Source organism: Enterobacter sp. J49 (assembly GCF_002148625.1).
Taxonomy (GTDB): domain Bacteria; phylum Pseudomonadota; class Gammaproteobacteria; order Enterobacterales; family Enterobacteriaceae; genus Enterobacter; species Enterobacter ludwigii.
Window position 1 is genome coordinate 169023 of the sequence record NZ_MWPY01000028.1, and the last position, 115343, is coordinate 284365.

The 115343-nt window shown below is 55.3% G+C and carries 98 protein-coding genes and 1 riboswitch (2 of these 99 cut by a window edge); of the genes, 51 read left to right on the forward strand and 47 right to left on the reverse strand.

Annotation, left to right across the window (positions count from 1 at the left end; all coding sequences use genetic code 11):
- Window positions 1-267 carry the end of a glutathione-regulated potassium-efflux system protein KefC gene (gene kefC, locus BJP35_RS08130; protein WP_025205450.1) on the forward strand. Its footprint begins 1599 nt before the window's first position, so 267 of the gene's 1866 nt are visible here — the last part of the coding sequence; the start codon falls outside the window, past its left edge; the stop codon is at window positions 265-267.
- 114 nt (window positions 268-381) lie between these two features.
- The gene (gene folA / locus BJP35_RS08140) at window positions 382-861 is read left to right on the forward strand and encodes a type 3 dihydrofolate reductase (RefSeq protein WP_008502023.1); all 480 of its coding nucleotides are present in this window, start codon (window positions 382-384) and stop codon (window positions 859-861) included.
- A 39-nt stretch (window positions 862-900) separates the two neighbouring features.
- Here the strand turns inward: folA and apaH are convergent, their stop codons facing one another.
- The 6 genes from apaH to lptD are packed head-to-tail and all read right to left on the reverse strand — an operon-like array spanning window position 901 to window position 7630.
- On the reverse strand, window positions 901-1749 hold the full coding sequence (gene apaH / locus BJP35_RS08145; RefSeq protein ID WP_014168593.1) for a bis(5'-nucleosyl)-tetraphosphatase (symmetrical) ApaH: 849 nt from the start codon (window positions 1747-1749) through the stop codon (window positions 901-903).
- A gap of 4 nt (window positions 1750-1753) precedes the next feature.
- Window positions 1754-2131: a Co2+/Mg2+ efflux protein ApaG gene (gene apaG, locus BJP35_RS08150; protein WP_014168594.1), complete on the reverse strand. Its 378-nt coding sequence runs from the start codon at window positions 2129-2131 to the stop codon at window positions 1754-1756.
- Window positions 2132-2134: 3 nt separating this feature from the next.
- A complete protein-coding gene (gene rsmA, locus BJP35_RS08155; protein WP_014168595.1) occupies window positions 2135-2956 on the reverse strand; it encodes a 16S rRNA (adenine(1518)-N(6)/adenine(1519)-N(6))-dimethyltransferase RsmA in 822 nt (273 codons plus the stop codon).
- Window positions 2953-3939: a 4-hydroxythreonine-4-phosphate dehydrogenase PdxA gene (pdxA, locus tag BJP35_RS08160; protein WP_020882559.1), complete on the reverse strand. Its 987-nt coding sequence runs from the start codon at window positions 3937-3939 to the stop codon at window positions 2953-2955. Before pdxA ends, rsmA begins: the two co-directional genes overlap by 4 nt.
- Window positions 3939-5225 (reverse strand): peptidylprolyl isomerase SurA, encoded by a 1287-nt coding sequence (gene surA, locus BJP35_RS08165; RefSeq protein ID WP_014168597.1) that lies wholly within the window; start codon window positions 5223-5225, stop codon window positions 3939-3941. The genes pdxA and surA overlap by 1 nt, the downstream gene beginning before the upstream one ends.
- Window positions 5226-5278: 53 nt before the next feature.
- Window positions 5279-7630 carry an LPS assembly protein LptD gene (lptD, locus tag BJP35_RS08170; protein WP_059306549.1) on the reverse strand — a complete coding sequence of 784 codons (2352 nt, stop codon included), beginning with the start codon at window positions 7628-7630 and terminating at the stop codon, window positions 5279-5281.
- Window positions 7631-7869: 239 nt separating this feature from the next.
- On the opposite strand from lptD, the gene djlA reads away from it, so the two are divergent.
- On the forward strand, window positions 7870-8685 hold the full coding sequence (gene djlA / locus BJP35_RS08175) for a co-chaperone DjlA (RefSeq protein WP_086463027.1): 816 nt from the start codon (window positions 7870-7872) through the stop codon (window positions 8683-8685).
- A 29-nt stretch (window positions 8686-8714) separates the two neighbouring features.
- On the opposite strand, the gene rluA is transcribed toward djlA, so the two are convergent.
- The 6 genes from rluA to araB all read right to left on the reverse strand — a co-directional run bounded on the left by rluA (window position 8715) and on the right by araB (window position 18824).
- Complete coding sequence (gene rluA, locus BJP35_RS08180; protein ID WP_014168600.1) at window positions 8715-9374, reverse strand: bifunctional tRNA pseudouridine(32) synthase/23S rRNA pseudouridine(746) synthase RluA; 660 nt, start codon at window positions 9372-9374, stop codon at window positions 8715-8717.
- 12 nt (window positions 9375-9386) lie between these two features.
- Window positions 9387-12293, reverse strand: coding sequence for an RNA polymerase-associated protein RapA (rapA, locus tag BJP35_RS08185; RefSeq protein ID WP_040018606.1), 2907 nt, complete (start codon window positions 12291-12293; stop codon window positions 9387-9389).
- A 128-nt stretch (window positions 12294-12421) separates the two neighbouring features.
- Window positions 12422-14779, reverse strand: coding sequence for a DNA polymerase II (gene polB / locus BJP35_RS08190; RefSeq protein WP_032679614.1), 2358 nt, complete (start codon window positions 14777-14779; stop codon window positions 12422-12424).
- 74 nt (window positions 14780-14853) lie between these two features.
- Window positions 14854-15549 (reverse strand): L-ribulose-5-phosphate 4-epimerase, encoded by a 696-nt coding sequence (gene araD, locus BJP35_RS08195; RefSeq protein ID WP_047743399.1) that lies wholly within the window; start codon window positions 15547-15549, stop codon window positions 14854-14856.
- A 52-nt stretch (window positions 15550-15601) separates the two neighbouring features.
- Window positions 15602-17104, reverse strand: a complete 1503-nt coding sequence (gene araA, locus BJP35_RS08200) for an L-arabinose isomerase (protein WP_014168604.1) — start codon at window positions 17102-17104, stop codon at window positions 15602-15604.
- Between the two features lie 10 nt (window positions 17105-17114).
- Window positions 17115-18824: a ribulokinase gene (gene araB, locus BJP35_RS08205; RefSeq protein WP_032681674.1), complete on the reverse strand. Its 1710-nt coding sequence runs from the start codon at window positions 18822-18824 to the stop codon at window positions 17115-17117.
- A gap of 336 nt (window positions 18825-19160) precedes the next feature.
- Between araB and araC the strand changes: the two genes are divergently transcribed.
- Window positions 19161-20006 carry an arabinose operon transcriptional regulator AraC gene (gene araC, locus BJP35_RS08210; protein WP_025205437.1) on the forward strand — a complete coding sequence of 282 codons (846 nt, stop codon included), beginning with the start codon at window positions 19161-19163 and terminating at the stop codon, window positions 20004-20006.
- Between the two features lie 128 nt (window positions 20007-20134).
- On the forward strand, window positions 20135-20902 hold the full coding sequence (locus BJP35_RS08215) for a DedA family protein (protein ID WP_014168607.1): 768 nt from the start codon (window positions 20135-20137) through the stop codon (window positions 20900-20902).
- A gap of 27 nt (window positions 20903-20929) precedes the next feature.
- Here the strand turns inward: BJP35_RS08215 and thiQ are convergent, their stop codons facing one another.
- The 4 genes from thiQ to sgrR all read right to left on the reverse strand — a co-directional run bounded on the left by thiQ (window position 20930) and on the right by sgrR (window position 26008).
- Window positions 20930-21631: a thiamine ABC transporter ATP-binding protein ThiQ gene (gene thiQ, locus BJP35_RS08220; protein ID WP_020882567.1), complete on the reverse strand. Its 702-nt coding sequence runs from the start codon at window positions 21629-21631 to the stop codon at window positions 20930-20932.
- Window positions 21615-23225: a thiamine/thiamine pyrophosphate ABC transporter permease ThiP gene (gene thiP, locus BJP35_RS08225; protein WP_047743401.1), complete on the reverse strand. Its 1611-nt coding sequence runs from the start codon at window positions 23223-23225 to the stop codon at window positions 21615-21617. Before thiP ends, thiQ begins: the two co-directional genes overlap by 17 nt.
- A complete protein-coding gene (gene thiB, locus BJP35_RS08230; RefSeq protein ID WP_047743403.1) occupies window positions 23201-24184 on the reverse strand; it encodes a thiamine ABC transporter substrate binding subunit in 984 nt (327 codons plus the stop codon). The genes thiP and thiB overlap by 25 nt, the downstream gene beginning before the upstream one ends.
- A 31-nt stretch (window positions 24185-24215) precedes the next feature.
- Window positions 24216-24316, reverse strand: a riboswitch (TPP riboswitch).
- Window positions 24317-24352: 36 nt separating this feature from the next.
- Window positions 24353-26008 carry an HTH-type transcriptional regulator SgrR gene (gene sgrR / locus BJP35_RS08235; protein ID WP_047743405.1) on the reverse strand — a complete coding sequence of 552 codons (1656 nt, stop codon included), beginning with the start codon at window positions 26006-26008 and terminating at the stop codon, window positions 24353-24355.
- 88 nt (window positions 26009-26096) lie between these two features.
- Here sgrR and sgrT point away from each other — a divergent pair, with 88 nt between their 5' ends.
- Both sgrT and BJP35_RS08245 read left to right on the forward strand, forming a co-directional pair.
- The gene (sgrT, locus tag BJP35_RS08240; protein WP_014168612.1) at window positions 26097-26249 is read left to right on the forward strand and encodes a glucose uptake inhibitor SgrT; all 153 of its coding nucleotides are present in this window, start codon (window positions 26097-26099) and stop codon (window positions 26247-26249) included.
- A 119-nt stretch (window positions 26250-26368) separates the two neighbouring features.
- Window positions 26369-27547 carry a sugar efflux transporter gene (locus tag BJP35_RS08245; RefSeq protein ID WP_020882570.1) on the forward strand — a complete coding sequence of 393 codons (1179 nt, stop codon included), beginning with the start codon at window positions 26369-26371 and terminating at the stop codon, window positions 27545-27547.
- A gap of 202 nt (window positions 27548-27749) precedes the next feature.
- On the opposite strand, the gene leuD is transcribed toward BJP35_RS08245, so the two are convergent.
- The 5 genes from leuD to leuL form a co-directional block, all read right to left on the reverse strand.
- Window positions 27750-28355, reverse strand: coding sequence for a 3-isopropylmalate dehydratase small subunit (gene leuD, locus BJP35_RS08250; protein ID WP_014168614.1), 606 nt, complete (start codon window positions 28353-28355; stop codon window positions 27750-27752).
- A gap of 10 nt (window positions 28356-28365) precedes the next feature.
- Window positions 28366-29766 (reverse strand): 3-isopropylmalate dehydratase large subunit, encoded by a 1401-nt coding sequence (leuC, locus tag BJP35_RS08255; RefSeq protein WP_047743406.1) that lies wholly within the window; start codon window positions 29764-29766, stop codon window positions 28366-28368.
- A 2-nt stretch (window positions 29767-29768) separates the two neighbouring features.
- Entirely contained in the window at window positions 29769-30860 is a 1092-nt protein-coding gene (gene leuB, locus BJP35_RS08260) for a 3-isopropylmalate dehydrogenase (RefSeq protein ID WP_020882572.1), read from the reverse strand.
- Window positions 30860-32431, reverse strand: coding sequence for a 2-isopropylmalate synthase (gene leuA / locus BJP35_RS08265; protein WP_014168617.1), 1572 nt, complete (start codon window positions 32429-32431; stop codon window positions 30860-30862). The genes leuB and leuA overlap by 1 nt, the downstream gene beginning before the upstream one ends.
- 91 nt (window positions 32432-32522) lie before the next feature.
- A complete protein-coding gene (gene leuL / locus BJP35_RS24830) occupies window positions 32523-32609 on the reverse strand; it encodes a leu operon leader peptide (protein ID WP_071530973.1) in 87 nt (28 codons plus the stop codon).
- A gap of 635 nt (window positions 32610-33244) precedes the next feature.
- On the opposite strand from leuL, the gene leuO reads away from it, so the two are divergent.
- The 23 genes from leuO to mutT all read left to right on the forward strand — a co-directional run bounded on the left by leuO (window position 33245) and on the right by mutT (window position 60429).
- The gene (gene leuO, locus BJP35_RS08270) at window positions 33245-34189 is read left to right on the forward strand and encodes a transcriptional regulator LeuO (RefSeq protein WP_032669418.1); all 945 of its coding nucleotides are present in this window, start codon (window positions 33245-33247) and stop codon (window positions 34187-34189) included.
- A 380-nt stretch (window positions 34190-34569) separates the two neighbouring features.
- On the forward strand, window positions 34570-36294 hold the full coding sequence (ilvI, locus tag BJP35_RS08275; protein ID WP_014168620.1) for an acetolactate synthase 3 large subunit: 1725 nt from the start codon (window positions 34570-34572) through the stop codon (window positions 36292-36294).
- Between the two features lies 1 nt (window position 36295).
- The gene (ilvN, locus tag BJP35_RS08280) at window positions 36296-36787 is read left to right on the forward strand and encodes an acetolactate synthase small subunit (protein WP_003856371.1); all 492 of its coding nucleotides are present in this window, start codon (window positions 36296-36298) and stop codon (window positions 36785-36787) included.
- A gap of 179 nt (window positions 36788-36966) precedes the next feature.
- Window positions 36967-37974: a catabolite repressor/activator gene (cra, locus tag BJP35_RS08285; protein ID WP_014168621.1), complete on the forward strand. Its 1008-nt coding sequence runs from the start codon at window positions 36967-36969 to the stop codon at window positions 37972-37974.
- A 598-nt stretch (window positions 37975-38572) separates the two neighbouring features.
- Window positions 38573-39031 (forward strand): division/cell wall cluster transcriptional repressor MraZ, encoded by a 459-nt coding sequence (gene mraZ, locus BJP35_RS08290; protein WP_047743407.1) that lies wholly within the window; start codon window positions 38573-38575, stop codon window positions 39029-39031.
- Between the two features lie 2 nt (window positions 39032-39033).
- Window positions 39034-39975: a 16S rRNA (cytosine(1402)-N(4))-methyltransferase RsmH gene (gene rsmH, locus BJP35_RS08295; RefSeq protein ID WP_014168623.1), complete on the forward strand. Its 942-nt coding sequence runs from the start codon at window positions 39034-39036 to the stop codon at window positions 39973-39975.
- A complete protein-coding gene (gene ftsL / locus BJP35_RS08300; RefSeq protein ID WP_008501989.1) occupies window positions 39972-40337 on the forward strand; it encodes a cell division protein FtsL in 366 nt (121 codons plus the stop codon). Before rsmH ends, ftsL begins: the two co-directional genes overlap by 4 nt.
- 15 nt (window positions 40338-40352) lie before the next feature.
- Window positions 40353-42119, forward strand: coding sequence for a peptidoglycan glycosyltransferase FtsI (locus tag BJP35_RS08305; RefSeq protein ID WP_014168624.1), 1767 nt, complete (start codon window positions 40353-40355; stop codon window positions 42117-42119).
- Complete coding sequence (gene murE / locus BJP35_RS08310) at window positions 42106-43593, forward strand: UDP-N-acetylmuramoyl-L-alanyl-D-glutamate--2,6-diaminopimelate ligase (protein WP_032679622.1); 1488 nt, start codon at window positions 42106-42108, stop codon at window positions 43591-43593. Before BJP35_RS08305 ends, murE begins: the two co-directional genes overlap by 14 nt.
- Window positions 43590-44948, forward strand: coding sequence for a UDP-N-acetylmuramoyl-tripeptide--D-alanyl-D-alanine ligase (murF, locus tag BJP35_RS08315; RefSeq protein ID WP_014168626.1), 1359 nt, complete (start codon window positions 43590-43592; stop codon window positions 44946-44948). Before murE ends, murF begins: the two co-directional genes overlap by 4 nt.
- Window positions 44942-46024 (forward strand): phospho-N-acetylmuramoyl-pentapeptide-transferase, encoded by a 1083-nt coding sequence (mraY, locus tag BJP35_RS08320; protein WP_008501985.1) that lies wholly within the window; start codon window positions 44942-44944, stop codon window positions 46022-46024. The genes murF and mraY overlap by 7 nt, the downstream gene beginning before the upstream one ends.
- Before the next feature lie 2 nt (window positions 46025-46026).
- Window positions 46027-47343, forward strand: a complete 1317-nt coding sequence (murD, locus tag BJP35_RS08325) for a UDP-N-acetylmuramoyl-L-alanine--D-glutamate ligase (RefSeq protein ID WP_047955044.1) — start codon at window positions 46027-46029, stop codon at window positions 47341-47343.
- Window positions 47343-48587: a cell division protein FtsW gene (gene ftsW / locus BJP35_RS08330; RefSeq protein WP_014168628.1), complete on the forward strand. Its 1245-nt coding sequence runs from the start codon at window positions 47343-47345 to the stop codon at window positions 48585-48587. The genes murD and ftsW overlap by 1 nt, the downstream gene beginning before the upstream one ends.
- The gene (gene murG / locus BJP35_RS08335) at window positions 48584-49648 is read left to right on the forward strand and encodes an undecaprenyldiphospho-muramoylpentapeptide beta-N-acetylglucosaminyltransferase (RefSeq protein ID WP_047743408.1); all 1065 of its coding nucleotides are present in this window, start codon (window positions 48584-48586) and stop codon (window positions 49646-49648) included. The genes ftsW and murG overlap by 4 nt, the downstream gene beginning before the upstream one ends.
- A 58-nt stretch (window positions 49649-49706) precedes the next feature.
- Complete coding sequence (murC, locus tag BJP35_RS08340) at window positions 49707-51182, forward strand: UDP-N-acetylmuramate--L-alanine ligase (RefSeq protein ID WP_014168630.1); 1476 nt, start codon at window positions 49707-49709, stop codon at window positions 51180-51182.
- Window positions 51175-52095 (forward strand): D-alanine--D-alanine ligase, encoded by a 921-nt coding sequence (locus BJP35_RS08345; RefSeq protein ID WP_047743409.1) that lies wholly within the window; start codon window positions 51175-51177, stop codon window positions 52093-52095. The genes murC and BJP35_RS08345 overlap by 8 nt, the downstream gene beginning before the upstream one ends.
- Before the next feature lies 1 nt (window position 52096).
- Window positions 52097-52939, forward strand: coding sequence for a cell division protein FtsQ (ftsQ, locus tag BJP35_RS08350; protein WP_014168632.1), 843 nt, complete (start codon window positions 52097-52099; stop codon window positions 52937-52939).
- Window positions 52936-54192, forward strand: coding sequence for a cell division protein FtsA (gene ftsA, locus BJP35_RS08355; RefSeq protein ID WP_006173845.1), 1257 nt, complete (start codon window positions 52936-52938; stop codon window positions 54190-54192). The genes ftsQ and ftsA overlap by 4 nt, the downstream gene beginning before the upstream one ends.
- 63 nt (window positions 54193-54255) lie before the next feature.
- Window positions 54256-55407: a cell division protein FtsZ gene (gene ftsZ, locus BJP35_RS08360; RefSeq protein ID WP_008501978.1), complete on the forward strand. Its 1152-nt coding sequence runs from the start codon at window positions 54256-54258 to the stop codon at window positions 55405-55407.
- A 101-nt stretch (window positions 55408-55508) separates the two neighbouring features.
- Complete coding sequence (gene lpxC / locus BJP35_RS08365) at window positions 55509-56426, forward strand: UDP-3-O-acyl-N-acetylglucosamine deacetylase (RefSeq protein WP_014168633.1); 918 nt, start codon at window positions 55509-55511, stop codon at window positions 56424-56426.
- Between the two features lie 283 nt (window positions 56427-56709).
- On the forward strand, window positions 56710-57213 hold the full coding sequence (gene secM, locus BJP35_RS08370) for a secA translation cis-regulator SecM (protein ID WP_073970991.1): 504 nt from the start codon (window positions 56710-56712) through the stop codon (window positions 57211-57213).
- Window positions 57214-57273: 60 nt separating this feature from the next.
- Complete coding sequence (gene secA / locus BJP35_RS08375; RefSeq protein ID WP_014168636.1) at window positions 57274-59979, forward strand: preprotein translocase subunit SecA; 2706 nt, start codon at window positions 57274-57276, stop codon at window positions 59977-59979.
- A 57-nt stretch (window positions 59980-60036) separates the two neighbouring features.
- On the forward strand, window positions 60037-60429 hold the full coding sequence (gene mutT, locus BJP35_RS08380; RefSeq protein WP_014168637.1) for an 8-oxo-dGTP diphosphatase MutT: 393 nt from the start codon (window positions 60037-60039) through the stop codon (window positions 60427-60429).
- 1 nt (window position 60430) lies between these two features.
- On the opposite strand, the gene yacG is transcribed toward mutT, so the two are convergent.
- Genes yacG through coaE form a run of 3 tightly spaced genes read right to left on the reverse strand, consistent with a single transcriptional unit; the run spans window position 60431 to window position 61998 of the window.
- On the reverse strand, window positions 60431-60625 hold the full coding sequence (gene yacG / locus BJP35_RS08385; RefSeq protein WP_020882580.1) for a DNA gyrase inhibitor YacG: 195 nt from the start codon (window positions 60623-60625) through the stop codon (window positions 60431-60433).
- Window positions 60626-60634: 9 nt separating this feature from the next.
- A complete protein-coding gene (zapD, locus tag BJP35_RS08390) occupies window positions 60635-61378 on the reverse strand; it encodes a cell division protein ZapD (protein WP_014168639.1) in 744 nt (247 codons plus the stop codon).
- Window positions 61378-61998 carry a dephospho-CoA kinase gene (coaE, locus tag BJP35_RS08395; protein ID WP_014168640.1) on the reverse strand — a complete coding sequence of 207 codons (621 nt, stop codon included), beginning with the start codon at window positions 61996-61998 and terminating at the stop codon, window positions 61378-61380. The genes zapD and coaE overlap by 1 nt, the downstream gene beginning before the upstream one ends.
- A gap of 228 nt (window positions 61999-62226) precedes the next feature.
- Here coaE and BJP35_RS08400 point away from each other — a divergent pair, with 228 nt between their 5' ends.
- Entirely contained in the window at window positions 62227-63270 is a 1044-nt protein-coding gene (locus BJP35_RS08400) for a GMP reductase (RefSeq protein WP_014168641.1), read from the forward strand.
- A 33-nt stretch (window positions 63271-63303) separates the two neighbouring features.
- On the opposite strand, the gene hofC is transcribed toward BJP35_RS08400, so the two are convergent.
- The 4 genes from hofC to nadC all read right to left on the reverse strand — a co-directional run bounded on the left by hofC (window position 63304) and on the right by nadC (window position 67375).
- Window positions 63304-64488 carry a protein transport protein HofC gene (hofC, locus tag BJP35_RS08405; RefSeq protein WP_047743414.1) on the reverse strand — a complete coding sequence of 395 codons (1185 nt, stop codon included), beginning with the start codon at window positions 64486-64488 and terminating at the stop codon, window positions 63304-63306.
- Entirely contained in the window at window positions 64478-65860 is a 1383-nt protein-coding gene (gene gspE, locus BJP35_RS08410) for a type II secretion system protein GspE (protein ID WP_040018631.1), read from the reverse strand. The genes hofC and gspE overlap by 11 nt, the downstream gene beginning before the upstream one ends.
- Window positions 65861-65870: 10 nt before the next feature.
- Window positions 65871-66308 carry a prepilin peptidase-dependent pilin gene (gene ppdD, locus BJP35_RS08415; protein ID WP_047743422.1) on the reverse strand — a complete coding sequence of 146 codons (438 nt, stop codon included), beginning with the start codon at window positions 66306-66308 and terminating at the stop codon, window positions 65871-65873.
- Window positions 66309-66481: 173 nt separating this feature from the next.
- Window positions 66482-67375, reverse strand: coding sequence for a carboxylating nicotinate-nucleotide diphosphorylase (gene nadC, locus BJP35_RS08420; RefSeq protein WP_047743424.1), 894 nt, complete (start codon window positions 67373-67375; stop codon window positions 66482-66484).
- A gap of 87 nt (window positions 67376-67462) precedes the next feature.
- Between nadC and ampD the strand changes: the two genes are divergently transcribed.
- Window positions 67463-68014, forward strand: coding sequence for a 1,6-anhydro-N-acetylmuramyl-L-alanine amidase AmpD (gene ampD / locus BJP35_RS08425; RefSeq protein WP_047356983.1), 552 nt, complete (start codon window positions 67463-67465; stop codon window positions 68012-68014).
- Window positions 68015-68023: 9 nt separating this feature from the next.
- Complete coding sequence (ampE, locus tag BJP35_RS08430) at window positions 68024-68878, forward strand: beta-lactamase regulator AmpE (protein WP_025205391.1); 855 nt, start codon at window positions 68024-68026, stop codon at window positions 68876-68878.
- 18 nt (window positions 68879-68896) lie between these two features.
- Here ampE and BJP35_RS08435 read toward each other — a convergent pair whose 3' ends face one another.
- The 3 genes from BJP35_RS08435 to aroP all read right to left on the reverse strand — a co-directional run bounded on the left by BJP35_RS08435 (window position 68897) and on the right by aroP (window position 72790).
- Window positions 68897-69847, reverse strand: coding sequence for a family 43 glycosylhydrolase (locus BJP35_RS08435; RefSeq protein ID WP_086463028.1), 951 nt, complete (start codon window positions 69845-69847; stop codon window positions 68897-68899).
- Window positions 69848-69857: 10 nt separating this feature from the next.
- Window positions 69858-71255, reverse strand: a complete 1398-nt coding sequence (locus BJP35_RS08440; RefSeq protein WP_014168649.1) for a glycoside-pentoside-hexuronide (GPH):cation symporter — start codon at window positions 71253-71255, stop codon at window positions 69858-69860.
- 164 nt (window positions 71256-71419) lie between these two features.
- Window positions 71420-72790, reverse strand: coding sequence for an aromatic amino acid transporter AroP (gene aroP / locus BJP35_RS08445; protein WP_014168651.1), 1371 nt, complete (start codon window positions 72788-72790; stop codon window positions 71420-71422).
- A gap of 537 nt (window positions 72791-73327) precedes the next feature.
- Here aroP and pdhR point away from each other — a divergent pair.
- The 4 genes from pdhR (at window position 73328) to lpdA (ending at window position 80400) form a co-directional block, all read left to right on the forward strand.
- A complete protein-coding gene (gene pdhR / locus BJP35_RS08450; protein WP_013095596.1) occupies window positions 73328-74092 on the forward strand; it encodes a pyruvate dehydrogenase complex transcriptional repressor PdhR in 765 nt (254 codons plus the stop codon).
- 123 nt (window positions 74093-74215) lie between these two features.
- Window positions 74216-76879, forward strand: coding sequence for a pyruvate dehydrogenase (acetyl-transferring), homodimeric type (aceE, locus tag BJP35_RS08455; protein WP_086463029.1), 2664 nt, complete (start codon window positions 74216-74218; stop codon window positions 76877-76879).
- A 14-nt stretch (window positions 76880-76893) separates the two neighbouring features.
- Window positions 76894-78777, forward strand: coding sequence for a pyruvate dehydrogenase complex dihydrolipoyllysine-residue acetyltransferase (gene aceF / locus BJP35_RS08460; protein WP_086463030.1), 1884 nt, complete (start codon window positions 76894-76896; stop codon window positions 78775-78777).
- A gap of 198 nt (window positions 78778-78975) precedes the next feature.
- Window positions 78976-80400 (forward strand): dihydrolipoyl dehydrogenase, encoded by a 1425-nt coding sequence (lpdA, locus tag BJP35_RS08465; protein WP_020882589.1) that lies wholly within the window; start codon window positions 78976-78978, stop codon window positions 80398-80400.
- Window positions 80401-80453: 53 nt separating this feature from the next.
- Here the strand turns inward: lpdA and BJP35_RS08470 are convergent, their stop codons facing one another.
- Window positions 80454-81245 carry a DUF2950 family protein gene (locus BJP35_RS08470; RefSeq protein WP_086463031.1) on the reverse strand — a complete coding sequence of 264 codons (792 nt, stop codon included), beginning with the start codon at window positions 81243-81245 and terminating at the stop codon, window positions 80454-80456.
- Between the two features lie 10 nt (window positions 81246-81255).
- Entirely contained in the window at window positions 81256-82794 is a 1539-nt protein-coding gene (locus BJP35_RS08475) for a DUF3300 domain-containing protein (RefSeq protein ID WP_047743433.1), read from the reverse strand.
- A gap of 412 nt (window positions 82795-83206) precedes the next feature.
- Between BJP35_RS08475 and acnB the strand changes: the two genes are divergently transcribed.
- Both acnB and yacL read left to right on the forward strand, forming a co-directional pair.
- Window positions 83207-85804 (forward strand): bifunctional aconitate hydratase 2/2-methylisocitrate dehydratase, encoded by a 2598-nt coding sequence (gene acnB / locus BJP35_RS08485; protein ID WP_047743435.1) that lies wholly within the window; start codon window positions 83207-83209, stop codon window positions 85802-85804.
- 188 nt (window positions 85805-85992) lie between these two features.
- Window positions 85993-86355, forward strand: coding sequence for a protein YacL (gene yacL / locus BJP35_RS08490; protein ID WP_047743436.1), 363 nt, complete (start codon window positions 85993-85995; stop codon window positions 86353-86355).
- 31 nt (window positions 86356-86386) lie between these two features.
- On the opposite strand, the gene speD is transcribed toward yacL, so the two are convergent.
- From speD to BJP35_RS08505, 3 genes are all read right to left on the reverse strand, one after another.
- Entirely contained in the window at window positions 86387-87181 is a 795-nt protein-coding gene (gene speD, locus BJP35_RS08495) for an adenosylmethionine decarboxylase (protein ID WP_014168660.1), read from the reverse strand.
- Window positions 87182-88051, reverse strand: coding sequence for a polyamine aminopropyltransferase (speE, locus tag BJP35_RS08500; protein ID WP_014168661.1), 870 nt, complete (start codon window positions 88049-88051; stop codon window positions 87182-87184).
- A gap of 116 nt (window positions 88052-88167) precedes the next feature.
- Window positions 88168-88515, reverse strand: coding sequence for a YacC family pilotin-like protein (locus tag BJP35_RS08505; protein WP_014882582.1), 348 nt, complete (start codon window positions 88513-88515; stop codon window positions 88168-88170).
- Window positions 88516-88660: 145 nt separating this feature from the next.
- Between BJP35_RS08505 and cueO the strand changes: the two genes are divergently transcribed.
- Complete coding sequence (gene cueO, locus BJP35_RS08510) at window positions 88661-90220, forward strand: multicopper oxidase CueO (protein WP_047743438.1); 1560 nt, start codon at window positions 88661-88663, stop codon at window positions 90218-90220.
- A gap of 96 nt (window positions 90221-90316) precedes the next feature.
- Here the strand turns inward: cueO and BJP35_RS08515 are convergent, their stop codons facing one another.
- The gene (locus BJP35_RS08515) at window positions 90317-92707 is read right to left on the reverse strand and encodes a glucose/quinate/shikimate family membrane-bound PQQ-dependent dehydrogenase (RefSeq protein WP_047743440.1); all 2391 of its coding nucleotides are present in this window, start codon (window positions 92705-92707) and stop codon (window positions 90317-90319) included.
- A 207-nt stretch (window positions 92708-92914) separates the two neighbouring features.
- Here BJP35_RS08515 and hpt point away from each other — a divergent pair, with 207 nt between their 5' ends.
- Window positions 92915-93451, forward strand: coding sequence for a hypoxanthine phosphoribosyltransferase (hpt, locus tag BJP35_RS08520; RefSeq protein WP_025205381.1), 537 nt, complete (start codon window positions 92915-92917; stop codon window positions 93449-93451).
- Between the two features lie 101 nt (window positions 93452-93552).
- Here hpt and can read toward each other — a convergent pair whose 3' ends face one another.
- Window positions 93553-94215, reverse strand: a complete 663-nt coding sequence (gene can / locus BJP35_RS08525) for a carbonate dehydratase (RefSeq protein ID WP_020882596.1) — start codon at window positions 94213-94215, stop codon at window positions 93553-93555.
- A 107-nt stretch (window positions 94216-94322) separates the two neighbouring features.
- Between can and BJP35_RS08530 the strand changes: the two genes are divergently transcribed.
- The 4 genes from BJP35_RS08530 (at window position 94323) to BJP35_RS08545 (ending at window position 97873) form a co-directional block, all read left to right on the forward strand.
- Window positions 94323-95249, forward strand: coding sequence for an ABC transporter ATP-binding protein (locus BJP35_RS08530; protein WP_014168668.1), 927 nt, complete (start codon window positions 94323-94325; stop codon window positions 95247-95249).
- A complete protein-coding gene (locus BJP35_RS08535) occupies window positions 95246-96016 on the forward strand; it encodes an ABC transporter permease (protein ID WP_014168669.1) in 771 nt (256 codons plus the stop codon). Before BJP35_RS08530 ends, BJP35_RS08535 begins: the two co-directional genes overlap by 4 nt.
- A 105-nt stretch (window positions 96017-96121) precedes the next feature.
- Complete coding sequence (locus tag BJP35_RS08540; protein ID WP_020882597.1) at window positions 96122-96562, forward strand: PTS sugar transporter subunit IIA; 441 nt, start codon at window positions 96122-96124, stop codon at window positions 96560-96562.
- A gap of 63 nt (window positions 96563-96625) precedes the next feature.
- Window positions 96626-97873 (forward strand): polysaccharide deacetylase family protein, encoded by a 1248-nt coding sequence (locus tag BJP35_RS08545; protein WP_014168671.1) that lies wholly within the window; start codon window positions 96626-96628, stop codon window positions 97871-97873.
- A gap of 40 nt (window positions 97874-97913) precedes the next feature.
- On the opposite strand, the gene panD is transcribed toward BJP35_RS08545, so the two are convergent.
- From panD to thpR, 9 genes are all read right to left on the reverse strand, one after another.
- The gene (gene panD, locus BJP35_RS08550; protein ID WP_014168672.1) at window positions 97914-98294 is read right to left on the reverse strand and encodes an aspartate 1-decarboxylase; all 381 of its coding nucleotides are present in this window, start codon (window positions 98292-98294) and stop codon (window positions 97914-97916) included.
- Window positions 98295-98351: 57 nt separating this feature from the next.
- Entirely contained in the window at window positions 98352-99203 is an 852-nt protein-coding gene (gene panC, locus BJP35_RS08555; protein ID WP_025205376.1) for a pantoate--beta-alanine ligase, read from the reverse strand.
- Between the two features lie 11 nt (window positions 99204-99214).
- On the reverse strand, window positions 99215-100006 hold the full coding sequence (gene panB, locus BJP35_RS08560; protein WP_014168674.1) for a 3-methyl-2-oxobutanoate hydroxymethyltransferase: 792 nt from the start codon (window positions 100004-100006) through the stop codon (window positions 99215-99217).
- 122 nt (window positions 100007-100128) lie between these two features.
- Entirely contained in the window at window positions 100129-100608 is a 480-nt protein-coding gene (gene folK, locus BJP35_RS08565) for a 2-amino-4-hydroxy-6-hydroxymethyldihydropteridine diphosphokinase (RefSeq protein ID WP_020882600.1), read from the reverse strand.
- Entirely contained in the window at window positions 100605-102002 is a 1398-nt protein-coding gene (gene pcnB / locus BJP35_RS08570; RefSeq protein WP_071605427.1) for a polynucleotide adenylyltransferase PcnB, read from the reverse strand. Before pcnB ends, folK begins: the two co-directional genes overlap by 4 nt.
- Before the next feature lie 42 nt (window positions 102003-102044).
- Window positions 102045-102935, reverse strand: coding sequence for a tRNA glutamyl-Q(34) synthetase GluQRS (gluQRS, locus tag BJP35_RS08575; RefSeq protein ID WP_014168677.1), 891 nt, complete (start codon window positions 102933-102935; stop codon window positions 102045-102047).
- Between the two features lie 59 nt (window positions 102936-102994).
- Window positions 102995-103450, reverse strand: a complete 456-nt coding sequence (dksA, locus tag BJP35_RS08580) for an RNA polymerase-binding protein DksA (protein ID WP_001155232.1) — start codon at window positions 103448-103450, stop codon at window positions 102995-102997.
- 176 nt (window positions 103451-103626) lie between these two features.
- The gene (gene sfsA, locus BJP35_RS08585; RefSeq protein ID WP_014168679.1) at window positions 103627-104331 is read right to left on the reverse strand and encodes a DNA/RNA nuclease SfsA; all 705 of its coding nucleotides are present in this window, start codon (window positions 104329-104331) and stop codon (window positions 103627-103629) included.
- Window positions 104321-104875: an RNA 2',3'-cyclic phosphodiesterase gene (gene thpR / locus BJP35_RS08590; protein ID WP_014168680.1), complete on the reverse strand. Its 555-nt coding sequence runs from the start codon at window positions 104873-104875 to the stop codon at window positions 104321-104323. Before thpR ends, sfsA begins: the two co-directional genes overlap by 11 nt.
- Before the next feature lie 73 nt (window positions 104876-104948).
- Between thpR and hrpB the strand changes: the two genes are divergently transcribed.
- From hrpB to fhuB, 6 genes are all read left to right on the forward strand, one after another.
- Window positions 104949-107378, forward strand: a complete 2430-nt coding sequence (gene hrpB / locus BJP35_RS08595) for an ATP-dependent helicase HrpB (RefSeq protein WP_086463032.1) — start codon at window positions 104949-104951, stop codon at window positions 107376-107378.
- A 176-nt stretch (window positions 107379-107554) separates the two neighbouring features.
- Window positions 107555-110080 carry a bifunctional glycosyl transferase/transpeptidase gene (gene mrcB, locus BJP35_RS08600; RefSeq protein ID WP_025205202.1) on the forward strand — a complete coding sequence of 842 codons (2526 nt, stop codon included), beginning with the start codon at window positions 107555-107557 and terminating at the stop codon, window positions 110078-110080.
- 230 nt (window positions 110081-110310) lie between these two features.
- Window positions 110311-112530 carry a ferrichrome porin FhuA gene (gene fhuA / locus BJP35_RS08605; protein WP_086463033.1) on the forward strand — a complete coding sequence of 740 codons (2220 nt, stop codon included), beginning with the start codon at window positions 110311-110313 and terminating at the stop codon, window positions 112528-112530.
- Between the two features lie 50 nt (window positions 112531-112580).
- Window positions 112581-113378 (forward strand): Fe3+-hydroxamate ABC transporter ATP-binding protein FhuC, encoded by a 798-nt coding sequence (gene fhuC / locus BJP35_RS08610; protein ID WP_041162431.1) that lies wholly within the window; start codon window positions 112581-112583, stop codon window positions 113376-113378.
- Entirely contained in the window at window positions 113378-114268 is an 891-nt protein-coding gene (fhuD, locus tag BJP35_RS08615; protein WP_014168686.1) for a Fe(3+)-hydroxamate ABC transporter substrate-binding protein FhuD, read from the forward strand. Before fhuC ends, fhuD begins: the two co-directional genes overlap by 1 nt.
- Window positions 114265-115343, forward strand: the 5' portion of a protein-coding gene (gene fhuB, locus BJP35_RS08620) for a Fe(3+)-hydroxamate ABC transporter permease FhuB (RefSeq protein ID WP_032679635.1). The gene runs 904 nt beyond the window's last position; the window shows 1079 of its 1983 coding nt (coding positions 1-1079); its start codon is at window positions 114265-114267; the stop codon falls past the right edge of the window. Before fhuD ends, fhuB begins: the two co-directional genes overlap by 4 nt.

Below are 115343 nucleotides of genomic sequence, written 5' to 3' on the forward strand. Positions count from 1 at the left end.
GGGCTAGGGGCCTATGAAGCACGTGAGCGTGCGGACCTTTTCCGCCGCTTTAATACCGAGATGGTGGAAGAGATGGCGGCGATGGCGGGCAGCACGGCCACCGAGCGTGCAGCGGTGTTTAAACGCACCAGCGCGATGCTGACGGAAATCATTAACGAGGACCGCAATCACCTGTCGCTTATCCAGCGTCACGGCTGGCAGGGCACGGAAGAGGGCAAGCATACCGGCGATCCGGCGGACGAACCGGAGAGTAAACCTTCCGCGTGAAGTGGAGTTGCCAGCAATATTAAAAAATTTCTCTATCTTTACTCAGCCGCCAGTCGACGAAAGATTAAGCTTTCCGTATAGTGGCGGCAATTTTTTGCATCCGGGAAATTTTCAATGATCAGTCTGATTGCAGCGCTGGCGGTGGACCGTGTTATCGGTATGGAAAATGCCATGCCGTGGAACCTGCCTGCCGATCTCGCATGGTTTAAACGTACTACGTTAAACAAGCCGGTAGTGATGGGCCGCCTGACCTGGGAGTCGATTGGTCGTCCATTACCGGGCCGTAAAAATATCGTTATCAGTAGCCAGCCTGGCACTGACGATCGCGTCGAATGGGTGAAGTCCGTAGACGAGGCCATTGCCGCATGCGGTAATGCCGAGGAGATCATGGTGATTGGTGGTGGGCGTGTGTACGAACAGTTCCTGCCGAAAGCACAGAAGCTGTATCTGACCCACATTGATGCGGAAGTGGAAGGGGATACGCATTTCCCGGACTACGATCCTGATGAGTGGGAATCTGTCTTCAGTGAATTCCACGACGCGGATGCGCAGAACTCCCACAGCTACTGCTTCGAAATTCTGGAACGTCGCTAAGTGAATGTCCCTCTCCCGTCCGGGGGAGGGAAATCCTCATCAGGAGGCAACGGCCTCGTCTTCCCCTAAGTCCAGCTGTCGGTTGGATGGCTGAACAAAGTACGTTTTATCTTCCCAGCGCAAGCAGGTTAACTCTCCACCCCAGCAGCAGCCGGTATCGAGACCGTAGATCCCCTCCGGTGTGCCTTTTCCTTCAAGCGACGCCCAGTGGCCAAACACCACGTTATAGGCGTTGGTCACCGGACCGGGAATGGCAAACCACGGTTTAAGAGGCGCAGGTGCGCTTTCCGGTGTCTCTTTGCAATACATATCCAGCTGCCCGTTCGGGAAGCAAAAACGCATGCGGGTGAAAGCGTTCGTAATAAAGCGCAGGCGGGCCAGACCGCTAAGATCTTCGCTCCAGTGATTCGGCATATCGCCGTACATCGCGTCGAGGAAGAAAGGATACGAGTCGCTTGCCAGCACCGCTTCAACGTCACGCGCACAGGTTTTCGCCGTCTCAAGATCCCACTGAGGGGTGATCCCGGCATGCGCCATGACCAGTTTTTTCTCTTCATCGATCTGCAGCAGCGGCTGGCGGCGTAGCCAGTTGATGAGAACATCCGCGTCCGGGGCATCCAGCAAAGGCGAGAGACGATCTTTGGGTTTGTTGCGACTGATCCCGGCAAAGACGGCCAGCAAATGCAGATCGTGGTTGCCCAGTACCATGCGCACGCTGTCGCCCAGTGATTTGACGAAGCGTAGAACGTCCAGCGAGCCAGGGCCACGCGCCACTAAATCGCCCGTCAGCCAGAGCGTATCTTGTCCAGGCGTAAAGTCGACCTGTTTTAACAATGCGATCAGTTCATCGTAGCAACCGTGAACGTCGCCAATCAGATATGTAGACATTAGATTAATGAATGAGTGTTGTAACGGCGAGACGGAACACAGGAATAGCAACGCGGAACACATTGCCATCGACGTCGACCATTTCGTAATGGCCCTGCATGGTACCCAGCGGCGTTTCGATCACGGCACCGCTGGTATATTGATACTCTTCGCCAGGGTCGATGTGGGGCTGTTCACCAACCACACCTTCACCCTGAACTTCGATTTCGCGGCCGTTGCCGTTGGTGATAAGCCAGTAGCGCCCAAGCAGTTGCACAGGCATCCGCCCCAGATTGCGAATGGTCACGGTGTAAGCGAAGACAAAACGTTCTTCATCCGGTGAAGACTGGGATTCAACATAAACGCTTTGTACATGGACACATACGCGGGGCGAATCAATCATGGCTTAACTCTCCTTCGGCGGCGCATTTTCGCTGATGTAATTAGCCAGCTTGCAGTACTGTTCTACGGAAATATTTTCTGCACGCATTGCCGGGTCAATACCCAACTCAGTCAGCACTTCAACGGTAAACAGATTGCCCAGGCTGTTACGGATCGTTTTACGGCGCTGGTTAAAGGCTTCAGTAGTAATGCGGCTCAGCACGCGCAGGTCTTTCACCGGGTACGGCATTATTTTATGCGGTACAAGACGCACTACCGCAGAGTCCACTTTTGGTGGCGGCGTAAAGGCGGTTGGCGGTACTTCGAGCACCGGGATCACGTTGCAGAAATATTGCGCCATCACGCTCAAACGACCATACGCTTTACTGTTCGGCCCTGCAACCAGGCGGTTAACCACCTCTTTTTGCAACATGAAGTGCATGTCGGCAATGGCATCAGTATAGCTAAACAGGTGGAACATTAGCGGTGTGGAAATGTTGTACGGCAGGTTACCGAACACGCGCAGCGGTTGGCCCATTTTTTCCGACAGCTCACCAAAGTTCATGGTCATGGCATCCTGCTGATAAATCGTCAGCTTTGGCCCCAGGAACGGATGAGTTTGCAGGCGTGCGGCGAGATCGCGATCGAGTTCGATAACGGTCAGTTCGTCCAGGCGTTCGCCTACGGGTTCAGTCAGAGCGGCAAGACCCGGGCCGATTTCGACCATAGCCTGACCTTTCTGCGGATTAATGGCAGACACGATACTGTCGATCACGAACTGATCGTTGAGGAAGTTTTGCCCGAAGCGTTTTCGGGCTAAGTGGCCCTGATGGACTCGATTAGTCATTGAGTATTAACAATCATTTTGATGGCGAGATTAAGCGCCGTAATAAAACTGCCGACATCCGCTTTCCCCTGGCCTGCCAGATCCAGCGCAGTACCGTGGTCAACGGACGTTCGAATAAAAGGTAAACCGAGGGTGATATTCACCCCGCGGCCAAAGCCCTGGTATTTTAGCACGGGCAGGCCTTGATCGTGGTACATCGCGAGCACGGCGTCCGCATTATCCAGGTATTTTGGCTGGAAAAGGGTATCGGCAGGCAACGGCCCGCTTAAGTTCATCCCTTTTGCCCGCATTTCTTCAAGCACCGGAATAATGGTGTCGATCTCTTCGGTACCCATATGCCCGCCTTCACCGGCGTGCGGGTTCAGGCCGCAGACCAGCACATGCGGCTGTTTGATGCCGAATTTGGTTTGCAGGTCGTGATGCAGGATCCCGATGATCTCCCGTAAAAGAGACGGAGTAATGGCATCCGGAATGGCCCTGATGGGCAAATGGGTCGTCACGAGGGCAACGCGCATTGCTTCTGTCGCCAGCATCATGACCACTTTCGGGCTGTGCGAGCGCTCTTCAAAGAACTCCGTGTGCCCGGTAAACGGTATCCCCGCCTCGTTGATAACGCCTTTGTGCACGGGACCGGTGATCAGGGCGGCAAATTCGCCCTTCAGGCAACCGTCGCAGGCACGCGCCAGCGTCTCTACAACATAGTGGCCGTTTTCGGTACTGAGCTGACCCGGGATGACGGGAGTACGAAGTGGAACAGGAAGAAGCGTAAGCGTGCCGGCTTGCTGTGGTGCAGGCTGCTGGCCTTCAACGTAGGGGATGAGCGTTAAAGGCAGACCGAGCAGCGTTGCCCGGTCTTGTAACAGTGTTGCATCAGCGCAGACAACCAGTTCCACCGGCCAGCTGCGCTGGGCGAGCTGGACAACGAGGTCAGGCCCAATCCCGGCAGGTTCGCCGGGAGTGATCACAACACGATGCTGTTTCATTAGTTGCTCAGTACTTTCACATAAGCGCTGGCGCGTTGTTCCTGCATCCAGGTTGCTGCTTCTTCAGAGAACTTACGGTTAAACAGCATGCGGTAGGCTCTGTCTTTCTGCGCCGCGTCCGTTTTATCAACATTGCGGGTATCCAACAGTTCGATCAGATGCCAGCCGAAGGAGGAGTGCACCGGGGCGCTCATCTGGCCTTTGTTCAGCTTCATCAGTGCGTCACGGAACGCAGGATCGTAGATATCCGCGGCCGCCCAGCCCAGATCGCCGCCCTGATTAGCAGAGCCGGGATCCTGAGAGAACTCTTTCGCGGCATTCGCAAACGAGGTTTTTCCGCTCTTGATGTCTGCAGCAATCTGTTGCAGTTTCACGCGCGCCTGATCGTCAGTCATGATAGGTGACGGCTTGAGGAGAATATGGCGAGCGTGAACTTCGGTAACCGAAATGTTCTGACTCTGACCGCGCAGATCGTTCACTTTCAGGATGTGGAAGCCCACGCCTGAACGAATGGGACCCACGATGTCACCTTTCTTCGCCGTGCTCAGCGCCTGGGCAAAGATGGAAGGCAGCTCCTGGATACGTCCCCAGCCCATCTGGCCGCCTTTCAGCGCCTGTTGGTCAGCGGAGTAGGTGATGGCCAGTTTGCCAAAGTCACCGCCGTTACGTGCCTGCTCGACAATCGAACGCGCCTGGCTTTCAGCTTCCGCAGCCTGGTCGGAGGTTGGGTTCTCTGGCAGCGGGATCAGAATGTGGCTCAGGTTCAGTTCGGTGCTGGCGTCGTTCTGGTTACCCACCTGTTTTGCCAGCGCGTCCACTTCCTGAGGCAGGATCGTGACGCGACGACGGACTTCATTGTTACGTACTTCCGAAATCAGCATCTCTTTACGGATCTGATTACGGTACGTTGCATAGCTGATGCCATCATAGGCCAGACGGCTGCGCATCTGGTCCAGGCTCATGTTGTTCTGTTTCGCGATGTTAGCAATGGCCTGATCGAGCTGCTCGTCAGTGACCTTCACACCCATTTTCTGACCCATTTGCAGGACAATCTGATCCATGATCAGACGTTCCAGGATCTGGTGGCGCAGGGTAGCGTCATCCGGAAGTTGCTGACCTGCTTCACCCGAATTGAGCTTCACAGATTTCATCAAACCGTCAACGTCGCTTTCGAGCACGACGCCGTTGTTAACCACAGCGGCGACCTTATCAACAACCTGGGGGGCCGCGAAGCTGGTATTCGCAACCATAGCGACACCGAGCAGCAGCGTTTTCCAGTTCTTCATACTTTTTCCATTTCAATTAACCGCAAAGCGGATTACGTTGCAAATTAAGCACATTACAAGGAACTGCGGTACGGCAGAATGTTCGAGCGCAGCATCTGCTGCGTGCCCAGGCCGTAGTTGGAGCTCAGGCCGCGCAGTTCGACATTAAAGCCAATCACGTTATCGTATTTGCCCTGTTCATTCTTGGTATCCCAGCCGTTAAGCTTACGTTCGTAACCGACACGTAGCGCGTAGCAGCAGGAGTTATATTGCAGACCAACCATCTGGTCAGCAGGTTTACTGGTGTTGGTGTCAAAGTAGTAAGCACCGACGATTGACCAGCGATCGGCGATTGGCCAGCTCGCTGCGCCACCCACCTGCGAGATGCCGTCTTTGTACTGATCCGTATTCGCATAGTTTGGCAACGTGGCCTGAATATATTCCGGGCTGGCGTAACGATAGGTCAACTGCAGCATACGGTCTTCATCACGACGGTATTCAATCGCCGCACTGCTTGTCGCAACGTTGTTGAGACGCGTATCGTACTGCACACCCCCGCGTAAACCCCAGCGATCGGTCATACGCCAGTAGGTATCACCTGCCCACACCAGAGAACCCGTTTTGTTGTCTTTTTCCCAGTTAATGTCGTCATCACCGGTCCGGGACTCGGTGAAATAGTAGATTTGACCAACAGAAACGTTAAAACGTTCAACGGCGGCATCATCATAAACGCGCGTTGTGACGCCGGTCGTTAACTGGTTTGCTGACGCAATACGGTCGAGGCCACCGTAGGTACGGTCGCGGAACAGACCGCTGTAGTCAGACTGCAGGAATGAGGAGTCATAGTTCTGAATGTTGCTCTGATCGCGATACGGGACGTACAGATACTGCATACGTGGCTCAAGCGTCTGGGTATAACCCTCCGCCAGAAGACCCATATCGCGTTCGAAGATCAGTTTGCCGTCCATTTTGAATTGCGGCAGGACGCGGTTCACGGATTCTTCGAGATCGGTGCCGTAACGGTTGTTATACCAGTCGAGATTCTTCTGCTGGTAATGGGTGGCCATCAGTTTGGCCTCGGTATTCAGGCTCGACCAGTCATTTGACACCGGCAAATTGATGGTTGGCTCGAGGTGAACACGCGTGGATTCCGGCATATCCGAGTTCGTGTTAACGAAGTGCACGGCCTGGGCATACACGTGGGTGTCAAACGGACCAACATCGTTCTGGTACCAGTTAACGTCCAACTGCGGTTCTGCACCGTAAGTACTTGTGTTCTGGCTGCTAAAGACCTGGAACTGCTTGGTAGAGACCGTGGCGTCGAAGTTCTGAATAGCGTACCCCACGCTGAATTTCTGCGTGGCGTAGCCATCTGTACTGGACCCGTATTTGGAGTCAAAGTCGTTGAAATAGTATGGGTCACTAACCTTGGTGTAGTTAACGTTAAAACGCCAGACTTGGTCCATTACCCCGGCATGTTGCCAGTAGAACAACCAGCGGTGTTTATCGCCTTCTGTTGGATGCTCATCCTGGAAGACTTTATCCGACGGCAGATAATCCAGTTCCATCAGGCCAGTACCCGCCTGCGTCAGGTAGCGGAACTCGTTTTCCCACATAACGTTGCCGCGCTTATGGATATAGTGCGGCGTGATCGTGGCGTCCATGTTGGGCGCGATGTTCCAGTAATACGGCAGATAGAACTCAAAGTAGTTCGTGGTGCTGTATTTGGCATTCGGGATCAGGAAACCTGAGCGGCGTTTGTCACCCACAGGAAGCTGCAGGTAAGGGCTGTAGAAAACGGGTACCGGACCGAGCTTGAAGCGGGCGTTCCAGATCTCGGCAACCTGCTCTTCACGGTCATGGATGACTTCACTTCCGACCACGCTCCAGGTATTAGACCCGGGCAGACAGGACGTGAAAGAGCCGTTTTCGAGAATCGTATAGCGGTTTTCGCCGCGCTGCTTCATCAGGTCTGCATCACCGCGCCCCTGGCGACCTACCATCTGGTAATCACCTTCCCAGACGTTAGTGTCTTTGGTATTCAGGTTTGACCAGGCTTTCGGACCTTTCAGGATGACCTGATTGTCGTCATAGTGCACATTACCCAGCGCATCCACCGTTCGTACCGGCTCGGCCGCACCTTCCGGCTGCTTCTGGTGTAATTGCACTTCATCTGCCTGCAGACGGCTGTTGCCCTGGTTAATATCCACATTGCCAGTAAATGTCGCATTGTCAGGATATGTGCCTTTAGAGCTATCGGCAGTAATGGTTACCGGCAAGCTATTCGTATCGCCCTTTACCAGTGGACGATTATAACTTGGGACGCCAAGCATACACTGCGAGGCGAGATCGGCCGCCAGTCCCTGTTGGCTGTACAGGGCGGTGCCAATCATTGTGGCCAGGAGGGTGGGGATACGTTTTTTCATACGTTGTATTTTATTGTTCCGTCATCAGTGGCTACGGCTTACAAACGCTCAGAGACTATCTTACTCATCAGCGCAGTACCAGCGTTAATCCTGCCCGTTTGCGCGCCAGAGTGTTAGGCTCGCTATCGAATGACGAGTATGATAAAGCAAATTATAGGCGATGTCCTTCAATTGACCGTGGCTTGAACACTGTGATGATGACGTTGCGTCGGCCAGGAACATGACTAACCGGGGAGTATATGCAGTATTGGGGTAAAATAATCGGCGTTGCGTTCGCCATCATCACGGGTGCCGGGTTCTGGGGGATCGTACTGGGGCTTATTATCGGCCATATGTTTGATAAGGCTCGCAGCCGCAAAATGGCCTGGTTTGCCAATCAGCGTGAGCGTCAGTCCCTCTTTTTCTCCACCACGTTTGAGGTGATGGGGCACTTAACCAAATCAAAAGGGCGTGTGACGGAAGCCGATATTCAGATAGCCAGCGTCTTTATGGACCGCATGAATCTGCATGGTGACTCCCGTCTCGCGGCACAAAATGCGTTTCGCATCGGTAAAGCGGATAACTATCCGCTGCGCGATAAAATGCGTCAGTTCCGCAGCATCTGCTTCGGCCGTTTTGATTTAATTCGGATGTTTCTGGAGATCCAAATCCAGGCGGCGTTTGCCGATGGTTCACTTCATCCTAATGAACGCGATGTTTTATACGTTATTGCGGAAGAGCTGGGCATCTCCCGTATGCAGTTCGACCAGTTCCTGCGCATGATGCAGGGCGGTGCGCAGTTTGGCGGCGGCTATCACCAGCAGTCCTCTGGCGGTGCCTGGCAGCAGGCGCAGCGGGGGCCGACGCTGGAGGATGCCTGTAACGTGCTGGGGGTGAAGCCATCGGACGATGTAACCACCATCAAGCGTGCCTATCGTAAGCTGATGAGTGAGCACCACCCGGACAAACTGGTCGCGAAAGGTTTACCGCCGGAGATGATGGAGATGGCGAAGCAAAAAGCGCAGGAAATTCAGAAAGCGTACGAGTTGATTAAAGAGAAGAAAAGTTTCAAATAAAAAAGGCCCGACACTGTCGGGCCTTTTTTTCAGAAGTCGACTGGGGCTTTAAACGTCATTGCATTGCCAAAAACCGGATGGGTGATGGTGAGCGTCTGCGCATGCAGCTGCAGGCGTGGCGCCAGCGCCAGTGCATCGGGCGGCGCGTAAAATCTGTCCCCCAGAATCGGGTGCCCCAGCGCAAGCATATGGACACGCAGCTGGTGCGAGCGCCCGGTAATCGGCTTAAGCAGCACGCGCGCAGTGTTATCTGGCGCGTACTCCAGCACTTCATACTCGGTTTGTGCTGCTTTGCCGGTTTCGTAACAGACCTTTTGTTTTGGTCGGTTCGGCCAGTCGCAGATCAGCGGTAAATCCACCAGCCCTTCCGCCGGCTGAGGATGCCCCCAGACACGTGCGACATACTGCTTTTTCGGCTCGCGATCGCGGAACTGGCGTTTCAGCTCGCGTTCCGCCGCTTTATTCAGCGCCACTACAATCACACCGCTGGTGGCCATGTCCAGACGATGGACAGACTCCGCCTGAGGATAATCACGCTGAATACGCGTCATCACACTGTCTTTGTGCTCATCCAGACGCCCTGGCACGGACAACAAGCCGCTGGGCTTGTTGACCACCATAATGTGCTCATCCTGATAAAGCACCACCAGCCAGGGATCCTGAGGTGGATTGTAAGGCTCCATCACCATCTTGCGCTCCGTTTACTGATGCGTCACAACGATAAGACGCAGGGCATCCAGACGCCAGCCTGCCTGATTAAGGCTTTCCAGCACCTGCTGACGGTTGCTCTCGATCGCCGCCAGCTCGTCATCACGGATGTTTGGGTTTACCGCTTTCAACGCTTCCAGACGGGAGAGCTCCGCGGACAGTTTGTCGTCGGCTTCTTGACGTGCGGCATCAATCAGCGCCCGGGCCGCTTTTTCGATCTGCGTTTCACCCAGTTGCAGAATAGCGTGCACATCCTGCTGTACCGCGTTGACAAGCTTACTGCCGGTATGGCGGTTCACCGCGCTCAGCTGGCGGTTAAAGCTCTCGAATTCAACCTGAGCGGCGAGGTTCGTGCCGTTTTTGTCCAGCAGCAGACGCACAGGCGTTGACGGCAGGAAGCGGTTGAGCTGCAGCTGTTTCGGCGCCTGCGCTTCGACAACGTAAATCAGTTCCAGCAACAGGGTACCCACTGGCAGCGCTTTGTTTTTCAACAACGAGATGGTGCTGCTGCCGGTATCGCCTGAGAGGATCAAATCCAGACCGTTGCGGATCAGCGGGTGCTCCCAGGTGATGAACTGCGCATCTTCGCGCGACAGCGCCACATCACGTTCAAAGGTGATGGTGCATCCATCTTCCGGCAGGCCAGGGAAATCCGGGACCAGCATATGGTCGGACGGGGTCAGGACAATCAAATTCTCGCCACGATCGTCCTGGTTTATGCCAACGATGTCGAACAGGTTCATGGAGAAGCTGATCAGGCTGGTGTCATCATCCTGCTCTTCAATGCTTTCAGCGAGCGCCTGGGCTTTTTCACCGCCGTTGGAGTGGATCTCCAGCAGGCGGTCACGACCCTGTTCCAGCTGAGATTTCAGCGCTTCATGCTTATCACGGCAGGCTTTGATCAGTTCATCAAACCCGTCGGTATTCTCTGGCGCGGCCAGATAGCCGATCAGATCGGCGTGCACCTGATCGTAAATCGGGCGGCCGGTCGGACAGGTATGCTCAAACGCATCCAGACCTTCGTGGAACCAACGCACCAGTACGGACTGGGCGGTTTTTTCCAGGTAAGGTACGTGGATTTGAATATCATGCGCCTGGCCAATACGATCCAGACGACCGATACGCTGTTCCAGCAGATCCGGGTTGAACGGCAAATCGAACATCACCAGGTTGCTGGCAAACTGGAAGTTACGGCCTTCAGACCCGATTTCAGAGCACAGCAGAACCTGGGCACCGCTGTCCTCTTCTGCAAACCATGCCGCGGCACGGTCACGCTCGACGATGGACATCCCTTCGTGGAACACGGCGGCGCGAATACCTTCGCGTTCGCGCAGGACCTGCTCCAGCTGCAGCGCGGTGGCTGCTTTGGCGCAGATCACCAGCACTTTCTGAGAACGGTGCGCGGTCAAATAGCCCATCAGCCACTCAACACGCGGGTCGAAGTTCCACCAGGTGCCGGTATCGCCTTCAAATTCCTGGTAAATCTGTTCCGGGTAGAGCATGTCGCGTGCACGCTCTTCAGCAGTTTTGCGCGCGCCCATAATGCCGGAAACTTTAATGGCCGTCTGGTACTGCGTCGGCAGTGGCAATTTGATGGTATGCAATTCGCGTTTCGGGAAACCTTTCACCCCGTTACGGGTGTTACGGAACAGGACGCGGCTGGTGCCGTGGCGATCCATCAGCATATCGATCAGTTCTTTACGCGCGGAATCCGCGTTGTCACTGTCGCTGTTGGCCGCCTGCAGCAGAGGCTCAATATCCTGCTCGCCAATCAGATCGCTCAGGGTGTTGAGCTCGTCATTCGAGAGATGTTTACCCGCCAGCAGCAGGGCAACGGCATCGGCGACCGGACGGTAGTTATTCTGCTCTTCAACGAACTGCTCAAAGTCATGGAAGCGGTTTGGATCGAGCAGGCGCAAACGGGCGAAGTGGCTCTCCAGACCTAACTGCTCCGGCGTTGCGGTCAGCAGCAGGACGCCTGGTACGCGCTCGGCAAGCTGTTCGATGGCCATGTATTCCCGGCTTGGTGCATCTTCGCTCCAGACCAGATGGTGCGCTTCATCGACCACCATCAGGTCCCATTCGGCGTCGCACAGATGCTCAAGACGTTGCTTGCTGCGGCGTACGAAATCCAGAGAGCAGATCACCAGCTGTTCCGTTTCAAACGGGTTGTCCGCATCGTGCTGGGCTTCTGCATAGCGCTCGTCATCAAACAGAGCGAAACGCAGGTTAAAGCGGCGCAGCATCTCGACCAGCCATTGGTGCTGCAGGGTTTCGGGTACCACAATCAGCACGCGCTCGGCTGCGCCGGAAAGCAGCTGTTGATGCAGGATCATGCCCGCTTCAATGGTTTTCCCCAGGCCCACTTCATCTGCCAGCAGTACGCGAGGTGCGTGACGGCGGCCCACGTCATGGGCGATGTTCAGCTGGTGGGGGATAAGGCTGGTACGCTGACCGCGCAGGCCGCTCCACGGCATACGGTACTGTTCACTCTGGAACTTGCGCGCACGATAGCGCAGGGAGAAGCGATCCATACGGTCGATTTGCCCGGCAAACAGGCGATCCTGCGGCTTACTGAATACCAGTTTGCTGTCGAGCAGCACCTCACGCAGGATGACATTGGCCTCGTCGGTGTCCAGGCGAGTCCCGATGTAGGCGAGCAGTCCATTCTCTTCTTTTACGTCTTCGACCTTTAGCTGCCAGCCGTCGTGGCTGGTCACGGTGTCACCCGGGTTGAACATCACGCGGGTCACAGGGGAATCATTGCGGGCGTACAGGCGGTTTTCACCGGTAGCAGGGAAAAGGAGGGTAACCATTCGTGCATCCACGGCAACCACGGTTCCTAATCCAAGTTCGCTTTCTGTATCGCTGATCCAGCGTTGACCAAGTGTAAAAGGCATATTTGTTCGGCTCTAATCGTAAATTGCAGGCAATAGTTCAACCACCGTCAAAAAAGACAGTCATTGAAAAATGGGTCCGGGAATGGAAAGGGCGCTATGGTACTGGATGGCAGCCATTTCGTCACGTGTCAAAATAGGCCAAGTTGCCCTGTCACTAGTGTAGCAAAGTCGTCGTCGATGAAGGGCAAAATTCCGTCCGCGACCGGCTGAAGCTGACGCGTAAGATAGTGCTCGTAATCCAGAGGCGAGTGCTGGTAATCCACGGGTTCCGGGCCGCTGGTGGTCCAGAGGTATTTGATGGTTCCCCGGTTCTGATACTGCGGGGCACGCCCCCGGCGCACGTTCTCCTCATCCGCCAGACGCGCCGCGCGGACGTGCGGCGGAACGTTGCGCTGGTATTCCGCCAGCGGGCGGCGCAGGCGCTTGCGGTACACCAGCTGGGCGTCGAGTTCACCGGCCATCAGGCTGGCAATTGTTTCACGCACGTAGTCCTGATAAGGCTCGTTGCGAAAGATACGCAGATAAAGCGTTTGCTGAAACTGCTGTGCCAGCGGCGTCCAGTCGGTGCGTACGGTTTCCAGCCCTTTAAAGACCATTCGCTGCTTGTCACCTTCCTGAATAAGTCCGGCGTAGCGCTTCTTACTGCCCTGGTCGGTACCGCGAATGGTGGGCATTAAAAAGCGGCTGAAATGGGTTTCAAACTCCAGTTCTAACGCGCTGCTTAACCGCTCTTTTTGCAAACTTTCCTGCCACCAGGCGTTCACAAAAGTCACCAGCGATTTGCCGATTCGCGCGGCATCCTCTTCAGAATGCGCGCCCTTAAGCCAGACAAAGGTGGAATCCGTATCGCCATAAATAACGTCATAACCCTGGGATTCAATCAACGCTTTGGTCTGGCGCATGATGTCGTGCCCGCGCATGGTGATAGATGACGCCAGTCGTGGGTCGAAGAAGCGGCAGGCGCTGGTCCCCAGAACCCCGTAAAACGCGTTCATGATAATTTTCAGCGCCTGAGAAAGGGGCTTGTTGCCATGACGCTTAGCCTCGTCGCGACCGTGCCAGATGTTTCCCACGATTTCCGGCAGACAGTGCTTTTCCCGTGAGAAGCGGGCCCCGAGAAAACCTTCTGTGCTGTGCAAATCGTCAGGCTGCGCCATCCCTTCCACCAGCCCGACGGGATCGATCAGGAAGGTGCGAATAATGGACGGATAGAGGCTTTTGTAGTCCAGCACCAGCACGGAGTCATACAACCCGGGCCGGGAATCCATCACGTAACCGCCTGGGCTTGCCTGCGGCGGCACATCACCGAGGTTGGGGGCGACATAGCCCGCCCGGTGCATACGCGGGAAATAGAGGTGGCTAAAGGCGGCCACGGAGCCACCGTGCCGGTCAGCGGCGAGGCCGTTCACCGTCGCGCGCTCGAGCAGGAAGGGCATGATCTCCGTTTTGTGGAAAATCTGCGTCACCAGCTCACAATCTTTCAGGTTGTAGGTGGCGAGCGCCGGTTTGTCTTCGTTAAAGCGCCGGTCGATTTCATCCATCCTGTCCCACGGATTGTCGATGGATTTCCCTTCGCCGAGCAGCTCCTGCGCCACCGCTTCCAGAGAGAAAGAGGAAAAATTCCAGAAGGCAGATTTGAGCGCCTCAATGCCGTCGATAATCAGGCGGCCATTGGCCTGCGCGAAAAACACACCGTTTTTAAAACCGTGCTCGCGCCATTCCAGCTCGCTGTTTCCGCGCCCCAGCATCAGGGGGATGCGGTAACGTTCAGCATGTTTTTGCAGCACGCGCAGATCGAACTGCACCACGTTCCAGCCGATCAACACATCGGGATCGCGATCGGCAAACCACTGGTTTAGCTTTTCCAGAAGCTGTGGCCGGCTGTTGACATACTCCAGCCGGAAATCCAGCGCGGACGCGTTGCCATTCGGGGGGCCAAGCATATAAACAACCCGATCCCCGCAGCCTTCAAGGCCGATACAGTACAGCTCACCGTGGCGAGTGGTTTCGATATCCAGCGAGACCCATTTCAACGGCGGCCGGTAGGTGGGGTTGGGTTTGAGACGGGCGTTAATAAGGCTGCCGTTTTGCGCGGTGCCGTCGACCCAGACGGGGGCAGTAATAAACCGCTCCATCAGAAAACGTTCTGGCGGGCGGATATCGGCTTCGTACAGCGTCACGCCAGCGTCGCGCAGCAGTTTTTCATAACGCATCAGCTGGCGATGGGCGCGGCAGTAAAGGCCATGTACGGGCTGACGGTGGAAATCTTTCAGTTCAAGCGGCGTCAGGCGCCAGCCATTTTCACCGCGCAGCAGTTGCTTTACTTTCTCAACGTGATCGTTCGGGATAAAAGCCACGGACTCCTGCGGCGGCAGGGTCACGTGCAGCGGGCCGTTGTCCGTCGCCAGCCAGAATGCCACCTCGGTGCCCTGAGGAGTATCCCGCCAGTGTCGGGTAAGTAAAAAACCTTCTTGCGCCTGCGCCACGCCGCTATCCCATAAAACAAAACCAGGCTTGATTATAGCCTGGTTGAATATTTTATGCTGGGTATATATACAGTTTACTGCCCGTAATAGGCTTTTGCGCCATGTTTACGCAGGTAGTGTTTATCCAGCAGGGTTGGCTGCATATCCGGAAGCTGCGGAGACAGCTGGCGGCAGAAAATGCCCATATACGCGACCTCTTCCAGCACAATCGCGTTATGTACCGCATCTTCGGCGTTTTTGCCCCAGGCAAAAGGTCCATGGGAGTGCACCAGCACGCCGGGCATTTGCGCAGCGTCGATACCCTGTTTTTCAAACGTTTCGACGATAACGTTGCCGGTTTCCCACTCATACTCGCCGTTGATCTCTTCATCAGTCATCAAACGGGTGCAGGGAATGGTGCCGTAAAAGTAGTCTGCGTGCGTGGTTCCGGTCGCTGGAATGGACTGGCCGGCCTGCGCCCAGATGGTCGCATGACGCGAATGGGTATGCACAATACCGCCAATGGTCGGGAAGGCCTGGTAGAGCAGGCGATGCGTTGGCGTGTCGGAGGAGGGTTTTTTCTTTCCTTCCACCACTTCGCCCGTGGCGATGCTGACGACAACCATATCTTCTGCGGTCATTACCGTGTAATCCACCCCTGACGGCTTTATCACGAAGACGCCGTGCTCGCGGTCAACGGCGCTGACGTTGCCCCAGGTCAGCGTCACCAGATTGTGTTTGGGCAGCGCCAGGTTGGCTTCCAGTACCTGACGTTTGAGATCTTCTAACATGCAATCCTCCAGGAAAAGAGGCCCGCCCTGCGGCAGGCCAAAGGTTCCCCTGTTAACGTTTTGAACCGTAATAGACTTCGTTCCAGCGCAGCGCGTCTTTGAACGCGGGCAGGCGGGTATCGTTATCAATGACGGTCAGTTCGATGTCGTGCAGTTCGGCGAACTGACGCATGTCGTTCAGATCCAGCGCGTGGCTGAAGACGGTGTGGTGCGCGCCACCGGCCAGGATCCAGGCTTCCGAGGCGGTTGGCAGGTCAGGCTGCGCTTTCCACAGGGCGTTGGCGACCGGCAGTTTTGGCAGAGAATGCGGGGTTTCAACCGCATCCACACAGTTCACCAGCAGGCGGAAACGGTCGCCCAGGTCAATGAGGCTGGCGTTGATGGCAGGACCGGTACGGGTGTTGAAGATCAGACGTGCCGGGTCGGCTTTTCCGCCAATGCCAAGGTACTGCACGTCGAGGATCGGTTTCTCTTCAACGGCAATGGAAGGACACACTTCCAGCATATGCGAGCCCAGTACCAGGTCGTTGCCGTTTTCGAAGTGGTAGGTGTAGTCCTCCATAAAGGAGGTGCCGCCCTGCAGACCGGTTGACATCACTTTCATAATGCGAAGCAGAGCGGCAGTTTTCCAGTCGCCTTCGCCGGCAAAGCCGTAGCCCTGCTGCATCAGACGTTGTACCGCCAGGCCGGGCAGTTGTTTCAGGCCGTGGAGGTCTTCAAAGGTGGTGGTAAAGGCATGGAAGCCACCCTGTTCCAGGAAGCGTTTCATGCCCAGCTCGATACGTGCTGCATCCAGCACGTTCTGGCGTTTGTCACCGTGAATTTGTGCCGCAGGGGTCAGACGGTAGCTGCTTTCGTATTCGTCGACCAGCGCGCTTACGTCGCCATCGCTGATTTCATTCACCACCTGCACCAGGTCGCCCACGGCCCAGGTATTCACCGAGAAACCAAATTTAATCTGTGCGGCAACTTTATCGCCGTCGGTGACCGCCACTTCACGCATGTTGTCGCCGAAACGCACCACTTTCAGGTGACGAGTATCTTGTCGGGACACCGCCTGGCGCATCCAGGAGCCGATACGTTTTTGCGCATGCTGATCCTGCCAGTGGCCGGTAACGACCGCATGCTGCTGGCGCATACGTGCGCCGATAAAGCCGAACTCGCGGCCGCCGTGCGCGGTCTGGTTCAGGTTCATAAAGTCCATATCAATGCTGTCCCACGGCAGGGACGCGTTGAACTGGGTATGGAACTGCATCAGTGGTTTATTGAGGATGGCCAGACCGTTGATCCACATTTTGGCCGGCGAGAAGGTGTGCAGCCACACCACCATGCCAGCGCATTTATCGTCGTAGTTCGCGTCGCGGCAGATGTTCGTGATCTCATCCGGGGTCGTGCCGAGCGGTTTGAGCACCAGTTTGCACGGCAGTTTAGCCTCTGCATTGAGCGCGTTGACCACGTGCTCAGCATGTTTCGTCACCTGTTGCAGCGCTTCCGGCCCGTACAGATGTTGGCTGCCAATGACAAACCACACTTCATAATTATTAAAAATGGTCATTATTGTGTCCTTAATGTGTCAGGGTTGCCGTAGTGTCCGCGGTGTGTTTGGCCGGGGCGGCGACAGGGAGATAGTGAAGTTCGGCGCTTTTTGCCCATTGCTGATAGCGCTGATAAAGCTGTTCAAAACGCTGCGCCTGCTGAGCACGCGGCTGGAGGGTATTTTCGACAGCGCTCGCCATGTGCTGCTGCGCGGTCGGGATATCGGCATGAACGCCTGCCGCAACGGCCGCGAAGATCGCTGCCCCGAGGGCACAGCACTGATCGGAGGCGACAATCTGCAGCGGACGGTTCAGCACGTCACAACAGGCTTGCATGATTACCGGGTTTTTACGGGCGATGCCGCCCAGTGCCATCACGTTGTTGACGTCGATGCCCTGCTCGGTGAAGCACTCCATAATGGCGCGCGCCCCAAAAGCAGTTGCGGCAATCAGGCCGCCAAACAGCGCTGGCGCGTCGGTAGCGAGGTTAAGATCGGTGATCACCCCTTTCAGGCGCTGGTTGGCAAATGGCGTACGGCGACCGTTGAACCAGTCGAGCACTACCGGCAGGTGATCGAGAGAAGGATTCTTTGCCCACGCGGCGGTGAGCTGCGGCAAAAGCTGCTTTTTACTTTCGGCAATCTGGGTCTTCAGCTCAGGATGCGCCGCCGCCAGCTGATCCAGCGGCCAGCCCAGCACGCGGCCAAACCAGGCGTAGATATCGCCAAAGGCGGACTGACCCGCTTCCAGACCGATAAACTCCGGTACGACGCTACCGTCAACCTGGCCGCAGATGCCTTTTACCGCCCGATCGCCTACGCTGGCTTTATCCGCGGTAAGAATGTCGCAGGTGGAGGTGCCGATTACCTTCACCAGCGTGTTTGGCTGGGCACCGGCACCCACCGCGCCCATGTGACAGTCAAACGCCCCGCCGGAGATGGCCACGTTTTGCGGCAGACCCAGGCGCGTCGCCCACTCTTCACAAAGCGTACCCACCGGAATATCGGCGGTGAAGGTGTCGGTGAACAGCGGGTATTGCAGACTCTTGTTGATGACGGGATCGAGTTCATCGAAGAACGCCGCCGGTGGCAGGCCACCCCAGCTTTCATGCCACAGGGATTTGTGTCCGGCGCTGCAGCGTCCGCGGCGGATATCCTGCGGACGCGTGGTACCGGAGAGCAGGGCTGGTACCCAGTCGCACAGTTCAATCCACGATACCGCGGCCTGCGCAACGGATGCGTCCGCGCGGGTTACGTGGAGGATCTTGGCCCAGAACCATTCACTGGAGTAAATACCGCCGATGTAGCGCGAGTAGTCCGTTTTCCCTGGCTGGTGACACAAGCGGGTAATGGCTTCGGCCTCTTCAACGGCGGTGTGATCTTTCCACAGCACGAACATGGCGTTTGGGTTATCAGCAAACTCCGGACGCAGCGCCAGAACATGGCCTTCGGCATCCACAGGGGCAGGCGTTGAGCCGGTACTGTCGACGCCAATCCCGACGATCTCTGCCCGCTGGGCGTCGGTCAGTTCAGCCAGCACGGTTTTGATTGCCGCTTCCATCGACTCAATGTAGTCACGTGGATGGTGACGGAACTGGTTATTTGGCGCATCGCAGTAGCGCCCCTCTTGCCAGCGTGGGTACCACTCAACGCTGGTTGCTATTTCCTGGCCGCTTGTACAGTCCACTGCCAGAGCGCGAACCGAGTCGCTGCCAAAATCGAGGCCAATCGCAATTGCCATGGTGTTGCTCCATCAAAAAACAGGTATGAGAGAACATTAGAGACTGGAGGCGAAAATCGTCAGGCAGGATCCGCTAATCTTATGGACTAAATTGCTGTTGCAATAGAAAGTGTGACGCCGTGCAAATAATCAATGTGGACATTTCTGCCGCACTTATAGACACTTTTGTTACTGCTGATCTGCCCCCGTGGGCGGACAAATCAGGGGGAAAGGCTGAAACATGGCGGACGTAAAAGAGGCGTGATGCTTTTTGGATCTTTTCGCGGGCCATTTTTATACTGCTTTTATCGATATGGACAATTGGTTTCCTTCAGGACCCTTGGGAGAACTGAATCTATGGCCGAAACGCAAAACGATCCCTTATTACCGGGCTACTCGTTTAATGCTCACCTGGTGGCGGGGCTGACCCCTATCGAGGCTGAGGGATATCTCGATTTTTACGTCGACCGACCGCTCGGGATGAAAGGGTATATTCTGAACCTGACGGTGCGTGGGGAAGGGATTATCAAAAATAACGATCAGCAGTTTGTCTGCCGTCCGGGCGATATGCTGCTGTTTCCGCCGGGGGAGATCCACCACTACGGGCGCCACCCGGAGGCCAAAGAGTGGTATCACCAGTGGGTCTACTTCCGCCCGCGCGCCTACTGGCAGGAGTGGCTCTCGTGGCCGGCTATTTTTGCGCACACCGGTTTTTATCGCCCGGACGAGGTTCATCTGGCTCAGTTCCGCGAACTCTTTGCCCAAATTATTGAAGCGGGGCAGGCGGGTGGCCGGTATGCCGAACTGCTGGCGATTAACCTGCTTGAACAGGTGCTGTTGCGCCGGATGGAGGCGATAAACGCGTCACTTAATCCTCCGCTGGACAACCGCGTGCGCGACGCCTGCCAGTACATCAGCGACCATCTGGCCGACAGCCAGTTCGATATCGCCAGCGTCGCCCAGCATGTGTGTCTCTCACCGTCGCGGCTGTCACATCTGTTCCGTCAGCAGCTGGGCGTTAGCGTTCTGAGCTGGCGTGAGGACCAGCGTATCAGCCAGGCGAAGCTCCTGCTCAGCACCACCCGCATGCCCATTGCCACCGTGGGGCGCAATGTGGGCTTTGAAGATCAGCTCTATTTCTCCCGGGTATTTAAAAAATGCACCGGTGCCAGCCCCAGTGAATTCCGGGCAGGATGTGAATAAACGGTAAAAAAAGATAAACAAGCAGGTGAACTGTGGAAGCAACCTGTAAACTATTCAGACAATTGTTGTCTTGACGCGGTGCAGGGCGCTAAGCAGAATCCCTGATTCGTTTTCTGACCGGAATAGTTATGCAGGCATTGCTGGAACATTTTATCACCCAGTCCGTTATGTATTCGCTTATCGCCGTTGCGCTGGTGGCGTTTCTGGAATCGCTTGCACTTGTTGGGTTGATCCTCCCCGGCACGGTGATGATGGCGGGGCTGGGCGCGTTGATTGGCAGCGGTGAAGTGAATTTCTGGCAGGCGTGGATGGCGGGGATTATTGGCTGTTTACTTGGCGACTGGATCTCCTTCTGGCTGGGCTGGCGCTTTAAGAAACCGCTGCACCGCTGGTCGTTCATGAAAAAGAACAAAGCCTTGCTGGATAAAACCGAACACGCGCTGCATCAGCACAGCATGTTCACGATCCTCGTCGGTCGCTTTGTTGGACCAACGCGTCCGCTGGTGCCGATGGTCGCGGGGATGCTGGATCTGCCTGTTGCGAAATTCGTGGTGCCGAACATCATCGGCTGTGTTTTCTGGCCGCCGTTCTACTTTCTGCCGGGGATCCTGGCAGGGGCCACCGTTGATATTCCTGACGGAATGCAAAGTGGCGAGTTTAAGTGGTTGTTGCTGGCTACGGCCCTGCTGTTGTGGATCGCTGCCTGGCTGTGCTGGCGACTGTGGCGCAGCGCGAAAGCGAATGTTGATCGCCTGACGCGTTATCTGCCACGCTCGCGCCTGTTGTGGCTCGCGCCGTTAATGCTGGGGGTTGCCGTGGTGGCGCTGGTCGCCCTGATTCGCCACCCGCTGATGCCGGTGTACGGTGAAATTCTCTTGAAGGTGGTGAGCCGTTAATCTGTTTCCCTCTCCCGTGGGAGAGGGTCAGCCCGCACTGATGCCCAACAATGAAGACGCCCCTGCGTGACCACTGAGCAGTTCCTCTGTGCCGCCATCCCAGGCAATTCTCCCTTCTGCAATGACCACCGATCGTGGCGCAATCCGCGCGGCATCCTCGATGCTGTGCGAAACCATCAGCATTGTCAGTTGCTGACGCTGGCACACGTCCTGCACCAGGGTAAGCATCTCCTGGCGCAAGGCAGGATCGAGTGCAGAGAAGGGCTCATCCAGAAGCAGTATGGGCTGCTCGCGCACCAGGCAGCGCGCCAGCGCCACCCGCTGACGCTGCCCGCCGGAGAGGGCTTCGGGGAGGCGGTCAATAAACGCGGTAATGCCCATCTGAGCGGCAATCAGCTCCAGCTTCTGGCGCTGACCGTCGTTGAGTTTCAGGCCAGGATCCATACCCAGGGCGATGTTTTGCCGCACCGTCAGATGCATGAACAGATTGTTTTCCTGGAACAGCATCGACACCGGACGTCGGGCGGGTGGCGTGCGCGTATGGTCGCGGTTTTCAATCACTATCGACCCGCTCGCCGGTTGCAGAAAACCGGCAATCAGATTGAGCAAAGTACTCTTTCCGGCCCCGCTCGGACCCAGAACCGCAATCATCTCTCCCTGACGAACCGAAAGGGAGAAGCGCATTGGCAGATGCTGGTAGAGCCAGGTTACATCAGTCAGTTTTAACATTACGCCCCGGAAGTTTTTCGATAACGGTAAATAAGGCAAAGCAGAGCACCAGTAACAGCAGCGCCGTGACGGCTCCCTCCTGGCTACGATAGGAGCCAATTTGCTGGTACAGCCAGTACGGCAGGGTGCGGAAATCTTCATTACCGAAGAGCGCCACGACACCAAAATCACCAATTGAGAGCACACAGGCGAAGGCCAGAGCCTGGGCCAGCGGGCGTTTCAGCGCACGCAGTTCGATAATCTTTAGCCGCTGCCAGCCCTGCAGACCGAGCGAATGGCACAGCAGCGCGTAGCGGCTGTTGATGTCTCGCATCGGATTTTCCAGCACCTTCAGCGCGTAGGGGATCGCCATCAGGGCATTGGTGAAAATCACGATGCCGTCGGCGTTTTCCGGCAGGCCAATAGTGCTGTTGAACAGTAAAAAGAACCCCGTCGCCAGTACAATGCCGGGCATCGCCAGGATCAGCATGCCTGTCAGCTCCAGGGCGTGCCCGGCTTTACGGGCCTGACGCGCGTAAAGCTCGCGGCTGCTCCATAAAAGCATCATGGTCAGCATGACACACAGCAGCCCGGCGGCGAGCGCGATCCGTAACGAGGTCCACGTTGCCTGCCAGAGAACGGGCTGCTGCATCACGGTAACGAGATTCAGGTTCAGGCCATCGACGATGACGGCCATCAGCGGCGGAAGCAGAAGCAGCAGCGCCAGCGTGATAAGCAGCAGATCAGCGATCCGGCTATGCATGCTGTCCTGCGGGTCGCGCCAGCCGGTTATCTGATTACTGCCCGGCGGGATGGCTTTGCTCAGACGCTGGCTCAGCAGCACAAGGCACAGGCAGCAAACCATCTGCACCATCGCCAGCAGCGCAGCGCGGCCGGGGTCATAGTCGTAACTGAGCGCCTGGTAAATTGCCAGTTCGATGGTGGTGGCCTGCGGGCCGCCGCCGAGTGAAAGCACGGTGGCAAAACTGGCGAAACAGAGCATAAAGATCAGAGCCGCAACCGGCGGGATCTGACGACGCAGCCACGGCCATTCGACCAGGCGGAAGAAGGACATACCGCGCATGCCCAACTGGGCGGCAAGCTGGCGCTGTTCACCGGGGATGTTTTCCAGTGCCTGTAAAAAGAGTCTGGTCGCCATCGGCATATTGAAAAAGATGTGCGCCAGCAGAATGCCCTTCAGTCCGTAGGGCGAGAAGCGCCACTCCAGACCCATCAGGCTGAAAAGTGAAGCCAGCCACCCCTGACGGCCATAGACGCTCAGGATGCCAAACACGGCCACCAGGACCGGCAGGATCAGCGTCATGGCGCACAGGCGCAGCAGGGCCTGCCTGCCGGGAAAACGGCGGCGATAAAGCGCGCGTGCCAGGAAAATGGCGGGGATAACCGACAGCAGCGCAGAGAGAAAGGCCTGCCAGAAAGAGAAACGGATAACGTGCCAGAGATAACTGTCGTGCCAGAGCGCGAACAGGTCGCTCTCTGGCGCGTTAAACCACAAGGCAAGGAATGCGCCCAGACTGACCGCCACCATCAATACGGCGGCGAGCAGCCCAGGAATTAACCAGCCGGGAATTAACGGCTGACGGCGCGTTGCCATTCACTTACCCATGCTGCTCGCTGCGCGGCAACCTGCTGAGGCGTAAACTCCAGCGAGGTTTGCGGTTTGGTCAGTTTCTCAAAGCCCGCTGGCAACGTCACGCTGGTCACGGGGTACATCCAGTTACCCGCTGGAATGGCGTTCTGGAATGCCGGGGAGACCATAAATTTCAGGAACTTCTCGGCCAGTTCGGGCTGTTTGCTGGATGCCGTGCGGGCTGCCACTTCGACCTGCAGATAGTGCCCTTCAGCAAAACTGGCGGCGGCGTAATTGTCTTTCTTCTCGGCGATGATGTGGTAAGCCGGGGAGGTGGTGTAGCTCAGAACCAGATCACTTTCCCCTTTCAGGAACAGACCGTAGGCTTCGCTCCAGCCTTTTGTCACGGTGACGGTTTTGGCGGCCAGCTTCTGCCACGCTTGCGGAGCGTCATCGCCGTAGACTTTCTGCATCCACAGCAGCAGCCCCAGGCCTGGCGTACTGGTGCGAGGATCTTCATAAATAACGCGCCATTTCTGCTCGCTTTCGACCAGTTCCTTCAGGCTTTTCGGCGGGTTTTTAAGCTTGTTTTTGTCGTAAACAAACGCGAAGTAACCGTAATCGAACGGCACAAAGGTGTCGTTCTGCCAGCCGCCCGGGACGCTGACGGCATCGGTGGCGACGCCGCTTTTGGCAAACAGTTTGGTTTTCGAGGCGGCCTCCAGCAGGTTGTTATCCAGCCCAAGCACCACATCGGCTTTACTGTTTTTGCCTTCCATGCGCAGGCGGTTAAGCAGAGAGACGCCATCTTCTAGCGCCACGAACTTCAGTTCGCACTGACAGTCAGCTTCAAAGGCTTTTTTCACCACCGGACCCGGACCCCAGTCGGCTGAGAAGGAGTCGTAGGTGTAGACCGTCAGGACGGGCTTCGCGACGGCAGGCAGCGCAAACAGCGCCAGAAGGGGGAGAACTTTTTTTAACACTTTGCACCTCAAGGTTGAGTGGCAAAGGATTTTGAGTGACAGCCTCAAATCCCTTCGCCGGCGTTATCCGGATCAGGTTCGACGGGTATTATCTCAGCGCACATCAGTGATGCAGCACCCCGTTGAGAACGGCGCTATTGTAATGATTTGGCAAATATTACGAAAGTGTTATGGCTCCGGCGGGGAAAACCAGGCGGATTTAAAATCAAACCAGCCCAGCGTATTCATTCTGACACCGCGCATACTACGCTGCCCCTGGATCATCAGCCAGTGATGGATCAACGGCACGATCGCTTGTTCAGCCAGCAACTGCTGGCACCATGAGGCCAGATTCATGTCGCCGGCGCGCCAGAGGGCCGCGTCCTGCTGCCAGTCCCGGTCTATGCAGTGCTGGATAAGCGGGACCTCATACAGGTGAGAGAAGAGCGAGAAATCAAGCGGCAGGGTAAAGTTGGCGCTGTTGAGCCAGATGTCGCTGACGATCTCCCCCTGATGCCATTCATCGTAATCCACCTCTTTGACATCCAGTCTCACCCCAACGGCGGCCAGCAGTCGGGTCATGATTCTGGCGATAAAGCGGTGTTCAACGTGCTCGCGATAGTAGGTCAGGGTGATGGACTCCAGCCCGGCGGGCTTGTCGCAGTATGTCGGACGGGCGTGATGCCAGCGAGGAAGCAGACCATACGCCGGGAACCAGTAGGTTTGGTACTGCTCCTCCGCATGATAAATCAGGCTGGAGGGCGACAACACGTGGCTTATCCATTTGCGCACCTCATGGTTTGCCCCGCGATGGGTACGGCTGTCGAACAGCAGGTAGTAGCACCCTTCTTCGAGCCGGCTCTCCACGGCCTTTTCGCCCGTGGTGGGCCCTTCCAGCGTCAGCCCGGCGCTCAGCTCTTCATTGAGATCCGGTAATACCCACACGTTCACTTCATCGATCAGCGCCCGGTAGCCAAAATAGTCATCAAAAGCGCGGATTTTCAGCTGGTTGTTGTTATTGCGCGATACAGAGTAGGGGCCGGTGCCAATCGGCAGGCTGGCAAAATTATTCATCGATTCCCATTCACCGGGCAAAATCATCGACGGTACATAGCCCAGCAGCCACGGAAGCCATTTGTCCGGCTGAGACAGTTCAACATCCAGTGTCCATGCCGTAGGGGAGTGAACGCGTGAAATATGGGAATAGAGCGGGAGCGTGCAGGCGCGCTCTAAAGAGGCAATCACATCGACCATCTCCAGCTCGCGGCCGTGGTGGAAATGAATACCAGGACGTAGAAAGAAGCGCCAGTGAAGAGGAGAAAGTTGCTGCCAGTGGTGCGCAATATCCGCTTCCAGTTCCCCATTTTCCTCATTTATGCGCGTCAGGCCGCTGAATATTTGTCGGGCCATATGGGTTTCAGAGCGGCGTAACGCCGTGCCGGGTAACAGGTTTTTCATTGGTCGATAGTAGAGCACCCGCAGAATGTGGCGACCCTGACGAAAGCTGCGCCCGAGATGCGACACCAGCATCTGGCGTACTGCCGCTTTGTCCCCCACCAGCTGCACCAGCTGGTCGATGCGGTCCTGTTCCAGCAGGTCTTCCGCCCGCTGCTGCTGCAACGCCAGCCCGGTATACAGGAAGGTCAGGCGCGAGCGTTTTCCGCGACCCGCCTCGGCCTCCCAGTTGAGCCAGCCCTGCTGCTGCATGGTATTAAGCAGCGTGCGCATGTGCCGGCGCGAACAGCTGAGCAGGTCCGCCAGCTCGTTCAGCGTGGTCTCCTGCGATCGCCCCTCGCAGCATTGCCAGAGGCGGATAAATTGTTGTTGCAGACGACCAGAGGGCATAAAAGGGGAACTCCTGACAAAAAATCAGCAATTTATTAATCCCTATATTAGGCCAATAATTCTTCCCGATGAAGTGAGGAGGTAAATTATGAAGAGGTCTACCGCACGTCAGTTTTATCAGCGTTATTTTTCAGCGACGCAGGGAGCGTCCTGGCTGGCCCGCCAGTGTGCAGAGCAACGGTTGAAAATCCTGGAAGATCTGATGCAGTGGGACGTTACGAAACCGACCTCTTCTTGCTAACTCGCCTCGATCATGTGTGACTGAGTATTGGTGCTTCTCACCCGCCAGCAAAATGTTTTTGCTGGCTTTTTTCGTTTACTATTCACCCACTTTCGATTCGCTTTCACAAGGACTTGCGCATGCTCTGGTTGATGACGATGGGGCGACGCCTGAACGGCGTGTATGCCGCTTTTATGCTGGTGGCCTTTATGATGGGCGTGGCGGGGGCATTGCAGGCTCCGACGCTGAGCCTGTTTCTCAGCCGTGAGGTGGGGGCGCAGCCGTTTTGGGTGGGGCTGTTTTATACCGTGAACGCCATCGCCGGGATCCTGGTCAGTCTGGCACTGGCAAAACGATCGGACAATCGGGGCGATCGTCGCAAACTGATCCTCTTTTGCTGCGCCATGGCCGTGGGTAACGCGCTGCTGTTTGCCTTCAATCGCCATTACCTGACGCTGATTACCTGCGGCGTGCTTCTGGCGTCACTCGCCAATACCGCCATGCCGCAGCTGTTCGCGCTGGCCCGTGAATACGCGGATAACTCGGCGCGGGAAGTGGTGATGTTCAGCTCGGTCATGCGTGCGCAGCTCTCTCTGGCCTGGGTGATCGGCCCGCCGCTGGCGTTTATGCTGGCGCTGAACTATGGCTTTACCACCATGTTTTCTATCGCTGCCGGCATTTTTGTCATCAGCCTGATACTGATTGCCTTTGCGCTACCCTCGGTGGCGCGAGTGGAGCAGACGACCGATAAACCCATCACCCAGGTGAGCGGCTGGCAGGATAAAAACGTCCGCATGCTGTTTATCGCGTCCATGCTGATGTGGACCTGCAACACCATGTACATCATTGATATGCCGCTGTGGATCAGCAGCGATCTGGGGTTGCCGGACAAGCTGGCAGGGATCCTGATGGGGACGGCTGCCGGCCTGGAAATTCCGGCGATGATCCTGGCGGGTTATTACGTTAAGCGTTTTGGAAAGCGCCGCATGATGATCGTCGCCGTGGCGGCGGGAGTGCTTTTTTATCTGGGGCTGATCGTCTTCCATTCGCGCGAAGCACTGCTTGCGTTGCAGCTGTTTAACGCCGTGTTTATTGGCATCGTGGCCGGGATTGGGATGCTCTGGTTCCAGGACTTAATGCCGGGACGGGCAGGCTCTGCCACTACGCTCTTTACCAACAGCATTTCAACGGGCGTTATTCTGGCAGGGGTGATTCAGGGGGCGTTGTCGCAAACCTACGGCCACGCGTCAGTGTACTGGATGATTGCGGCCATTTCCGTGGTGACGCTGGTGCTAACCTGCCGGGTAAAAGATGTGTGATTCTGAAAGGCGGCTTCACGCAATAAAACGATTTTCTGACAGGGTCTGAGAAGGCGCATAGAGTGCGTGGCGTCAGCCGAGGCTGTTTGCCTCAGGCTGACGCAAGAGGCAAACAGTGGTGAGTCCCACATCAATTAACACTGAGGGTGTACTGCACCCATTATGTTGGACGATGTTGATCTTCACCGGGATGGTACGCAGCCTACCCCATAAACGCAGGCTGTTTTTGCTCATAGGCTGAGATGGCATCTTCGTGCTGCAGCGTCAGGCCAATACTGTCCAGGCCATTCAGCATGCAGTGACGACGAAAGGCGTCAATGCTGAAGCTGTAGGATTTATCACCCGCTTTCACCACTTCCGCTTCCAGATCCACTTCAAACGAAATCCCAGGATTTGCCTTCACCAGGGCGAACAATTCGTCCACCTGCGCATCGCTCAGCGTCACCGGCAGCAGCTGGTTATTGAAGCTGTTGCCGTAGAAGATATCGGCAAAGCTTGGGGCGATAACCACTTTAAACCCGTAGTCGGTGAGCGCCCAGGGTGCATGTTCACGGGAAGAGCCGCAGCCAAAGTTTTCACGCGCCAGCAGAATCGATGCGCCTTTAAACTCCGGGAAGTTCAGCACGAACTCGGGATTGGGCACTTCGCCTTTGTCGTCCAGGAAACGCCAGTCGTTAAACAGATGCGCGCCAAACCCGGTACGGGTCACCTTCTGCAAAAACTGCTTTGGAATGATGGCGTCAGTGTCGACGTTAGCGGCGTCCAGTGGGACAACCCGGCCCGTATGTTGGGTAAATTTCTCTGCCATGATTGTCTCCTTATTTCAGGCTGCGAATATCGGCGAAATGACCGGTCACTGCCGCAGCGGCGGCCATTGCCGGGCTGACCAGGTGAGTACGCCCACCGCGGCCCTGACGGCCTTCAAAGTTACGGTTACTGGTGGAGGCACAACGCTCGCCAGGACTCAGGCGGTCATTGTTCATGGCCAGGCACATGGAGCAGCCAGGCAGGCGCCATTCGAAGCCGGCTTCGATAAAGATCTTATCCAGGCCTTCAGCTTCCGCCTGGGCTTTCACCGGGCCGGAACCCGGCACGACCAGCGCCTGAACGCCCGGTGCCACTTTACGGCCTTTGGCAATCTCGGCCGCCGCGCGCAAATCTTCGATACGGGAGTTGGTGCAGGAGCCGATAAACACTTTATCAATGGTCACGTCAGTCAATGGAATGCCTGGCTTCAGACCCATATAGGCCAGCGCTTTTTCCGCACTGGCGCGCTCGACCGGATCGCTGAAAGAGGCCGGGTCAGGAATGTTATCGTTAACGGAAATCACCTGGCCCGGGTTGGTTCCCCAGGTCACCTGTGGCGCAATGTCTTCCGCCTGCAGCGTAACCACGGTATCAAACGTCGCACCATCGTCGGTTTTCAGGGTTTTCCAGTACGCGACTGCTTCAATAAAATCCTGGTCTTTCGGCGCGTGCAGACGGCCCTTCACATAGCTGAAGGTTGTTTCGTCTGGTGCAACCAGGCCCGCTTTTGCCCCCATCTCAATGGCCATGTTGCAGAGCGTCATTCGGCCCTCCATGCTCAGTGCCTGGATGGCTTCACCGCAGAATTCAACCACGTGACCGGTGCCGCCTGCGCTGCCGGTTTTACCGATGATGGCCAGCACGATGTCTTTGGCGGTAATGCCCGGGGCCGCTTTGCCTTTCACTTCAATCTTCATGGTTTTGGCGCGGCCCTGTTTCAGGGTCTGCGTCGCCAGAACATGTTCAACTTCAGAGGTACCAATACCGAACGCCAGGGCCCCAAACGCGCCGTGGGTGGCCGTGTGGGAGTCACCGCAGACAATGGTCATGCCTGGCAGGGTGATGCCCTGTTCTGGCCCCATCACATGGACGATACCCTGATACGGGTGGTTCAGATCGTAGAGCTCGACGCCAAATTCGTTGCAGTTTTTGATCAGCTCCTGCATCTGGATACGCGCCATTTCACCCGACGCATTGATATCTTTGGTTTGCGTGGAGACGTTGTGATCCATTGTCGCGAAGGTTTTACCTGGCTGGCGCACCGGGCGCTTATGCGCACGCAGTCCGTCGAATGCCTGAGGGGAGGTAACCTCGTGCACCAGATGGCGATCGATATACAACAGTGGGGTTTCGTTTGGTGCCTCGTAGACTACGTGCGCATCAAACAATTTTTCATATAACGTTTTCGCCATGATTACACCCCTTCAGCGACATAGCGGGCAATAATGTCGCCCATTTCATCGGTACTGACTGCCGCCGTGCCGCGTGCTAAATCACCGGTACGGACACCTTCTTCTAACGCACGGTTAATGGCGTTTTCAATTGCAGTTGCTGCATCACCGGCATCAAGACTGTAGCGCAACAGCAAGGCCAGGGAGAGGATCTGCGCAATCGGGTTGGCAATGTTTTTGCCAGCGATATCGGGCGCGGAGCCGCCAGCAGGTTCGTACAGGCCAAATCCCTCTTCATTGAGGCTGGCTGATGGCAACATCCCCATAGAGCCTGTGATCATTGCGCACTCGTCCGAGAGAATATCGCCGAACAGGTTGGAACACAGCAGAACGTCAAACTGCGACGGATCTTTAATCAGCTGCATGGTCGCGTTGTCGATGTACATATGGGACAGTTCGACATCCGGATACTGTTTCGCGACTTCACTGACGATTTCACGCCACAAAATAGAAGACTGCAGAACGTTCGCTTTATCGATAGACGTCACTTTATGACGACGTTTGCGCGCCGACTCAAAGGCGATATGGGCGATACGTTCAATTTCAAAACGGTGATAGACCTCAGTATCAAAGGCTTTTTCATGCTGACCGCTGCCTTCGCGCCCTTTAGGCTGCCCGAAGTAGATCCCGCCGGTCAGTTCACGCACGCACAGGATGTCAAAGCCGTTAGCCGCGATATCTGCACGCAGCGGACAGAACGTTTCCAGCCCCTGGTACAGCTTCGCCGGACGCAGGTTGCTGAACAATTTAAAATGTTTACGCAGTGGCAGCAGCGCGCCGCGCTCAGGCTGCCCGGCGGGCGGCAGGTGTTCCCATTTAGGGCCACCCACGGAGCCAAACAGCACTGCATCCGCATTTTCACACCCTTCAACGGTCGCTTTTGGCAGCGGAGTACCGTGATTATCGATGGCGATACCGCCCACATCATAGTGGCTGGTGGAGATTTTCATCGCAAAACGCGAACGAACGGCTTCCAGTACTTTCAACGCCTGTGCCATCACTTCCGGGCCAATACCGTCACCCGGTAACACAGCAATATGGTAATTCTTCGACATTACACGGTTTCCTTGTTGTTCTCTTTATTCTGAGCTTTGCGTTGCAACTCTTTTTCAACTTCAGCGGCGCGCCAGATGTTGTTCAGCACGTGGACCATCGCCTTCGCGGAGGATTCAACAATATCCGTCGCCAGGCCCACACCGTGGAAACGACGGCCATTGTGGGTGACCACGATATCAACCTGACCCAGGGCATTTTCACCGTGGCCCTTGGCCGTCAGGTCATATTTCACCAGCTCTACGTCGTATTCGGTGACGCGGTTAATCGCGCGGTAAATGGCATCAACCGGGCCATTGCCGTTTGCCGCTTCGGCCTTAATGTCTTCGCCACAGGCCAGTTTGACCGAGGCAGTCGCAATGTCGCTGGAGCCTGACTGCACGCTGAAGTAATCGAGACGGAAGTGCTCAGGCTCTTCCTGCTGTTTATTGATGAAGGCCAGCGCTTCCAGGTCATAGTCGAATACCTGACCTTTTTTATCGGCCAGCTTCAGGAAGGCGTCGTACAGCTGATCCATGTTGTAATCGCTGTCCTTATAACCCATCTCTTCCATACGGTGTTTCACCGCCGCACGACCGGAACGGGAGGTCAGGTTCAACTGAACCTGGTTCAGGCCGATGGATTCCGGGGTCATGATTTCGTAGTTTTCACGGTTTTTCAGTACGCCATCCTGATGAATACCGGAGGAGTGCGCAAAGGCGCCGGTACCCACAATCGCCTTGTTAGCCGGGATGGGCATGTTGCAGATCTGGCTGACGGTCTGGCTGGTACGCCAGATTTCGTTGTGATTGATGCGGGTATGCACATTCATGATGTCTTTGCGCACTTTGATCGCCATGATCACTTCTTCCAGTGAACAGTTACCTGCACGTTCACCGATGCCGTTCATCGCGCCTTCTACCTGACGTGCACCGGCGTGCACCGCAGCGATGGCGTTGCCAACGGCCAGCCCCAGGTCATCGTGGGTATGTACGGAGATAATCGCTTGATCAATGTTTGGTACGCGTTCATACAGACCGGTAATGATGTTGGAGAACTCAAACGGCATGGTGTAGCCGACAGTGTCCGGGATGTTGATGGTTTTAGCGCCCGCATTGATGGCAGCTTCCACCACGCGCGCCAAATCTTCAATCGGCGTACGGCCAGCATCTTCACAGGAGAATTCAACGTCATCCGTGTAGTTACGGGCACGTTTGACCATGTAGACCGCGCGCTCAATGACCTCATCCAGCGTGCTGCGCAGCTTGGTGGCAATGTGCATAGGAGAGGTAGCAATAAAGGTATGAATACGGAATGCTTCGGCAACCTTCAACGACTCGGCTGCAACATCGATATCTTTTTCCACACAGCGTGCCAGGCCACAGACGCGGCTGTTCTTAATGGTACGCGCAATGGTCTGCACGGATTCGAAGTCACCCGGAGAAGAGACAGGGAAACCGACCTCCATCACGTCGACACCCATACGTTCGAGAGCCAGCGCGATCTGCAGTTTCTCTTTCACACTCAGGCTTGCCTGTAATGCCTGTTCACCGTCACGTAAAGTTGTATCGAAAATAATGACTTGCTGGCTCATGGGTTAGGTCCTTGTCAGTCTTAGGGCGCCTTGCTACGAGCATAAAAAAACCCGCGCAGTGGCGCGGGTTTTTAGTCTTACTGGTGACGATTCAACGCTGAATTTCGCCCGCCAGTCTACCGCGCACAGTGGATGCGTTTAGTAGTAGTAGACCGGTGAAACGAATGGTGCGAATCATGAATCGTGCTCCGTTAAATTCAATATGCTTTTAGTGGTACTGGATACGACTGTGCATGTCAACCCCTGCAGGCAAAAACGCACCCGGCTGGCCAGGTTGACAGGATATGTGCTTTAGCTAATTGTGCTGGGTTTTGCTTTTTCGACCCTACAAATTGTCTAATTTTGGACTGAGAAAAAGGTTGCAGAAATAATTGAATATAATTGTGATGAATAACTTAAAAGTTCGCTACTCAATTGTGTAGGGCGCAAATGGGTTTGATATCATTAAGTTATAAATGCGGTGAATGTTTTTTATCACTTCGGATGTCTTATGGTTATTACAGATTGTTAACTTATTTAATCGGGGTTGCAATAACAGTTTAATAATACTTAAGACATCATTAACCCGCTGACGATTGTATATTGGTCTAGTTTATGGTTTCATTCAAATCCTAAAGTGAATCATATCATTTGCAGTGGTGTTTATTTTATCGTTTGTCAGTGGCGAAAAGTCATTTTCGCTAAACTGTTCTTTATATTTTCCGAATTTAAAATAATTCTCTTTCGCTGATCGTATATGCATGGTAAATCATATTCTTCGGAATTATTACAGTACGTTGGCAAAGGGAGTGTAGCGTGACAGTGGAGTCAGAAGTGCCAGAAATTAATATTAAACAACCTCAAACTACTGATGGGATTAAACCGCAGTTACGTACGGTGGACCTTAATCTGCTCACGGTATTTGATGCTGTCATGCAGGAGCAGAATATCACCCGGGCGGCCCATACGTTGGGGATGTCTCAGCCCGCGGTCAGTAATGCTGTCGCCAGACTTAAGGTTATGTTTAACGACGAGTTATTCGTTCGTTACGGGAGAGGAATACAGCCTACCGCACGGGCATTCCAGTTATTCGGCTCTATCCGTCAGGCGTTGCAGCTGGTTCAGAACGAGCTGCCAGGGTCAGGCTTTGAACCTTTAAGCAGTGAGCGTGTATTCAATCTTTGTGTTTGCAGTCCGTTAGATAATTATTTGACGTCGATTATTTATAATAAAGTTGAAGAGATCGCTCCCAATATCCATCTGGTTTTTAAATCATCCTTAAATCAAAACACAGAGCATCAGTTACGCTACCAGGAGACCGAGTTCGTTCTGGGATATGAAGAATTTCGACGTCCTGAATTTTCTTGCGTTCCGCTGTTTAAAGATGAAATGGTGTTGGTCGCCAGTAAAAAACACCCCCGACTCAATTCTCCGCTTCGGGAAAGTGACGTTTATAGCGAGCAGCATGCTGTTGTTGCGCTCGACAGATATGCTTCCTTTAGCCTGCCGTGGTATGACACGGCGGATAAACAGGCAAGCGTTGCTTATCAGGGAATGGCAATGGTCAGCGTATTGAACGTGGTCTCGCAGACACATCTGGTGGCTATTGCACCACGCTGGCTGGCTGAAGAGTTTTCCGGTCAACTACAACTGCAAATGTTGCCGTTGCCGCTCAAGCTGAATAGCCGTACCTGCTATCTCTCCTGGCATGAAGCCGCCGGTCGGGATAAAGGGCACCAGTGGATGGAAGAGTTGCTGATCAGTATTTGCCGTCGATAAGCGCATCAGGATAAATTGCATCTTCGCGTGTGATTTATCCTGGTTTTTTCTCTGTTATTGTTATTTTATTCTGTTGTGAATTTTTTCTTACTGCTCTCTGGCTCGCAAAAATAGATGATTTCCTGAATCGACGCGCTTTTCAGCGATGATTAATCATCTCATCCTCTAATACCAGATGAATTGACCATATCCTTCCTTAATACCTGTTTTTTCTGCTTTGCGAACCGTTTAGCTCACCCGGTCTGCTAATTGCCTGCCTCATAACGAGCGGTTAAGGTAACGATCACTCTGCAAAATATAAGATTGGTTTAACCCAGTCGTAAGACGGTGCGGAAATGAATTCTGCAGCTCGTCTATAACAAAATGCCTGGAGGCAAAGCATGGAGATGTTGTCTGGCGCGGAAATGGTCGTCCGATCGTTAATCGATCAGGGCGTGAAGCAAGTGTTCGGTTATCCCGGAGGCGCAGTCCTGGATATTTATGATGCGCTTCATACGGTAGGCGGCATTGACCATGTTTTAGTACGCCACGAGCAGGCGGCGGTGCATATGGCTGACGGGCTGGCCCGCGCGACAGGTGAAGTAGGCGTGGTATTAGTGACGTCCGGTCCCGGCGCGACAAACGCCATCACCGGCATTGCCACGGCGTATATGGACTCTATCCCGCTGGTTATTCTTTCCGGCCAGGTGGCGACGTCACTGATCGGCTACGACGCGTTCCAGGAGTGCGACATGGTGGGGATTTCGCGTCCCGTTGTGAAGCACAGCTTCCTGGTTAAGCAAACTGAAGACATCCCGGGGATATTGAAAAAAGCCTTCTGGCTGGCAGCAAGCGGGCGTCCCGGCCCGGTGGTGGTCGATCTGCCGAAAGATATCTTGAACCCGGCGAACAAGCTTCCTTATGTCTGGCCGGAGTCGGTGAGCATGCGCTCATACAACCCAACGACGCAGGGCCACAAGGGGCAGATCAAACGTGCCTTGCAAACGCTGCTGGCCGCCAAAAAACCGGTAGTCTATGTCGGTGGTGGGGCAATTAATTCTGCCTGTGAAGGGCAGCTTCGGGAGCTTATCGAGAAACTCAATCTTCCCGTTGCGTCGTCGCTGATGGGGCTGGGCGCTTTCCCGGCAACTCACCGTCAGGCTCTGGGGATGCTGGGTATGCACGGTACCTATGAAGCCAACATGACGATGCACCATTCCGATGTGATCTTTGCCGTCGGCGTGCGCTTTGACGATCGCACCACCAACAATCTGGCGAAATACTGCCCGAACGCCACCGTGCTTCATATTGATATCGATCCCACCTCTATTTCGAAAACGGTGTCTGCGGATGTGCCGATCGTCGGTGATGCCCGCCAGGTGCTGGAGCAAATGCTGGATTTGCTGGCACAGGAGCCTCCTTCCCAGCCGCTGGATGAGATCCGTGACTGGTGGCAGCAGATCGAACAATGGCGCGCGCGTCAGTGCCTGAAGTATGACACGCAAAGCGACAGCATTAAGCCGCAGGCGGTGATCGAAACTATCTGGCGGCTGACGAAAGGCGAGGCATACGTGACGTCTGACGTGGGTCAGCATCAGATGTTTGCCGCCCTTTATTATCCGTTTGATAAACCGCGCCACTGGATTAACTCCGGAGGGTTAGGAACGATGGGCTTTGGCTTGCCTGCCGCACTGGGCGTCAAGCTGGCTCTGCCTGACGAAACCGTCGTCTGCGTGACGGGAGACGGCAGTATTCAGATGAACATCCAGGAGCTGTCGACGGCCCTTCAGTATGAGCTGCCGGTACTGGTGCTGAACCTGAATAACGGTTATCTCGGGATGGTGAAGCAGTGGCAGGACATGATCTACTCTGGTCGTCACTCTCAGTCCTACATGACGTCACTGCCTGACTTTGTTCGTCTGGCTGAAGCCTACGGCCATATTGGGATGCGAGTGACCGATCCGGCAGAGCTGGAAACGAAGCTCGGTGAAGCGCTTGAGCACGTTAAAAATAACCGCCTCGTTTTTATGGATGTCATTGTTGATGGCACCGAGCACGTATACCCGATGCATATTCGCGGTGGTGGTATGGATGAAATGTGGTTAAGCAAAACGGAGAGAACCTGATATGCGCCGGATATTATCTGTTTTACTGGAAAACGAGTCTGGCGCACTGTCGCGCGTCATTGGCCTTTTTGCACAGCGCGGCTATAACATTGAAAGCCTGACCGTTGCGCCGACTGACGATCCGACGCTGTCGCGCATGACCATCCAGACCGTCGGCGATGCCAAAGTGCTTGAGCAGATCGAGAAACAGCTGCATAAGCTGGTCGATGTTCTGCGCGTCAGCGAGCTGGGGCAGGGTGCCTACGTTGAGCGAGAGGTCATGCTGGTGAAAATCCAGGCCAGCGGTTACGGGCGTGAGGAAGTGAAACGTAACACGGATATCTTCCGTGGGCAGATTATAGACGTCACGCCTTCTATATATACGGTTCAGCTGGCCGGAACGAGTGACAAGCTGGATGCCTTCCTGGCATCTGTGCGGGATGTGGCAAAAATTGTTGAGGTTGCGAGATCGGGTGTTGTTGGCCTGTCACGCGGCGATAAGATCATGCGTTAGTTGTCTAAAAGGTTCGCCTCTTTCTGCCCGGTCACCAAAGCCGGGCTTTTTTTTGTGTAATCAGCCGACAACAGAGATAAAAGCGGTTGCCGCGAAGGCTATTCTGCGTTTAGATGTTAAAAGATTTAACCATAACCTTGCCAAGGCCATGGACTCTTTTCATTTTTTAAGGGGCAATTGTGAAACTGGATGAAATCGCCCGGCTAGCCGGCGTGTCACGAACAACGGCCAGCTATGTGATTAACGGTAAAGCAAAGCAGTACCGTGTCAGCGATAAGACCGTTGAAAAAGTTATGGCGGTGGTTCGTGAACATAACTACCATCCGAATGCTGTCGCAGCTGGCCTGCGTGCCGGACGCACCCGCTCTATTGGCCTGGTGATCCCGGATCTGGAAAACACCAGCTATACCCGTATCGCCAACTATCTTGAACGTCAGGCGCGCCAGCGTGGCTATCAGTTGCTGATTGCCTGCTCGGAAGACCAGCCCGACAACGAGATGCGCTGTATTGAGCATCTGCTCCAGCGTCAGGTCGATGCCATCATCGTCTCCACCTCTTTACCGCCTGAACACCCGTTTTATCAGCGCTGGGCGAACGACCCATTCCCGATTGTGGCGCTGGATCGTGCGCTCGACAGGGAGCATTTCACGAGCGTCGTCGGTGCCGATCAGGATGATGCCGAGATGCTGGCGGCAGAGCTGAGAACCTTCCCGGCTGAAACGGTGCTGTATCTGGGGGCGCTGCCTGAACTGTCAGTCAGCTTCCTGCGTGAACAGGGGTTCAGAACCGCCTGGAAAGACGATCCCCGTGAGGTGCACTACCTCTATGCCAACAGCTATGAACGTGAAGCGGCCGCACAGCTTTTCGAGAAATGGCTGGAAACGCACCCGATGCCGCAGGCGCTATTCACCACCTCATTTGCTCTGCTGCAGGGGGTGATGGATGTGACCTTACGCCGTGAGGGTAAACTGCCTTCCGACCTGGCCATCGCGACCTTCGGTGATAACGAGCTGCTCGACTTCCTCCAGTGCCCGGTTCTGGCGGTGGCTCAACGCCATCGTGATGTGGCTGAACGCGTGCTGGAAATTGTGCTGGCAAGTCTGGACGAGCCGCGTAAACCGAAGCCGGGTCTGACGCGAATTAAACGTAATCTTTACCATCGCGGAATTCTGAGCCGCCATAAATGAAATGACGGGGCGGAGAAATCTGCCCCCTTTTGACGAAATAATTCGCCGGGATAATTCCCGTAGAGAAATTAGGATAATTCTTGCGAATTTACCTTCTGCTATTTTTCTTAATTCATTTTGGCGTTTAATGGTTCCTTTAAAGGACGTTTAAACGATTTTAAATGCTCGTCTTTGTATTATTTTGTTACAAACCCTCTTCCGGCGATGAATATTCAGACGTTTTTCCTTCTCCTGTGCCAGCTTGCACGGCAACCGCCGCGTTTCGCGAGCCCTGGGGTGAATCTGGCGCTGTTATCCCCTGAGAATCTGTCATAAAATGCTGCCCGCGTCGCAAACTGACACTTTATATTTATCTGCGATGATATTGAGTGAGCCTTAACGCTAGTGTGCATATTCGGTTTTTTTCTTACAAATATTCATAACGTTAATTTTGCCTCGCCAGTTGTGCAGTTATTAACCAGGGCTGTTTATCTCTGTAAATAGAGGCCTTTCGGGCCTGTATAGGGAGAGTCCTGGCTTGACAAGCTTTTCCCTCGCTCCGTAAACTCCTTTAGGTGGGAATTTGTGGGTTAAAGTGGTGAGGAGGGGTGAGACTGGCATGTTCCGTGGAGCTACGTTAGTCAATCTCGACAGCAAAGGGCGTTTATCGGTACCAACCCGATACCGCGACCAGCTGATTGAGAACGCTGCGGGTCAAATGGTTTGCACCATTGACATCAACTCCCCCTGCCTGCTGCTTTACCCCTTACCTGAATGGGAAATTATTGAGCAAAAGCTGTCGCGACTGTCGAGCATGAACCCGCAAGAACGCCGCGTGCAGCGGTTGTTATTGGGACATGCCAGTGAATGTCAGATGGATAGCGCAGGCCGGTTACTGATTGCCCCTGTGTTACGGCAACATGCCGGTCTGACCAAAGAAGTGATGCTGGTCGGGCAGTTCAACAAGTTTGAACTGTGGGATGAAACGACCTGGTATCAACAGGTCAAGGAAGATATCGACGCTGAGCAGTCTGATTCCGCGACATTATCGGAACGGCTGCAGGACTTGTCTCTATAAATATGATGGAAAATTACAAACATAAAACGGTGCTGCTGGATGAGGCCGTTAACGGCCTGAATATTCGTCCGGACGGCATCTACATTGATGGCACTTTTGGTCGCGGTGGCCACTCGCGCTTAATCCTCTCCCAGCTTGGAGCGGAAGGGCGTCTGCTGGCAATCGATCGCGATCCGCAGGCGATTGCCGTTGCGCAAACCATCGATGACCCACGCTTTTCCATCGTGCATGGACCTTTCTCTGCGCTCGCTGATTATGTTGCCGAGCGTGGCCTGACGGGCAAGATCGACGGAATCCTTCTCGATCTTGGCGTCTCTTCACCCCAGCTTGATGATGCTGAACGGGGCTTCTCCTTTATGCGCGATGGTCCACTGGACATGCGCATGGATCCTACTCGCGGTCAGTCTGCCGCCGAGTGGTTACAGACCGCGGACGAAGCGGATATTGCCTGGGTGATCAAAACCTTCGGCGAGGAGCGTTTTGGCAAGCGTATCGCGCGCGCCATCGTTGAGCGTAACCGCATCGAGCCGATGACCCGCACGAAAGAGCTGGCCGAGGTGATCGCGGCGGCGACGCCGGTGAAGGATAAGCACAAACATCCCGCGACCCGTACCTTCCAGGCGGTTCGCATCTGGGTAAACAGTGAACTGGAGGAAATAGAGCTGGCGCTAAAAAGCTCGCTCGACGTGCTGGCCCCGGGTGGGCGGTTATCCATCATCAGCTTCCATTCGCTGGAAGACCGCATTGTGAAGCGCTTTATGCGTGAACAAAGCCGCGGTCCACAGGTTCCAGCGGGGCTGCCGATGACGGAAGAACAACTCAGGAAGCTGGGTGGCCGTCAGTTGCGAGCATTAGGCAAGTTGATGCCGGGCGAAGAAGAAGTGGCACAGAATCCACGCGCCCGTAGTTCAGTGCTGCGTGTTGCAGAGAGGACGAACGCATGATCGGCAGAGTGACAGAGACCCTAAGCAAAGTTAAGGATTCGTTAGGAAGCAACGAGCGCCATGCCTTGCCTGGCGTGATCGGCGACGATCTTTTGCGGTTTGGGAAACTGCCACTCTGTCTGTTCATTTGCATCATTGTCACGGCCGTCACGGTGGTCACGACTGCCCACCACACACGCTTATTAACTGCGCAACGCGAGCAGATGGTACTGGAACGCGATGCGCTGGATATTGAATGGCGAAACCTGATCCTTGAAGAAAATGCGCTCGGCGATCACAGCCGGGTTGAACGGATCGCAACGGAAAAGCTGCAATTGCAGCATGTTGATCCTTCTCAGGAAAATATTGTAGTACAAAAATAAGGGAAAACGCGACGCATGAGAGCAGCGGCAAAAACGCTTAAACCAAAACGTCAGGAAGAACAGGCCAACTTTATCAGTTGGCGTTTTGCGTTGCTTTGCGGCTGCATTTTACTGGCGCTGGGTTTCCTGCTGGGACGCGTGGCATGGTTGCAAATCATCGCCCCTGACATGCTGGTTCGACAGGGCGACATGCGTTCCCTTCGCGTTCAGGAAGTGTCGACGTCCCGCGGGATGATCACCGACCGCTCAGGCCGTCCACTGGCCGTGAGCGTACCGGTTAAAGCCATCTGGGCCGATCCGAAAGAGCTGCACGATGCGGGTGGCATTACGCTTGATAACCGCTGGAAGGCGCTCTCGGATGCCCTGAAAATGCCGCTGGATCAGCTCGCTTCCCGCGTCAACGCCAATCCAAAAGGGCGTTTTATCTATCTGGCGCGTCAGGTCAACCCTGACATGGCGGACTACATTCGTAAGCTGAAGCTGCCGGGTATTCACCTTCGTGAAGAATCCCGCCGCTACTATCCTTCCGGCGAAGTAACCGCTCACCTCATTGGCTTTACCAACGTTGATAGCCAGGGGATTGAGGGCGTTGAAAAAAGCTTCGATAAATGGCTCACCGGCCAGCCTGGCGAGCGAATTGTTCGTAAAGACCGCTACGGCCGCGTTATCGAAGATATCTCTTCCACGGACAGTCAGGCGGCACACAACCTGGCGCTGAGTATTGATGAGCGTCTGCAGGCATTGGTCTACCGCGAGCTGAACAACGCCGTCGCCTTCAACAAGGCGGAATCCGGCAGCGCTGTGCTGGTGGACGTCAGTACGGGCGAAGTGCTGGCGATGGCCAACAGCCCGTCCTATAACCCGAACAACTTTACCGGCACCGCAAAAGATGCGATGCGTAACCGGGCGATTACCGACGTGTTCGAACCGGGCTCCACGGTGAAACCGATGGTGGTCATGACGGCGCTCCAGCGTGGCATCGTCAATGAAAACACGGTTCTGAACACGATCCCTTACCGTATTAACGGCCACGAGATTAAAGACGTGGCGCGCTACAGCGAATTGACCCTGACCGGGGTTTTACAGAAGTCGAGTAACGTTGGCGTTTCAAAGCTGGCGTTAGCGATGCCGTCCTCAGCGTTAGTAGAGACTTACTCACGTTTTGGGCTTGGAAAGGCGACCAATTTGGGGTTGGTCGGAGAACGCAGTGGCTTATATCCTCAAAAACAACGGTGGTCTGACATAGAGAGGGCCACCTTCTCTTTCGGCTACGGGCTAATGGTAACGCCGTTACAGTTAGCGCGAGTCTACGCAACGATTGGCAGCTATGGCGTCTATCGTCCGCTGTCCATTACCAAAGTTGATCCACCGGTTCCGGGTGAGCGTATCTTCCCGGAATCCATCGTTCGTACCGTCGTTCATATGATGGAAAGCGTGGCGCTGCCTGGCGGCGGCGGCGTGAAGGCGGCGATCAAAGGCTATCGCATCGCCATCAAAACCGGTACCGCGAAAAAAGTGGGGCCAGACGGCCGTTACATCAACAAATACATTGCCTATACCGCAGGCGTTGCGCCTGCCAGTAATCCGCGTTTTGCGCTGGTGGTCGTCATTAACGATCCACAGGCGGGTAAATACTACGGCGGCGCCGTTTCCGCGCCTGTGTTCGGGGCCATCATGGGCGGCGTGTTGCGCACCATGAACATCGAACCGGATGCGCTGGCAACGGGCGAGAAAAGTGAATTTGTAATTAATCAAGGCGAGGGTACAGGTGGCAGATCGTAATTTGCGCGACCTTCTCGCTCCGTGGGTGCCTAATGCACCGGAGCGAGCACTGCGAGAGATGGTACTGGACAGCCGTGCGGCTGCTTCTGGCGATCTTTTTGTGGCGGTGGTCGGTCATCAGGCGGACGGGCGTCGTTATATCCCGCAGGCGATTGCGCAAGGTGTTGCTGCCATTATTGCTGAGGCTAAAGATGAGGCAACCGACGGTGAAATCCGTGAAATGCACGGGGTGCCGGTCATCTATCTCAGCCAGTTAAACGAGCGTCTTTCTGCGCTGGCCGGACGTTTCTATCACGAACCGTCCGATCGGCTGCGTCTGGTGGGCGTGACAGGTACAAACGGCAAAACCACGACCACGCAGCTCATGGCGCAGTGGGCGCAGCTGCTGGGTGAAACCGGTGCGGTCATGGGAACTGTCGGTAACGGTCTGTTGGGCAAAGTGAGCCCGACCGAAAACACCACCGGCTCCGCAGTCGACGTACAGCATGTGCTGGCCGGCCTGGCAGGGCAGGGGGCAACCTTTGCCGCGATGGAAGTCTCTTCCCACGGTCTGGTGCAGCACCGCGTGGCGGCGCTGAAGTTTGCCGCCTCGGTATTCACTAACCTGAGCCGCGATCACCTTGATTATCATGGTGATATGGAGCATTACGAAGCGGCGAAATGGCTGCTCTACTCCACCCACCATAGCGGACAGGCCATCATCAACGCTGACGACGAAGTCGGTCGCCGCTGGCTGGCGAAGCTGCCGGATGCGGTTGCGGTGTCGATGGAAGACCATATCAACCCGAACTGCCACGGCCGCTGGCTGAAGGCGGTTGCGGTGGATTATCACGACAGTGGCGCCACCATTCGTTTTACCTCCTCATGGGGTGACGGTGAAATTGAAAGCCGTCTGATGGGTGCGTTTAACGTCAGCAACCTGCTGCTGGCGCTGGCGACGCTGCTGGCGCTGGGTTATCCGATGAACGCGCTGCTGGAAACGGCCGAGCGTCTGCAGCCGGTATGTGGCCGTATGGAAGTGTTCAGCGCACCGGGCAAACCGACCGTGGTGGTCGATTATGCCCACACGCCGGACGCACTGGAAAAAGCACTTGAAGCGGCGCGTCTGCACTGCACCGGTAAGCTCTGGTGTGTGTTTGGCTGCGGTGGCGACCGTGATAAGGGCAAACGTCCACTGATGGGTGCCATTGCTGAACAGTTCGCGGATATTCCGGTTGTGACCGATGACAACCCGCGTACTGAAGAGCCGCGCGCCATTATTAACGACATTCTGTCGGGCATGCTGGATGCAGGCCGCGCCCGCGTGGTGGAAGGCCGTGCGGAAGCCGTGACCAACGCCATCATGCAGGCTCAGGAAAACGACGTTGTGCTGCTGGCCGGGAAAGGCCATGAGGATTATCAGATTGTTGGCAACCGTCGTCTCGATTATTCGGACCGCGTCACGGCCGCGCGTCTGCTGGGAGTCGTGGCATGATTAGCATCACCTTAAGTCAGGCCGCTGCGGTACTGCAGGGCGAGCTGCTGGGTCACGATCTGACCATCGAGGCCGTGACGACCGATACCCGCAAAGTGACCCCGGGTTGTCTGTTTGTGGCGCTGAAGGGCGAACGTTTTGACGCGCATGATTTTGCACAACAGGCCAGGGAGAATGGTGCAGGGGCGCTGCTGGTCAGCCGTAAACTCGCTGTCGATCTGCCGCAGATCGTGGTGAAAGATACCCGTCTGGCATTCGGCGAGCTGGCGGCCTGGGTTCGTCAGCAGGTGCCGACGCGCGTCGTCGCGCTGACCGGTTCATCAGGCAAAACCTCTGTGAAAGAGATGACTGCGGCCATCCTGAGCCAGTGCGGAAATACGCTTTATACAGCAGGCAACCTTAACAATGATATCGGCGTGCCGATGACATTACTTCGCCTGACCAAAGAGCATGAATTTGCCGTGATCGAGTTAGGGGCAAACCACCAGGGCGAAATCGCCTGGACCGTGAGACTGACGCGCCCGGAAGCAGCGCTGGTGAATAACCTGGCCGCTGCACATCTGGAAGGTTTTGGTTCGCTGGAAGGCGTGGCGAAAGCTAAAGGCGAGATCTATACCGGCCTGCCGGAAGACGGTATCGCCATTATGAATGCCGACAACAATGACTGGCTGAACTGGCAACAGATCATTGGTTCCCGCAAGACCTGGCGCTTCTCGCCGAACGCGGCCAACAGTGATTTTACCGCGACCAATATTCATGTGACTTCGCATGGCACGGAATTCACCCTTAATACCCCAACCGGTGGCATTGAGGTGCTTCTGCCATTGCCGGGTCGTCATAATATCGCCAATGCGCTCGCGGCAGCGGCGCTGTCGATGGCGGTTGGTGCGTCGCATCAGGCGATTAAAACCGGTCTGGCAAATTTAAAAGCCGTGCCGGGGCGTCTGTTCCCGATCCAGCTTGCGGAAAACAAACTGCTTCTGGATGACTCCTATAACGCGAACGTCGGCTCAATGACCGCGGCGGTGCAGGTGTTGTCTGAGATGCCAGGTTATCGCGTGCTGGTGGTGGGCGATATGGCTGAGCTGGGTGATGAAAGCGAAGCGTGTCATGTCCAGGTGGGGGACGCGGCGAAAGCGGCAGGTATTGATTGCGTGCTGAGCGCCGGAAAACTGAGCCAGGCGATTAGCCATGCCAGCGGTGTTGGCGAGCACTTTGCCGATAAAGCCGCGCTGATTGAACGCCTTAAGGCATTGATGACAGAAAAACAAATTGTGACTGTGTTAGTGAAAGGTTCACGTAGTGCCGCCATGGAAGAGGTTGTGCACGCATTACAGGAGAACGGGACATGTTAGTTTGGCTGGCCGAACATTTGGTCAAATATTATTCAGGCTTTAACGTCTTTTCCTATCTGACGTTTCGCGCCATTGTCAGCCTGCTGACTGCGCTGTTCATCTCTTTGTGGATGGGCCCGCGCATGATTGCCCGTCTGCAAAAACTCTCCTTCGGTCAGGTTGTGCGTAACGACGGTCCGGAGTCGCACTTCAGCAAGCGGGGTACGCCGACCATGGGCGGGATCATGATCCTGACCGCGATCGTTGTTTCCGTACTGCTGTGGGCTTATCCCTCTAACCCGTACGTCTGGTGCGTACTTACCGTGCTGGTGGGCTACGGCATCATTGGGTTTGTTGATGATTACCGCAAGGTCGTGCGTAAAGACACCAAGGGCCTGATCGCCCGCTGGAAATACTTCTGGATGTCGGTGATTGCGCTGGGCGTGGCCTTCGCGCTGTATCTGGCAGGAAAAGACACACCCGCCACCGAGTTGGTGGTGCCGTTCTTTAAAGATGTGATGCCGCAGCTGGGGCTGTTCTACATTCTGCTGGCCTACTTCGTCATCGTGGGCACCGGTAACGCCGTAAACCTGACCGACGGTCTGGATGGCCTGGCGATTATGCCAACCGTCTTCGTCGCCGCCGGTTTTGCGCTGGTGGCGTGGGCCACCGGTAACATGAACTTTGCTAACTATCTGCACATTCCATACCTGCGACACGCAGGCGAACTGGTTATCGTCTGTACGGCGATTGTCGGGGCGGGACTGGGCTTCCTGTGGTTCAACACCTACCCGGCGCAGGTCTTTATGGGTGACGTCGGTTCACTGGCTCTGGGCGGCGCGCTGGGCATTATTGCCGTACTGCTGCGCCAGGAGTTCCTGCTGGTGATTATGGGTGGGGTATTTGTGGTTGAAACCCTTTCAGTGATTTTGCAGGTCGGGTCCTTCAAGCTGCGCGGTCAGCGCATCTTCCGTATGGCACCGATTCACCATCACTATGAACTGAAAGGCTGGCCGGAACCGCGCGTGATTGTGCGCTTCTGGATTATTTCGCTGATGCTGGTGCTGATTGGCCTGGCAACGCTGAAGGTACGTTAATCATGGCAGATTACCAGGGCAAAAAAGTCGTTATCATCGGGTTGGGGCTGACAGGCCTCTCCTGCGTGGACTTTTTCCTCGCGCGCGGCGTGACGCCTCGCGTAATGGATACGCGTGTTTCTCCGCCGGGTCTGGATAAACTGCCGGAACAGGTTGAACGCCACCTTGGTGGTCTGAATGATGACTGGCTGCTGGCAGCCGATCTGATTGTCGCCAGCCCCGGTATGGCGCTGGCGCATCCTTCACTCAGCGCCGCGGCCGATGCGGGCGTTGAGATTGTCGGTGATATTGAGTTGTTCTGCCGTGAAGCGCAGGCACCCGTTGTCGCGATTACCGGCTCTAACGGTAAAAGCACCGTCACCACCCTTGTGGGTGAGATGGCGAAAGCGGCGGGCATGAACGTGGGCGTGGGAGGCAATATTGGCCTGCCAGCGCTGATGTTGCTGGATAAGGGCTGTGAATTGTACGTCCTCGAGCTTTCCAGCTTCCAGCTGGAAACGACCTCCAGCCTTCGTGCGGCCGCGGCGACGATCCTTAACGTTACTGAAGATCATATGGATCGCTATCCGTTTGGTCTGCAGCAGTACCGCGCCGCCAAACTGCGCATTTATGAAAATGCGAAGGTCTGCGTCGTCAACGCGGATGACGCCCTGACCATGCCGGTGCGCGGAGCGGACGATCGCTGCATTAGCTTTGGCATTACCATGGGTGACTATCATCTTAACCGTCAACTGGGCGAAACCTGGCTGCGCGTGAAGGGTGAGAAAGTGCTGAACGTGAAAGAGATGAAGCTCACCGGCCAGCATAACTACACCAATGCTCTGGCGGCGCTGGCGCTGGCGGATGCCGTAGGGCTGCCGCGTTCGTCCAGCCTGCAAGCATTGACCACCTTTACCGGCCTGGCGCACCGTTTCCAGCTGGCGCTGGAGCATAACGGTGTGCGCTGGATTAATGACTCAAAAGCCACCAACGTCGGCAGTACCGAGGCCGCCCTGAACGGCCTGCACGTTGAAGGGACCCTGCATTTACTGCTGGGCGGCGACGGTAAATCGGCGGATTTCTCCACGCTGAAACCGTATCTCGCCGGGAATAATATCCGCTTGTACTGCTTTGGTCGCGACGGCAGTGAGCTGGCTGAGCTGCGTCCTGACATTGCCGAGCAAACCGAGACCATGGAGCAGGCGATGCGGCTGATTGCCCCTCGCGTGAAGCCGGGTGATATGGTGCTGCTCTCTCCGGCCTGCGCCAGTCTCGATCAATTCAAGAATTTCGAACAGCGTGGCGATCTCTTTACCCGTCTGGCGAAGGAGTTAGGCTGATGCGTTTATCTCTCCCTCGCCTGAAAATGCCGCGCCTGCCAGGATTTGGCGTTCTGGCGTGGGTGTTTGCGGCACTCAAAGGCTGGGTGATGGGCTCTCGTCAAAAAGATAACGACAGCCTGGTCATGTACGACCGTACGCTCTTCTGGCTCACGCTGGGACTGGCGGCGGTTGGTTTTATCATGGTGACCTCGGCGTCAATGCCTGTCGGGCAGCGGCTGGCGAACGATCCATTCCTGTTTGCGAAACGTGATGGCCTGTACATCATCCTGGCGTTCTGTCTGGCGCTGGTGACATTACGTCTGCCGATGGAGTTCTGGCAGCGGCACAGTACCGCGATGCTGATCGCCTCCATCATTATGCTGCTGATCGTACTGGTGGTGGGGAGCTCCGTAAACGGAGCATCGCGCTGGATTGCCTTTGGCCCACTGCGTATTCAGCCCGCGGAATTTACCAAGCTCTCCCTGTTCTGCTACCTGGCTAACTACCTGGTACGTAAAGTGGATGAAGTGCGTAATAACCTGCGCGGCTTCTTAAAACCCATGGGCGTTATTCTGGTGCTGGCGGTCTTACTGCTGGCGCAGCCTGACCTTGGTACCGTGGTCGTGCTGTTTGTCACCACGCTGGCAATGCTGTTCCTGGCCGGGGCGAAGCTGTGGCAGTTCATCGCCATCATCGGAATGGGTATCTCAGCGGTTGTGCTGCTGATCCTCGCCGAGCCTTACCGTATCCGCCGTGTGACCTCATTCTGGAACCCGTGGGAAGACCCGTTTGGCAGCGGTTATCAGCTGACGCAGTCGCTAATGGCTTTTGGTCGCGGTGAAGTCTGGGGTCAGGGGCTGGGCAACTCGGTACAGAAACTGGAGTATTTACCCGAAGCGCACACTGACTTCATCTTCTCCATTATTGGGGAAGAACTGGGTTATATCGGTGTGGTATTAGCGCTATTAATGGTATTCTTCGTCGCTTTCCGCGCCATGTCGATTGGGCGGAAAGCGCTGGAGATCGATCACCGCTTTTCAGGTTTCTTAGCCTGCTCAATAGGTATCTGGTTTAGTTTCCAGGCATTGGTTAACGTCGGGGCCGCAGCGGGTATGCTGCCGACCAAAGGCCTGACGTTGCCGTTGATCAGTTATGGTGGTTCCAGTCTGCTGATTATGTCGACGGCCATCATGATGTTGTTACGCATAGATTATGAAACGCGTCTGGAAAAAGCCCAGGCGTTTACACGAGGTTCACGATGAATCAACCGAAGCGGTTAATGGTGATGGCAGGCGGTACCGGTGGACATGTGTTCCCGGGGCTCGCAGTTGCGCACCATTTAATGGATCAGGGCTGGCAGGTACGCTGGCTGGGAACCGCGGACCGCATGGAAGCCGACCTGGTACCGAAGCACGGTATCGAGATCGACTTTATTCGCATTTCCGGCTTACGCGGAAAAGGCATTGAGGCCCAGCTTCTGGCACCGGTGCGTATTTTCAACGCCTGGCGTCAGGCGCGCGCCATCATGAAGCGTTTTAAGCCTGATGTGGTGCTGGGGATGGGCGGCTATGTTTCTGGTCCGGGTGGGCTGGCGGCCTGGTCATTGGGCATCCCCGTGGTGCTGCATGAGCAGAACGGCATTGCCGGTCTGACCAATAAATGGCTGGCGAAAATTGCCACCAAAGTGATGCAGGCTTTCCCAGGAGCCTTCCCGAAGGCGGACGTGGTGGGTAACCCGGTGCGCGTAGACGTGCTGGCGCTGCCATTACCGGATGCGCGCCTGCCTGGTCGTGAAGGGCCGGTCCGTGTGCTGGTCGTTGGCGGTTCTCAGGGCGCACGCATTTTAAACCAGACGATGCCGCAGGTTGCAGCAAAGCTGGGTGATGCGGTGACAATCTGGCACCAAAGCGGAAAAGGTGCTCAGCAGATGGTTGAGCAGGCTTACGTCGATGAAGGCCAGCCGCAGCATAAAGTGACGGAATTTATCGACGACATGGCCGCAGCGTATGCCTGGGCCGATGTCGTGGTCTGCCGCTCTGGCGCATTGACGGTGAGCGAAATTGCCGCCGCCGGGTTGCCGGCTCTGTTTGTGCCGTTTCAGCACAAAGACAGACAGCAGTACTGGAATGCGCTGCCGCTTGAGAAAGCCGGCGCCGCGAAAATATTTGAACAGCCACAATTTACCGCCGATGCGGTCGCCACCACCCTGGCGGGCTGGAACAGAGAGGCATTACTGGAGATGGCGCAACGCGCACGCGCGACCGCTATTCCTGATGCCACGGAACGGGTGGCAAAAGAAGTGAGCCTGGCAGCACAGGCTTAACCCTCGCAGCGCGTGTTGCGCTGCACGAATTTTTTAAGTAGTCGATGGCGTTTAGAGAATGAATACACAACAACTGGCAAAACTGCGTTCTATCGTGCCCGAGATGCGTCGCGTCCGGCACATTCACTTTGTTGGCATCGGTGGTGCTGGCATGGGCGGTATTGCCGAAGTGTTAGCTAACGAAGGCTATCAGATCAGCGGGTCTGACCTGGCGCCAAACCCTGTTACGCAGCAGTTGGCGTCGCTTGGGGCGACTATCTATTTCAATCATCGCCCGGAAAACGTGCGCGATGCGAGTGTGGTGGTCGTGTCGAGCGCCATCTCCTCTGATAACCCGGAAATCGTGGCCGCGCACGAAGCGCGTATTCCGGTGATCCGCCGTGCGGAAATGCTGGCGGAGTTGATGCGTTTTCGTCATGGCATTGCGATTGCCGGAACCCACGGCAAAACCACCACCACGGCGATGGTCTCCAGCATTTATGCAGAAGCGGGCCTCGATCCGACGTTCGTCAATGGTGGTCTGGTAAAAGCGGCAGGCGTGCATGCGCGTCTCGGGCACAGCCGTTATTTAATTGCCGAAGCGGATGAGAGCGATGCGTCGTTCCTGCATCTGCAGCCGATGGTCGCCATTGTCACCAATATCGAAGCCGACCATATGGATACTTACCAGGGCGACTTCGAGAACTTAAAGCAGACCTTTATTAATTTCCTGCACAACCTGCCGTTCTATGGACGCGCGGTAATGTGTGTAGACGATCCGGTGATTCGCGAGCTGTTGCCGCGCGTCGGACGTCAAATCACGACTTACGGCTTCAGCGAAGATGCTGATGTCCGCGTGGAAGATTACAAACAGCTGGGTGCTCAGGGGCATTTCACCCTGGCGCGTCAGGACAAAGAACTGCTGCATGTCACCCTGAATGCACCAGGGCGTCACAACGCCCTGAATGCCGCAGCGGCAGTGGCCGTGGCGACAGAAGAAGGTATTGATGACGAAGCCATTCTTCGTGCACTGGAAAGCTTCCAGGGAACCGGGCGTCGCTTCGACTTCCTCGGTGAATACCCGCTGGAGGCGGTGAACGGTAAACCCGGTACTGCCATGCTGGTTGATGACTACGGTCACCACCCGACGGAAGTGGACGCGACGATCAAAGCCGCGCGTGCAGGCTGGCCAGAAAAAAATCTGGTCATGATCTTCCAGCCGCACCGTTTCACGCGTACCCGTGACCTGTATGACGATTTCGCCAGCGTCCTGTCACAGGTGGATACGCTCCTGATGCTGGATGTTTATGCAGCGGGCGAAACTCCTATTCCTGGTGCAGACAGCCGTTCTTTATGTCGTACCATCCGCGGACGCGGTAAAGTAGACCCTATTTTGGTTTCCGATCCTGCTCAGGTGGCTGAAATTCTGGCCCCGGTACTGACCGGCAACGATTTAATTCTGATTCAGGGCGCGGGAAATATCGGCAAAATCGCCCGTACCTTAGCTGAAATCAAACTGAAGCCGCAAACTCAGGAGGATGAGCATCATGGCTGATAAGATTGCTGTCCTGTCTGGCGGCACATCCGCCGAGCGCGAGGTTTCCCTGAATTCAGGTACCGCTGTACTGGCGGGCCTGCGTGAAGGTGGTGTGGATGCGCACCTGGTCGATCCGAAAGAGACTGACGTAACCCAGTTAAAGGCGATGGGCTTCGATAAAGTCTTTATCGCGTTACATGGCCGTGGTGGCGAAGACGGCACCCTTCAGGGGCTGCTGGAACTCACCGGCATGCCGTACACCGGCAGCGGTGTGATGGCCTCCGCCATTTCTATGGATAAACTGCGCAGCAAACTGCTGTGGCAGGGCGCGGGTTTACCCGTTGCCCCCTGGGTTGCCCTGACGCGTCGCGAATTTGAAATGGGCCTCTCCGATAGCGTTAATGCACGCATTGCTGAGCTGGGCTTACCGGTTATTGTAAAGCCCAGCCGCGAAGGGTCGAGCGTTGGCATGTCCAAAGTTGAGAAAGCTGAGGATTTATCTTCCGCTTTAGCCTCGGCATTTCAACATGATGAAGAAGTTCTGATTGAAAAATGGCTCAGCGGGCCGGAATTTACCGTCGCGATGCTTGGCGAAGAAATTTTACCGTCAATTCGTATCCAACCGGCCGGAACCTTCTATGATTATGAGGCGAAGTATCTCTCTGATGAGACGCAATATTTCTGCCCAAGTGGCCTTGAAGCTGAGCGTGAAACCGATTTACAGTCCCTGGTGGTTAAAGCCTGGCATGTTCTGGGTTGCCGTGGATGGGGCCGCATCGACGTGATGCTCGACAGTGATGGACAATTTTATCTGCTGGAAGCAAATACTTCTCCGGGAATGACCAGCCACAGCCTTGTGCCGATGGCAGCGCGTCAGGCGGGGATGAGCTTCTCGCAATTAGTCGTACGTATTCTGGACCAGGCGGGCTGATATGTCTCAGGCTGCATTGAACACGCGCAACCGCGATGACGAAGAAGAATACTCTTCTTCACGCCGGAGTAATGGAACGCGTCTTGCAGGTATTATTTTCCTGCTCGGGGTGCTGTGCACCGTGTTTATCAGCGGCTGGATGGTTCTGGGCTGGATGGAAGATGCGCAACGGTTGCCGCTTTCGAAGCTGGTGGTCACCGGTGAGCGTCATTACACCCGTAACGATGACATTCGCCAGACAATTCTGGCGCTGGGATCGCCTGGCACCTTTATGACGCAGGACGTCAATATTATCCAGAGTCAGATTGAACGTCTGCCATGGATAAAACAGGCGAGTGTCAGAAAGCAATGGCCTGATGAATTGAAGATTCATCTGGTTGAATATGTGCCCATTGCGCGTTGGAATGATCAGCACATGGTTGACGTAGACGGAAATTCCTTCAGCGTCCCGGCCGATCGTGTCAACAAGCAAAATTTACCGATGTTGTATGGCCCGGAAGGTAGCGAAAACGAAGTGTTACAAGGTTTTCGTGAAATGGGGCAGGTGCTGGCGAAGGACAGGTTTACGCTAAAAGATGCTGCAATGACGGCGCGCCGCTCCTGGCAACTGACGTTAACGAACGGCATTAAGCTCAACCTGGGTCGCGGGGACACAATGAAACGTCTGGCGCGATTTGTAGAACTTTACCCGGTTTTACAGCAGCAGGCACAGACTGACGGCAAACGGATAAGCTACGTTGATTTGCGCTATGACTCAGGCGCAGCAGTCGGTTGGGAACCGGCTCCGGTCGAGGAACCTAATCAGCAACAGAATCAGGCACAGGTACAGGCAGAACAACAATGATCAAGGCGACGGACAGAAAACTGGTAGTTGGACTGGAGATTGGCACCGCGAAGGTTGCCGCTTTAGTAGGGGAAGTTCTGCCCGACGGTATGGTCAATATCATTGGCGTGGGCAGTTGCCCGTCCCGTGGTATGGATAAAGGTGGGGTTAACGATCTTGAGTCGGTGGTGAAGTGCGTACAGCGCGCCATCGATCAGGCTGAATTGATGGCAGATTGCCAGATTTCCTCTGTTTATCTGGCGCTTTCGGGTAAGCACATTAGCTGCCAGAACGAAATCGGCATGGTGCCGATTTCCGAAGAAGAAGTGACGCAGGAAGACGTTGAAAACGTTGTACATACGGCGAAATCCGTGCGCGTTCGCGATGAGCATCGCGTGCTGCACGTGATCCCGCAGGAGTATGCGATTGACTACCAGGAAGGGATCAAAAACCCGGTCGGTCTTTCCGGCGTACGTATGCAGGCAAAAGTGCACTTGATCACATGTCACAACGATATGGCGAAGAACATTGTAAAAGCCGTTGAACGTTGTGGCCTGAAAGTTGACCAACTCATTTTCGCAGGTCTTGCAGCGAGCTATTCCGTGCTGACCGAAGATGAACGTGAACTGGGTGTCTGTGTGGTCGATATTGGTGGTGGTACAATGGACATGGCCGTGTATACCGGCGGTGCGCTGCGCCACACCAAAGTGATCCCGTATGCCGGGAACGTTGTGACCAGCGATATTGCTTACGCTTTTGGTACGCCACCGAGTGATGCAGAAGCGATTAAAGTACGCCACGGCTGTGCGCTGGGGTCTATCGTTGGCAAAGATGAGAGCGTTGAAGTGCCGAGCGTGGGCGGACGTCCACCGCGCAGCCTGCAGCGCCAGACGTTGGCAGAGGTCATTGAGCCGCGTTATACCGAGCTGCTTAACCTGGTCAACGAAGAGATTTTGCAGTTACAGGAACAGCTTCGCCAGCAGGGCGTGAAACATCATCTTGCAGCGGGGATTGTATTAACCGGCGGGGCAGCGCAAATTGAAGGTCTTGCGGCCTGCGCTCAGCGCGTGTTCCATACGCAAGTGCGTATCGGTGCTCCGCTGAATATCACCGGTTTAACGGATTATGCTCAGGAGCCGTACTATTCAACGGCTGTGGGCCTGCTCCACTACGGGAAAGAATCTCATCTCAGTGGTGAAGCAGAAGTGGAAAAACGCGTCTCAGTTGGGTCGTGGGTCAAACGACTGAACAACTGGTTGCGAAAAGAGTTTTAATTTTTTTAAGAGACCGGAGAGAATTAGCGGTCTCGGGCGACAGGCACAACGGAGAGAGAAATTATGTTTGAACCTATGGAACTGACCAACGACGCGGTGATTAAAGTCATCGGCGTCGGTGGCGGCGGCGGTAACGCCGTAGAGCATATGGTGCGTGAACGCATTGAAGGTGTTGAGTTCTTTGCAGTTAACACCGATGCACAGGCACTGCGTAAGACGGCTGTAGGCCAGACTATCCAGATCGGCGGTGGCATCACCAAAGGGCTGGGCGCTGGGGCTAACCCGGAAGTCGGTCGTAATGCGGCTGAAGAAGATCGTGAGGCCCTGCGCGCTGCACTGGAAGGTGCGGACATGGTCTTTATCGCAGCGGGTATGGGTGGCGGTACGGGTACCGGCGCAGCACCTGTTGTGGCTGAAGTAGCGAAAGATTTAGGTATCCTGACCGTTGCTGTCGTGACCAAGCCTTTCAACTTTGAAGGCAAGAAGCGTATGGCTTTCGCGGAGCAGGGTATCACTGAACTGTCCAAGCACGTGGACTCGTTGATTACCATCCCGAACGACAAACTGTTGAAAGTTCTGGGTCGCGGTATCTCTCTGCTGGACGCTTTTGGCGCAGCCAACGACGTGCTGAAAGGCGCGGTGCAGGGTATCGCTGAACTGATTACCCGTCCTGGTCTGATGAACGTTGACTTTGCAGACGTTCGTACCGTGATGTCCGAAATGGGCTACGCGATGATGGGCTCTGGCGTGGCAAGCGGTGAAGACCGTGCAGAAGAAGCGGCTGAAATGGCTATCTCTTCTCCACTGCTGGAAGATATCGACCTGTCTGGTGCGCGCGGCGTGCTGGTCAACATTACCGCTGGCTTCGACCTGCGTCTGGATGAGTTTGAAACCGTGGGTAACACTATCCGTGCGTTCGCCTCTGACAACGCTACCGTGGTAATCGGTACTTCCCTTGACCCGGAAATGAACGACGAGCTGCGTGTTACTGTTGTTGCTACCGGTATCGGTATGGACAAGCGTCCTGAGATCACCCTGGTGACCAACAAACAGACTCAGCAGCCGGTTATGGATCGTTACCAGCAGCACGGTATGTCTCCTCTGACTCAGGAGCAGAAACCGGCCGCGAAAGTGGTTAACGACCCCACTCCGCAAACGGCGAAAGAGCCAGATTATCTGGATATCCCGGCGTTCCTGCGCAAGCAAGCTGACTAAGAATTGGCTGGAATTTGGGGATTTTCGCTCTTTGTGCTAAACTGGCCCACCGTCAGTGATATACACTTTCGGTTGGATAGTTAATTTGGCGAGATTATACGATGATCAAACAAAGGACACTTAAACGTATCGTTCAGGCGACTGGGGTCGGTTTACATACCGGCAAGAAAGTCACACTGACGTTACGCCCTGCGCCGGCCAATACCGGGGTCATCTATCGTCGCACCGACTTGAATCCACCGGTAGACTTTCCGGCCGATGCCAAATCTGTGCGTGATACTATGCTCTGTACTTGTCTGGTGAACGAGCATGACGTGCGGATTTCTACCGTAGAGCACCTGAACGCCGCCCTGGCGGGTCTGGGTATCGACAACATTATGGTTGAAGTCGATGCGCCAGAAATCCCGATCATGGATGGTAGTGCTGCTCCGTTCGTCTATCTGTTGCTGGATGCCGGCATCGAAGAACTGAACTGCGCGAAAAAATTTGTTCGTATCAAAGAGACCGTTCGCGTCGAAGATGGCGACAAATGGGCTGAATTCAAACCGTACAATGGTTTCTCGTTGGACTTTACCATCGATTTTAACCATCCGGCGATTGATGCCAGCACCCAACGCTATGCGATGAACTTCTCTGCTGATGCGTTTATGCGCCAGATCAGCCGTGCCCGTACGTTTGGCTTCATGCGTGATATCGAATATCTGCAGTCCCGCGGCCTGTGCCTGGGCGGCAGCTTCGATTGTGCCATCGTTGTTGACGATTATCGCGTACTGAACGAAGACGGTCTGCGTTTTGAAGATGAATTCGTTCGTCACAAAATGCTGGATGCTATCGGCGACCTGTTTATGTGTGGTCACAACATCATTGGTGCATTTACCGCGTTTAAATCCGGTCATGCACTGAACAACAAACTGTTGCAGGCAGTCCTGGCAAAACAGGAAGCCTGGGAATATGTGACCTTTGAAGACGAAGCTGAGCTGCCGCTGGCCTTCAAAGCACCAAACACGGTACTGGCGTAACGGTTAAAGCCGTTTCGTAAAAAATCGACTGGTTAACCTGGTACTCTCTCCGACCAGGGAGACCAGTCGTTTTTATTTTTACCCCTCTTCATTTATTTGCCCCAGCGTCACTTCTCGTTTGCCCGGTGCAGAAAATCTGTGCGTTAGCTGCATTCTTGACCGTTTTTCCCCGCAGCAATACGTCATTCCTGCTGCTGTGTATTGGCTTTAGTGGTAATATCTGGGCGCTTAAAAGAATAATTGAATTCAGCCTGTTGAAGGCTGGCTTAATGTGGTGGAGCAAGTGAGCGGAATACTGACGCGCTGGCGACAATTTGGCAGACGTTACTTCTGGCCGCATCTCTTATTAGGGATGGTCGCGGCGAGTTTCGGCTTGCCTGCGCTCAGCAACAGTGCGGAAGCGGCGACGCCGACGAAGACCTCCACAACCAAACACGATCTCAACACGCGGGTTAATTTTACTAACCTGGCATGGCTTGAAGCCAATCGCCGCCCGAATTTCTCGGTGGATTACTGGCACCAGCATGCGATCCGTACCGTTATTCGCCATCTGTCATTTGCGATGGCTCCGCAGGCACTGCCTGTTGCTGAAGAGACGCTGCCGGTACAGGCGCAGCATCTTGCTCTGCTGGACACGCTTAACGCGCTGCTTACGCAGGACAGTCAGCCACCCGTCATGGTGCGTCAGACCACGCAAATCGCGCACGTTCCTCCTGCGAGCTTCTCCGTTTCGACATGGATTAGCCAGGCTCACGGCATCCGCGCCGGGCCTCAACGCCTCAGCTAAATTAACCTTTTTTCAATACCTTAATTTATCTGCCCAACCTGGGGCGTTTGAGAATTTATTATGCTAATCAAATTGTTAACAAAAGTTTTTGGTAGTCGTAACGATCGTACCCTGCGCCGTATGCGCAAAGCTGTTACCGTCATCAATGGCATGGAGCCGGCGATGGAGAAGCTCTCTGATGACGAGCTGAAAGCGAAAACCGTAGAATTCCGCGCGCGTCTTGAAAAAGGCGAAACGCTGGAAAGCCTGATCCCGGAAGCCTTCGCCGTTGTGCGTGAGGCCAGTAAACGTGTGTTTGGCATGCGTCACTTCGACGTTCAGCTGCTGGGTGGTATGGTGCTTAACGAGCGCTGCATCGCGGAAATGCGTACCGGTGAAGGTAAAACCCTGACCGCAACGCTGCCCGCCTACCTGAACGCACTGACCGGTAAAGGCGTTCACGTCGTTACCGTCAACGACTATCTGGCACAGCGTGATGCCGAAAACAACCGTCCCCTGTTCGAATTCCTGGGCATGACCGTTGGCATCAACATGTCCGGTCTGCCGGCACCCGCCAAACGTGAAGCCTATAACGCGGATATCACCTACGGTACCAACAACGAATACGGCTTCGACTACCTGCGTGACAACATGGCGTTTAGCCCTGAAGAGCGCGTGCAGCGTAAATTGCACTATGCGCTGGTGGATGAGGTGGACTCCATCCTGATCGATGAAGCGCGTACCCCGCTGATCATCTCCGGCCCGGCTGAAGACAGCTCCGAGATGTACCGTAAAGTCGATAAAATCATTCCGCACCTGCTGCGTCAGGAGAAAGAAGATTCCGACACCTTCCAGGGTGAAGGTCACTTCTCTGTCGATGAAAAAGCGCGCCAGGTGAACCTGACCGAACGCGGTCTGGTGAAAATTGAAGAGCTGCTGGTGGCTGAAGGCATCATGGAAGAGGGCGAGTCTCTGTACTCGCCGACTAACATTATGCTGATGCACCACGTCACTGCCGCGCTGCGTGCCCATGCGCTGTTCACCCGCGATGTCGACTACATCGTGAAAGACGGTGAAGTTATCATCGTTGATGAGCACACCGGCCGTACCATGCAGGGACGTCGCTGGTCTGACGGTCTGCACCAGGCCGTTGAGGCCAAAGAAGGCGTTGATATTCAAAATGAAAACCAGACGCTGGCCTCTATTACCTTCCAGAACTACTTCCGTTTGTACGAGAAGCTGGCGGGGATGACCGGTACTGCAGATACCGAAGCATTTGAATTCAGCTCCATCTACAAACTGGATACCGTGGTCGTTCCAACCAACCGTCCAATGATCCGTAAGGATATGCCGGACCTGGTGTACATGACCGAAGCGGAAAAAATTCAGGCGATCATTGAAGATATTCGCGATCGTACCGCTAATGGCCAGCCGGTGCTGGTGGGGACAATCTCCATCGAGAAATCCGAAGTGGTTTCCAATGAGTTGACCAAAGCGGGCATCAAACACAACGTTCTTAACGCGAAATTCCACGCCAAAGAGGCGGATATCGTTGCGCAGGCGGGTTACCCGGCAGCGGTAACAATCGCCACCAACATGGCGGGTCGTGGTACCGACATTATGCTGGGTGGTAGCTGGCAGGCAGAGATTGCCGAGCTGGAAAACCCAACGCCGGAGCAGATTGCTCAGATTAAAGCGGACTGGCAGGTACGTCATGACGCGGTGCTGGCATCCGGTGGTTTGCATATCATTGGTACCGAACGTCACGAATCTCGTCGTATCGATAACCAGCTGCGCGGCCGTGCGGGTCGTCAGGGCGATGCCGGTTCTTCCCGCTTCTACCTGTCTATGGAAGATGCGCTGATGCGTATTTTCGCCTCCGACCGTGTTTCCGGCATGATGCGTAAACTGGGTATGAAACCTGGCGAAGCCATTGAACACCCGTGGGTCACCAAAGCGATTGCTAACGCCCAGCGTAAAGTGGAAAGCCGCAACTTCGATATTCGTAAGCAGCTGCTGGAATATGATGATGTGGCCAACGACCAGCGTCGTGCCATCTATACCCAGCGTAACGAGCTGCTGGACGTGTCCGACGTGAGCGACACCATCAACAGCATTCGCGAAGACGTATTCAAAGCGACTATCGACGCGCATATTCCACCGCAGTCTCTGGAAGAAATGTGGGATATCGAAGGTCTGCAGGAACGCCTGAAAAACGACTTCGACCTCGAACTGCCAATCAAAGAGTGGCTGGACAAAGAGCCTGAGCTGCACGAAGAGACCCTGCGTGAACGTATTTTCGAAACTGCGCTGGACGTATACAAGCGTAAGGAAGAAGTCGTTGGCGCTGAGATGATGCGTCACTTCGAAAAAGGCGTGATGCTGCAAACGCTGGACTCCCTGTGGAAAGAGCACCTGGCGGCGATGGACTACCTGCGTCAGGGTATCCACCTGCGTGGTTACGCGCAGAAAGATCCGAAGCAGGAGTACAAGCGTGAATCCTTCGCCATGTTTGCGTCCATGCTGGAGTCACTGAAGTATGAAGTGATCAGCACCCTGAGCAAAGTTCAGGTACGCATGCCGGAAGAAGTGGAAGCAATGGAGCAACAGCGCCGTGAAGAAGCTGAGCGTCTGGCACAGATGCAACAGCTGAGCCACCAGACTGACGAGAGCGAAGCTGCGGCAGCGATCGCGGCCCAGACCGGCGATCGTAAAGTTGGCCGCAACGATCCGTGCCCGTGTGGTTCCGGTAAAAAATACAAGGCGTGCCACGGTCGTCTGAGCTAAATTCATAACAAAACAAAAAGGCGCAGAAATCTGCGCCTTTTTTATGGAAGTGACAATATGAAAATACTGCAAATTGCCGTCGGGATTATTCGCAACCCGCAAAACCAGTTCTTTATCACCCAGCGCGCCGCCGACGCCCATATGGCGAACAAATGGGAGTTTCCGGGCGGGAAAATCGAGTCAGGCGAAACGCCGGAACAGGCGCTGATCCGTGAGCTTCAGGAAGAAGTGGGGATCACCCCGCTTGGCGCAACGCTGTTTGACAAGCTCGAATACCAGTTTCCCGATCGTCACATTACGCTTTGGTTCTGGCTGGTGGAAAACTGGGAGGGGGATCCCTGGGGCAAAGAGGGGCAACCGGGTAACTGGGTTGAACTGCAGGCAAGCGATGCCGACAAATTCCCGCCGGCAAATGAGCCTGTGATTACCCGGTTAGTGCAGGGCGTTTAATTTACTGCTGTTCTTCACTCCAGTCATCGCTGTCCGAAAGAGTGCCTTCACTCGGAATGCGTTTCTCTTCCGCCGCCCATTCGCCCAGGTCAATTAACTGACAGCGTTTACAGCAGAATGGGCGGTATGGGCTCACTTCGCCCCAGACAACACTTTTGCCACAGGTTGGGCAGTTTACGATGGTTACGTCAGACATTGGCACTCCTTAACAACAGGCCAGTTCAAAATCGAGGCGTTCCGGCACGGTGCCATTTTCACTGTCCAGCGGCATAAAGCGAATCGCAAAACGGCTCTTATGCCCGGAAATTTGCGGGTAAAGCTGCACGTCGAGCGAAAGGTTCAGTCGCAGCAGATCGGCATCGTCCCCGTTATCCTGGTAAAAACCGTTCAGGCTGGTCTGCTTGCGGAACGGCGCAGAGTTACGGATAAGATCGAGGATCAGCGATAACGTCCGGTGCATCGGTTCCAGGCTTTCCAGCCAGATATTCACCTGCGCATCACGCTGCGTTTGCGGCATGTGCAGCCACATATGAAGCGTCGGCAGGTCAAAGCTGCAGCATCCACCGGGAATACTCAGGCGCTGGCGTACCAGGGCAATCAAGCGATCTTCACGCAAAAACTGGCCAACGCGAGGGGCAGCCATTAACGTGCTGCTACTGCTTTTTAACTGCTGACGCAGGGAATCGATACGGCTTTGATCAACACCCGGGACTTCCGCCCATGCCTGCAGTTTACGCTGCTGACGCTCAAGTTCTTTCAGTAATTCGGTGCGAACATCTCCACGCTCAATCACATCCAGCAGGTCGCCCACATTACGGAAGAAGTGCAACGCAGTGGCGTGATCGTTGACAGGCAGATGTTGCGAGAGTTGTTGAATAAGAAATTCGATACGCAGCCAGGTACGCATTTTTTCGTTAAGCGGATGCTCAAAAAGGATGTGAGTCGACATTATGGTTTTTCCTGTGCAACGGCCTGCGCGGCGAAGGTCAAATACTGCGCGTGCAGACGGGCAACATCCGATGCAATGGCATCTGGTGCGCCGTTATTATCAATAACATCATCCGCAACGGCCAGGCGCTGATCGCGCGTGGCCTGAGCGGCAAGAATTTGTTCGGCATGTTCGCGCGAGACGCGATCGCGCGTCATGGTTCGCTGGATTTGCGTTTCGGGAAGGACATCAATGACCAGAACCCGATCGGCTTTCTTCTGCAGCTGATTTTCTACCAGCAACGGAACTACCCACAGCACATACGGTGAGCGGGCGGCGGCAATCTGACGCTGAGTTTCCTGGTGGATAATGGGGTGGAGCAGAGCATTAAGCCAGACCTTTTCCGCAGAATCGGAAAAAATGCATTCGCGAAGCTGCCGGCGATTTAGCGTGCCGTCTGCATTGATGATGGCCGGACCAAAATGTTCTTCAATGGCCTTTAACGCGGGTGTATTCGGTTCTACCACCTGACGGGCAATGATATCGGCATCGATAATCGCGATACCCAGGCGAGCGAAAGCGTCCGCAACGGTACTTTTGCCACTACCGATGCCGCCGGTTAATGCGACGGTATACCCCATTAAATCAAATCCTGGGAATTATTCATTATTAAAATCAGTTGGTTGAAATTCAAACGTGTGCCAGCCAATGTTTAGCTCTCTTTACCGGCTTTTTACCAGGTAAATTTATAGGATTGTAGCGTAAAAAAAGAGAATTTCGCAGTCTTGCGGAGCAGGTATTAGTGCGTATGATAACGTCACTGGAGTTGTGCTTTTAACATATTTGCCTCTAACCCCAGGAATCCGCACATGCGTATCGAAGAAGATCTGAAGTTAGGTTTCAAAGACGTTCTTATCCGCCCTAAACGCTCTACACTGAAAAGTCGCTCAGACGTTGAACTCGAACGTCAATTCACCTTTAAACATTCCGGTCAGACCTGGTCTGGCGTGCCGATCATCGCTGCCAATATGGATACCGTGGGAACCTTCGAGATGGCAACCGCGCTGGCACAGTTCGACATCCTCACGGCAGTGCATAAACACTACAGCCCTGAAGAGTGGAACGCCTTTGTGGCATCCGCTTCTGCTGAGGTCGTGAAGCATGTGATGGTCTCTACCGGAACCTCAGATGCCGATTTCGAAAAGACCAAACAAATCCTCAAGAGTAACCCCGCGCTGAACTTCGTCTGTATTGATGTAGCGAATGGTTATTCCGAACACTTCGTGCAGTTCGTGAGCAAGGCGCGTGAAGCCTGGCCGAACAAAACCATCATTGCGGGTAACGTAGTGACCGGCGAGATGTGTGAGGAGCTGATCCTCTCTGGCGCAGATATCGTCAAAGTGGGCATTGGCCCGGGTTCCGTGTGCACCACGCGTGTGAAAACCGGTGTCGGTTATCCGCAGCTTTCGGCGGTTATTGAATGTGCCGATGCTGCGCACGGCCTGGGCGGCCAGATCATCAGTGACGGTGGTTGTACTACCCCGGGTGATGTCGCGAAAGCTTTCGGCGGCGGCGCAGACTTCGTGATGCTTGGCGGTATGCTGGCAGGTCATGAAGAGAGTGGCGGTACCGTGGTGGAAGAGAACGGCGAGAAATTTATGCTGTTCTACGGTATGAGCTCTGAATCGGCGATGACCCGTCACGTGGGTGGCGTTGCAAAATACCGTGCGGCAGAAGGCAAAACCGTGAAGCTGCCGCTGCGCGGCCCGGTTGAGAATACCGCACGTGACATTCTTGGTGGCCTGCGTTCGGCCTGCACCTATGTGGGGGCATCCCGCCTGAAAGAGTTGACGAAACGCACGACCTTTATCCGCGTTCAGGAACAGGAAAACCGCGTTTTCAATAGCCTGTAATCGCGTAAGCTGGCGCGCATCCGTGTGCCAGCGTTATCCCGCACTCATCGCATCCCCGAGATGGAAGATAGGCAGATACATTGCCACCACCAGCGTGCCGATAATCACACCCGTCACGATCAGCAGCACAGGCTCCAGCACGGCAGCCAGGTTATCTGCTGACTGAAAGGTTTGCTCCGTGTGGTGACGCGCCAGGTTTACCAGCATGATATCGAGCGCACCTGACGTTTCGCCGGTTCGCAATAGCTGAATACACAGTGGAGTAAAAACCGCCGCCTTTTGAAAGGATGCCCAAAGGGGGTAACCCTTTTCAATGTCTTCCCGGATGGCGCGGAGTATCCCCTGCCAGTACCTGCTCTCAACCGTCTCTTCTGCACTCTCCAGACCCTTTAAAAAAGCGATGCCCGCCTGCTGCGTGAGCGACAGCACGGTAAAAATTTGCCCCAGCTTTTGTCCTTTAGCCAGCGCGCCCATGACGGGGATATGCAGCAGTACGTGTTGCCAGCGCGGATCCTGCCGCAAACCCCAGGCGATGATCATGGGAAGGAGTAGCCCCGCGAACAGCGCGAGGGCATAGGACTGTATAAACGTTGCCATTCCCATGACTATTTGTGTCAGCATCGGGAGCGGGGTATTAAACGTTTTGTAGATGGCGGCGAATTCGGGCAAGACCAGAGTGACCATGGCCAGCACCACGAGTACCGCCAGAGCCAGGATTACCATCGGGTAACGCAGTGCCTTTTTCACTTTCGCACTGAGTTGCTGCTGTGATTCTTGTTGCTGGGCAAGCTCACGGCAGCACGTCTCCAGCTTCCCGGTTAGTTCACCGGTCTTCACCATCGACACATACAGTGGGCTAAATACCGCGGGCCAGCGCTTCAGCGCCTCAGAAAAAGGGCATCCTTCACTCAGCTCATCGGCAAGGCTTTGCAGGAGTGCCTGCCAGGGCGTTATCGGATGCTGGTCCGCCAGCATCTGCAGGCTGTCAGACAGTGTCAGGCCCGCCTGCAAAAGCGTGGCGAGCTGGCGAAATACCTCGTAGCGGTGATGTGGTCGCCAGCGATACCTCTGCGTGCAGCGGGTGATTGTCAGAGGATGCAGCGCTTTGCGCATCAGCCTGTCGAAAGCCGCATTGCGGTCAGTTGCCCACAGAGCCCCGCTTCGGGGCTCTCCTTCAACGGATAGCGCACGCCAGCGCCAGAGGTGATTAGCAGCCATCGGGCATTCCCAGGATACGCAGCAACTCTTCGAGCGTGGTCAGTCCCTGTTCAACAGCCATACAGCCATGTTCGAAAAGGGATGTCATTCCTGCCTGACGGGCGCTGGCCTCTATCACCTCTGACCCCGCTCCGCTGGCAATGGCCTGCCGGAGTGTCTGGTCAATGACGAGCACTTCAAAAATGGCGACGCGACCGTAAAAACCATGATAACAGCGCTCACAGCCGGTGGGTTGCCAGCGCGGTAGCGGCCGGGGCCAAACGGAGCGAGGCAGTTCTGCCCGCTTGTCGGTTTCCTGGCGGCAATGGGGGCATAAACGGCGCACCAGCCGCTGGGCGATGACCAGCGAGAGGGCGGAAGAGATCATCCATCGCGCCACCCCCATCTGCTGCAGGCGGATCAGGGTTTCCGCCGTCGAGTTGGTGTGTAGCGTTGACAACACCAGATGCCCCGTTTGTGCGGCATTAATGGCAATCTCTGCCGTTTCGCCATCACGAATTTCGCCGACCATAATGATGTCAGGATCCTGACGTAGCAGCGCTCTCAGCACCGTCTGGAAGGTGAGGCCCGCACGCGGGTTTATCTGCGTCTGGTTTAATCCTGCAAGCGGGATCTCTATCGGGTCTTCCACGCTGCAGATGTTCACATCCGGCGTGTTTCGAGCCTGCAGCGCGCTGTACAGCGTCACGGTTTTACCGCTGCCGGTGGGGCCGGTAACCAGAATCAGCCCCTGCGGCTGGTGGAGCACTTCGCTAAAGCCGGCCAGCTGTTTAGCATTCATCCCCAACGTTTCTGGCTCAAGAGATTGCTGAACCTGATGCAGCAGGCGCAGTACAATTTTTTCACCCCCGCTGCAGGGAAGTGTGGCGATGCGAAATGAGACCGGCTCGTTTGCCAGCTCAATCGTAAACTGACCGTCCTGCGGTAAGCGGCGCTCCGCAATATCGAGGTTACCCAGCACTTTTAACCGGGCGCTGAGCATGGTGGCCAGCGCGGCTGAAAGTGGGGGCTGCGGGCAAAGCACGCCGTCGATGCGCAGGCGAATCTGGCAAGTCAGCTCCATCGGTTCAATATGAATATCAGAAGCGCGTTGGTTTATCGCCTGCTGAAGCGTGTGGTTGAGAATATCCACCGCTGAGTGTGTCGGCGTAACGACGGGCAGATGCGTTTGTGTGGTTAACTGCCGGTGCTTTTCCATGCGCTCGGCGCTCCAGCACTCGATATCAATCCGTTTCTGGGTAGCGAAACGCAGGGCTTCCATCAGTTCAGGGCCGGGGTTTCCCACGACGGCAATGCTAATCATGTCGCTATCGCTGCTCAGCAGAAGGGCATGATGACGCAGACAAAGTGCGACAAGCTGATCGGTATTCATCATCCGCTCCTCAGTGGGTGTCGAAGCGGAAAACGTCTTCACAGGCCTGCTTGAGCGCGCTGTCGGTACCGATGTTGCAGTCACGCGTCCACCCCGTCATGCCGTTGCCATCATTCCATTGTGGCGTCATGACCACCTCCAGCCCGTTAAGGCTCTCCTGGCCGGTTAAGGTCACGACGCCTTTCGCCACGTTCATGCCTGAAACGTAGCGGGTAGTGGTGGGGGACGGGATACCATTACTGCCTCCGTCACAGCTCTCCACGCCGCCGTGATCCAGGGCGCAAAGCTCAATGGCGGTGCGGTAGGGAATGAAGGTTTGCAGCATATCGGTCAACGCTGCTTTTCGCAGGTAGTTCTGGTACGCGGGAACGCCGATGGCGCTCAGAATGGCAATAATGCCGATCACCACCATCAGCTCAATGAGTGTGAATCCTTGTTGTCTGTCCATGTCTGCTCCTTACGTTAAGTAGGGCTACTCTGGCAGTGAGACAGCGCAGAAACGAGGGGCAAAAAAAGGAACGTGAAGGGGCTTTCAGGGAATTCGTGACGTGTTGCAGGGTAGGGCAATGGTTTTGCGAGCGGGAGTGAATTTCCCCTCTCCGCAACGAGAGGGGAGGGTCATTATTTGAAGCGCATCGAGAGGTCGAGGGCGCGAACGTGCTTGGTCAGCGCCCCAACGGAGATAAAATCAACGCCGGTCTCGGCGAATTCACGGATCGTATCAAACGTCACGTTGCCGGATACTTCAAGCTGGGCCTTGCCGTTAGTCAGTTTTACCGCCTCGCGCATCTGCTCGGTTTCGAAGTTATCAAGCATGATGATATCGGCGCCGGCCTTGATAGCCTGCTCCAGCTCCTCCAGGTTTTCGACTTCCACTTCGACGGGCACATCCGGATGCAGCCAGAAGGCTTTTTCGACCGCCTGACGCACGGATCCCGAGGCAATGATATGGTTCTCTTTAATCAGGAACGCGTCAGACAACCCCAGACGATGGTTTGCACCGCCGCCACAGAGCACAGCGTATTTCAACGCAGTGCGCAGACCCGGTAGCGTTTTGCGGGTATCCAGCAACTGCGTGCGGGTACCCGCCAGCAGGTCAACGTAGCGACGCACTTCGCTTGCCACGCCGGACAACGTTTGCACAAAGTTCAGCGCGGTTCGTTCGCCGGTCAGCAGTACGCGGGAAGGTCCATCAAGTTCGAACAGCGGCTGATTTGCCGTAATCGCATCACCGTCGTCGACATGCCAGGTGATCTGCACCTCATCGCCTGCCAGTTGGGTAAAGACCTCTTCAACCCAACGCTTACCGCAAAAAATACCCTCTTCGCGCGTAATAATGACCGCATGTGAGCGAGTCTCTTTTGGCAATAATTGTGCGGTAATATCCCTGTCGGCGCTGACGTCACCGCCCAGATCTTCTTTCAGGGCATGGGCAACACTTGCCGGAATATCCATACTAATACGTTCCAGAAGCGCTTCACGTCGGTTGTCGGGGTTGTAACGGCGAGGCGGCATGATAAAACTCCAAATTGGTAACGAATCATAATATTGAAACATGCTACTCTGAACCGAGTAACAGCACCATACATAAGGAGTTCCAGCATGTTGTTAGAAAACGGATGGCTGGTGGATGCGCGGCATGTGCCCTCGCCGCACCACGACTGCCGCCCGGAGGATGAAAAGCCCACACTGCTGGTTGTTCATAATATCAGTCTCCCGCCGGGTGAGTTTGGCGGCCCGTGGATCGACGCGTTATTCACGGGGACCCTGGATCCTGATGCCCATCCTTTCTTTGCTGAGATTGCGCATCTGCGCGTGTCGGCTCACTGTCTGATCCGTCGCGACGGCGAAGTGGTTCAGTACGTCCCTTTTGATAAGCGCGCCTGGCATGCCGGCGTGTCGATGTACCAGGGACGCGAACGCTGCAATGATTTTTCCATCGGGATTGAGCTGGAAGGCACTGACACCACCCCCTACACCGATTCACAGTATCAACAGTTGGTGGCTGTAACCCAAACGCTGATCGAGCTCTATCCCGCGATAGCCGGGAATATTACGGGACACAGCGATATTGCCCCGGCGAGAAAAACCGATCCCGGCCCGGCTTTTGACTGGCCCCGGTTTCGCGCCATGCTTACCGCGTCGTCAGAATAAGGAGATAACATGACGTTGTTTACCATGCTGCTGGTTATCATCGCTGAACGCCTGTTCAAACTCGGTGAGCACTGGCATCTGGATCACCGGCTGGAGGTGCTTTTCCGCCGGATTAAACATTTTTCCATGCTGCGCACGCTGCTGATGACCGCTGGCGTGATGGTTATAACGTTTTTACTGCTGCGTTCGCTTTACGGCCTCTTTTTCAACGTGCCGCTGCTGGTGGTGTGGATCCTGCTTGGCGTGCTCTGTATTGGCGCGGGCAAGGTGCGTATGCACTACCACGCCTATCTGAAAGCCGCATCCCGTGACGATGCCCATGCGCGGGGCGCCATGGCGAGTGAGCTGACGATGATCCACGGCGTGCCGCCGGATTGCGATGAGCGTGAATTTTTGCGCGAACTGCAAAATGCGCTGCTGTGGATCAACTTCCGTTACTACCTGGCACCGCTGTTCTGGTTTGTAGTGGGCGGTCCGTGGGGGCCGGTACTGCTGATGGGCTATGCGTTTCTGCGCGCCTGGCAGACCTGGCTTGCCCGTTACCTTACCCCGCATGAACGTTTATTGTCGGGAATCGATGCCATTCTGCATGTGCTGGACTGGCTCCCGGTACGTCTGGTGGGCGTCGTTTATGCGTTAATTGGCCACGGTGAAAAAGCGCTGCCGGCATGGTTTGCTTCGCTTGCCGACCGCCACACGTCTCAGTATCAGGTGTTAACACGTCTGGCGCAGTTCTCGCTGGCGCGTGAGCCGCATACCGACAAGATTGAAACGCCGAAAGCGGCCGTCTCCATGGCGAAGAAAACGTCATTTGTGGTGGTCGTGGTCGTGGCGTTGCTGACCATTTACGGCACGCTGGTCTGAGCCAGCGCGCCGTACCGGTCAGAGCGTATCAGCAGGCGGGATGCCAAAGTCAGGCATCCCGTTTTCGTCCCAGCGCACGTGTTTCAGACGCGTGTGACGATTCGGGTCATAGAGCGGGTCGCCTTCAATCTCGGTGTAGTTTCGCGCGTGGTAGACCAGCACGTCCTCTCCCTCCGGCGTTTGCGTAAAGCTGTTATGCCCGGGCCCAAACTGACGATTCTCGACGCTGGTTCGGAAAACCGGACGCGACGCTTTATGCCAGTTCGCCGGATTTTGCGGATCGGCGTTCATGTCTATCCACAGTAACCCCATGCAATAGTTCTCATCCGTAGCGCTGGCGGAGTAGCTGATAAACAACTTATCTTCGTGAAACAGCACTGCCGGACCTTCGTTGACCCAAAATCCGCGGCACTCCCAGTCATACTCCGGTTTACTGAGCATCACCGGCTCGCCTTTGAGCGTCCACGGATTCGCCATTTCGCACAGATAGAGGTTGGAGTTTCCGGCGATATCCGGGGCTTTTTGTGCCCACAAATACCAGCGTTTTCCCTGATGAACGAACGTGGTGGCGTCCAGTGCGAAGGTGTCGAACGGGGTGGTAATCTGGCCTTTCTCGATCCACGTCCCGGTGAGGGGATCGTGGTCCGCACACTCCAGCGCAAACATACGGTGCTGGAACATACCGAGGCTATCCAGCGACTGGGTATGGGTGGCGGCAAAATAGATATACCACTTACCGTCAATGTGGTGCAGTTCCGGTGCCCAGATCAGCTGGCTCATCGGCCCGGTCTCCGGTTTACGCCAGACCACGACCTCTTCGGCATCGCGTAGTCCTTCCAGCGAGTCGGCGCGACGGATCTCGAGCCTGTCGTACTGCGGCACGGAGGCGATAAAGTAGTACAGCCCCTCGTGGTGCAGAATATAGGGGTCGGCACGTTGTTCAATAAACGGGTTTGGCCAGGTGTGCATTCGGCTTTCCTTATTTCGTCTCAGCGGCTTTGAGTTCCTGATAATTATTCAGCTCGCGATAATTGTTGCGACGCTTCTCGAGGTCTTCCTGGATCTGCTTCATCGTTTCGCGGTCAACCTTCAGCAGACGTACCACGCCTGCGGTAATGAGATACCCGACGCCCGGAATCACGGTAAACAGCAATACAATGCCGTTGATGGCATCCGGACTTTGCGCTTTCGCCCCCGCGTCATAACCGTACCAGGAGAGCAGGAAACCAACCATCGCACCGGCAATCGCCAGCCCCAGTTTGAGGAAGAAGATGTTACCGGAGAAGCTGATCCCGGTGATGCGCTTACCGGTTTTCCACTCACCGTAGTCATCGACGTCGGCCATCAGCGACCAGTGCAGCGGAGACGGGATCTGGTGCAGGATGTTCAGCAGGAAGTAGAGCACCACAATGGTGACCGTGGCTTTCGGATCGAAGAAATAGAAGGCGCAGGAGAAAATCGCCAGCACGATGTTGGTCCAGAAGAACACTTTCAACTTACACCAGCGGTCGGTGAGGACTTTCGCCAGCATACTGCCGAGCATCATGCCAACCACGCCCAGGCTGATAAACAGCGTGGCGAAATGGGTACTCTGGCCCATAACCCAGGTCACGTAGTACATCGTGGCCGCCATGCGGATAAAGCCCGGGCACACGTTGCACAGGGTCAGCAGCAGAATGCGCACCCACTGGTCGTTCTTCCACACGTCTTTCAGGTCGTTTTTCAGCTCGTCATGAGTCTGTACCGCCGGGCGTACACGCTCGCGAACGGTATAGAAACAGAACAGAAACATACCGGTACCAATCAGCGCCAGCACGGTCATTGCCATCTGGTAGCCTTTGGCTTTGTTGTCACCACCAAACCAGTCGGCCATCGGTAACAGCGTCAGCGACAGCAGCAGCGTGGCGATACCTACCAGCACAAAGCGATAGGACTGGCAGGCAACACGTTCCTGCGGATCGTTGGTAATCACGCCGCCTAACGAGCAGTAAGGAATGTTGATTGCCGTATAGGTTAAAGAGAGCAGGAAATAGGTGACGAAGGCATAGATAACTTTGCTGTTGTAGCTCCACTCTGGTGTGGTGAACATCAGGATGCTGAACAGCGCATAGGGAAAGGCAATCCACAGCAGCCATGGACGAAACCGGCCATATTTACTGCGGGTACGGTCGGCGATGGCCCCCATAATCGGATCCGTTACGGCATCAATTACGCGGACAGACAGCAGCAGTACGCCAACCAGTGCAGGCGCCAGGCCAAAAATATCGGTATAAAAATAATTAACAAACAACATGATGGCGCCAAAGATGATGTTGCAACCTGCATCGCCCATCCCATAGCCGATCTTTTCTTTTACTGACAGTTTAGCGTTATCCATAGACTGCTCTCCGGGTTACGGTATGGAGAGAATTATTTGCTGGCAAACGAATATATGCGTTGCAGTATCAGGGCGGTGATATGGATAAATGCGCTGTTGGCGTGAAACTGTGAGGGAGGTAACAACACGCGGTACCTGCAAAACGCAGATACCGCGGGGGAGACTTAGTGAGCTTTCAGGGCGTTGCGGCTTTTCTGGCTAAACAGATAGCCGATACCAAGAACGGCAACCCAGACTGGGATCAGGTACACCGAGATTGCCATACCCGGGGTCAGCAGCATGATGACCAGCACTCCCGCCATAAACAGCAGACAGATCCAGTTGCCCAGCGGATAGAGCAGGGCAGGGAAGCGAGTCTTCACACCCTGCTGATGCTTGGCACGGCGGAACTTGATGTGTGCCAGGCTGATCATCGCCCAGTTGATAACCAGGGCAGAGACCACCAGCGCCATTAGCAGGCCAAACGCCGATTCCGGTGCCAGATAGTTAATCAGGACACACAGCGCCGTTACGATCGCCGAAACGATGATGGTGTTCACCGGAACGCCACGCTTATCGACGTTGAGCAGCATCTTCGGCGCGTTACCCTGCTGGGCCAGGCCGAACAGCATACGGCTGTTGCAGTATACGCAGCTGTTATAGACCGACAGCGCCGCTGTCAGCACCACGATGTTGAGCGCATTCGCCACGACGGTATCGCCCAGCTCGTGGAAAATCAGGACAAACGGGCTGGTGTCTGCAGTAACGCGCGTCCACGGCAGCAGAGAGAGCAGAACGGCCAGTGAGCCCACATAGAAAATCAGAATACGGTAGATAACCTGGTTGGTCGCTTTCGGGATGCTCTGCTCCGGGTTGTCAGCTTCAGCTGCGGTGATGCCGACCAGCTCCAGACCACCGAAGGAGAACATAATGATTGCCATCATCATCACGAGGCCCGTCATGCCGTGAGGCAGGAAGCCGCCCTGTTCCCAGAGGTTGCGTACCGTGGCCTGCGGGCCACCGTTGCCGCTAAACAGCAGCCAGCCGCCAAAGATGATCATCGCCACGACGGCAACCACTTTGATGATGGCAAACCAGAACTCCATCTCACCGAAGACTTTAACGTTGGTGAGGTTGATGGCGTTAATAATGACGAAGAAGGCCGCAGCAGAAGCCCAGGTGGGGATCTCCGGGTACCAGAACTGAATGTATTTCCCGACGGCGGTTAGTTCAGCCATGGCAACCAGAACGTACAACACCCAGTAGTTCCAGCCTGACGCGAAACCGGCGAAACTGCCCCAGTACTTATAGGCAAAGTGGCTGAAAGAGCCCGCAACCGGCTCTTCAACGACCATTTCACCTAACTGGCGCATAATCAGAAAAGCGATAAAACCGGCAATGGCGTAACCCAAAATAATGCCGGGACCGGCAGACTGGATAACGGATGCACTTCCCAGAAACAGTCCAGTGCCAATAGCACCGCCCAGTGCGATTAGCTGTATATGGCGGTTCTTCAGACCGCGCTTTAGCTGATCGCCGTGCTGTTGAGCTTCCATTTGAAACCTCGTGTGTGGTTGTTATGTTCACGCGACGCGTGTGTAATTATGAATATCCGTTTTCTGTATTTATTTCTTTACAGTCAATGAGACCGAAAAAAGCGGAGATGTCTTCCGTAAGCGCCAGAATAGTGGTAAGCGCCAGCGAATGCACCTGCTTTATGACGGGGCGATGACGAGTTGAATAAAAAGAAAGCATTTGTAAATCACCCCGCTAACCCTTCATACCCCAACCTATAGAATAGAAATGCTCCGTAAGTGGGCAAAATTTCATATTTTGCGTTGTTGAATCGCTTCAGATTGCAAAAACCCTCGTTTCATTAAGGTTAAAACTCCCACTAAGGGAGTAACTAACTCATTTGTGCGAAGTTACATTTCTGAAACGTTATTTCTGTAAGGTTGTTAAAATGTGCAGGGTTTACTGATTTCAATCAAAACCAATATGGACAGAAGGTGAATACTTTGTTACTTTAGCGATACGAACTTGAAATTGGTAAGACCAATTGACTCCGGGCAAAAAGGCGTAAGACAGGGAATATGGCCTACAGCAAAATTCGCCAACCAAAACTATCTGATGTGATTGAGCAGCAGCTGGAGTTTTTAATCCTCGAAGGGACACTGCGCCCGGGTGAGAAACTTCCGCCAGAACGCGAGCTGGCAAAACAGTTCGACGTTTCACGTCCCTCTCTGCGTGAGGCGATTCAACGTCTCGAAGCAAAGGGCTTGCTGCTTCGTCGCCAGGGCGGCGGAACCTTTGTGCAAAACAGCCTGTGGCAGAGCTTCAGCGATCCGCTGGTAGAACTTCTCTCTGACCACCCAGAATCCCAGTTTGATCTGCTTGAGACCCGTCACGCGCTAGAAGGTATCGCGGCCTATTACGCCGCACTTCGTAGCACTGATGAAGATCGCGTGCGTATCCGCGAACTTCATCAGGCCATTGAACGGGCACAGCAATCCGGCGATTTAGACGCCGAGTCCAATGCCGTTGTCCAGTATCAAATCGCCGTCACCGAAGCTGCACACAATGTTGTGCTCCTCCATCTGCTACGCTGCATGGAGCCGATGCTGGCCCAGAACGTTCGTCAGAATTTTGAATTGTTGTATGCCCGTCGGGACATGCTCCCATTGGTAAGCAACCATCGCACCCGAGTATTCGAGGCGATAATGGCCGGGGAACCGGAGCAGGCGCGCGAAGCGTCGCACCGACATCTGGCTTTCATTGAGGAAATCTTGCTGGACCGCAGCCGTGAACAATCGCGTCGCGAACGTTCATTACGCCGCATACAGCAACGAAAGGATTAAGCGCCAGGGTTTTTTAGAGCGCGGCAACTAAACGCAGAACCTGTCTTATTGTGTTCTTGCCCAAGAGCACAATGGGACAGGTTCCAGACAAATCAACGTATTAGATAGATAAGGAATACCCCCATGTCAGAACGTCTCCAAAATGACGTGGATCCGATCGAAACTCGCGACTGGCTACAGGCGATCGAATCGGTCATCCGTGAAGAAGGTGTTGAGCGTGCTCAGTATCTGATTGATCAGCTGCTTTCTGAAGCCCGCAAAGGCGGTGTGAAGGTTGCTTCAGGTGCAGGGGCTAGCAACTACGTAAACACGATTGCCGTTGAAGACGAACCGGAATACCCGGGCAATCTGGATCTGGAACGCCGTATCCGTTCTGCAATCCGCTGGAACGCCATCATGACCGTTCTGCGCGCGTCCAAGAAAGACCTGGAGCTGGGTGGCCACATGGCGTCCTTCCAGTCTTCTGCGACCGTTTACGAAGTGTGTTTCAACCACTTCTTCCGTGCAGCTAACGAGAAAGACGGCGGCGATCTGGTGTACTTCCAGGGCCACATCTCTCCGGGCATCTATGCACGTGCATTCCTGGAAGGTCGTCTGACTGAAGAGCAGATGAACAACTTCCGTCAGGAAGTTCACGGTAAAGGTCTGTCTTCTTACCCACACCCTAAACTGATGCCAGAATTCTGGCAGTTCCCGACAGTATCCATGGGTCTGGGCCCAATCGGTGCTATCTATCAGGCTAAATTCCTGAAATATCTGGAACACCGTGGTCTGAAAGACACCTCTGAACAGACCGTCTACGCCTTCCTGGGCGATGGCGAGATGGATGAGCCAGAATCGAAAGGCGCAATCACCATTGCGACCCGTGAGAAACTGGACAACCTGTGCTTCATCATCAACTGTAACCTGCAGCGTCTGGATGGTCCGGTAACCGGTAACGGCAAGATCATCAACGAACTGGAAGGCATCTTCGCAGGTGCTGGCTGGAACGTGATCAAAGTGATGTGGGGTTCCCGTTGGGACGAACTGCTGCGTAAAGACACCAGCGGTAAACTGATCCAGCTGATGAACGAAACCGTTGACGGTGACTACCAGACCTTCAAATCCAAAGACGGTGCCTACGTTCGTGAGCACTTCTTCGGTAAATATCCTGAAACCGCAGCACTGGTTGCAGACTGGACTGACGAACAGATCTGGGCTCTGAACCGTGGCGGCCACGATCCGAAGAAAATTTACGCTGCACTGAAAAAAGCGCGTGAAACCAAAGGTAAAGCGACTGTAATCCTGGCCCATACCATCAAAGGTTACGGCATGGGTGATACCGCAGAAGGTAAAAACATCGCTCACCAGGTTAAGAAAATGAACATGGACGGCGTGCGTTATATCCGCGACCGTTTCAACGTTCCAGTGACCGATGAGCAGGTAGAAAACCTGTCTTACATCACCTTCCCTGAAGGTTCTGAAGAGCATAAGTACCTGCACGAACGTCGTCAGGCGCTGAAAGGCTACCTGCCAGCTCGTCAGCCTAACTTCACCGAGAAGCTGGAACTGCCAGCGCTGGAAGATTTCTCTCAGTTGCTGGAAGAGCAGAACAAAGAGATCTCTACCACTATCGCTTTCGTTCGTGCCCTGAACGTGATGCTGAAGAACAAGTCGATCAAAGATCGTCTGGTTCCAATCATTGCCGACGAAGCGCGTACTTTCGGTATGGAAGGTCTGTTCCGTCAGATCGGTATTTACAGCCCGAACGGCCAGCAGTACACCCCGCAGGACCGTGAGCAGGTTGCTTACTACAAAGAAGACGAGAAAGGTCAGATCCTGCAGGAAGGTATCAACGAGCTGGGCGCAGGCGCATCCTGGCTGGCTGCTGCGACCTCTTACAGCACCAACAACCTGCCGATGATCCCGTTCTACATTTACTACTCCATGTTCGGGTTCCAGCGTATCGGTGACCTGTGCTGGCAGGCAGGCGACCAGCAGGCTCGTGGCTTCCTGATCGGTGGTACTTCTGGTCGTACGACCCTGAACGGTGAAGGTCTGCAGCATGAAGATGGTCACAGCCATATTCAGTCTCTGACTATCCCTAACTGTATCTCTTACGACCCGTCTTACGCATACGAAGTGGCAGTCATCATGCATGACGGTCTGCATCGCATGTACGGTGAAGCGCAAGAGAACATTTACTACTACATCACCACGCTGAACGAAAACTACCACATGCCGGCCATGCCAGCAGGTGCCGAGGAAGGTATCCGTAAAGGTATCTACAAACTCGAAACCGTTGCAGGTAGCAAAGGTAAAGTTCAGCTGCTGGGCTCCGGTTCTATCCTGCGTCACGTACGTGAAGCGGCACAGATCCTGGCGAACGACTACGGCGTTGGCTCTGACGTGTACAGCGTAACGTCCTTCACTGAACTGGCGCGTGATGGCCAGGATTGTGAGCGCTGGAACATGCTGCACCCAATGGAAACGCCACGCGTTCCATACATCGCTCAGGTGATGAACGACGCGCCTGCGGTTGCGTCTACTGACTATATGAAACTGTTCGCTGAGCAGGTTCGTACTTACGTACCGGCTGATGACTACCGCGTACTGGGTACTGACGGCTTCGGTCGTTCTGACAGCCGCGAAAACCTGCGTCACCACTTCGAAGTGGATGCATCTTACGTGGTTGTAGCAGCACTGGGCGAACTGGCTAAACGTGGCGAAATCGATAAGAAAGTGGTTGCGGACGCAATCACCAAATTCAACATCGATGCAGATAAAGTTAACCCGCGTCTGGCGTAAGAGGTAAAAGAAGAATGGCTATCGAAATCAAAGTACCGGACATCGGGGCTGATGAAGTTGAAATCACCGAGATCCTGGTCAAAGTGGGCGACAAAGTTGAAGCTGAACAGTCGCTGATCACTGTAGAAGGCGATAAAGCCTCTATGGAAGTTCCGTCTCCTCAGGCTGGCATCGTTAAAGAGATCAAAGTCTCTGTTGGCGATAAAACCGAGACTGGCAAACTGATCATGATTTTCGATTCCGCCGACGGTGCAGCAGCTGCTGCACCTGCGCAGGAAGAGAAGAAAGAAGCTGCTCCTGCGGCTGCTGCACCAGCAGCTGCTGCGGCAAAAGAAGTCAACGTGCCTGACATCGGCGGTGACGAAGTTGAAGTCACTGAAATCCTGGTGAAAGTGGGCGATAGCGTTACGGCTGAGCAGTCCCTGATCACCGTAGAAGGCGACAAAGCCTCTATGGAAGTGCCGGCGCCATTCGCGGGTACGGTTAAAGAGATCAAGATCAACACCGGTGACAAAGTTTCTACCGGCTCTCTGATCATGATCTTCGAAGTGGCAGGTGCTGCACCTGCTGCCGCGCCTGCTCAGGCTGCTGCGCCGGCACCGGCCGCTGCACCTGCTGCTGGCGGTGCGAAAGATGTCAACGTACCTGACATCGGTGGTGACGAAGTTGAAGTCACCGAAGTGATGGTGAAAGTGGGCGACAAAGTTGCTGCTGAACAGTCACTGATCACCGTTGAAGGCGACAAAGCGTCTATGGAAGTACCCGCGCCATTCGCGGGTACCGTTAAAGAGATCAAAATCAGCACCGGCGACAAAGTGTCTACGGGCTCTCTGATCATGGTCTTCGAAGTGGAAGGCGCTGCTCCGGCTGCCGCTGCTGCACCAGCACCTGCCGCTGCACCGGCTCAGGCGGCTAAACCTGCTGCTGCCCCTGCTGCAAAAGCAGAAGGTAAATCTGAGTTCGCTGAGAACGACGCTTACGTTCACGCTACGCCACTGATTCGTCGCCTGGCGCGCGAATTCGGTGTAAACCTGGCGAAAGTGAAAGGGACTGGCCGTAAAGGTCGTATCCTGCGCGAAGACGTTCAGGCCTATGTGAAAGACGCGGTGAAACGCGCTGAAGCTGCCCCTGCTGCTGCCGCTGGCGGCGGTATCCCGGGCATGCTGCCATGGCCGAAAGTGGACTTCAGCAAGTTCGGTGAAATCGAAGAAGTGGAACTGGGTCGTATCCAGAAAATCTCTGGTGCCAACCTGAGCCGTAACTGGGTGATGATCCCGCACGTTACGCACTTCGACAAAACGGATATCACCGATCTGGAAGCGTTCCGTAAACAGCAGAATGCCGAAGCTGAGAAGCGTAAACTGGACGTGAAATTCACCCCAGTCGTCTTCATCATGAAAGCCGTTGCTGCGGCGCTTGAGCAGATGCCACGCTTCAACAGCTCCCTGTCCGAAGATGGCCAGAAGCTGACGCTGAAGAAATACATCAACATCGGTGTTGCGGTTGATACGCCAAATGGTCTGGTTGTTCCGGTCTTTAAAGACGTGAACAAGAAGAGCATCACTGAGCTGTCCCGTGAACTGACCACCATCTCCAAAAAAGCGCGTGATGGTAAGCTGACTGCCGGCGAAATGCAGGGCGGCTGCTTCACTATCTCCAGCATCGGCGGCCTGGGTACTACCCACTTCGCACCGATTGTTAACGCGCCGGAAGTGGCTATCCTCGGTGTGTCCAAGTCCGCGATGGAACCGGTATGGAATGGCAAAGAGTTCGTGCCGCGTCTGATGATGCCAATCTCTCTGTCCTTCGACCACCGCGTGATCGACGGTGCTGATGGTGCGCGTTTCATCACCATCATCAACAACACCCTGAGCGACATTCGCCGCCTGGTGATGTAATCGAAAAGCCGGCCAGTCGGCCGGCTTTTTTCTGTTAATCTCATGTGGTCTGTGAGGTTATTGGCGAAAAGCGACAATTCGTGAGCCGTTTGTTGTTTCAAAATTGTTAACAATTTTGTAAACTGCGGGCGGATAGAACGTCCCGGTGGATGAAGGGCGACAAGTACCTGGACCGCCGGAAATCAATAAGAGGTCATGATGAGTACTGAAATCAAAACTCAGGTCGTGGTACTTGGGGCAGGCCCGGCGGGTTACTCTGCTGCCTTCCGTTGCGCTGATTTAGGTCTGGAAACCGTAATCGTAGAACGCTACAACACCCTCGGTGGTGTTTGCCTGAACGTAGGCTGTATCCCTTCTAAAGCTCTGCTGCACGTTGCGAAAGTTATCGAAGAAGCCAAAGCACTGGCTGAACACGGTATCGTCTTCGGCGAGCCGAAAACCGATATCGACAAAATTCGTACCTGGAAAGAGAAAGTTATCACTCAGCTGACCGGTGGTCTGGCAGGTATGGCCAAAGGCCGTAAAGTGAAAGTGGTCAACGGTCTGGGTAAATTCACCGGCGCGAACACCCTGGAAGTGGAAGGCGAAAACGGCAAAACCGTTATTAACTTCGACAACGCGATCATCGCTGCGGGCTCCCGTCCAATTCAGCTGCCATTCATTCCACATGAAGATCCACGCGTGTGGGATTCCACCGATGCGCTGGAGCTGAAATCCGTACCTAAGCGTATGCTGGTTATGGGTGGCGGTATCATCGGTCTGGAAATGGGTACCGTGTACCATGCGCTGGGTTCAGAGATCGACGTGGTTGAAATGTTCGACCAGGTTATCCCGGCTGCCGATAAAGACATCGTTAAAGTCTTCACCAAACGTATCAGCAAGAAATTCAACCTGATGCTGGAAACCAAAGTGACTGCCGTTGAAGCGAAAGAAGACGGTATTTACGTTTCCATGGAAGGCAAAAAAGCCCCTGCCGAACCACAGCGTTACGACGCCGTGCTGGTGGCTATCGGCCGTGTGCCGAACGGTAAAAACCTCGACGCGGGCAAAGCTGGCGTGGAAGTGGACGACCGTGGCTTCATCCGCGTTGACAAACAGCTGCGCACCAACGTGCCGCACATCTTTGCTATCGGCGATATCGTCGGTCAGCCAATGCTGGCGCACAAAGGTGTTCACGAAGGTCACGTTGCCGCTGAAGTTATCGCCGGCATGAAACACTACTTCGATCCGAAAGTGATCCCATCTATCGCTTACACCGAGCCAGAAGTGGCATGGGTGGGTCTGACTGAGAAAGAAGCGAAAGAGAAAGGCATCAGCTACGAAACCGCCACCTTCCCGTGGGCTGCTTCTGGCCGTGCTATCGCTTCCGACTGCGCAGACGGTATGACCAAACTGATCTTCGACAAAGAGACTCACCGTGTGATCGGTGGTGCGATTGTTGGTACCAACGGCGGCGAGCTGCTGGGTGAAATCGGTCTGGCTATCGAAATGGGTTGTGACGCTGAAGACATCGCGCTGACTATCCACGCTCACCCGACTCTGCACGAGTCTGTTGGCCTGGCGGCAGAAGTGTTCGAAGGTAGCATCACCGACCTGCCTAACGCGAAAGCGAAGAAGAAATAAGTTTCTTCATGATTGCGAAACGCCTCCTCCGGAGGCGTTTTTTTTTGCCTGCGTTATGGGGCGACCGGTTGCCAGGTGTGATCCAGGTGATAAGTAGGTAACGCCTGCGCTTTCTTCTCTGACTCGCTGCCGAGGTCCGACTGGTACACCTTGTCGGTCTGGTTTATTACAAAGCTCATCACGCCCGTCTGGCCGTAGCTGACTGGCCAGGCCACCATGGCAAAACCGTTTTTATCCGGCAGGATGCGAAAGCGGTAGCCGTGATAGCCAGTGCCGGGTTCTTTTGGGCTGAAGGCCGGACCGAGTGGGCTGGGGGCTTCGCCGGGCGAGGCCGGCCAGTATAAGCCGTCTTTTTTGCCGGCTGAGCTGACAATCTTCTGCGCATATTTCTGGTTCAGCGCAAAATAGCTTTGCTGTGCATCCACATACGCGTGCAGCGCCTCGATGGCGGCGAGCTCGTTGCGGCCAATCTCGCGGGTCAGGATCTCTTCAGCCCCTTCTTTGATATCAAATTGCCAGCCAGAGGCGGTTTTGATCACCGGAATCGGTAGCTGCCAGTCGCTGTCACCGACCACAAGATGTGCCTTATTCCCGTCAACGACCGTATTGTGCCGAACTTTCCAGTCGCGCAGGAAGCGATCCACGGCATCAGGATCCACCCCTTCCGGCGGCAGGAAATCACGCCAGTTCTCACCGAGCAGGGTGTTCATCGCGCTTTCATTTTGCTCACTGATGGCGCTGGCCAGCGCATCGGTTGCCTGGTCTGGTGTGCTGAAAGATTGCTGCGCCATTGCGGCGGCCGACAGCATGAATAACGCGATCCCACTGAGTAATTTGCTTTTCATGTCGGCTTCCTTAACGGTGACGGAATTCACGGTGTTCAGCACGCCCGGTAGACGTCTGACGCGGTTGCTGATGGCGGGCTGCCTGTTGCCTGCTCTGGGCGCCTCGCTGCTGCTGGGCTTGCCAGTTGGCGGAACGACTGTCGTTACCGCTGAGCGCATTGGCGCGCGGCTGGCTACTCCGCGCAGGCTGCGAAACCCGTTTCTCTTGCCTTTGCGAGGTGGTCGGGCGGCTGTCTCGCGTCTTAGCGGCTGTCCGCTGTGCCGTTTGCGGTTTGGTGTCGTAGCCCCGGTAGTTGTTGCGCTGGGAAATTTGCTTCAGCTGGGCGGTTGACGCCTGACGCTGTGCATCTTTGGTGCCCGGACGCGCGGTTTGCGGGAAGGTTTTTCCCGTTGATTTCTCCATCTGGCTCAGCGCAGCCTGCCGTTGGCTGTCCCGGTTGACCGGTTTTTGCTGCGTCGCGCTTAGCCCCGTTGCCGTATTCGTTGAGTGGAAGCGATTGTTGAGCGTGTTAGTGGGATAGGGCACTCCTTCACGATAGGCCGGGTTATGGTGCCAGGTGCGGTTGGCGTCCGTCAGGCGCTGGCCGCTGATTTTATTAAAGTTCTCAACGTTGATATTGATGTTGTTATCACCGTTGCGGTTATAGCCGCCGTGGTGATCCCAGTCGTCATCATGGTGGTGATCCCAGTCATCGTCATCATCCCAGTCGATATTGCTGAAAATAGCGTAGGTGGTCGCCACGCCCAGGCTGAACCCTAAGCCTTTGACCAGGCTGTCCGTAAACTGCTCTCCCGGGGAGGGCGGTAAATAGACGGGCGGATAAGCGGTGTTCGGCCAGGTGCCATACACGGTATTCGGGTTGTAGGTGGGAACGTAAACCACCTGCGGGTCGGCGGACTCAATTTTAATGACCGTCGGGGCTGACGTCGTGGCGGTGCTTGTTGTCTGGCCGGTGGCCGTTTTCGCCGGGGCCGGTTTTGTCTCGGTGGTGACCGTTTGCTGCGGGGTGGATTGCAATGCACCGGTTTGCTGCGCCAGCAAACGCAGACGTTGCACGGAATCCATCACATCTTTTGGCTGCGCGAGAAACGCGTCGCCCAGGCTCTGCACCCAGGGTGGATTTTCGCCCATCAGGGACATCAACTGAGGAAACGCCACCAGTGATTTCACGCTCGGATCCCAGGGTTGATTCGCCACGGACTGAATGGCGGCATCGCCCTGCAGTTTAGGGTTGTCTTTTGACCACTGTGCCGCCTGGATGACATTGGCCGGGTAAGTCGAAGCCATCAAAATTTGCGATAGCAGGGCATCCGGGTAGAGCGCGATGGGGGCAACCCACTGATCAATTTGCGCGGCCGTGTAGGCTGGCGCGACGACCGGTGCTGGCTGAGCGGCAGGGGCGGCAGGCGGCGCAGCCGGTTGTTGTGCGACAGGGGCAGGAGCCACAGGCTCCGTTGCGCGGCTTTTAACGAACATGACGCCTGAGGCGGCAAACAGCCCGGCACTGCACAGAAGGACAAGCAGTTGTGGCTTAAAGGGCAACTTCATAAAATGACTCCAACGAGACAAGCGCTGTGCCGTGAGGCGTTACGGTTGGCGTGAGTATCAATCACCCGTCTTTTACTGTTTTGACTTTTGTGGGGAATCATCCGGTACGTCCGGATAAAGAGTGTGAGTATTTATTACACAATTATATCGGATGGCTGAAATGCCGCCGGAATATTCAGAAGGTCGCACTCACGGTTTTTGCAGTCAGAATTCGTTGCACCTGCCCGCTACACCATGCTTAACGATTCAGCAAATTTTTTAATGTTGCTTTTTTGTAAACGGATTAACACTGTGCAGAAATCCTGCTATGCTGCCCGACGCGGTATCGGGCATTTACCCTACAAACTGCTGTCTCACAGGAGCGTGAAGAGAACGCCCGCCGCATATGACAATGAGAGCGAGGAGAACCGTCGTGCTAGAAGAATACCGTAAGCACGTAGCAGAACGTGCCGCCGAGGGAATTGTACCCAAACCTTTAGATGCAACCCAAATGGCCGCGCTCGTCGAGCTGCTGAAGAACCCGCCTAAGGGCGAAGAAGAATTCCTGTTAGATCTGTTGATCAACCGTGTACCGCCTGGCGTAGATGAAGCTGCCTACGTAAAAGCCGGATTCCTTGCCGCCGTCGCCAAAGGCGAAGCAACCTCCCCACTGGTTACTCCTGAAAAAGCTATTGAACTGCTCGGTACCATGCAGGGTGGCTACAACATTCATCCGCTGATTGACGCACTGGATAACGACACGCTGGCACCGATTGCCGCCAAAGCGCTCTCCTCAACGCTGCTGATGTTCGATAACTTCTACGATGTGGAAGAAAAAGCCAAAGCCGGCAACGCCTACGCGAAACAGGTTATGCAATCCTGGGCCGATGCCGAATGGTTCCTGAACCGTCCTGCACTGGCTGAAAAAATCACCGTTACCGTCTTCAAAGTGACCGGTGAAACTAACACCGATGACCTCTCTCCGGCACCGGATGCGTGGTCTCGTCCTGATATTCCTCTGCACGCGCTGGCGATGCTGAAAAACGCCCGTGAAGGTATTGAGCCGGATCAGCCGGGCAGCGTTGGCCCGATCAAACAGATCGAAGCCCTGCAGGAAAAAGGTTTCCCGCTGGCATACGTCGGTGACGTAGTGGGTACCGGTTCATCCCGTAAGTCCGCGACCAACTCCGTACTGTGGTTCATGGGCGATGACATTCCTCATGTGCCTAACAAACGTGGCGGCGGCCTGGTGCTGGGCGGCAAAATTGCGCCAATCTTCTTCAACACCATGGAAGATGCGGGCGCACTGCCGATCGAAGTGGATGTCTCTAACCTGAATATGGGCGACGTGATTGACGTTTACCCGTTCAAAGGTGAAGTGCGCAACCACGAAACCAACGAACTGCTGGCGAGTTTTGAGCTGAAAACCGACGTGCTGATTGACGAAGTGCGTGCCGGTGGCCGTATTCCGCTGATCATCGGTCGTGGCCTGACGACTAAAGCGCGTGAAGCGCTGGGTCTGCCGCACAGCGACGTGTTCCGTCATGCGAAAGATGTGGCGGAAAGCAATCGTGGTTACTCCCTGGCGCAGAAAATGGTGGGTCGCGCCTGCGGCGTCGCCGGTGTCCGTCCTGGCGCGTACTGCGAACCGAAGATGACCTCCGTGGGGTCTCAGGACACCACTGGCCCAATGACCCGTGATGAACTGAAAGACTTGGCGTGCCTGGGCTTCTCTTCTGACCTGGTGATGCAGAGCTTCTGTCACACTGCCGCGTATCCGAAGCCGGTTGACGTGACCACGCACCACACGCTGCCTGACTTCATCATGAACCGTGGCGGTGTGTCGCTGCGTCCGGGTGACGGTGTTATTCACTCCTGGCTGAACCGTATGCTGCTGCCTGATACCGTCGGTACCGGTGGTGATTCCCATACCCGTTTCCCAATCGGTATCTCCTTCCCGGCGGGCTCGGGGCTGGTGGCGTTTGCTGCTGCAACCGGCGTGATGCCACTGGATATGCCAGAATCGGTTCTGGTGCGTTTCAAGGGCAAAATGCAGCCGGGTATCACCCTGCGTGACCTCGTGCATGCTATCCCTCTGTATGCCATCAAACAGGGTCTGCTGACCGTTGAGAAGAAAGGGAAGAAAAACATCTTCTCTGGCCGTATTCTGGAAATTGAAGGTCTGCCGGATCTGAAAGTCGAGCAGGCATTCGAACTGACCGATGCGTCCGCGGAGCGTTCTGCTGCTGGCTGTACCATCAAGCTGAACAAAGAACCGATTATTGAGTATCTGACCTCTAACATCGTGCTGCTGAAGTGGATGATTGCAGAAGGCTACGGCGACCGTCGTACGCTGGAGCGCCGTATCCAGGGCATGGAAAAATGGCTGGCGGATCCACAGCTGCTGGAAGCCGATGCTGACGCAGAATACGCGGCAGTGATCGACATCGATCTGGCGGATATCAAAGAGCCAATCCTGTGTGCACCAAACGATCCGGACGACGCGCGTCTGCTTTCCGACGTTCAGGGCGACAAGATCGACGAAGTGTTCATTGGATCCTGTATGACCAACATCGGCCACTTCCGTGCTGCCGGTAAGCTGCTGGATACCCACAAAGGCCAGCTGCCAACGCGTCTGTGGGTGGCTCCGCCAACCCGTATGGATGCGGCTCAGCTGACCGAAGAGGGCTACTACAGCGTGTTCGGTAAGAGCGGTGCGCGTATCGAAATTCCTGGCTGTTCCCTGTGTATGGGTAACCAGGCGCGCGTGGCTGACGGTGCGACGGTGGTTTCCACCTCTACCCGTAACTTCCCGAACCGTTTAGGTACCGGTGCAAACGTCTATCTGGCCTCTGCGGAGCTGGCGGCGGTTGCGGCACTGATTGGTAAACTGCCAACGCCGGAAGAGTACCAGACCTTTGTGGCTCAGGTGGATAAGACGGCGGTAGATACCTATCGCTATCTGAACTTCGACCAGCTCTCTCAGTACACCGAGAAGGCTGACGGGATTATCTTCCAGACGGCGGTATAAACAGCTAAACCGTCTCCGCGGAGGCGGTTTTGTGTTTGCACCCTCTCCTGTGGAGAGGGACAGGGTGAGGGCATCAGATCGCAAGGTCTTGCTCTCACCTTTTTATTTTCATTCCTCCTGCCTCCCACGCTTTTTTTCTTCCTCTCTGCTGCGATAATTAGCGTAATGGCTTTGCAGAGGAAAATACTATGGATTACGAATTTCTGCGCGACATCACCGGAGTGGTGAAAGTGCGTATGTCGATGGGCCACGAAGCGGTTGGACACTGGTTCAACGAAGAGGTGAAAGAGAATCTCGCCCTTCTGGACGAAGTTGAACAGGCGGCAAATACGGTGAAAGGCAGTGAACGCTCCTGGCAACGTGCCGGGCACGAATACACGCTGTGGATGGATGGCGAAGAGGTGATGGTGCGTGCCAACCAGCTTGAATTCTCCGGTGATGTGATGGAAGAGGGGATGAGCTACTATGATGAAGAGAGTCTGTCGCTGTGCGGAGTAGAAGACTTTTTACAAGTCGTGACGGCGTACCGGGCGTTCATGAAACAGAAATAGCACACCGGAGCGTCCTTGCTCCCAGCGCGGCTTACACGGTCGGAATATTTCGGCCGTAGTAGATTTCGCGCATCTCTTTCCAGAGCAGGTCAGTAATGGCCTTGCGCTCTTCTTCGCTTAAATCTTCTGGTCGGGTATGGAACATGTAGTGCTTAAGGTCGAACTCCTTAAGTAACATCTTGGTATGGAAGATATTTTCCTGATACACGTTCACATCCATCATGTCATACAGCGACTTCATGTCGTCGGACATAAAGTTCTGAATGGAATTGATCTCGTGATCGATAAAGTGCTTCATGCCGTTAATGTCACGGGTAAAGCCTCGCACGCGATAATCAATCGTCACGATATCGGATTCCAGCTGGTGGATTAAATAGTTCAGCGCGTTCAGCGGGGAGATCACACCGCAGGTCGACACTTCGATATCGGCACGGAAGGTACACAGCCCGCCTTCAGGATGGCTTTCCGGGTAGGTGTGCACGCAGATGTGGCTTTTATCGAGATGGGCGACGACCACTTCCGGCAGCGGGCCCGGATGTTCTGTTTTATCGATAAGTTGAGGGTCGACCGGCTCTTCGCTGACCAGAATCGTGACGCTGGCACCCTGAGGTTCATAATCCTGACGGGCGATATTCAGGATATTCGCGCCGATAATCGAACAGGTTTCTGACAGGATCTCGGTCAGGCGGTTGGCATTGTAGAGTTCATCGATATAGGCGATGTAACCATCGCGTTCTTCCGCTGTTTTGGCATAGCAGATATCGTAAATACAAAAACTCAGGCTTTTGGTCAGGTTGTTAAAGCCATGCAGTTTAAGCTTTTTCAATTAGCTCACCCCCTTAGTGGATAATGCGTCTTGCAGGTACTGCGGTAAGGCAAACGCTGCGGTATGAACTGCCGGATTGTAGTAACGGCACGTAAGACCGGCCTGGTGGAAGCGGGCCTGAATAATTTCGGTGGAAAGATGGCGCAGTACGTCGTTATCTGTCGCCCAGGCAAAGGTCATGATCCCGCCGTAGTACGTCGGAATAGCGGCCTGATAGAAGCTGACATCGCCAAAATAGGTGCTCAGCTTGCGGTGGCTGTCGAGGGCTTCATCCTGCTGCAGGAAGCAGACGCCGTTTTGTGCCACGAAAATCCCGCCCGGCTTCAGGCAGCGCTTGCAGCCTTCGTAGAAATCGGAGGTAAACAGCGATGCGCCGGGACCGATTGGGTCGGTACAGTCGGAGATAATAACGTCGAAGGTCTGGGTCGTCTGATTAACGAAGTTAACCCCATCATCAATGACCAGACTGAAGCGCGGATCGTCATAGCTACCGGCGTTATGGTTCGGCAGGTACTGACGACAGAAAGAGACCACGCCGGCATCAATTTCCACCATCGTAATGGTTTCGATGGATTGATGGCGGGAGACTTCACGCAGCATTGCGCCATCACCACCACCGATAATCAGAACATGCTTCGCATGCCCGTGTGCCAGTAGTGGGACGTGGGTCATCATCTCATGATAGATAAACTCGTCACGCTCGGTCGTTTGCACGACACCATCCAGCGCCATCACGCGGCCAAAGGCGGCATTCTCGAAGATGATCAGATCCTGGTGATCGGTTTTCTCATGATAGAGCACGTTATCAACGGCAAAGTACTGACCAAACTGGTCATGCAGTGTTTCATGCCACAACGTGTGGTCGGCCATACGCGGACTCCTCCTTTGTTAACATCCGTTACGCTCACAAAAAATGAGCGAAACATGATAGCTAACTATAACCGTGGTTGCACGGCTATAGGCTCAACAAGGGGGCGTCGGGAAGGTTATTTCACGTAGGCGAGCAGGCTGAGTGAATCGCGAGCCAGCGCTTTGCATTTTTTGGCGGTAGGGATACCAATACCGCTTAAATCGCGGTAGCTGTCTTCGCCGAGCGCCTTCATGTCGAAGCTATCGTAGTTGCTGAGATCCCATTGGTTTTGCTGGGCAAAAAAGACCAGTGCGCGACGAATCTGCCCGTTGGGCAAATTCTGGTAACCACAATCGTTTTTCAGAAAGACAAAAACTGCCGTCAAATCGGCCATATCTTCCGCTTCATTTTCACTCAGCGCGTAACTGTTCGCACACATCGCCATCAGGCTACCGAACAAAATTGTTCTGAAAAACGTCTTCATTGCTTCTACCACTGCATCACGGAAAATTAACGTTAGCATACTTGATGCCAGGCCGACGATCTTTATTATTGCCGCTTTACTTGACCTTCCGGTAAGGGGAGGGTTTATGCTCAAAAGATCGCCTGCTGGAAATAAGGAAATGAACATGCAACGCCGTGATTTTTTAAAATATTCCGTTGCGCTTGGCGTAGCCAGCGCTTTACCGCTGTGGAGCCGCGCGGCTTTTGCGGCCGACAGACCTGCCTTACCGATCCCTGATTTACTCACCGCAGATGCCCGAAGCCGCATCCAGCTTGTTGTCCAGTCCGGTAAAACGTCCTTTGGCGCACACAGTGCGACAACGTGGGGTTATAACGGCAATCTTCTCGGCCCGGCACTTCAGTTACGTAAAGGGAAAGCGGTAACGGTGGATATCCATAACACGCTGGCAGAGGAGACCACGTTGCACTGGCACGGACTGGAAGTGCCGGGCGAGGTGGATGGGGGGCCGCAGGGCATCATAAAACCGGGCGGTAAGCGAAGCGTGACCTTTACCCCGGACCAGCGCGCCGCGACCTGCTGGTTCCACCCCCATCAGCATGGCAAAACGGGCCATCAGGTGGCGATGGGGCTGGCGGGGCTGGTGCTGATCGAAGATGACGAAAGCCGTTTGCTGCGCCTGCCCAAACAGTGGGGCATCGACGATGTGCCGGTCATTGTGCAGGACAAAAAATTCACCGCTGACGGGCAAATTGATTACCAGCTGGACGTCATGAGCGCGGCGGTAGGCTGGTTTGGCGACACCCTGCTGACCAACGGTGCCATTTACCCGCAGCATGCGGCACCGAAAGGCTGGCTGCGCTTACGCCTGCTCAACGGCTGCAACGCCCGCTCACTGAATTTCGCCACCAGCGATAAACGCCCTCTGTACGTGGTCGCAAGCGACGGGGGGCTGCTGCCTGAACCGGTGAAGGTGGATGCGCTACCGATGCTGATGGGGGAGCGTTTTGAGGTGCTGGTGGATATCAGCGACGGCAAACCGTTTGACCTGGTCACGCTTCCGGTCAGTCAGATGGGAATGGCGGTTGCACCCTTTGATAAGCCGCACCCGGTGCTGCAGATCCAGCCGCTGCAGGTCACGGCCTCGGGCATGCTGCCGGATACCCTGAGCACGCTCCCGGCGCTACCTTCTCTCGAGGGCCTGACCCAACGCAAGCTGCAACTGTCCATGAACCCGATGCTCGATATGATGGGCATGCAGGCACTGATGGCGAAATATGGCAATCAGGCGATGGCGGGTATGCACCACGGAGAGATGATGGGCCATATGAATATGGACCACGGTAAAATGGGCGGCATGGGGCACGGTGGCCATGATTTCGATTTCCACAATGCCAACATGATCAATGGCAAAGCGTTCGACATGAACACGCCAATGTTTGCTGCCACAAAAGGGCAGTTTGAACGCTGGGTGATTTCAGGCGAAGGCGACATGATGCTGCATCCGTTCCATATTCACGGCACCCAGTTCCGCATCCTTTCTGAAAACGGTAACGCGCCACAGGCGCATCGTGCGGGATGGAAAGACACCGTCAGGGTTGAAGGTGGCGTCAGTGAGGTGCTGGTGAAATTTGACCACGAGGCACCGAAGGCGTTTGCCTATATGGCGCACTGCCATCTGCTGGAGCATGAAGATACGGGCATGATGCTGGGGTTCACGGTTTAATATCGTGTGGCCTGATGCCCAGACCTTGGTCCAGAGGGGATAAGCAATAAAAACGGCAACCGAAGTTGCCGTTTTTTTTACCGTTGGCGGTGTTAGTTATTTAGCGTCGTCGGGTAAAGCATAAGCCACAATGTAGTCGCCCATCTTCGTACCAAACGAACCATGACCACCCGCAGAGATGACAACGTACTGCTTGCCATTCACTTCATAGGTCATCGGCGTTGCCTGTCCACCTGCTGGCAGACGGCCTTGCCACAGTTTTTCACCGTTGGTCATGTTGTACGCGCGCAGGTAGTTATCGGCGGTTGCCGCGATGAACAGCACGTTACCGGCGGTAGAAATTGGACCACCCAGCATTGGCATACCCATATTGAACGGGACAGGAACTGGCATCGGGAACGGCATGCTGTCCTGAGGCGTACCAATACGTTTTTTCCAGACGACCTGGTTAGTTTTCAGATCCAGGCCGGAGATATAACCCCAGGCAGGCTGTTTACACGGCAGACCAAACGGCGACAGGAACGGGTTCAGCGTGACGCCGTATGGCACGCCATACTGCGGCTGAATACCCGCTTCAGTACCGCTGCCTTTAGCATCTTTAGGCTGCTCCATTGGGTTGCCTGGACCGCGTGGAATAAGCTTAGAAACAAACGGCAGGGCCATCGGGTTGGCAATCGCCACCTGACGGTTAGGGTCAACGGAGATCCCACCCCATTCGAACATGCCCAGGTTACCCGGGAAGACCAGCGTGCCCTGCTCAGAAGGTGGCGTGAAGATACCTTCATAGCGCAGCTGATGGAACATCACGCGGCACACCAGCTGGTCAAACATTGTGGCACCCCACATGTCTGCACCGCTGAGATCTTTCTTCGGACGGAAGCTCAGGTCAGAGAACGGCTGTGTTTTAGTGACATAGTCGCCTTTGGCAGCGCCCTGCGGAACGGGTTTTTCGGGTGCCGGGACAACAAGCTTACCGTTGCTGCGATCCAGCACAAAGATGTTGCCCGTTTTCGCGGGTGCATAAATCACCGGAACGGTTTTGCCGTTAACGGTAATGTCCGCCAGCGTCGGCTGGGACGGCATGTCCATATCCCACAGGTCGTGGTGAACAGTCTGGTAGCTCCACGCCAGTTTACCGGTGGTCGCGTTCAGCGCCACGATAGAGCTGGCATAACGCTCTTGCTCAGGCGTACGGTTACCCCCCCAGATATCTGGCGTGGTGACGCCCATCGGCAGGTAGACCAGGTCCAGCTTCGCGTCATACGCCGCCGGTGCCCAGGAGTTAGGTGAGTTAAAGGTAAAGGTGTGTTCGTCCGATGGGATCGCGTTTGGATCTTTCGCGCCCGGGTCGAAGGCCCACAGCAGTTTACCGGTGTTCACGTCAAAACCACGGATAACGCCAGAGGTTTCGCGGGTGGAGAAGTTATCGGTTACCGAGCCGGCAATCACGATAGTTTTATCGGTGATGATCGGCGGTGAGGTTGGCTCATACAGACCCGGCGTGGTGTCCGGCATGTTGGTTTGCAGATTCAGGATACCTTTGTTGGCAAAGGTCTCACACAGCTTACCGGTTTCGGCATTGATCGCGAACAGGCGGCCATCGTTTACCGGCAGCATGATGCGGCGAGGACAGTCGGCAATGACTTCAGGGCTCGCATTATCAGCACGCGCTTCGTGGTAAGAGACGCCACGGCAGGTGATGTGCTGGAACGACGGGTTGGAGTTCAGCTGTGGATCGAAGTGCCATTTCTCTTTACCGGTGGCCGCATCAAGCGCGAACAGACGCTGGTGCGCGGTGCACAGATAAAGCATGTTACCGACTTTAATCGGCGTCACTTCGTTGGTCAGTTCACCCGGATCGTTTGGCATCTTCAGGTCGCCGGTACGGAATACCCAGGCTTCTTTCAGGTTCTTAACGTTGTCCGCGTTGATCTGCTTGAGCGGGGAGTAGCGCTGACCTTCCTGATTACGGCCATAAGCTGGCCAGTCGCCATCCGCGACCTGCGAGATAGCCGCAGCTGGGGTGGATTCGGCATTCAGCGTACCGTTAATCTCCTGCGGGTCGTTAAAACCGGCCCAGGTGAGAATGCCGCCGCTGATCAGCAGGGCAACCACCAGCGCCGCAACGGCACCGCTTGAAGGAACAATCAGGCGACGCCACACGAACGGCAGGATCAGCCAGATACCAAAGAAGACCAGGATGTCACTGCGCGGCGTCAGTGCCCAGAAGTCGAAACCGACTTCCCAGACGCCCCAGATCATGGTTGCGAGGAGTAAAGCAGCATAAAGCCATAGCGCGGATTGTTTTCTACGCCACAACAGGACGGTTACGCCAAGCATAACCAGACCCGCAATAGGGTAGTACCAGGAGCCGCCAATTGCGGCCAGCCAGACGCCACCGATTAACAGATACAGGCCGCAGAAGGCGGCGAATAGCGCTGTTAATGTCACCAGTAGACGTGGCTGTTGAGTTTTTATTTCAGCCATAGAAAGTGTACTCGTCAGTTTTGTTAATTATTTGCTAGCAACTAATTATAGGTATTAACAAGTGTGATCGGAATCACAATATTTGCTTTTTATAACTCATGCGCCAGGTGTATCCATTTACTGATATAATGGCTGGCTTGCGTATCGATGCCGGAGTAACATTCATCCGCATTGAGAGATTTTCATTAAAATCATATGGTTAGTAATATGAAACATACTGTTGAAGTGATGATCCCGGAAGCCGAGATCAAAGCGCGTATCGCCGAACTGGGTCGTCAAATCACCGAACATTACAAGGACAGCGGCAGCGAAATGGTGCTGGTCGGTCTTTTACGTGGCTCTTTCATGTTCATGGCAGACCTGTGCCGTGAAGTGCAGGTGTCCCATGAGGTCGATTTTATGACCGCCTCCAGCTACGGCAGCGGCATGTCCACAACCCGTGATGTGAAAATCCTGAAAGATCTGGATGAAGATATTCGTGGCAAAGATGTGTTGATCGTTGAGGACATCATCGACTCCGGCAACACGCTCTCTAAAGTGCGCGAGATCCTGAGCCTGCGTGAGCCAAAATCCCTGGCGATCTGCACCCTGCTGGATAAACCCAGCCGCCGTGAAGTGCAGGTGCCGGTAGAGTTTGTCGGCTTCTCTATCCCTGACGAGTTCGTCGTGGGCTATGGCATTGACTACGCGCAGCGTTACCGTCATCTGCCGTATGTGGGTAAAGTGATCCTGCTCGACGAGTAAGGTTTGTGACGTGCGGTCTGTTGCCCTCTGACGAGGGGATACACAGTAAAAACGGCAACCCGGGTTGCCGTTTTGTTTTTATCTGAACCGCTTACAGGCTGCTATTTATGGTTGACGTGCTTAAGCTTCAGGTTGGCGATCCCGGAACGATAACGCTGCTCCAGCGTTTCACGGTTGGTGGCGGTCACTTCCAGGTTACGAAGCAGACCATCGTGAATACCGTACGCCCAGCCGTGGATCGAGACTTTTTGCCCGCGTTTCCACGCCGATTGCATGATGGTGGAATGGCCAAGGTTATAAACCTGCTCCATCACGTTCAGCTCGCAAAGGGTATCGAGACGACGCTCCTGCGGCATTTCACCCAACAGTGAGCTATGTTTGAACCAGATATCGCGGATATGCAGCAGCCAGTTATCGATTAACCCGAGTTCGGTATTTTCAATCGCGGCCTGCACACCGCCGCAGCCATAGTGGCCACAAATAATGATGTGCTCGACCTCCAGAACGTCAACGGCGTACTGAACAACCGAAAGGCAGTTGAGGTCGGTATGGATCACCAGGTTGGCAACATTACGGTGCACAAACAGTTCGCCAGGCTCGAGACCTGTCAGGCGCTCTGCCGGAACGCGGCTGTCGGAACATCCAATCCAGAGAAAGCGTGGGTTTTGCGCCTGCGCGAGCTTTCCAAAAAATCCGGGGTCTTCCTCCACCAGCATTTTTGACCATAGTGCATTGTTGCTGATGAGTGTATCTATGTCGTTCATGGAGGTTAGCGACCTGTAACCGAGTGATTGCGTTGCGCTAATATAGGGTAACTCGACTTTTAATGAAACCACACAACGTGTGTCAGAACCTAAGGTAAGTTTAATTCATGGCGATTGCACTGGAGCTTGAGCAGCTCAAAAAAACCTATCCAGGCGGCGTTCAGGCGCTGCGTGGGATAGATCTCAAAGTGGAAGCGGGGGATTTCTACGCGCTTCTGGGGCCGAATGGGGCGGGGAAATCCACCACCATTGGCATTATCAGTTCTCTGGTCAATAAAACGTCCGGCCGGGTGAGCGTGTTTGGTTACGACCTGCAAAAAGATGTGGTGAATGCCAAGCGCCAGCTCGGACTGGTACCGCAGGAGTTCAACTTCAACCCGTTCGAGACAGTGCAGCAAATCGTGGTTAATCAGGCGGGTTACTACGGTGTTGAGCGCAAAGAAGCGGTTGAGCGCAGCGAAAAGTACCTCAAACAGCTCGATCTGTGGGAAAAACGCAATGAACGTGCGCGCATGTTGTCTGGCGGGATGAAGCGCCGTCTGATGATTGCCCGTGCGCTGATGCATGAGCCAAAGCTGCTGATCCTTGATGAGCCCACCGCGGGCGTGGATATCGAACTGCGTCGTTCAATGTGGGGCTTCCTGAAGGACCTCAACGACAAAGGCACGACCATTATTTTGACCACGCACTACCTCGAAGAGGCGGAGATGCTGTGTCGCAATATCGGCATCATTCAGAACGGTGAGCTGGTGGAAAACACCTCGATGAAGAGCCTGCTCGCCAAGCTGAAATCCGAAACCTTCATTCTCGATCTGGCGGCGAAAAGCCCGCTGCCGACGCTGGAAGGCTATAACTATCGTCTGGTGGATACCTCAACGCTGGAAGTGGAAGTGCTGCGCGAGCAGGGCATCAACAGCGTGTTCTCACAGCTGAGCGCGCAGGGTGTTCAGGTATTAAGTATGCGTAACAAAGCGAACCGACTGGAAGAGCTGTTTGTCTCTCTGGTGCAGGATAAACAAGGAGACAAGGCATGACGCATCTTTATTGGGTCGCGCTGAAAAGCATCTGGGCGAAAGAGATTAACCGCTTTATGCGTATCTGGGTGCAAACCCTGGTACCGCCGGTGATCACCATGACGCTCTACTTCATTATCTTCGGTAACCTCATCGGTTCCCGCATTGGTGAAATGCACGGCTTTACCTATATGCAGTTTATTGTGCCGGGCCTGATCATGATGGCGGTGATCACCAACGCCTATGCTAACGTGGCATCATCATTCTTTAGCGCCAAGTTCCAGCGTAACATTGAAGAGCTGCTGGTCGCGCCGGTACCAACGCATGTGATCATTGCGGGTTATGTGGGCGGCGGCGTGGCGCGCGGTCTCTGCGTGGGGATTCTGGTGACGGCTATCTCCCTGTTCTTTGTGCCGTTCCAGGTGCATTCATGGCTGTTCGTGGCGCTCACGTTACTGTTGACGGCAATCTTGTTCTCGCTGGCCGGTCTGCTGAACGCGGTGTTTGCTAAAACGTTCGATGATATCAGCCTGATCCCGACCTTTGTGCTGACGCCACTGACCTATCTTGGCGGGGTGTTCTACTCCCTGACGCTGCTGCCGCCGTTCTGGCAGGCGCTGTCACATCTGAACCCGATTGTTTATATGATCAGCGGCTTCCGCTTTGGTTTCCTCGGCATTACGGATGTGCCACTGATTACCACGGTTGCGGTGCTGGTGGTGTTTATTATCGCCTTCTACCTGCTGTGCTGGTCTCTGATTCAGCGTGGACGCGGTCTGCGCAGCTAATCTCCCGCCCGGCGACATTCTGTTTGCCGGGCGCTTTTCTTTGATTGTTATCACCGTACGCTAACCTTCACTCCGCTAAACTACTTGCCTGCTAAGGAGAGAGTGATGCTGGGATGGGTGATCGCCTGCCATGATGAACAGGCGCAGGATATGCTGGATAAACTGGAGGCCAGATTTGGTCCGCTGGCGCAATGCCGTGCGGTTAACTACTGGCGTGGATTGAGCACCAACATGCTCAGCCGAATGATGTGCGATGCCCTGCATGAAACCGACACCGGTGACGGCGTCATCTTCCTGACCGATAAATCCGGCGCGGCACCTTATCGCTCTGCGGCATTGTTGAGCCACAAGCACGACAACTGTGAAGTGATATCAGGCATTAACTCTTTGCTGCTGGAATCCATGTATCCCTTCCGGGAAACCTTAAGCAGCGCTGAATTCCGTCATGCAATCGTCGACAAAAAAGTGGCCGGCGTCAGCAGCCTGTGGCATCAGCAGCAAAAAAATCCTCCCTTTGTCTTGCTCCATGATTTGTATAAGAATTAAACATTGGTATTGATGCTGCTTTTGTTACAATGGTGGCTGATTTTTCGTGTCGATTAATATTCCATGTTCATGCGCGTTGTGTTCCTTCTGTTGCTGCTGGTTTCCGGCGGCGCATCTGCCAGCCTGATCGCTCAGCAAGGGCTTCCCGCCCGATATATGCAAACCACCGAAGATGCGGCTATCTGGGCGCAAGTAGGTAACAATGTGGTCAATGTCGGCAATATCCGTGCCGGGCAAATCCTGGCCGTCGTCCCCACATCCGCTGATTATTACGAGTTTCGTTTTGGCTTCGGCACGGGCTTTATCGATAAAGAGCACCTGGAAGACGTGCAGGGCAAACAGCGCGTGGAAGATAGCCTTGGCGATTTGAATAAACCGCTGAGTAACCAGAACCTGATAACCTGGAAAGACACGCCTGTCTTTAACGCCCCCAGCAGCGGAAGCGCCCCTTTCGGCACGATGAGTGCTAACCTTCGCTACCCCATTCTGAATAAACTTAAAGACCGTCTGAACCAGACCTGGTATCAGATCCGCATCGGCAATCGTCTGGCGTGGATCAGCAGCCTGGATGCGCAGGAAGATAACGGCATCCCGGTCCTGACCTATCACCATATCCTGCGTGATGAAGAGAACACCCGTTTCCGGCATACCTCCACGACCACCAGCGTGCGTGCGTTCAGCAACCAGATGACATGGCTTCGCGATCAGGGCTATACCACGCTGACGATGGCTCAGCTTGAAGGGTATGTGCGTAACAAAATGAACCTGCCGGCGAAGTCTGTGGTGATCACCTTTGATGACGGGCTGAAGTCGGTGAGCCGCTATGCGTATCCCGTCCTCAAAGCGTATGGATTCAAGGCGACGGCGTTTATCATCTCGTCGCGTATAAAACGTCATCCGCAGAAGTGGGCGCCGAAATACCTGCAGTTTATGAGTGTCTCTGAGCTTGAGCAGATCCAGGATGTGTTTGATATCCAGTCCCATACTCACTTCTTGCATCGGGTGGACGGCAATAAACACCCGATCTTACTGAGCCGTAGCCATCACGTGATTTTGTTCGATTTCGCGCGTTCACGCCGGGCGCTGGCGCAATTTAACCCGCACGTGCTCTATCTCTCTTATCCGTTTGGCGCCTATGACGACAAAGCGGTAAAAGCGGCGAATGACGCAGGGTTCCACCTGGCGGTGACAACGGTAAAAGGCAAAGTGAAGCCCGGGGACAATCCGTTCCTGCTTAAGCGACTGTATATTCTAAGGACGGATTCGCTGGAGACGATGTCGCGGCTTATCAGTAATCAGCCGCAGGGATGAGGTGAGAGAAGGCTGTGAACGGTTCACAGCCTTCAGGATATCAGGCAACCTGGACCGGAATGGCTTTCGCGGTGCGTTTCATTTCGTTGTCGCCTTCGAAGTACGCCACTTTTGGCTGCCAGCGACGGGCTTCTTCGTCAGACATCATCACGAAGCTGGCGATGATGACGATATCACCGACGTCGGCACAGTGAGCGGCAGCGCCATTCACGGAGATAATTCTGGAGCCGCGTTCCGCCGCGATCGCATAGGTAGAGAAGCGCTTACCGTTATTCACGTTCCAGATATCAATGGCTTCGTTTTCAAGGATGCCCGCTGCATCAAGAAAATCCTGATCAATGGCGCAGGAGCCTTCATAGTGCAGGTCGGCCTGAGTGACTTTCACACGGTGAAGCTTACCTTGCAGCATTTTGCGAATCATTACGTTTACCTTTAATCATCATGCGTTAACCCCCCGCGAACGAGGGGAGGTAGAGAGTTATGCCAGCTCAACCACTTTATTGTCGATAAGGCGTGCCTGACCGAGCCATGCAGCCACCAGAAGCACCGCGCGCTTGCTGGTATCGGTCAGCTCAAGCAGCGTATCGGCATCACGGATTTGGATATCGTCAGCGCGGAAGCCTTTGTCGTTCAGCGCCTGTTCGGCGAGGGCAACGATCTCTTCTGCACTCAGCTCTTTAGCCACAAGCTGTTCCGCCATGGTATTCATGACCTTGCTCAATCCCGGCGCGATTTTACGCTCATCCGCGGTAAGGTACCCGTTACGGGAACTGAGCGCCAGACCGTCTTTGGCACGCACAATCGGCACGCCCACGATCTCAATATCATAACCCATGTCGGCGACCATCTTACGGATCAACGCCAGCTGCTGGAAGTCCTTCTCACCGAAGCAGGCAACGTCGGGCTGCACCAGGTTAAACAGCTTGCTGACGATGGTTGAAACGCCGCGGAAATGGCCCGGACGGCTGGCGCCTTCCAGCATGGTTGAAATGCCCGGCACGTCCACGTAGGTCGCGTCCTCGGTCCCCTGCGGGTAGACGTCTGCAGGTGCCGGAGAGAAGACAATGTCGGCGTGGCGTTTTTTGAGTTTTTCGCAATCTTCCTGCAGGGTGCGCGGATAGCGCGCCAGGTCGTCGGCACGGTCAAACTGCATGGGGTTCACGAAGATACTGACCACCACGATATCTGCACGCGCTCTGGCTTCATCAACAAGCTTCATATGGCCGTCATGCAGGTTACCCATCGTGGGAACCAGTGCGATACGTTTACCTTCCTGACGTGCACGACGGATATGCTGGCGAAGCAGCGGCAGGGTTTCAATGATTAGCACAACAAGACTCCTTAATGGAAACTGTGTTCTTCACCCGGGTAAACACCGGATTCAACGTCGGCAATATACTGCCGCACAGCAGCACGCATGTCGCCTGCTTCTGCCAGGAAATTTTTGGCGAATTTAGGGATATGACCGCCGGTAATACCAAAGGCGTCGTGCATCACTAAAATCTGACCGTCGGTAACGTTGCCTGCGCCAATGCCAATCACCGGAATCGACAGCGCCTCGGTGATGCGTTTCGCCAGTTCAACCGGCACACACTCCAGCACCAGCAGCTGTGCGCCAGCGGCTTCCAGCGCCAGGGCATCCTCAAACAGTGTCTGTGCCGCGTCACCGCGGCCCTGCACCTTATAGCCGCCAAAAATATTGACGGATTGCGGCGTCAGACCCAGGTGGCCGCAGACCGGCACGGCACGTTCGGTGAGCATTTTCACGGTCTCTGCAAGCCAGGCTCCGCCTTCGATTTTGACCATATTGGCCCCGGCACGCATGACGGTTGCCGCATTCTCGAACGCTTGCTCTGGCGTCGCGTAGGCCATAAAAGGCAGATCGGAAAGCAGCAGACAGGCAGGTGCTCCGCGGCGCACGGCACGGGTATGGTAGGCAATATCTTCGACCGTCACCGGCAGGGTGGAATCATGGCCTTGTACCGTCATCCCTAACGAATCTCCGACCAGCATGACAGTGATACCCTCTTCGGCAAAAAGCTTAGCGAAGCTGTAGTCATACGCAGTAATGGTGGCGAAGCGTCTCTTTTCCTGTTTGCATTTCTGCAGTAAGGAGATGGTGGTTGGTTTCATACTGTTTCCTGATAGCCCAAAAGCGAATCTTTGCGCATTCTAACAGTAACATTTGAGGGAACAATGATTTTAGGCAACCGATTAACCACAATTCAGTGAGGGTTAACCGGTAAAAACGCGGCTCACCAGCGGGCAGGTTTTTCTGCGTCGAGGCTATCCAGCACTGCCTTCAGCGAGAGGCCGTCAGGGAAGGTGAGGTCAGGGGCAACGTCGAACAGCGGCCAGAGCATAAAGCCGCGATTTTTCATGTCGTAGTGCGGAACGGTGAGACGGGGGGTGTTAATCACCTCGTGGCCAAACAGCATAATGTCGAGATCGAGGGTGCGCGGCCCCCAGCGTTCGGCTTTGCGTACGCGGCCCTGCTGCAGTTCGATTCGCTGAGTATTATCCAGCAGCGTGTCGGCATTCAGCGCAGTGTCCAGCACCACGGCGGCATTCAGGTAATCAGGCTGATCCTGTGGCCCCAGCGGCGGTGTCCGGTAGAAAGAAGAGACCGCCACAATACGGCTTTGTGGGATTTCACCCAGCGCCTGAACGGCAGCATTAACCTGCTCCAGCGGAGAGGCCAGATTGCTGCCGATGGCAATGTACGCCAGGGTCATGCCGTACCTTCACGGCGCGGCGCACGTTTGCGCGGACGACGGTGGCGACGACGCGGCGTCGGTTCGTCATCGAGGTCGACGAGCATATCTTTCTGCTCTGGCGGTGCTGAAACCTGGAATTCGCCCCACCACTGCGCCAGACGCTGCAGTTCCTGGTTCCGTTCAATTTCAGCACGCAGCGACAGTAAATCGAATGCAGCGCGGAATTTAGGATGCTCCATCAGCTTCCAGGCGCGTTTACCCTGACGACGAGACATGCGCAGCTGAAGCTGCCAGATATCACGCACCAGCGTCGTAATACGTTTTGGAATGGCGAGCGTGCGGCAGGCTTCATCCAGCACGTCATTTGCGGCCAACGCAAACGCATCGTAGTAGGCCAGACCGCTTTCCTGCGCAATTCTCTGCGCCGCTTCCAGCAGCGGATACCAGAACATCGCGGCAAACAGGAACGCCGGGTTCACTCGCATATCGTTGTGAATGCGGGTATCGGTATTCTTCAGTACCTGCGCAATCATGCGTTCCATTGGGCTGTCACCGTTTTCGGTAAAGCAGCGCGTAATGGTCGGGAACAGGGGCTGGAAAAGGCTGTATTCGCGTAGCAGCTTGTAGGTTTCGTAGCCGTAACCGGCCTGCAGCAGCTTCAGCGCCTCTTCAAACAGACGGGCTGGCGGCACGTCGTTAATCAGCGTCGCCAGACGCGGTATCGGCTCTGCGGTTTCCGGGCTGATGCGCATTGAGAGTTTGGCGGCGAAACGTACGGCGCGCAGCATACGCACCGGGTCTTCACGATAACGCGTTTCCGGCGTGCCGATCAGGCGAATCAGACCGTCTTTCAGGTCCTGCATGCCGCCGACGTAATCACGGACGGTGAAATCTGCCACGCTGTAGTAAAGGCTGTTGATCGTGAAATCGCGACGCTGGGCATCTTCTTCGATAGAGCCGAAGATATTGTCCCGCAGTAGCATGCCGTTCTGGCCGCGCTGGGAGGTGGTGCGATCGGATTCGCCCGCTTCGTGGTGACCGCGGAAGGTCGCCACTTCAATAATTTCCGGCCCAAACATGACGTGAGCAAGACGAAAACGACGGCCAACAAGGCGGCAGTTACGGAATAATTTGCGCACCTGCTCTGGCGTGGCGCTGGTCGTCACGTCGAAATCTTTTGGTTTTTTGCCCAGCAGTAAATCACGCACCCCACCGCCAACGAGATAGGCCTCGTAGCCTGCTTTATTCAGACGATAGAGCACCTTGAGGGCATTTTCACTGATATCTTTGCGGGAAATATTGTGCTGCTCACGTGGAATAACCGACATGCGGTTTTGCGCAATAGCGTCGTTCGCCATGCTCTCTTCGCGGCTTAGCACTTTACGGCAAAAATTAGCGACTCGGGTAAAAATAGTACACCTCGTAGTGTGTTTTGTTATGAAAAAAGCGGCTAATCATAGCTCAGCGCAACGCATTTGAGAATGCTGGATTTTTGGCACGGTCGTCAGCGTCCAGTTGGCGATCGCCATTTTCAGCAGTTCGTCAATTCGCAAATCCTGCCATTCGTTGGTTACATTCTGGTTGAGAAATCGCAGCGCGTCGATCAAAACAGGGCGCGGATCGCCGTCTGGCAGGGCGGGCGCATGATTTTGTTTTGACAGCTTAAAGCCCTGTTCATTGACCGCCAGCGGCAGATGAATGTAATCCGGCGCGTTCCAGCCAAACTGGTGATAGAGCGATATTTGTCGCACGGTAGGTTCCACCAGGTCAGCCCCGCGCACAATTTCCGTCACGCCCTGGAAATGGTCATCAACCACAACCGCCAGGTTATAGGCGAACAAGCCGTCACGGCGGTGGATAATAAAATCTTCGCGTGCAAGACGTTCATCCGCATGGATTTCGCCGGAGAGTAAATCAGTAAAGTGCGTCACCGGGGCATGCTGCTTTATGCGCACGGCGGCCAGTTCTGGGCCGTTATTGCGCGTGCGGCAGTGGCCGTCATAGACGCCACCCACGCTCTGAATACGCGCGCGGGTGCAGGTGCAGTAGTAGGAGAGCCCTTGTGCGTGGAGCCACGCCAGGCGTTCCCGGTAGGCATCATGTCGCCTTGACTGCCAGAGGACGTCGCCGTCCCAGTGAAGACCGTAATGTTCCAGCTGACGCAGAATGGTATCTGCTGCACCGGGAACTTCACGCGGAGGATCAATATCTTCAATGCGGACCAGCCATTTACCGTGACGGGCGCGAGCCTGCAGGTAGCTGCCGAGGGCGGCAATTAATGAGCCGAAGTGTAATTCACCAGAAGGGGATGGCGCGAAGCGCCCAATATAGTGTGATTCAGACATATCAACAGTAACAAGGCGGGAGAAACTCCCGCCTTTAGAGTGTGTAAACAGCGCTGGTATTAACCGGCCATCTGTTTTTCGCGGATTTCTGCCAGCGTTTTACAGTCGATGCACAGATCGGCGGTTGGACGCGCTTCCAGGCGACGAATTCCGATTTCAACACCGCAGGATTCGCAGTAGCCAAAATCTTCGTCTTCGACTTTTTTCAGCGTTTTTTCGATCTTTTTGATCAGTTTGCGTTCGCGGTCACGGTTACGCAGTTCGAGGCTGAACTCTTCTTCCTGAGCGGCACGGTCTACCGGGTCCGGGAAGTTAGCAGCTTCATCCTGCATATGAGTAACGGTGCGATCGACTTCATCCCTGAGTTGATTACGCCATGCTTCAAGAATACGCTTGAAGTGCGACAGCTGGGCTTCGTTCATATACTCTTCGCCCGGCTTCTCTTGATACGGCTCCACCCCAGCGATGGCGAGAATACTCAGGGACGATGTTTTACGGTTTTGCCCTTCTTGCATGTTGCTTCTCCTTAACACGCACTATCGATCCCCGTGTTGGGGGAAAAATCAGGTCGCTATAAATAGCAGATGCTTTTCCGTATGGCAATTATCTAAACGTAACACTTGACAAGCCTGTGAGGAAAAGCGTATTTGCGCACGCGGCCAGAACACTTAATAGTCAATCGTCTAATCCCTTATAAGACAATGGGAAGAGAGGATCTCAGAGTCATATTATCGGCAGAAAGTTCCGCTTTATAAGCCAAAACCTCCACCCCCTGCTTTTGTGCCTCATTCAACAATTGCGCGTATTTGAGATCAATATGGCGGGCTGGAGAAAATCGTTCAATGGCTGAATGTAAAACCGCAAACAGCAATACGGCGCGTTTGCCCGCCGCCGCAACACTCATCAGCTCCCGCAGATGCTTCTGCCCCCGTAGCGTGACCGCATCCGGGAAGTAGCCGTTTTCCTGTTCCGCTAACGTCACTGATTTTACTTCAATATAGCACTCGGGCCGGTCTTCCGCCTGTAACATGAAGTCAATTCTGCTGCTTTCATCGCCATATTTGACTTCACTTTTATGCGTGCCATACCCCACCAGTTCGGGCAGGGTGCCAAGGGTCAATGCTTCCTTAACTAATTGATTGGCGCGCAGGGTATTCACGCAAATAAATGCCCCGTTTTGCGTCTCGGTCATTTCCCAGGTATGGGCATATTTGCGTTTAGTATTTTCTGAAGTGGAATACCAGACCGTGTCACCCGGCGTCGCACAACCGGTCATGGCACCGGTGTTCGGGCAGTGCAGCGTGAGCTGTTCACCTTCGGGGGTGATCACGTCAGCGAGAAAGCGTTTGTAGCGTTGAACCAGCGTGGCGTGCTGCAGGGCAGGACTAAACTTCATCAGAATTCCTTAGGGTATCGCCCAGCGACCAGCGCTGTAGCGGCGTGTAACGGGTGCGTCCTTGGGTAAAGACCGATTCGTAAAGCGCGAAGGTATTGACCTCAACGTCCCAGTGAAAGCCGGGTGGCGGAATGGCAACGGCCTGACCGGCATCGCGCAGCAGGGTGATATGCGGATGAAACGGCTGCGGACTCTGGTAACACCCGCTGCGAGCCGCCTGGGCGCGCAACATACTGGCAAGCTGTAAAAGCCCGCGGGGCGGCTGGCGCGTGCCCAGCCAGACCACGCGTGAGCGCAGCCACTGGCCCGCGTCGTCGAGGTGCAGCGTAAACGCCGGCTGAGAAATGCGGCCAGCCATTGCTGCCAGCGCGCGCTGTTTTTCGGCGCTGACATCGCCCAGAAAGGCCAGCGTCAGGTGCAGGTTTGCCGCCGCGATCGGACGGCCTGCGTCCTGGGGAAAATGGCTGGCTCGCCAGCGAACGATTTTTCGCTGCAGCGTGGAGGGCAATTCTATGGCAAAAAACAGCCGTTTCGACTCAGACATACAGGGGACTCGGTAATGGTATGCGCCGATGCTACAATGTACGCCGACTAATGTTAACCCTCTGGAGTTGTTAGTGTCCTCATTGCCGGTCGCCGTCGTCCTTCCTGAGCTTCTTGCTGCCTTACACCATGCCCCACAGGTTTTACTTAACGCCCCGACGGGCGCAGGTAAATCTACCTGGCTGCCGCTGCAGATCCTCAAAGAGGGCACTGTCCGCGGGAAAATTATCCTGCTGGAGCCGCGCAGGCTGGCCGCACGGAACGTGGCGCAGCGCCTGGCGGAACTGCTTGGTGAAAAGCCGGGCGAGACGGTGGGTTACCGTATGCGCGCCGAAACCTGCGTTGGCCCGTCCACGCGCCTTGAGGTGGTGACCGAAGGGATCCTGACCCGCATGCTGCAAAACGATCCGGAGTTAAACGGCGTCGGATTGGTGATTCTGGATGAATTCCACGAGCGTAGCCTGCAGGCAGATCTGGCACTGGCGCTGTTACTTGATGTTCAGCAAGGGCTACGCGACGACCTCCGGTTGCTTATCATGTCCGCTACGCTGGATAACGAGCGACTGCAGCAGACGTTGCCCGACGCGCCGGTTATCGCCTCCGAAGGCAGAGCATTTCCCGTTGAGCGTCGCTATCAACCATTGCCTGCCCATCAGCGTTTTGACGACGCGGTAGCCATCGCAACCGCCGAATTGCTCCGCCAGGAATCGGGATCGCTACTGCTGTTTTTGCCAGGCGTAGGCGAGATCCAGCGCGTGCAGGACCAACTGGCTTCCCGGGTGGGAAGTGAGGTGCTGCTTTGCCCGCTCTACGGCGCGCTGTCACTGGCGGATCAGCGTAAAGCAATCCTGCCCGCGCCCGCGGGGCAGCGTAAGGTGGTGCTGGCAACCAATATTGCCGAAACCAGTTTAACCATTGAAGGCATTCGTCTTGTGGTGGACAGTGCGCAGGAGAGGGTGGCGAGCTTTGACGCGCGCACCGGGCTGACTAAACTGCTGACGCAGCGCATAAGCCAGGCGTCAATGGTTCAGCGAGCAGGCCGTGCGGGACGTCTTGAGCCCGGTATCTGCCTGCATTTGACCAGCGCGGAGCAGGCTGAACGCGCTGCACAGCAAAGCACGCCGGAAATTTTACACAGCGATCTGGCGGGGCTGGTGATGGATCTTCTGCAGTGGGGATGCCCGGATCCGGCACAGCTGACCTGGCTTAATCCTCCACCCGCCGCGAACCTTGCTGCTGCCCGGGCCTTACTGAACCGCCTGGGGGCGCTTGATGGTGAGCGATTGTCATCCCGCGGGCAAAAAATGGCCGCGCTGGGCAATGACCCTCGCCTGGCGGCGATGCTGGTGGCCGCGCAGGGGGAAGATGAAATTGCTACGGCGGCGAAACTGGCGGCTATTCTTGAGGAGCCACCACGCGGTGGCAGCAGCGATCTGGCGCAGGCCTTTTCCCGCAATCAGGGGAACTGGCAGCAGCGGGCGCAGCAGCTTTGCCGGCGACTCAACGGCAAAGCCGGATCGCCAGACAGCGCGGCTATCGCGCCTCTGTTAGCGCAGGCGTTTCCCGACAGGATCGCGCGTCGTCGCGGTCTGGACGGGCGATATCAACTGGCCAATGGCATGGGTGCGATGCTGGACAGCGATGACGCCATGACGCGTCACGAATGGCTGATTGCGCCGTTACTGTTACAGGGTAGCCACTCCCCGGACGCGCGTATTTTACAGGCTATCGCGGTGGATATAGATGCCCTGACGCGTGCCTGTCCGCAGTTGATCCAGCAATCCGATACCGTGGAATGGGATGAGGCTCAGGGCACGCTGAAGGCGTTTCGTCGCAGCCAGACAGGTAAACTGATCCTCGGCACCACGCCGCTGGCAAAACCGTCGGAAGAGGTGCTGCATCTGGCCATGCTGAACGGCATCCGGGACAAAGGGTTAGGGGTGCTGAACTGGACGCCAGAGGCGGAACAGTACCGTATTCGTCTTCACTGTGCCGCGCGCTGGCTACCGGAGTATGACTGGCCCGCGGTCGATGATGAGACATTGCTGGGCTCGCTTGAACGCTGGCTGCTGCCGCAAATGCACGGTGTACACTCGCTGCGTGCGCTAAAAGCGCTTGATGTTAAGGTCGCGTTACAGAATTTACTGGACTGGTCATTACGTCAACGTCTGGATAGTGAACTGCCAGGGCATTACACTGTGCCGACCGGAAGCCGGATTGCCATTCGTTATCACGAGGATAATCCTCCGGCGCTGGCGGTACGTATGCAGGAAATGTTTGGAGAAGCCACCACGCCTTCTGTGGCGCAAGGGCGCGTCTCTCTGGTGCTGGAGCTGTTGTCGCCAGCCCATCGCCCGTTACAGATTACCCGCGACCTGGGGGCATTCTGGGCGGGGAGCTACCGTGACGTGCAAAAAGAGATGAAGGGGCGGTATCCCAAACATGTCTGGCCGGACGATCCGGCAAATACGGCACCGACACGACGGACGAAGAAATATTCGTGACGGGTGTGGCTGGGAACGTGCGGCTTGATGCCCTCACCCGCAGGGTGCGGGAGAAAATACTAAAGACGTTCCTGTCAGGAAGGTCTTGCTGTTTACTTTGAGAGATTTCTTCTTTCACAGGCCAGTGGAAGAAAAGAGAATCGGGCCCTTGCGCCTGAAAGTTGCGGAGAAAAAGCATGGCGGGGAATGACCGCGAGCCAATAGGACGTAAGGGAAAACCAACGCGTCCGGCGAAAGAAAAGGTAAGCCGTCGTCGCCTCAGAGATGAGGACTATGACGATGACTATGAAGACGATTATGAGGATGAAGAACCGATGCCGCGTAAAGGGAAAGGCAAAGGGCGTAAGCCTCGGGGCAAGCGCGGCTGGTTCTGGCTGCTGCTGAAGCTGTTCATTGTATTTGTTGTGCTGATGGCGATTTACGGCGTCTATCTGGATCAGAAGATCCGTAGCCGTATCGACGGAAAAGTCTGGCAACTGCCTGCGGCGGTGTATGGCCGCATGGTGAACCTTGAGCCAGATATGTCCATCAGCAAGAACGAGATGGTGAAACTGCTGGAAGCCACCCAGTATCGTCAGGTGTCGAAAATGACGCGTCCTGGCGAATTTACCGTGCAGGCGAAAAGCATTGAGATGATCCGCCGTCCGTTTGATTTCCCGGACAGCAAAGAGGGTCAGGTGCGTGCGCGTCTGACCTTTGACGGCGATCGTCTGGACACCATCGAGAACATGGATAACAACCGTCAGTTCGGTTTCTTCCGTCTCGATCCGCGTCTGATCACCATGCTCTCGTCGGCGAACGGCGAACAACGTCTGTTTGTTGCCCGTAACGGCTTCCCGGACCTGCTGGTTGATACCCTGCTGGCAACCGAAGACCGTCACTTCTATGAGCATGATGGCATCAGCCTTTACTCGATTGGCCGTGCGGTGCTGGCTAACCTGACCGCCGGACGGACGGTGCAGGGGGCGAGTACGCTGACCCAGCAGCTGGTGAAGAACTTGTTCCTCTCCAGTGAACGCTCTTACTGGCGTAAAGCCAACGAAGCGTACATGGCCGTACTGATGGATGCGCGTTACAGCAAGGATCGTATCCTTGAGCTGTACATGAACGAGGTGTACCTCGGTCAGAGCGGGGATAACGAAATCCGCGGCTTCCCGCTGGCAAGTCTGTACTACTTTGGTCGTCCGGTGGAAGAGCTGAGCCTTGACCAGCAGGCGCTGCTGGTGGGCATGGTGAAAGGGGCGTCCATTTATAACCCGTGGCGTAACCCGAAACTGGCGCTGGAACGTCGTAACCTGGTGCTGCGTCTGCTGCAACAACAGCAGGTGATTGACCAGGAGCTGTACGACATGCTGAGCGCGCGACCACTCGGCGTTCAGCCGCGCGGTGGCGTGATCTCGCCTCAGCCTGCGTTTATGCAGCTGGTGCGTCAGGAGCTGCAAAGCAAGCTCGGTGATAAGGTGAAAGATCTCTCCGGCGTGAAGATCTTTACTACCTTCGATTCCGTGGCGCAGGAAGCCGCTGAAAAAGCTGCGGTGGAAGGCATCCCGGCGCTGAAGAAACAGCGTAAGCTGAGCGATCTTGAAACCGCGATGGTGGTGGTTGACCGTAACACCGGCGAAGTTCGCGCCATGGTGGGCGGTGCTGAGCCGCAGTTCGCAGGCTACAACCGTGCAATGCAGGCGCGACGTTCGATTGGTTCACTGGCAAAACCGGCAACCTATCTTACCGCCCTGAGTCAGCCTAACCAGTATCGCCTGAATACCTGGATTGCCGATGCGCCGATTTCCCTGCGCCAGCCTAACGGCCAGGTATGGTCTCCGCAGAACGACGATAAACAGTTCAGCGGCCAGGTCATGCTGGTGGATGCGTTGACCCGCTCGATGAACGTGCCAACGGTGAACCTGGGTATGGCGCTCGGTCTGCCGGCGATTGTCGACACCTGGCAGAAACTGGGTGTGCCGAAAGATCAGCTCCATCCTGTTCCGGCGATGATCCTGGGGGCGCTTAACCTGACGCCGATCGAAGTGGCTCAGGCGTTCCAGACCATTGCCAGCGGGGGTAACCGTGCACCGCTCTCTGCTCTGCGTTCGGTGATTGCCGAGGATGGCTCCGTGCTGTATCAGAGCTTCCCGCAAGCGGAACGTGCCGTGCCAGCGCAGGCAGCCTATATGACGTTGTGGACGATGCAGCAGGTTGTGCAGCGGGGGACCGGACGTCAACTGGGCGCGAAGTATCCGGGCCTGCATCTGGCAGGTAAAACCGGGACCACCAACAACAACGTGGATACCTGGTTCGCCGGTATCGATGGCCGTGAAGTGGTGATCACCTGGGTAGGTCGCGATAACAACCAGCCAACCAAACTGTACGGTGCAAGCGGGGCGATGTCGATTTACCAGCGCTATCTGGCGAATCAGTCTCCGGTACCGCTGAATCTGGTGGCGCCGGAAGATATCGTCGATATGGGCGTGGACGGTTCTGGTAACTTTGTCTGTGGCGGCGGTATGCGTACCTTGCCTGTCTGGACCACCAACCCGGATTCGCTGTGCCAGCAAAGCCAGCCAGAGCAACCGACGGGTAACCCGTTCGAGCAGTCTTCTCAGCCTCAGCAGCAGCCGCAACAACAGCCGCAGCAGCAGAATGAGAAAAAAGACAGCGACGGTGTCGCGGGCTGGATTAAAGATATGTTCGGCGGTAACTAACGCTTCACATCCCCCCGAAAGGGGGGATTTTTTTTACCTGTACTTTCCATTTCCTTAACCCTCGTTTTCATTCTGATTAACCCTTCGTTTTCTCTTGTTTATTTCTTAAACCCTTAATTCTCGTAGGGCCGCTTACTGCTTGCTATGCAGCCAGCGTTTCGCATATTATTCTGCGGTCATAATAATAATTCTCGTTTACGTTATCATTCACTTTTCCATCAGAGATAAACATGGCGCTTTCCAATACTGCTCAGCCAATTCACACGTCGCTGCGAAAAATCGCGGTCGTCGTAGCCACAGCGGTTGCCGGCATGTCTACGTATGCACATGCGGCTGAAACCCAGAAAAAAGAAGAAACCATCCCCGTCACCGCCGCGCCTGCCGCCCAGGAAAGTCCGTGGGGGCCTGCGCCAACGATCGCAGCAAAACGCACGGCAACGGCGACCAAAACCGATACCGCGATTGAAAAGACCCCGCAGTCTATTTCCGTGGTGACGCGTGATGAAATGGAACGCCGCCAGCCAGCGACCGTAAAAGAGGCGCTGGGCTATACGCCGAGCGTGTTTGCGACCCGCGGCAGCTCCACCACCTATGATGTGGTCTCAATTCGTGGTTTTACCGCGCCTTCGACGGTAAACACCAACCAGTATCTCGATGGCATGAAGCTGATGGGGAATAACTACTCCGAAGCTTCCATGGATCCGTACTTCCTTGAGCGCGTAGAAGTGATGCGCGGACCTACGTCTGTGCTCTACGGCAACAGCAATCCCGGCGGTATCGTCAGTATGGTGAGCAAACGCCCACTGACCGAGCCGCTGAAAGAAGTCCAGTTTAAAATGGGGACCAATAACCTGTGGCAAACGGGCTTCGATTTCAGTGATGCAATCGATGAAGATGGCGTGTGGTCGTACCGCCTGACCGGTCTTGGCAGTAGTCAGAACGCACAGCAGGAGATGTCAAAATCAACCCGCTATGCGATTGCGCCCTCCTTTAGCTGGCGTCCGGATGACAAAACCGATTTCACCTTCCTGAGCAATTTCCAGAACGATCCGGAAGCGGGCTACTACGGCTGGTTGCCACGGGAAGGGACCGTGGTGCCATACCGTGACGCAAACGGCAATGAGCATAAGATCCCAACCGATTTCAACGAAGGTGAAGCGGATAATAAGATGGCTCGTCGCCAGCAGTTGATTGGTTACAGCTTCTCGCATCAGTTTGATGACACGTTCACCGTGCGTCAGAATCTGCGTTACGCAAAAGTTCATACGCTCTACCGCTCTGTTTACGGCAATGGCTACGCTGAGCCTGGCAAAATTAACCGCGCTTATGTGCGTTCAGATGAAGATCTGAATATGTTCACCGTGGATACTCAGCTGCAGTCGACATTCGCGACGGGCGCCGTAGACCACACGTTGCTGACGGGCGTTGATTACTCGCGTATGCGTAATGATATCAATGCGCTGTACGGTTCCGCCGACCCTATTGATATCCAGAACCCGGATTACGGCAACGCGAACATCAACACCAACCTGCCATGGTCTAACTACTCCGTCGTTAACCGTAATGAACAGACCGGGCTCTATGCTCAGGATCAGGCGGAGTGGGATAAGTGGGTGCTGACGCTGGGCGGACGCTACGACTACGTGATGGCTTCAACGCTGACGCGCGGTACGGCCGATTCGCTGGCTGAAAACCACGACCAGGCTTTCACCTGGCGCGGGGGAATTAACTATCTCTTTGATAACGGTATTTCACCTTACTTCAGCTACAGCGAGTCGTTTGAGCCGGTATCGGGCGCCGATCGTAACGGCACACCGTTCGACCCTTCCCGCGGTAAGCAGTATGAAACGGGTGTGAAATACGCGCCGAAAGACCTGCCGGTTGTGGTCACCGCGTCGCTGTTCCAGCTGACGAAAGATAAGAACCTGACGGCGGATCCGAACGATCCAACGAATACTCACAGTATCCAGACCGGTGAGATCCGTTCTCGTGGTTTCGAACTGGAAGCGAAGGCAGCGGTTAACGCCAATATTAACGTGACCGCGGCGTATAGCTTTATTGATGCTGAGTACACCCATGACAGCACCTTTGAAGGTAAACGTCCGGCGGAAGTGCCGCGTAATCAGGCGTCATTGTGGGCAGATTACACCTTCACCGACACGGCCTTAAGCGGCCTGACGATTGGTGCCGGTACCCGTTACATCGGTAACACGGTGAGCTACTACTCAAGCGGCGACAAAAAAGATCAGCCGTTTAACGTCGCGAGCTACACCCTTGCCGATGCGATGGTGAAATACGATCTGGCCCGTCTGGGTCTGCCGGGGTCATCTGTGGCGGTGAACGTGAATAACCTGTTCGATCGGGAATATGTCTCCAGCTGCTACAAGGATTATGCATGCTACTGGGGTGCTGAACGTCAGGTTGTCGCCACCGCGACCTTCCGCTTCTAATCTCTCTTCGGGCACGGTTCGCCGTGCCCTTTTTATTTAAGTTGGCCGATATGCAGGATAATCAAACGCAATCCGACACCACCTTCACGCTCAATAATCTCTCCTTTCGCGTGCCCGGACGCACCCTGCTGCATCCGCTCTCTTTGACCTTCCCGGCAGGTAAAGTGACAGGCCTGATTGGTCACAACGGCTCTGGTAAATCAACGCTGCTCAAAATGCTTGGCCGCCATCAGCTGCCGTCAGAAGGCGATATCCTGCTGGACGGTCAGCCGCTGGAGAGCTGGAGCAGTAAAGCCTTTGCCCGCAAAGTGGCGTATCTGCCGCAGCAGTTGCCGCAGGCGGAGGGGATGACCGTGCGTGAACTGGTGGCGATTGGGCGTTATCCGTGGCACGGCGCGCTTGGCCGTTTCGGCGTGGCCGACAGAGAGAAAGTGGAAGAGGCGATTGCGCTGGTGGGGCTAAAACCGCTGGCCCACCGTCTGGTAGACAGCCTGTCAGGAGGGGAACGTCAGCGCGCGTGGATAGCAATGCTGGTGGCCCAGGACAGCCGCTGCCTGCTGCTCGACGAACCGACCTCTGCGCTGGACATTGCCCATCAGGTCGACGTGCTTGCGCTGGTGCATCGTTTAAGCCAGCAGCGCGGTCTGACGGTTATCGCGGTCCTGCATGATATCAACATGGCCGCGCGTTACTGCGATTACCTCGTTGCCCTGCGCGGCGGTGAAATGATCGCCCAGGGGACGCCGTCTGAACTGATGCGCAGTGAAACGCTGGAACACATTTACGGTATTCCAATGGGGATTTTGCCTCACCCTGCCGGGGCAGCACCGGTGAGCTTTGTGTACTGATGCTGGATTCTATGTTGATGAGTCGCCGTCGTCTGCTGACGGCAATGGCGCTTTCACCGCTGCTGTTAAAAATGAATACCGCGCGTGCGGCTGCGGTCGATCCACACCGCATTGTGGCGCTGGAATGGTTGCCGGTAGAGCTGATGATGGCGCTGGGCGTTACGCCCTATGGCGTGGCGGATATTCCCAACTACAGGCTATGGGTGAATGAGCCGAGGCTACCGGACTCGGTAATCGACATCGGCCTGCGCACCGAGCCAAATCTCGAACTGCTCACCCAGATGAAGCCGTCATTCCTGTTCTGGTCTGCAGGTTACGGCCCGTCAGAAGAGACAATGGCACGGATTGCGCCCGGCCGTGGTTTCTCCTTCAGCGACGGTAAAAATCCGCTGGCGATGGCGAAAAACTCCCTCCACGAGATGGCACTGTTCCTTAACCGTGAGGTTGAGGCCAAAAAACATCTCGACGATTTTGATGCCCTGATTAACGCCCTGAAGCCGCGTTTTGCTCACCGGGGCGATCGCCCGCTGCTGATGGTGACGCTGCTGGATGCCCGCCATATGCTGGTCTTTGGGAAAAACTGCCTGTTCCAGGACGTGCTCGACAGTTTTGGTATTCGTAATGCCTGGGAAGGGGAGATGACCTTCTGGGGCAGCACCGCCGTGGGGATTGACCGTCTTGCGGCATTTCGCGATGTGGATGTGTTGTGCTTTGACCACGGCAACGAGCGGGAGATGCAAACCCTGATGGCGACGCCGCTCTGGCAGGCAATGCCGTTTGTGCGTGAAAAACGGTTCCTGCGCGCACCTGCGGTATGGTTCTACGGCGCGACGCTTTCTGCCATGCACTTTGCCCGCGTGCTGGACAACGCGCTGGGAGGCCAGGCATGAGTACGCGTATTGCCCGTTTCCCGGCACTGTTGCTTTGCCTCATTTTCCTGTGCGCGCTGGCATTGACCTGGTTCAATCTGTCGACGGCCTTACCGCGCGACCAGTGGCGTGGGGCGCTGGTGGCGCCAGATATCGATAATATTCAGCAAATGCTGTTCCACTACAGTCTGCTGCCGCGCCTTTCGATTTCGCTGCTGGTCGGGGCGGGATTAGGGCTGGTGGGCGTTTTATTCCAGCAGGTACTGCGTAACCCACTGGCCGAGCCGACGACGCTTGGCGTGGCGACCGGGGCACAGCTTGGGATCACGATTACCACGCTCTGGGCGTTGCCTGGGGCATTGACCTCGCAGTTTGCTGCCCTCGCCGGTGCGTGTGTGGTGGGCGCGCTGGTATTCGGCGTCGCCTGGGGCAAACGTCTCTCCCCCGTCACGCTTATTCTTGCGGGGCTGGTGGTGAGCCTGTACTGCGGCGCGATTAATCAGCTGCTGGTGCTGTTCCATCACGATCAGCTGCAGAGCATGTTCCTCTGGAGCACCGGTACGCTCACCCAGACCGACTGGAGCGTCGTGCAGCGTCTGTGGCCGCAGCTCGTCGGTGGCGTCGTGTTGACGCTGCTGCTCTTGCGCCCGCTGACGTTGATGGGTCTTGACGATGGCGTGGCGCGTAATCTGGGGCTGGCGCTGTCGCTGGCCCGTCTGGGGGCGCTGACGCTGGCGATTGTGCTCAGTGCCCTGCTGGTAAATGCGGTAGGCATCATCGGGTTTATCGGGCTATTTGCGCCGCTGCTGGCAAAAATGCTCGGTGCGCGCCGCCTGCTGGCGCGCCTGATGTTAGCCCCGCTGATTGGCGCGTTGATCCTCTGGCTTTCCGATCAAATCATTCTCTGGCTGGCACGCGTCTGGATGGAAGTGTCTACCGGTTCGATGACGGCGCTTATCGGTGCACCGCTGCTGCTGTGGCTGCTGCCGCGTCTGCGCAGTATCAGCGCGCCAGCGATGGATGCTGGCGATAAGGTCTATGCTGAGCGCCAGTCAGTGCTGGGGTTCAGCCTTGCCGGGCTGGCAGTGCTGATTGT

Bases quoted from the DNA above. Each gene is read 5' to 3' on its own strand.
- folA (WP_008502023.1), top strand. From the start codon at position 382: ATGATCAGTCTGATTGCAGCGCTGGCGGTGGACCGTGTTATCGGTATG.
- apaH (WP_014168593.1), bottom strand. From the start codon at position 1,749: ATGTCTACATATCTGATTGGCGACGTTCACGGTTGCTACGATGAACTG.
- apaG (WP_014168594.1), bottom strand. From the start codon at position 2,131: ATGATTGATTCGCCCCGCGTATGTGTCCATGTACAAAGCGTTTATGTT.
- rsmA (WP_014168595.1), bottom strand. From the start codon at position 2,956: ATGACTAATCGAGTCCATCAGGGCCACTTAGCCCGAAAACGCTTCGGG.
- pdxA (WP_020882559.1), bottom strand. From the start codon at position 3,939: ATGAAACAGCATCGTGTTGTGATCACTCCCGGCGAACCTGCCGGGATT.
- surA (WP_014168597.1), bottom strand. From the start codon at position 5,225: ATGAAGAACTGGAAAACGCTGCTGCTCGGTGTCGCTATGGTTGCGAAT.
- lptD (WP_059306549.1), bottom strand. From the start codon at position 7,630: ATGAAAAAACGTATCCCCACCCTCCTGGCCACAATGATTGGCACCGCC.
- djlA (WP_086463027.1), top strand. From the start codon at position 7,870: ATGCAGTATTGGGGTAAAATAATCGGCGTTGCGTTCGCCATCATCACG.
- rluA (WP_014168600.1), bottom strand. From the start codon at position 9,374: ATGGTGATGGAGCCTTACAATCCACCTCAGGATCCCTGGCTGGTGGTG.
- rapA (WP_040018606.1), bottom strand. From the start codon at position 12,293: ATGCCTTTTACACTTGGTCAACGCTGGATCAGCGATACAGAAAGCGAA.
- araD (WP_047743399.1), bottom strand. From the start codon at position 15,549: ATGTTAGAAGATCTCAAACGTCAGGTACTGGAAGCCAACCTGGCGCTG.
- araA (WP_014168604.1), bottom strand. From the start codon at position 17,104: ATGACCATTTTTAATAATTATGAAGTGTGGTTTGTCATTGGCAGCCAA.
- araB (WP_032681674.1), bottom strand. From the start codon at position 18,824: ATGGCAATTGCGATTGGCCTCGATTTTGGCAGCGACTCGGTTCGCGCT.
- araC (WP_025205437.1), top strand. From the start codon at position 19,161: ATGGCCGAAACGCAAAACGATCCCTTATTACCGGGCTACTCGTTTAAT.
- BJP35_RS08215 (WP_014168607.1), top strand. From the start codon at position 20,135: ATGCAGGCATTGCTGGAACATTTTATCACCCAGTCCGTTATGTATTCG.
- thiQ (WP_020882567.1), bottom strand. From the start codon at position 21,631: ATGTTAAAACTGACTGATGTAACCTGGCTCTACCAGCATCTGCCAATG.
- thiP (WP_047743401.1), bottom strand. From the start codon at position 23,225: ATGGCAACGCGCCGTCAGCCGTTAATTCCCGGCTGGTTAATTCCTGGG.
- sgrR (WP_047743405.1), bottom strand. From the start codon at position 26,008: ATGCCCTCTGGTCGTCTGCAACAACAATTTATCCGCCTCTGGCAATGC.
- sgrT (WP_014168612.1), top strand. From the start codon at position 26,097: ATGAAGAGGTCTACCGCACGTCAGTTTTATCAGCGTTATTTTTCAGCG.
- BJP35_RS08245 (WP_020882570.1), top strand. From the start codon at position 26,369: ATGCTCTGGTTGATGACGATGGGGCGACGCCTGAACGGCGTGTATGCC.
- leuD (WP_014168614.1), bottom strand. From the start codon at position 28,355: ATGGCAGAGAAATTTACCCAACATACGGGCCGGGTTGTCCCACTGGAC.
- leuC (WP_047743406.1), bottom strand. From the start codon at position 29,766: ATGGCGAAAACGTTATATGAAAAATTGTTTGATGCGCACGTAGTCTAC.
- leuB (WP_020882572.1), bottom strand. From the start codon at position 30,860: ATGTCGAAGAATTACCATATTGCTGTGTTACCGGGTGACGGTATTGGC.
- leuA (WP_014168617.1), bottom strand. From the start codon at position 32,431: ATGAGCCAGCAAGTCATTATTTTCGATACAACTTTACGTGACGGTGAA.
- leuL (WP_071530973.1), bottom strand. From the start codon at position 32,609: ATGATTCGCACCATTCGTTTCACCGGTCTACTACTACTAAACGCATCC.
- ilvI (WP_014168620.1), top strand. From the start codon at position 34,570: ATGGAGATGTTGTCTGGCGCGGAAATGGTCGTCCGATCGTTAATCGAT.
- ilvN (WP_003856371.1), top strand. From the start codon at position 36,296: ATGCGCCGGATATTATCTGTTTTACTGGAAAACGAGTCTGGCGCACTG.
- mraZ (WP_047743407.1), top strand. From the start codon at position 38,573: ATGTTCCGTGGAGCTACGTTAGTCAATCTCGACAGCAAAGGGCGTTTA.
- rsmH (WP_014168623.1), top strand. From the start codon at position 39,034: ATGATGGAAAATTACAAACATAAAACGGTGCTGCTGGATGAGGCCGTT.
- ftsL (WP_008501989.1), top strand. From the start codon at position 39,972: ATGATCGGCAGAGTGACAGAGACCCTAAGCAAAGTTAAGGATTCGTTA.
- BJP35_RS08305 (WP_014168624.1), top strand. From the start codon at position 40,353: ATGAGAGCAGCGGCAAAAACGCTTAAACCAAAACGTCAGGAAGAACAG.
- murF (WP_014168626.1), top strand. From the start codon at position 43,590: ATGATTAGCATCACCTTAAGTCAGGCCGCTGCGGTACTGCAGGGCGAG.
- mraY (WP_008501985.1), top strand. From the start codon at position 44,942: ATGTTAGTTTGGCTGGCCGAACATTTGGTCAAATATTATTCAGGCTTT.
- murD (WP_047955044.1), top strand. From the start codon at position 46,027: ATGGCAGATTACCAGGGCAAAAAAGTCGTTATCATCGGGTTGGGGCTG.
- ftsW (WP_014168628.1), top strand. From the start codon at position 47,343: ATGCGTTTATCTCTCCCTCGCCTGAAAATGCCGCGCCTGCCAGGATTT.
- murG (WP_047743408.1), top strand. From the start codon at position 48,584: ATGAATCAACCGAAGCGGTTAATGGTGATGGCAGGCGGTACCGGTGGA.
- murC (WP_014168630.1), top strand. From the start codon at position 49,707: ATGAATACACAACAACTGGCAAAACTGCGTTCTATCGTGCCCGAGATG.
- BJP35_RS08345 (WP_047743409.1), top strand. From the start codon at position 51,175: ATGGCTGATAAGATTGCTGTCCTGTCTGGCGGCACATCCGCCGAGCGC.
- ftsQ (WP_014168632.1), top strand. From the start codon at position 52,097: ATGTCTCAGGCTGCATTGAACACGCGCAACCGCGATGACGAAGAAGAA.
- ftsA (WP_006173845.1), top strand. From the start codon at position 52,936: ATGATCAAGGCGACGGACAGAAAACTGGTAGTTGGACTGGAGATTGGC.
- ftsZ (WP_008501978.1), top strand. From the start codon at position 54,256: ATGTTTGAACCTATGGAACTGACCAACGACGCGGTGATTAAAGTCATC.
- lpxC (WP_014168633.1), top strand. From the start codon at position 55,509: ATGATCAAACAAAGGACACTTAAACGTATCGTTCAGGCGACTGGGGTC.
- secA (WP_014168636.1), top strand. From the start codon at position 57,274: ATGCTAATCAAATTGTTAACAAAAGTTTTTGGTAGTCGTAACGATCGT.
- mutT (WP_014168637.1), top strand. From the start codon at position 60,037: ATGAAAATACTGCAAATTGCCGTCGGGATTATTCGCAACCCGCAAAAC.
- yacG (WP_020882580.1), bottom strand. From the start codon at position 60,625: ATGTCTGACGTAACCATCGTAAACTGCCCAACCTGTGGCAAAAGTGTT.
- zapD (WP_014168639.1), bottom strand. From the start codon at position 61,378: ATGTCGACTCACATCCTTTTTGAGCATCCGCTTAACGAAAAAATGCGT.
- coaE (WP_014168640.1), bottom strand. From the start codon at position 61,998: ATGGGGTATACCGTCGCATTAACCGGCGGCATCGGTAGTGGCAAAAGT.
- BJP35_RS08400 (WP_014168641.1), top strand. From the start codon at position 62,227: ATGCGTATCGAAGAAGATCTGAAGTTAGGTTTCAAAGACGTTCTTATC.
- hofC (WP_047743414.1), bottom strand. From the start codon at position 64,488: ATGGCTGCTAATCACCTCTGGCGCTGGCGTGCGCTATCCGTTGAAGGA.
- gspE (WP_040018631.1), bottom strand. From the start codon at position 65,860: ATGAATACCGATCAGCTTGTCGCACTTTGTCTGCGTCATCATGCCCTT.
- ppdD (WP_047743422.1), bottom strand. From the start codon at position 66,308: ATGGACAGACAACAAGGATTCACACTCATTGAGCTGATGGTGGTGATC.
- nadC (WP_047743424.1), bottom strand. From the start codon at position 67,375: ATGCCGCCTCGCCGTTACAACCCCGACAACCGACGTGAAGCGCTTCTG.
- ampD (WP_047356983.1), top strand. From the start codon at position 67,463: ATGTTGTTAGAAAACGGATGGCTGGTGGATGCGCGGCATGTGCCCTCG.
- ampE (WP_025205391.1), top strand. From the start codon at position 68,024: ATGACGTTGTTTACCATGCTGCTGGTTATCATCGCTGAACGCCTGTTC.
- BJP35_RS08435 (WP_086463028.1), bottom strand. From the start codon at position 69,847: ATGCACACCTGGCCAAACCCGTTTATTGAACAACGTGCCGACCCCTAT.
- BJP35_RS08440 (WP_014168649.1), bottom strand. From the start codon at position 71,255: ATGGATAACGCTAAACTGTCAGTAAAAGAAAAGATCGGCTATGGGATG.
- aroP (WP_014168651.1), bottom strand. From the start codon at position 72,790: ATGGAAGCTCAACAGCACGGCGATCAGCTAAAGCGCGGTCTGAAGAAC.
- pdhR (WP_013095596.1), top strand. From the start codon at position 73,328: ATGGCCTACAGCAAAATTCGCCAACCAAAACTATCTGATGTGATTGAG.
- aceE (WP_086463029.1), top strand. From the start codon at position 74,216: ATGTCAGAACGTCTCCAAAATGACGTGGATCCGATCGAAACTCGCGAC.
- aceF (WP_086463030.1), top strand. From the start codon at position 76,894: ATGGCTATCGAAATCAAAGTACCGGACATCGGGGCTGATGAAGTTGAA.
- lpdA (WP_020882589.1), top strand. From the start codon at position 78,976: ATGAGTACTGAAATCAAAACTCAGGTCGTGGTACTTGGGGCAGGCCCG.
- BJP35_RS08470 (WP_086463031.1), bottom strand. From the start codon at position 81,245: ATGAAAAGCAAATTACTCAGTGGGATCGCGTTATTCATGCTGTCGGCC.
- BJP35_RS08475 (WP_047743433.1), bottom strand. From the start codon at position 82,794: ATGAAGTTGCCCTTTAAGCCACAACTGCTTGTCCTTCTGTGCAGTGCC.
- yacL (WP_047743436.1), top strand. From the start codon at position 85,993: ATGGATTACGAATTTCTGCGCGACATCACCGGAGTGGTGAAAGTGCGT.
- speE (WP_014168661.1), bottom strand. From the start codon at position 88,051: ATGGCCGACCACACGTTGTGGCATGAAACACTGCATGACCAGTTTGGT.
- BJP35_RS08505 (WP_014882582.1), bottom strand. From the start codon at position 88,515: ATGAAGACGTTTTTCAGAACAATTTTGTTCGGTAGCCTGATGGCGATG.
- cueO (WP_047743438.1), top strand. From the start codon at position 88,661: ATGCAACGCCGTGATTTTTTAAAATATTCCGTTGCGCTTGGCGTAGCC.
- BJP35_RS08515 (WP_047743440.1), bottom strand. From the start codon at position 92,707: ATGGCTGAAATAAAAACTCAACAGCCACGTCTACTGGTGACATTAACA.
- hpt (WP_025205381.1), top strand. From the start codon at position 92,915: ATGAAACATACTGTTGAAGTGATGATCCCGGAAGCCGAGATCAAAGCG.
- can (WP_020882596.1), bottom strand. From the start codon at position 94,215: ATGAACGACATAGATACACTCATCAGCAACAATGCACTATGGTCAAAA.
- BJP35_RS08530 (WP_014168668.1), top strand. From the start codon at position 94,323: ATGGCGATTGCACTGGAGCTTGAGCAGCTCAAAAAAACCTATCCAGGC.
- BJP35_RS08535 (WP_014168669.1), top strand. From the start codon at position 95,246: ATGACGCATCTTTATTGGGTCGCGCTGAAAAGCATCTGGGCGAAAGAG.
- BJP35_RS08540 (WP_020882597.1), top strand. From the start codon at position 96,122: ATGCTGGGATGGGTGATCGCCTGCCATGATGAACAGGCGCAGGATATG.
- BJP35_RS08545 (WP_014168671.1), top strand. From the start codon at position 96,626: ATGTTCATGCGCGTTGTGTTCCTTCTGTTGCTGCTGGTTTCCGGCGGC.
- panD (WP_014168672.1), bottom strand. From the start codon at position 98,294: ATGATTCGCAAAATGCTGCAAGGTAAGCTTCACCGTGTGAAAGTCACT.
- panB (WP_014168674.1), bottom strand. From the start codon at position 100,006: ATGAAACCAACCACCATCTCCTTACTGCAGAAATGCAAACAGGAAAAG.
- folK (WP_020882600.1), bottom strand. From the start codon at position 100,608: ATGACCCTGGCGTACATTGCCATCGGCAGCAATCTGGCCTCTCCGCTG.
- gluQRS (WP_014168677.1), bottom strand. From the start codon at position 102,935: ATGTCTGAATCACACTATATTGGGCGCTTCGCGCCATCCCCTTCTGGT.
- dksA (WP_001155232.1), bottom strand. From the start codon at position 103,450: ATGCAAGAAGGGCAAAACCGTAAAACATCGTCCCTGAGTATTCTCGCC.
- sfsA (WP_014168679.1), bottom strand. From the start codon at position 104,331: ATGAAGTTTAGTCCTGCCCTGCAGCACGCCACGCTGGTTCAACGCTAC.
- thpR (WP_014168680.1), bottom strand. From the start codon at position 104,875: ATGTCTGAGTCGAAACGGCTGTTTTTTGCCATAGAATTGCCCTCCACG.
- mrcB (WP_025205202.1), top strand. From the start codon at position 107,555: ATGGCGGGGAATGACCGCGAGCCAATAGGACGTAAGGGAAAACCAACG.
- fhuA (WP_086463033.1), top strand. From the start codon at position 110,311: ATGGCGCTTTCCAATACTGCTCAGCCAATTCACACGTCGCTGCGAAAA.
- fhuC (WP_041162431.1), top strand. From the start codon at position 112,581: ATGCAGGATAATCAAACGCAATCCGACACCACCTTCACGCTCAATAAT.
- fhuD (WP_014168686.1), top strand. From the start codon at position 113,378: ATGCTGGATTCTATGTTGATGAGTCGCCGTCGTCTGCTGACGGCAATG.